The organism is Cypionkella aquatica, assembly GCF_030161095.1.
Classification (GTDB): Bacteria; Pseudomonadota; Alphaproteobacteria; order Rhodobacterales; family Rhodobacteraceae; genus Cypionkella; species Cypionkella aquatica.
In genome coordinates this window covers 56107-167099 of sequence record NZ_BSPP01000005.1, presented here as the reverse complement: position 1 = coordinate 167099, position 110993 = coordinate 56107, and the positions used below count along the sequence as shown (strand labels likewise).

Below are 110993 nucleotides of genomic sequence, written 5' to 3'. Positions count from 1 at the left end.
AATCACAGCAGATCCTCGGTCAATATTACGGGATTGCTTCCACTAATCGAACCTTTGCCGTCATCCTGGCCGTTGGATCTGGGTTGCCCGGAATAGGACAGCTATCATTTTCGCGTGTAGGGCGTCGGGTTGGGGTGAGAAACTTGTTCAGTTTCCACAACCGTGTGGCGCTCGTTTCCGGCGCGGGCAGCCCCGACGGAATTGGCCGCACCGTCAACATTGAATCTATCACCGGGCCCTTGGTGGGCATCGACGGCACGTCAGCCTGTGCGACGGCGAAACCCGCGATCAGCGCCATGGCACGCGCGGTCGCACTGGAATCTGGGCGCGATGGTATCACTTGTAATGCTGTGCAACCGGGCCGGATCGCCACCGCGTGATAGGGCGAAGCAGAACTGCAGGCGCGCTTTCTCTCCGGTCAGAGTCCGCAGCCTAGGTCAGCGGCACGATGCTGGTGGTCGATGGTGACACTGCGCTGACCGAGATGACGGGCGGGTTCTAGGTAAAAGCGCGGCCCCGCAACAGGGCCGCGCTTGCGGGTTTATTGATCTTTGTAGTTTACCGACTTCTTATCGCTATCCGGTGCCGACTTGGTCCGGCGCACGATCAGTTTGTTCAGGGCGTTCACATAGGCTTTCACGCTGGCCACGACCGTATCAGTATCCGCCGAGGCCCCGGTGACGATGCGGCCTTCTTCTTCCATCCGCACCGAAACCGTTGCCTGCGCGTCGGTGCCTTCGGTCACTGCTTGCACTTGATACAGTTGCAGCCGCGCGCTGTGCGGGAACAGCATTTTCACCGCATTGAACGCGGCATCCACCGGGCCATCTCCCGTGGCGTCAACCGAGTGGTCCACGCCTTCAATGGTCAGGGTCAATTCCGCCTCGCGCGGGCCTTCGGTGCCGCAGACGACGCGCAGACGTTTCACCTGAATGGTGTCATGCGCGTCATTGGTGGCCTCATCCGCGACGAGGGCGAGCAGGTCTTCGTCATAGACCTCTTTCTTGCTGTCGGCCAAAGCCTTGAAGCGCACGAACACGTCGTTCAACTGGTTGTCGGCCAATTCATAGCCGAGTTCCTTCAACTTGGCCCGCAACGCCGCGCGGCCCGAATGTTTGCCCATCGAGATGTTATGCGCGGTCAGGCCGATGTCAGCGGGGCGCATGATCTCAAAAGTTTCAATGTTTTTCAGCACGCCATCCTGATGGATACCGCTTTCGTGCAGGAAGGCGTTCTTGCCGACGATGGCTTTGTTGAACTGCACCGCAAAGCCCGACACGCTCGAGACCCGGCGCGACAGGTTCATGATCTTGGTGGTGTCGATCCCTGTGCGATAGGGCATGATGTCATTCCTGACCCTCAAAGCCATCACGACCTCTTCCAAGGCAGTATTGCCCGCACGTTCGCCCAGACCGTTGATGGTACATTCGATCTGACGCGCGCCCGCCTCAACAGCGGCAAGGGAGTTCGCCGTCGCCATGCCCAGATCGTTGTGGCAATGGGTGGCGAAAATCACTTGGTCCGCCCCCGGCACGCGTTCCAGCAACATGCGGATCAAATCAGCGGATTCGCGGGGCGCGGTGTAGCCGACGGTATCGGGGATGTTGATGGTGCTGGCTCCGGCTTTGATCGCGATTTCGACCACGCGGCAGAGGTAATCATGTTCCGTCCGCGTCGCATCCATCGCCGACCATTGCACGTTGTCGCACAGGTTGCGGGCATGGGTGACGGTGTCGTGGATGCGGGTGGCCATCTCGTCCATATTCAGTTTCGGAATGGCGCGGTGCAGCGGCGAGGTGCCGATGAAAGTGTGGATGCGCGGCGAGGGCGCGAATTTCACCGCCTCCCAGCAGCGGTCGATGTCTTTGTAGTTGGCGCGGGCGAGGCCGCAGATGGTGGAGTTTTTCGAGCGCTTCGAGATCTCAGTCACCGCCGCGAAATCGCCTTCGGAGGCGATGGGAAAGCCCGCCTCAATCACATCGACGCCCATTTCATCCAGCAAGCTGGCAATTTCCAGCTTTTCATCGTGGGTCATGGTGGCGCCCGGCGATTGCTCGCCGTCGCGCAGGGTGGTGTCGAAGATCACGACTTTGGGTTGGGCTTGCGCGGTTGCGGCGCGGGTTTGCGCTTGAGTGTCGGTCATGGCGAGTTCCTTGGATTTTGTTGCTACTTGCTTTGGGCGCTGATCACTTCCGAGCGGTCGCACCCAAGGGCACGCTCAGAAGCGGGTAAGAAGCAGCAGGCCACGGGAAAGCGGCGCGCCGGAAATGGGCGCGGCGTGGGTCGAGGCAATGATGGTTTCCCGTGTCATGGCGGCGACTATACGGCGGATTTGTTGGAAGGGAAGGGGGGTGTGATGAAAAAGTGGTGCCGCCGCTTGGGCCCATCGAGGGCCCAGCGGCGGCGCTGCCGGGATATGGATTGCGGGCCATGGCGCGGCTTGGGGAGGGGGGACGCTCCGCGCGGAGTATTTTGAAAAGAGCAAATCATCGCTGTTGGGGCTGTGGCGGCCGTGGGTTTGGGCGGGGGGTTTGGGTTTGTCCACGCGTGGAAAAACTTGGAAATCCATTTATTTCAATGGGTTGATTTTTCTGATTCCTATTTCGTTAACCTGATGCGGGCAAGGATGGCGCGCGCTTTGAGTTTTGTGGGTGCAATGCGTTGTGTCGGTCTGGGCTTGGGTCTGATGGGTATTTTGGGGTGCGCCGTGGCCGGGCGTGGATTGCGTGCTAGCTGTGCGGCTTGCGGCGGGGTGTGATGGGGGCATGTGATGCGGGCGTTGGTGATTGGGGCTTCGGGCGGAATTGGCGCGGCGGTGGCGGCGGCTTGGGCTGCGCGCTGTGAGGTGGTGGGGCTGTCGCGTGCGGGCGATGGGCTGGATGTGACGGATGAGGCGGCGGTGGCCGCAGCGCTGGGGCGTCTGTCAGGGCAGTTTGATCGGGTGTTGATTGCCACCGGGGCTTTGGGCGTGCCGGAAAAATCGCTGAAAGTGCTGACGGCACAGGCGATGTTGGCGCAGTTTGCGGTCAATGCGGTGGGCCCTGCCTTGGTGCTGAAACATCTGCTGCCGCTGCTGCCCCGTGATCGTGCGGTGCGGGTCGGGGTGCTGTCGGCACGGGTGGGCTCGATCGGCGATAATGCCTTGGGTGGGTGGTACAGCTACCGTGCGGCAAAGGCGGCGCTGAACCAGATCGTGCATACGGCGGCCATCGAGCTTGCGCGCAGCCATCCTTTGGCAGTGTTGGCGGCGCTGCATCCCGGCACTGTAGCCACTGATTTTACCGCAGGCTATCCGGGAACAAAGGACGCGCCCGCTGTGGCGGCAGACCGGTTGATCACGGTGCTGGAAGCGCTTTCGCCTGCACAATCGGGTGGGTTTTATGATTATGCGGGCAAGGCTGTGGTGTGGTGATCGCGGCTTGAGCCAAGCAGGCCGCAATCACGCTCGGCGTTATGGATTGCTCGGTGCCACAGTCTCGCCTGCACCCTCTGCCGGAGCGGTTGGCGCTGCCGGAGCGGCAGGGCTTGCGGGGGCCACGGGTTGTGCCGCTGGGGCAGGCGTGCCCGCAGGCAAGGGTCCGGTCAACACGCCCGCCTTCCAGATGCCTTCTGAAATCTCGCCGCCCTTATAGGTCAGCTTGCCCGCGCCTTCGCGTTTGCCCGCAATAAAGCCGCCGGAATAGCTGTCGCCCGACGGATAGGTGGCGCTGCCCTGACCCTGCATCGCCCCGGCCAGCCAATCGCCCGTGTAGCTGAAGCCATCGGGTTGCGTCAAACTGCCCTTGCCATCGCGCAAACCGGCTTTGAAATTGCCCTTGTAGACGGTGCCATCGGCCCATGTCGCGGTGCCGACGCCTTCGCGCACCCCGGCCTTCCACCCGCCTTCATAGCGAAAGCCATCGGCAAAGGTCATGGTGCCGATGCCATCGGGCTTTTCGCCAACCAAGGCCCCGGTATAGGTCGAGCCATTGGCATAGGTGGCGGTGCCTTGGCCGGTGATCGCGCCTTTCAGCCAATCGCCGTCATAGCTGGAGCCGTCGGCATAGGTGATCTTGCCCTTGCCATCCGGCTGATCGGCGGTAAAGCCGCCCTGATAGCTGGATTTGTCCGCATAGATCATCACGCCCTGACCCTGCATCTGGCCGGCCACCCAGTCGCCGACATAGCTGCTGCCATCCTTGGCGGTGAAATTGCCTTTGCCGTCGCGTTTGTCGGCCTTGAAGCCGCCTTTATAGACATCGCCGTTGGCATAGGTCTCGGTGCCCTTGCCAACCCGCAGGCCATCGACGAAATCGCCCTCATAGACATCGCCATTCGGCTGGGTCAGTTTGCCCAAACCGTTGATCTGCCCCGATTTCCATGCCCCGACATAGACCAGCTTGTTGGGCATGGTCAGCGTGCCTGTGCCCTGACGCGCGCCTTTCACCAAAGTGCCGGTGTAGGTGGTGCCATCGGGATAGCGGATCACGCCCTCGCCCTGCTTTTCGCCCATCTGCCAATGCCCGGCATAGCTGTAGCCATTGGCATCGGTCAGCTTGCCGGTGCCGTCATGTTTGCCATCGCTGAAAGCGCCGACATAGACCGAGCCATTGGCATAGGTGGCCCGGCCTTGCCCGGTCATCTTGCCGCCGCGCCAGTCGCCCTCATAGGTGCCACCGTCGGCAAAGGTGATCTTGCCCTTGCCCTCGGGTTTGCCCGCCGCAAAGCGCCCTTCATAGACCGAGCCATTGGGATAGCGGGCGATGCCAGTGCCACGGATTTCACCGCTGACCCATTCGCCGCTGTATTCATAGCCGTTTGGCAGTTTGTAGGTGCCGGTGCCATCTTGCAGGCCGTTGACAAAGGTGCCCTCATAGACAGAGCCATCGTCATATTGCTTGCTGATCACCTCGCCCTGAGCTTGAGCTGTGGCCGCCGTTGCCATTGCCATCAAGATCACCGCTGCCAAGCCTGTTTTCCGCATCGCACTCACCCTTGCTGTCGCGCCGCACCCTAGACCTGTGGGTGGCCTGCTGACAAGCCATGCGCCCGCGTGGATCGGCAAAGCTTGGCCCAGTTGGCCTTTCGCTTGGCCGCGAACCTGCTAGAACCGCAAATATCCTAACCCGGAGCATATGATGGCCGCGACTTTCCGCCTGACCTTGGCCCAGCTGAACCCGACACTGGGCGCGATAGAGGCGAATTGCGCGCTGGCTTATGACGCTTGGGTGCAGGGCCGTGCTGCAGGCGCGCAGATGGTGGCGCTGACCGAAATGTTCGTAACCGGCTATCAGACGCAGGATCTGGTGCTGAAACCGGGCTTTGTCGCGGATGCGGTGCAGGCGGTCGAGGCTTTGGCCGCGCGGATCGTGGATGGCCCGGCGCTGGGGGTGGGGGCGCCCTGCCTGCGCGATGGCTTGCTGTATAACGCCTATTACATCCTTGAACACGGGCGCATTGCCGCAACCGTGCTGAAGCACGAATTGCCCAACAGTGATGTGTTCGATGAAAAGCGGGTGTTTGCATCAGCTGCACCGCAGGGGCCGTATCGGGTCGGGCCGCTGCGCATTGGCTCGCCGATTTGTGAAGACGCTTGGCACGCCGAGGTGTGCGAGACTTTGGCCGAGACTGGTGCACAGATTTTGCTGGTGCCGAATGGCTCGCCCTATCATCGCGGCAAGCCATCGGTGCGCACCAATCTGATGGTGGCGCGGGTGGTCGAGACCGGGTTGCCGCTGGTGTATCTGAACATGATCGGCGGGCAGGATGATCAGGTGTTTGACGGGGCGTCCTTCGTGCTGAACCCCGGCGGCGCGCTGATGGCGCAACTGCCGCAATTTGACGCCTGTGTGACGCATATTGATTTTCATGAGACACCAGAGGGATGGCGCGCGCTTCCCGGTATCATGGAAAAGATGCCGATGTCGTATGAGGCCGATTACCGCGCCATGGTGATGTCGCTGAAGGATTATCTGGGCAAGACCGGCTTCAAAAAAGTGCTGCTGGGGCTGTCGGGCGGCATTGATTCCGCGATTGTCGCCGCGATTGCTGCCGATGCGATTGGGCCAGAAAACGTGCGCTGCGTGATGCTGCCGTCGCGCTATACGTCGCAACACTCGCTGGATGATGCAACGCAGGTTGCCGCAGCTTTGGGTTGTCGGCTGGATACGGTGGCGATCACCGGGCCGCAGGATGCGGTGGGCGCAGCGCTGGGCGATCTGTTCGCAGGCACCGCACCGGGGCTCACCGAGGAGAACATCCAATCCCGCCTGCGCGGCGTGCTGTTGATGGCGATGTCGAACAAATTTGGCGAGATGCTGCTGACCACCGGCAACAAATCCGAAGTTGCTGTCGGCTATTGCACGATCTATGGCGATATGAACGGCGGCTATAACCCGCTGAAAGACCTGTATAAAACCCGCGTGTTTGAAACCTGCCGCTGGCGCAACAGCAATCACTGCGCCTGGATGCTGGCCCCCGCAGGCGAGGTGATCCCGCCGCGTGTCATCGACAAGCCACCAAGCGCCGAATTGCGCCCCGATCAAAAAGACGAAGACAGCCTGCCGCCCTATCCGGTGCTGGACGCGATCCTTGAAGGCCTGATTGACCAAGACCTCTCTGTGGCCGAACTGGTCGCCAAAGGCTTTGATCGATCCACGGTGAAAAAGGTCGAACATCTGGTTTACATCAGCGAATACAAACGCTTCCAATCCGCCCCCGGCACCCGCCTGACCAAACGCGCCTTCGCCGGAGACCGCCGCTATCCAATCGCCAACCGCTGGCGCGATCCCAGCTGATGCCGCTGTACGCCCTTGCCGCCGCACTGGAAATTGCCGGCTGCTTTGCGGTGTTCAGTTGGTGGCGCGGCGCGTCCGTGCTTTGGCTGCTCCCCGCTGCGCTGGCTTTGGCGGGGTTTGCCTATTTGCTGGCGCTGGCCCCCAGCACCTACGCTGGGCGCTCTTATGCGGCCTATGGCGGGGTTTATATTGCGGCCTCGTTGTTGTGGCTGTGGCTGGTTGAGGGCAGCCGCCCGGATTGGGCCGACCTTTCCGGCGCAGCGCTTGCCTTGGCTGGTGCGGCGCTGATCCTGTTTGCGCCGCGCGGCTGATGCCACTCGTCTAAGGCCCCCCGTCTAAGCTCCAGTGCGTAACAGCCGGGGCCGCTTGGAACTGCTCTTTTTGAAATACTCCCACCGGAGGCATCCCATGGCCCATGCAGGATGCCTCCGGCGGGAGTATTTGTGCCAATGTGAAATACCCAAAGCGGGCTTGGCGCGCTTTGCCGCTCTGCGCGAATGACCGTTGCAGATTAACCGTGCAGATTATTCGATAATCTCGATAGTGTTCTGAAAGCTGCCCGATTTTTCAGAATTCTTGTCCCGCAGCGTGGTTTCCAGCACATAGCGGCCCGGCGCGATGCCATCCAAAGTATAGGTCAGATTGGCCTGAAACTCGCGCAGCTTGTGCCGCGAGGTCAGTGCCATATCCGCGACCGATGGGATCTCGCCCAGAACCTCGCCAGCCTCGGTCATCACCTTCAGATCAACGGCAAAACCAATGGTATAGAGCCCATCCCCGCCCGATCCGTAGCCATAGCCGAAAGGCTCGGCATAGATCAGAATCGGCGTGCCGACCTTGTATTTCTCATCCGCGCGCGGGTTGTAGATGCCAATGCCCGCGGCGGGTTCCGTGACCAGAACCGCCTCGCGGATGCCGATGGCGGTGTTGGCTTCCCACACGGTCGTCATCAGCGCATCGGCGGCATCCATCGCGCCGGTATTGTCCTGCGCCGCCATCAGGCTTTCAATCTCGGTGGCCTTATCGACGATCGGACCCGCAAGCGCCGCCAGTGCAAAACTGCTGGCAACAACGGCAAGAGCAAAGGTTTTCAACATCAGGAAACTCCGTAAGGCTTGATAAAATCATCGCTTGCTGGCGGCATGATAGAAAGGTTTTCGCGCGCTGTCCAAGTGACAAGCAGGGGGAAACCGCAAGCGCTATTCCCACCAGCGATCAATCGCAGCAATTTCGGCATCGCTCCAGCCGAAATGATGCGCGAGCTCATGCACCAGCACATGCGTCACCAGTTCGGCCAAAGTTACGGTGCCGCGCTCGATCCATTCATCCAGGATCGGGCGGCGGAACAGCCAGATCATGTCGGGCTGCAGCACCTGATCGGCCACCGATTTTTCGGTCAGCGGAATGCCATCGTAAAGCCCGGTCAGCTCGAACGGGCTTTCGCATCCCAGTTCGGCCAGCATGGCATCACTGGCAAAGTCCTCAATCCGCAGCGCGATCTGCAATGCGGCATCGCGGTAGGGCAGCGGCAGTGCCGCAATCGCCGTATAAGCAAGCGCCTCGATCTGCGCGGCATCAGGAGCGGTGAAACTTGCGGCGGTCTGGGTGTCATGCAGCGTGGTCATGGCGACAGACTAGCTTTGCGCGCCAAAGCTGCAAGGCGATAACTGGACAAACCGCAGCCCATATGACAGGGAAGGGCGGTTGCAGGAGAGCCGCCATGACCGATCGCCCCACTATCACCCGTTTTGCCCCGTCGCCCACCGGATATATCCATGTCGGCAATTTGCGCACGGCGCTGATGAACTATCTGATTGCGGCCAAATCGGGCGGCACGTTCATTCTGCGGTTGGATGACACCGATCAGGAACGCTCCAAACAGGAATATGCGGACGGCATCAAGACCGATCTGGACTGGCTGGGCCTGCATTGGGACCGGGTCGAAAAACAATCGCTGCGCTTTGATCGCTACCACGAAGCAGCCGATCAGCTGCGCGCGGCGGGGCGGTTTTATGAGTGTTTTGAATCGCCGGTCGAGCTGGATCTGAAGCGGAAAAAGCAGCTGAACATGCACAAGCCGCCGGTCTATGACCGCGCCTCGCTGCATCTTTCGGATGAAGACAAGGCCAAGGCGCGGGCCGAGGGCCGTGCGGGATATTGGCGTTTTCTGCTGGATCAACAGCGCATTGAATGGCCTGATGGCATTTTGGGACCGATCTCGATTGATGCCGCTTCGGTGTCTGATCCGGTGCTGATCCGGGCCGATGGCCAGATCCTGTATACCTTCGCCTCGTCGGTGGATGACATTGATATGGGCGTCAGTTTCATCGTGCGCGGCGCGGATCACGTCACCAACACCGCAACGCAAATCCAGATCATGCAGGCGATGGGTGGCACGCCGCCGAACTTCGCGCACCATTCGTTGCTGACCGGGGCTGCTGGCGAAGAGCTGTCGAAACGCCTAGGCACCCTGTCGCTGCGTGACCTGCGCGCGCGCGGGGTAGAGCCAATGGCCCTGCTGTCGCTGATGGCGCGGCTGGGCTCGTCGAAACCGGTCGAGCTGGCCTCGTCGATGCAAGACCTGATCGACGGGTTTGACATCGGCAGCTTTGGTGCGTCGCCGACGAAATTCGACGCGGAAGATTTGTTCCCGCTGACCCGCGCGCATGTTCAATCGCTGCCTTTGGTCAATGTGGCCGAAAAAATCGCAAGCCTCGGGGTGCCCGCCGACAAGGCCGAGGCATTCTGGAACGTCGCCAAAGCCAATATCACCGTTCTGGCCGATCTCGAAGGCTGGTGGGTGCTGTTCCGCGATGGGGCGACGCCGCTGGTCGATGACGAAGATCGCGAATTTGTCGCCCAAGCCTTTGATTTGCTGCCCGAAGGTCCGTGGACAACCGCGACGTGGGGCGAATGGACCTCGGCTGTCAAAGACGCAACCGGGCGCAAGGGCAAAACTCTGTTCCGCCCGCTGCGCCGTGCCATCACGGGGCTGGATGCAGGGCCAGAGATGGCCGATGTGATGCCTTTGCTGCAAAAACGCCCAAGCCTCTAATGCTTTCACATTGGCTTAAATAATCTGGGGGTCCGGGGGCTAGCCCCCGGCCTTGGCCTGCTCAGCGCGCCAGCGCCAGCCATCCCGCAATTTCGGCCAGTTGCTGCATCGCGCCCAGAACATCCCCGCTTTGCCCGCCAATCTGGCGCAACGCGATGCGGGCGAAGGCAAATTGCACCACGATCTGAGCACCCAGTATCAAACCAGCCGTCTGCGGCCCAAGCAAGGCCCCCAGCGCCACAGCGGCCAAAACCAGACCGACCAAAGCGCGGATTAAACTCGTCCCCGCCGCCGATTTGCCCATCCCATCCGCCCGCGCCGCTGGCATCCATAGCAGCGCAAAGGCCATCCCGGCACGACTGGAAATTGCCAGCGCGATCAAGACGATAACGGCCAGTTTCGGGCTGTGCGCCGCCAGCAGCGCCGCCCCTTGCCAGCGCAACCCCAGCGACAGGATCAGCGCCAGCCCGCCATAGCTGCCGATCCGGCTGTCGCGCATGATCTCCAGCTTGCGCGCACGGTCGCGCCCGCCGCCAAAGCCATCGGCACAATCGGCGAGGCCGTCTTCATGCAGCCCGCCCGTGGCCAGAAGGCCTGCCGCCAAAGCCAGCCCAGCTGCCAGCGCCGGGGCAACCCCAACCGCCAGCGCCGCCCACAAAACCACCGCCGAAATGCCACCCACCAGCGCGCCCGCCACCGGAAACGCCCAAGCGGCCGCGCCAATCGGCGGGGCTTTGGCCATGCGTCCGGCGGGCAAGCGGGTCAGCAGCATCACCGCCAGCTGCACCTCGGCCAGACGAGCGCGGGCGGGGGTCATGCCCCCGAGGCTTCCGATTCAGACACGCCCGCTTCGCCAAAGGTCGCCATTCCGTTGTGACACTCCAACGCCGCGCGCAGGATGCCCAAGGCCAAAGCGGCACCCGAGCCTTCGCCAAGCCGCATGTCAAAATTCAGCACCGCGCGTTTGTTCAGGCTGGCCAGCAGCTTGCGATGCCCCGGCTCGGCGCTGCAATGGCCGACAAGGCAGTGATCCAGCAGGGCAGGATCCGCCGCATAAAGCGCAGAGGCCGCCGCCGTGCAGATAAAGCCATCCAGAATAACCGGGATCCGCGCCGCCCGTGCCGCCAGTACCGCGCCGCAAATCGCCGCCTGTTCGCGTCCGCCCAAAGCCGCCAGAACGCCCATTGCCGAAAGCCCATCGTGCCGCGCAAGGCCCTTTTCAATCGCGGCGATCTTGCGCTTGATGCCGTCACTGTCCGCGCCTGTGCCCGGCCCGACCCAATCCGCCACCGCACCGCCAAACAACGCCGAGGTCATCGCCGCCGCCACGGTGGAGTTGCCAATCCCCATCTCACCCAAAATCAGCACATCCGCCGCCACATCCACCGCATCCGCGCCGGTCTGCATCGCGGCCAAAGTCTCAGCCTCGGTCATTGCGGGGCCTGCGGTGAAATCAGCGGTGGGGCGGTCCAATTCCAAGGCTACCACCGACAGATCAGCACCATTGGCGCGGCACAGTTGGTTGATCGCAGCCCCCCCGGCCTGAAAATTGCCGACCATCTGCGCCGTCACTTCCTGCGGATACGGGTTGACGCCTTGTGCGCAAATCCCGTGATTTCCTGCAAAGACAATGGCTTGTGCTTTGGTGATTGTCGGTTGCGCCAACCCGCGCCAGCTTGCCATAAACAGCGCCAACTCTTCCAGCCGCCCCAGTGAGCCCAGCGGCTTTGTCAGGCGGTTTTGTCGCGCAAAGGCGGCGTCAGAGGCAGCTTGATCCGCTTGCGGCAAGGTTTTCGCCAGATCAGCAATGGCGGAAAGCGCAGTAAATTTCATCATTTCACCTTCATTGGCAGGCCCGAGACGGCGAAGATCACCTCATCGGCTTCGGCTGCGATCCATTGGTTCAGGGTGCCTGCCGCATCGCGAAACGCGCGAGCCAAGGCATTTTCCGGCACGATCCCCATGCCGACTTCATTGCTGACAAACACCACCGGGCTGGATTGACGCGGCAAAGCGGCCCGCAATTCCTGCCCGGCTGCGCGCCAATCGTGATTGCCCAACATCAGATTGGTCAGCCACAGTGTCAGACAATCGACCAGACGCGGGCCTTTGCCATCGGTGGCGGCCAGCGCGCCCATCACATCCAAAGGGGCGGCATGGGTGATCCATTCGGGGCCGCGCCGGGCCTGATGCTCGGCAATGCGGGCGCGCATTTCATCATCCCAAGCCTCGGCTGTGGCGATGTAATGCGCGGGCTGGCCCATCTGCAGGGTCATGCCTTCGGCGATCCGGCTTTTGCCAGAGCGCGCGCCGCCCGTGATCAGAATGGTTTTGTGCATAACGCCCCTTGCCCCTTGGCCGATGTCAAAGCAGAAACAGGGCCAGCGCGAAAGGAGAAATGCGACCGTGCCCGCCAATGCCCCGACAGACAGCCCTGATCCTGCGACCGAACTGCTGCTGATCCGTCATGCTCCGGCTGTCACCGAGGGTCGCATGGCAGGACGCCGCGATGTCGCCGCCGATTGCAGCAATGCTTTGGCCTTTGCCGCGTTGCGTGGTGCGATCGGGCAGGCGGATCATATCCTGATCAGCCCGGCACTGCGCTGTGTGCAGACCGCCGCAACCCTGTGGCCCGATGCCAGTCCGGTGCAAGACCCCCGGTTGTGGGAGCAGGATTTCGGCGCATGGGAGGGCGTTCCCTACAGCGATCTGCCCGACCTTGGGCCGCTGTCCCCTGCTGATCTGGCAGCGCATCGCCCGCCGCAGGGTGAAAGTTTCCTCGACCTTTCGGCGCGTTGCACGCCTGCGTTGCAAGACGCCATAAAGTTGGGCGGCCGCGTGGTGATCGTCGCCCATGCCGGGGTGATCCGCGCGGCTTTGGGGCTGGCTTTGGCGGCACCCGAACAGGGGCTGCGCTTCCAAATCGCGCCTGTGTCGCTGACCAGTCTCATCGCTCTGCCGGGTGGGGCGTTTTCCATCGCAGGCGTCAACCGGATGCGGCGATGATCCCGCGCAGTGTCCGCATCGCAGGCCATTTTGGCGAGCTGTTGCAGGGCCGCATTGGCCGCAATGGCCCGCTGGCCCTGCTGACATTGCCCTGCGCGATCTTGGGCGTCAGCGCGACTTTGACTGCGGGGCAGGGCCTGACGCTGACCGATGCCAGCGCGCCGATCATGCCGCGCGCGCGTGCCGATACCCTGCTGAACCTGTTGAAGCTTTCGCTGCAAGGGACGCTAGATTTCCAAGCCGAAATGCCCCCCGGCGGTGGTGCTGGCGTCTCAACCGCCGCATTGGTGGCCTTGGCACATCTGGCAGGCTGGCAGGGCGATCCGATGGATCTGGCCCGCGCCTGCATCGCAGTGGAAGGCGCGTCTGACCCGTTGATGCTGCCCAACCCGGCGCAAACTTTGTGGGCCTCGCGGCAGGGCGAGATCGTCGCCACCCTGCCACCGCCCCCAGTGATGGAGGTGATTGGTGGCTTTTATGGCCCGCCCCGCCGCACCGACCCGAGTGACACAGATTTCCCAGACATCGCCGATCTGGTCCCGCAGTGGCACGCTGCCGCCAGTGCGGGCGATCTCACCAAAGCCGCAGCCCTGTCGAGCCTTTCCGCCCAACGCACCCTGACGCATCGTGCGGCGCAAACCGATCCCACCGCGTCGCTGGCGGTCGATCTTGGCGCTTTGGGCTATGTCATTGCCCATACAGGGGCCGCGCGCGGGCTGATCTTCGCGCCGGGCAAGGTGCCACCAGACGCCGCCGCCGCCCTGCACGCCGCAGGCTTTCGCGGCGTGGTGCAGTTTCATGCCGGAGGGGGCAGATGAGTTTTGCCGCAATGATGCTGGTCGCCATGGCCCTCGATGCCGCAATTGGTTGGCCCTCCCAGCTTTACGCGGTGATCGGCCATCCGGTGACATGGATCGGCGCGCTGATCCGCTGGCTCGACATCCGCCTGAACCACGACGCAGCCCCCGACCCAGCCCGCCGCATTGCCGGAGTTGCCACCGCCCTGATTGTGGTCGGCCTTACCACCGCCGCAACCTGCGCCCTGCAAAACCTGCTGCCCGCGGGCTGGTTGGGCATCCTGATCGGCGGCATCCTCGCTTGGCCCTTCCTTGCGCTGCGGTCCATGTACACCCATGTGGCCGCCGTGGTTTCTCCGTTGCAAGTCAACGACCTGCTCAAAGCCCGCTTTGAGGTCTCGATGATCGTTGGCCGCAATACGGCGGTGCTGGATCAGGCAGGCGTCGCCCGTGCCGCGATGGAATCGCTTGCCGAGAACACGTCGGATGGCATCGTTGCACCTCTGTTCTGGGGCGCGATCTTTGGGCTGCCCGGCATCGCCGCTTACAAGGCGATCAACACGCTGGACTCGATGATCGGCCACCGCACGCCGCGCTTTAACGCCTTTGGCTGGGCCTCGGCCCGCATTGATGATCTGGTCAATCTGATTCCCGCGCGGCTGACCGGGCTGGTGTTCGCGGCTGTCTCAACCGCCCCCAGCCGCGCGTTGCAGGTGATGTGGCGCGACGCGGGACTACACCGCTCGCCCAACGCAGGCTGGCCCGAGGCCGCGATGGCCGCAGGCCTTGGCGTGCGGCTTTCCGGCCCGCGCGTCTATGAAGGCCATATCGCGGACGAGCCTTGGGTCAACGCAGGTGCCCCCGATCCAAACGCCGCCGATCTGCAACGGGGTCTTGCGCTTTATCTGCGCGCGATGTTTGTGCTGGGCGCAGCGCTGCTGGCTTTGGCGCTGGTCTGAGGGGGCAGATGCGCGATCATGGCGGAAATATAGACGGCGCAATCGCCCGCTTTGGCGGCAAGGATTGGATTGACCTTTCCACGGGGATCAACCGGGTGGCCTATCCGGTGCCGCCCTTGCAGCCCGAAGATTGGACCATGCTGCCGACCCAAACCGCCAAGCAAGCGCTGCTGGATGTCGCCGCGAAAACCTATCATTGCACCGCCCCGATGCTGGCCGTAGCAGGCGCGCAGGCGGCGATCCAGATGATCCCGCATCTGGCCAAACCGGGCCGCGCCCGCGTGTTGGGGCCGACCTATAACGAGCATGCCGCCAGCCTGCGCGCGGCAGGCTGGAAAGTGGAACAGGTCAGCCAGTTCGGCCAACTCGCAGGCGCCGATCTGGCGATTGTGGTTAACCCAAACAACCCCGATGGCCGCAGCTATGCCCCCGCCGATCTGCTGGCTTTGGCAGGGCAGGTCGGGCGGTTGGTGGTCGATGAAAGCTTCGCCGACGCCCAGCCCGCGCTGTCACTTGCGCCGCAAGCGGGGCAACCCGGCCTGCTGATCCTACGCTCCTTCGGCAAATTCTACGGCCTCGCCGGGGTCAGATTAGGCTTTGTGATTGGCTGCACCGAAGACATCCGCGCGCTGGCCGAGATGTCCGGTCCTTGGCCCGTCAACGGCGCTGCCTTGCGGATTGGCGCAGTCGCTCTGGCAGATACCGCTTGGGCCGAAGCCACCGTGCGGCGGCTGCAAACCGAGGCTGCAGAGCTTGACGCGATGGCCGCGCGTTTGGGGTGGCAACTGGTCGGTGGCTGCGAATTGTTCCGCAGCTATGAAACGCCAGATGCAGAATCCGCACAAATCCGGCTAGCAAAGCAGCAGATATGGAGCAGGATCTTTCCCTATTCGAACCGTTGGCTGCGATTGGGCCTGCCGGGAAGCCCCGACGAATGGGCGCGGCTTGGCCGCGCGATGGAGGCGTAATGCAGTTCACCCCAGACGAATCCGCCACCTTGCTCAGTATTCTGCGCTGGCGGCGCGACGTGCGCCACTTCCGCCCGGACCCGGTCGATGAGGCAGCGCTGGAACGCCTGCGGGCAACGATGGATTGTGCGCCCTCGGTTGGCAATGCGCGGCCTTGGCGGGTGATCCGTGTCGACGATACGGACTTGCGCGCGGGCGTCCGCGCCAACTTCAACCGCTGCAACGCCGAGGCCGCCAAACTTTACTCTGGCGACAAGCATGCCGAATATCTGGCGCTGAAACTGGCGGGGCTAGAGATGGCACCAATACAGTTGGCGGTGTTCAACGTGGTTAACCCAGACGCAGGCCACGGCCTTGGCCGCCAAACCCTGCCCGAAACGCTGCGCCAATCTACGGCGATGGCAATCTATACGTTGTGGCTGGCGGCGCGGGCCGAAAATCTGGGTCTGGGCATGGTCTCGATCCTAGAGCCGCATGATATCGAGGCTTTGCTGGATGTGCCGCAGGGCTGGGAATTTGCCGCCTACCTCTGCATCGGCCACCCCGAGTTCATGGATGACACGCCGCTCTTGCACCGCGCGGGCTGGCAGGAAAACACTGAAACCGAATGGCTGCGGCGCTGATATCTGCGCCAAGCCGCCCCGGACATGATCCGGGGCCTCGTGGGGTAAGGTGAGGCCCCGGATCAAGTCCGGGGCGGCGTGGGACTGCGGCGATCACCGCGCCAAGCCGAGCAGACCCGTAACATCAACATGCGCTTCCAGATGCGCGGCCAAGGCGTCAAGCGTCGCATCCACCCCCGCCGCGTAGTTCAGCCCCGACGCGGCAGCGCCGATCTGGCGCAGAAAGCCCGCGCGAAAGGCGTCATTGGAGAACATGCCGTGCAGATAGCTGCCCATCACGCGCCCATCGGCCGAAACGGCGCCCTCGGGGTGGCCATCGACATAGGCAAAGGGCCGGGCGCGGTCGGGGCCGTCGGTGCGGCCAATGTGAATCTCATAGCCCTGCATCGCAAGCCCGGTCGCGGCATGCACGGCCTCGGTGCGGGTCAGGCGCTTGTCGGCGGTCATCTCGGTTTCGACGGCCAGCGCGCCGAGCCCCATGGTCTCCCCCGCCGGGCCTTCGATGCCATCGGGGTCGCGCACGATCTGACCAAGCATCTGATAGCCGCCGCAAATCCCCAACACCCGCCCGCCCCGACGCAGATGTGCGGCAAGATCAACGTCCCAGCCTTGGGCGCGCAGAAAAGCCAGATCGCCCCGGGTGGATTTGCTGCCCGGGATGATCACCAGATCGGTGTCGCCAGCAATCACCTCGCCCGCGCGGATCATCTGCAAACTGACGCCAGCTTCCTGCGCCAAAGGATCAAGATCGTCGAAATTGGCGATGCGCGACAGGGTCAGCGCCGCGATCTTATAGCCCGCGCGCATGGTGCCTTTCGGCAAATCCAGCGCATCCTCGGCGGGCAGTTTGCTGGCGTCCGCAAAAAACGGCACCACGCCAAAGCCGCGCCAGCCGGTGCGGGCCGCGATCAACTGATAGCCATCGTCAAACAACCGCGGATCACCGCGAAACTTGTTGATCAGAAACCCCGCGATCATCGCATTGTCGGCTGGATCCAGCACCGCCTGCGTGCCCACAATCTGCGCAATCACCCCGCCGCGATCAATGTCACCCGTCAGGATCACCGGGCAATCGGCGGCGCGGGCAAAGCCCATATTGGCAATGTCCCCGGCGCGCAGATTGACCTCGGCAGGCGAGCCCGCACCTTCGACGATCACCAGATCATGCTGCACTTTCAAACGGTTAAAACTGTCGAGCACCGGGGCCATCAGGCTGGGCTTCAACGCGGCATAATCGCGCGCGCGCACCGTGGCCACGCGCTTGCCCTGCACCACGACCTGACTGCCTGTCTCGGATTCCGGCTTCAACAACACCGGGTTCATATCGGTGTGCGGCTCCAGCCCGCAGGCCAAAGCCTGCAGCGCCTGCGCACGGCCAATCTCGCCGCCATCCGCCGTCACCGCTGCGTTGTTGGACATGTTCTGCGGCTTGAAGGGGGCGACCGACAGTCCCCGCAGGCGCGCGGCGCGGCACAAACCCGCCACCAACAGCGATTTACCGACATTCGAGCCCGCGCCCTGGATCATCAGGGCCTTCATTGCAGGTCTCCAACGGCGTGTGGGTTGGCAGTTCGGAAGCCTCCGGCGGGAGTATTTTCTTCCAGTATGAAAGCCCCAAATGGGCGCAGCGCCTCAGATCGATTTCGCGCAAGAGGCGCTGCGCTTTCACACTGGGCGGTCATCGGGGCTCCCCCCTGTACCGCCTGATCTTTCTGGCAGAGAAAGGTTAACACTTCGTTGCTTTCATACTGGGAAAAATACTCCGGGGGTTAGCTTGTGTTTTCCAACGGAAAGCACAAGCCGGGGGGCTGGCCCCCAAGCAACGCCTCAACCAGCGCACCGCGTCAAAACTCCACCCCCGGCTGCGCCTTGATGCCGGAGCGGAACGGATGCTTGATCAGCGTCATTTCGGTGACCAAATCGGCGGCCTCGATCAACTCGGGCTTGGCGTTGCGCCCGGTCATCACCACATGGGTCAGCGGGGGCTTTTCGGCGGCCAGAAACGCCAGCACCTCGGCGATGTCGAGATAATCGTAGCGCAGGGCGATGTTGATTTCATCCAGCAACACCAGCCGGTTATCGGGGTCGCGGATCAGCTCTTTCGCCTTCTCCCAGCCCTTTTGCGCCATCGCTATATCGCGGGCGCGGTCTTGGGTTTCCCAGGTGAAACCTTCGCCCATCGCATGAAATTCGCACAGGTCGGGGAAATGCGTCTCGATGATGCGCCGCTCGCCGGTATCCCATGCGCCTTTGATGAATTGCACCACGGCGCAGGGCATCTCATGCGCGATACAGCGCAGAATCATGCCGAATCCGCTAGAGGATTTGCCCTTGCCCGCGCCGGTATGCACGATCAGCAGGCCCTTATCGCCCGCCTTACCCGCCATGATCTTGTCGCGTGCGGCCTTCTTCTTGGCCATTTTCCGCGCGTGGCGGGCGTTTTCGTCACCCAATAGGTCGGTATCAGATGGGGGGGTGATCACGGGAAGCTCTGCGTCGGCCATCGGGTGTTTTCCGTTGCTTGACAAGGGGCGCGGTTGTGCCATGAGGTGGGCTGCGCTGGTTCCTGTTTATGACAGGCGAAGAGGGAATGTGAAAGGGGGCGACCCCGAAAGCTGCCGCCCCCGCGACCGTGACCGGAGAGGTTGCCCGAGGCCACTGGAGCAATCCGGGAAGGCGGGCCGCCGTGGGGGAAGCCCCGGATCCGCAAGCCGGGAGACCTGCCAGCGCATGTGACTGAACGGGCGAACGGGGTGTTTCGCGACCAGCAGGCAAGGCCCTTGGCCGTGCTTTTCTGGCCATCCCAGTGCCAAGCATGGATAGGCTGATGACTGTAACGCTGCATGTCTGCACCACCTGTAAGGCCGGCGAGATTCTGGGCGACGGCCAGCCCGTTCTGGGCGCGCGCCTGCATGCGGCTTTGCTTGCAGGCGAGGTGCCCACAGGTCTGCGCATCGTCGGTGTCGAATGTCTGTCGGCCTGCAATTCCGGTGCCGCAGTGGCACTTTCCGCGCCGGGCCGTTGGTCTTATGTCTACGGTCGTCTGACCGAGGCTGACGCCGCCGATATTCTACTCGGGGCCGCTGCCTATCACGATGCCCCGGATGGCATCGTGCCGTGGCGGTCGCGCCCGGTGATTTTCCGCAAGCAAAGTCTTGCCAGAATCCCGCCAATTATTCCCCCTTTGGAGGCTCCCAATGTCTGATCTGTCAAAAATCCCCGTCACTGTGATCACCGGCTTTCTGGGTGCTGGAAAAACCACGCTGATCCGGCATCTGATGCAAAATCCGCAAGGCAAGCGCTTGGCGATTCTGGTCAATGAATTTGGCACTGTTGGCGTCGATGGCGACATTCTGAAATCTTGCGCCGATGACAATTGCCCGGTGGAAAACATCGTTGAACTCGCCAATGGCTGCATCTGCTGCACGGTCGCCGATGATTTCATCCCAACGATTGAGGCGCTGATGGCTTTGCCCGTGCGCCCCGATCACATCATCATTGAAACTTCGGGTCTTGCCTTGCCGAAGCCGTTGCTCAAGGCGTTCGACTGGCCCGCGATCCGCTCTAAAATCACTGTCGATGGCGTGATTGCCTTGGCAGATGCCGAGGCGGTTGCTGCTGGCCGTTTCGCCCCAAATGTCGAGGCCGTGGATGCGCAGCGCATGGCTGATCCGTCGCTCGATCATGAAACTCCGCTTTCGGAAGTGTTCGAGGATCAGATTGCCTGTGCCGACATTATCCTGATGTCAAAAGCCGATCTCGCGGGCGAGGCTGGTCTGGCTGCGGCGCGCGCGGTGATCACCGCTGAATCTCCGCGTCCCATCCCGATCCTGTCGATGTCGGAAGGCATCATTGATCCGGCGCTGATCCTTGGCCTGAACGCCCGCGCCGAGGATGATCTGGCCGCGCGCCCGTCGCATCACGATGGCCATGATGACCACGAGCATGACGACTTCGACACCGTGGTGATTGATCTGCCGGAGATCAGCGACATTGACGCGCTGGTTGCCGCCATCCAGCGCCTTGCCGAAGAACAGCACATCCTGCGTGTCAAAGGTTATGTCGCCGTCACTGGCAAGCCGATGCGCCTGCTAGTGCAGGCGGTGGGCGCGCGGGTGCGGCATCAGTTTGACCGTCCGTGGGGCGCGTCCCCGCGTCAGGGGCAACTGGTGGTGATTGCCGAGCATCACGACATTGATCTGGCCGCAATCCGCTCGGTTCTGGGGGCCTGATCCATGCATGTCGTCTTCCGCGAAAGCCATGGGCTGGAGGATACGCAAACCCCGTTCGATCTGGGTCAGACCCCAGCGGATTTGGTGGTTTTGTCGTTTTCTGACAGTGACCTGGGGGCTTTCGCGGCGGGCTGGCATCGCGCAAATCTGAAAGACGGCGCGGCCAAGCTGCCGACTTTGCGGCTGGCCAATCTGGTGGCGCTGCAGCATCCGATGTCGGTCGATACCTATGTGCAGCAGACGCTGAGCGGGGTGAAGGGTATTCTGGTGCGCCTGATCGGCGGCGAGAATTACTGGCCCTACGGGTTGATGCAATTGCAGGATCTGGCGCGGCGGCAGGGCATTGCCCTAGCGGTGCTGCCCGCCGATGGCCGCGACGATCCTGCGCTCGATGCCCATTCGACCTTGCCGATCAGCACTCTGCGCCGCTTGCAGGCGTTGTGTGATGCGGGCGGAGCGGTGGCGGCGCAGGCGGCTTTGGCGCAGTTGGCGCTGGCGGCGGGGCTATATGCCGGGCCGGTGCTGGGCGATAAAACCGTGCCCGATTGCGGCTGGTATGACCCCGATCTTGGCGTGATCGCACAGCCTGACGTGGCTGGCCCTGCGATCGCCGTGACGTTCTACCGCAGCTATGTCACCGCCGCCGATACCGACCCCGTCGATGCGCTGATCCGCGCCTTTCGCGCCAAGGGCTTTGCCGCTTACGGCCTGTTCGCGCCATCCCTGAAGGCCCCCTGTGCGCCTGCGTTTCTGCACCAGGCCCTTGCGCATCTGGCCCCTGCCGCGATCCTGAACGCCACTGCGTTTTCGGCCAAGGCCGCGGATGGCGGCACGCCTTTGGACGCCACCGGCTGCCCGGTGTTTCAAGTTGCCCTTTCCACCGCCCGGCGCCGCGACTGGACCGCGTCCGAGCGTGGCCTGTCCCCCGCCGATCTTGCCATGCATGTCGTGCTGCCCGAGGTCGATGGCCGCATCTTCGCAGGTGTGGTCAGCTTCAAATCACCGGGCAAGCGCGACCCCGATCTGCAATTCTCGCGCTTTGCCCATCGCGCCGATCCGAGCCGGGTGCAGGCGGTGGTCGACCGCGTGCTGGCTTGGGTCCGCCTTGCCGATACCAGCGCCGATCAGCGCAAACTGGCGGTGATCCTGTCCACCTATCCCGGCAGGCCCGACCAGATCGCCCATGCCGTGGGCCTTGATGCTTTGGCCAGCACCGAAGCGCTGACCGCCGCTTTGGCCGCCGAAGGCTACAGCGTTGCATCCGCCCAAAACCTTGCCGCCGCTTTGACGCGCGAAACCCAAAGCTGGCCGCTCACCTCCTATGAAACCGCCCTGAAAAACCTGCCGCAGCCGTTGCAAACCGCGCTGCATGCCGCTTGGGGCGCGCCCGAAACCGATCCCGCCCTGCGCGACGGTCAGTTCCATTTTGCCGCCACCAGCGCTGGCCATGCGCTGATCGCTTTGCAGCCCGAGCGTGGCACCGTTCAACTGCGCGAAACCGATTACCACGACCTCGCCCGCACCCCGCGCCACGCCTATGTCGCCTTCTATCTCTGGCTGCGCGCCCAAGGTCTGCACGCCCTGATCCACATCGGCGCGCATGGCACGCTGGAATGGCTGCCCGGCAAATCGGTGGCGCTTTCCACCGATTGCTGGCCCGAGGCCCTGACCGGACCGCTTCCGGTGATCTATCCGTTCATCGTCAATGATCCGGGCGAGGCCGCTCAAGCCAAGCGCCGCATCGCAGCCGTCACACTTGGCCACGTCCCACCGCCCTTGGCGCAATCCGCCACCCCCGAAAACCTGCTGCGGCTGGAGCGGTTGCTGGATGAATATTCCACCGCCGACGGCCTTGATCCGTCCCGCCGCAACCGCCTGATCGCCACCATTCGGGACGAGGCGCAGGCCTCTGGGGTTGAATCTGACCTTGGCCTTGATGCCAGCGCCAGCCCTGCCGAGGCGATCACCCGGATTGACCGATTTGTCTGCGATATCAAGGAAAGCCAGTTCGGCGACGGCCTGCATATCTATGGTCAATCCCCCGGCGAAACAGCTGGCCTGCTGGCCGCGCTGTCTGGCAAACGTGTTCCGGCTGGCCCCTCTGGCAGCCCTTGGCGGGGGCGCACCGATGTGCTGCCGACCGGGCGCAACCTCTATTCCGTTGACCCGCGCGCGGTGCCCAGCCGCGCCGCCCATGCCCAAGGCGTCAAGCTGGCCGAGGAGCTTCTGCGCCGCCATCTGCAGGACAAGGGCGACTGGCCAAAGGGTCTGGTGATTGATCTGTGGGGATCGGCCACGATGCGCACGGCGGGCGAGGAATTGGCAATGGCCATGCATCTGGCAGGGCTTGCGCCGAAATGGGATGCAGGGTCGGAACGCGTCTCCGGCTTTGAAATCCTGCCGCTGGCGCTGCTGGACCGTCCGCGCATCGACGTCACCCTGCGCGTCTCGGGCCTGTTCCGCGATGTGTTCGGAGGGCTCAGCCAGTTGTTCGACGCCGGGGCCGCCGCCTTGGCGCAGCGCGACGAAGCCGCCGATATGAACCCCTATCTTGCCGCAGGCCCGCGCGTGTTTGGCCCTAAACCCGGCCTCTACGGCATGGGCATGGAACCCAGCCTGGAAGATTACTCTGCCGAGGGCCGCGCCGCTGCGGGCGAGGCTTGGCTGTCGGGCTCGGATTGGACGGTTGATGCCAAGGGCGAAACCCAGCACAACCGCGCCGCGTTGGAAGCCCGCCTGCGGGCGTCCGATGGCTATGCGCATGTGCAGGATCTGGTCGAAACCGATATCCTGCTGGCCCCGGATTATGCCGCGCATGAAGGCGGGTTTGCCGCCGCCATGGCCGCCATTGGGGCCGAGGCTCCGGCGCTTTACCACATCGACGCCACCCGCCCGGATGCGCCAAAAGCGCGTTTGGTGGCCGAGGAAATCGGTCGCGTCGTGCGCGCCCGCGCCGCCAACCCGGATTGGGCGACGGGGATGATGCGGCACGGTTTCCGGGGCGCGGCAGAGCTGACCGCAACCTTAGATAACCTTGCCGCCTATGCGCATCTGACCCGCGATGTGCCCGCGCATCTGTTTGATTTGTATCACGAAGCCACTTTGGGCCGCGCTGATCTGGTGGCCTTTATGCAGGCCGAAAACCCCGCCGCCCTTGCCGCCCTGCGCGCCCGGTTTCAGGCCCTGCATGATGCGGGCCTGTGGATCACGCGCCGCAATTCCATCGCCGCGATGATGGGGGCAGGGGAATGACCCAAGCGCAAACCCCCGCCATCAATGGCCCTGTCAGCCAAGCCCCCATCATCCAAGGCTGGTGCCCCGGAGCCCTGCGCCCGATGCAATCGGGCGACGGCTTGGTGGTGCGCATCCGCCCCCGCGCCAGCCGCCTGACCCCCGATCAGGCACGCGGCATCGCCCGCCTTGCAGCCCTGCATGGCAACGGCCTGATTGATCTGTCCAACCGCGCCAATGTGCAACTGCGCGGCGTCACCGACGCCAGCCACCCGGCCCTGATCGACGGCCTGCGCGCTTTGGATCTGATCGACGCCGATGCCGCAGACGAGGCGCGGCGCAACATCATCACCACCCCGTTCTGGCAGGATGCCGACAGCACGCAACCTTTGGCCGAAGCGTTGGCTTTGGCCTTGACCGCACCCGATGCGCCGCAGCTTCCCAGCAAATTCGGCTTTGCGCTGGATACCGCGGCAACCCCCTGCCTGCGCGATGCGCCCGCCGATATCTGGCTGGAAACTGGCGCGCAGGGCCTGCTGCTGTCCAGCCACGCCGACCTCGCATTGCCCGTCACCCGTGAAACCGCCGTGGCAGAGGCTGTTGCCCTCGCCCATTGGTTCATCACAAACGGCGGCGTCAGCGATGGCCGGGGCCGGATGGCGGCCTTGCTAAAGCGCATCCCATTGCCCAGCCGTTTTGCGTCAAGACGCCTGCCCGCCGCAGCCAAACCCGGCCCCGGCCCGACCCCGCAAGGTCAGCTCGTTGCCCTTGAATTTGGCCAGATGCAGGCGGAAACGCTGCTCCAACTGGCCGATCTTGGCCCGCTGCGCATCACCCCGTGGCGGATGCTGCTGATCGAGGGGGTGAGCGATGCCCCCCATCTCCCCGGCCTGATCACCCGTGCCGATGATCCGATGCTGCGCGTGATCGCCTGCACCGGGGCGCCCGGGTGCCTGCAAGCCCATGCCGCCACCCGCGATCTGGCCCGCGCTTTGGCCCCAAGCCTGCGCGAAACCCTGCATGTCTCGGGTTGCGCCAAAGGTTGCGCGCATCCCGGCCCAGCGCCCTTGACCCTGACCGCCACGCCCACAGGCTTTGCCTTGATCCGGGATGGCACCGCCTCTGGCACTCCGGCCCGCGAAGGGCTATCCGCCAGCGATCTGACCGAAACCTTGTTCCGCGAGTTGCCCTGATGCCGCATACCTACATCACCGATGGCGCCGAGATTTACCGCCAATCCTTCGCGATGATCCGCGCCGAGGCGGATTTGGCTCGCTTCACGCCCGAGGAAGAAATCGTCGCAGTGCGGATGATCCATGCCGCCGGTATGGTCGGGCTGGAGGCGCATGTCGAATTCTCTCCCGGCATGGCGATTGCCGCAAGGGCGGCTTTGGAAGCAGGCGCTCCGATCCTGTGCGATGCGCGCATGGTGTCCGAAGGCGTCACGCGGGGCCGGATGCCTGCGGGCAATCAAGTGATCTGCACCCTGCACGACCCTGCCGTGATCGGGCTTGCCAAAGAGATGGCCAACACCCGGTCAGCAGCGGCGTTGGAGCTGTGGCGTCCGCATCTGGCGGGCGCTGTGGTGGCCATCGGCAATGCGCCGACCGCGCTGTTTCACCTGCTGAACATGCTCGAAGACCCCGCCTGCCCACGCCCTGCCGCGATCATCGGCTGCCCGGTCGGTTTCATCGGTGCGGCAGAATCGAAAGCGGCGTTGATAGAGGTGCTGCCGGTGCCCAGCCTGATCGTGCGCGGGCGGCTGGGCGGCTCGGCGATCACCGTCGCCGCAATCAACGCGCTTGCAAGCCGGGTGGAGTGAATGGGCAAGATCATCTGCACGGGCCTTGGCCCCGGCGACCCTGACCTGATCTCGGTGAAATCGGATCGCCTGATCCGGGGCGCGCATCATGTCGCCTATTTCCGCAAAGCAGGTCGAGCAGGTCAAGCGCGCGCCATCGTGCAGGGCATGCTGCGCGCAGATGCCGTTGAATATCCGATGGAATATCCGGTCACGACCGAGATGCACTTCGACAGCCCCGAGTACAACGATGCGCTGGCGCGGTTCTACGACGATTGGGCCGAACGTCTCGCGGCGGTTGCGCAAGGCGCCGATGTCATCGTGCTGTGCGAAGGCGACCCGTTCTTCTACGGCTCGTTCATGCACCTGCATACCCGCCTGCAAGGCCGCGCCGAGGTCGAGGTGATCCCCGGCATCACCGGCATGACCGGCTGCTGGAACGCCGTTGGCACCCCGTTCACTTGGGGCGACGATGTGCTGTCCGTGCTGATGGCGACCTTGCCCGAGGCCGATCTGGTGCATCACATGCAGCGCTCCGATGCCATGGTGATCATGAAAACCGGCCGCAACCTGCCGAAAGTGCGCAGCGCCCTGCAAGCCACCGGCCGCCTGAACGATGCTTGGCTGGTCGAGCGTGGCACCATGCCCACCCAGCGCATCGCCCGCCTGTCAGACGTGGATGCCGCCGATTGCCCGTATTTCGCCATCGTTCTGGTCCACGGCCAAGGCCGCCGCCCTGAAATCGGGGGCCTCGAATGACCGGCTGGCTGGCCGTCGCAGGCCTTGGCCCCGGCGATGAAGCGATGGTGACGCCCGAAGTCCGCGCCGCCTTGGCCGAGGCAACCGATGTGATCGGCTATTTTCCTTACGTCGCCCGCGTCGCCCCCCGCGCTGGCCTGACCCTGCACGGATCGGACAACCGGGTTGAGATTGACCGCGCCGACCATGCCCTGCGACTGGCCTCCGAAGGCGCAAAGGTGGTGATCGTGTCCTCGGGCGATCCCGGTGTGTTCGCCATGGCCTCGGCTTTGTTCGAGGCGTTGGAGAAACAGCCCGCGCTCTATGATCTAGATATCAGGATCCTGCCCGGCATCACCGCGATGCTCGCCGCCGCCGCCCATGCCGGGGCACCCTTGGGGCATGATTTCTGCGCCATCAACCTATCCGACAATCTGAAACCTTGGGAGCTGGTCGAACACCGCCTGCGCCTTGCCGCCCAAGCCGATTTCGCCATGGGTTTTTACAACCCCCGCTCGGCCAGCCGCCCGCATCAGTTCGCCCGCGCACTGGAAATCCTGCGCGAAGAATGTGGCCCGGATCGTCTGATCACCTTTGCCCGTGCCGTCAGCACGCCGGAAGAACGCATCCAGACCGTGACTTTGCGCGATGCCACGCCGGAAATGGCCGATATGCGCACCGTGGTTCTGGTTGGCAACTCCGCCACCCGCCGCGTTGGCCGCTTTGTCTACACACCAAGGTCGGCATGAGAAAGCCACGCCATCACCTCGGCGACAGAGCCCACGACGCGGCGCGCAGGCAGCGCTGGGCGCTCAATCAGGATCACTGGAATACCCAAGTCGCGTGCGGCGACCAGCTTGGCCGCAGCCCCAGCGCCGCCTGCGTTCTTGGCGACAATATGGCTGATTTTGTGCTGCAGCATCAAGGTCTTGTCGCCCACCACTTCAAACGGACCACGCGCCAGAACCACCGTGCAATCGGGCAGCGGCGAGCTTTCGGGCGCATCGACCAAGCGCAGCAGGTAATGGTGCGGTTTGGCGGCAAAGCCACTCAGGTTCTGCTTGCCAATCGCCAGAAACACCCGCGCGGGCGCATCGGGCAGGGCGGCAATCGCCGCCTCGATGCTGGCAACATGCAGCCAGTTGTCACCCGCTTCCGCCGCCCAAGCAGCGCGCTCCAGCCCGATCAGTGGCACGCCTGCCAAACCACAAGCCTCCACCGCATTGCGGCTCATCTGGGCGGCAAACGGATGGGTGGCATCAACCACAGCGCCGATGTTTTCGGCGCGCAGATAGCCCACCAAGCCGCCAACTCCGCCAAAGCCGCCGACCCGCATCGGCAGCGGTTGCGCCACCGGGTGGTCGGTGCGGCCCGCATAGGAAAACACCGCATCGCCCCCCGCTTCGGCCAAGGCGCGGGCCAAAAGACTGGCCTCGGTGGTGCCGCCCAGCAGAAGAATACGCGTCATGGATAGCCCTTGGGTCACGATCATCGGTCTGAACGAGGATGGCCTGTCGGGGCTGTCCGATGCAAGTCGTGCTGCGCTGGCGCAGGCTGAAATCATCTTTGGCGGGCCGCGCCATCTGGCTTTGGTCGGTGCGGGCGACAAAGGCCGCGTCTGGCCGGTGCCGTTTTCGACTGATCCGGTGCTGGCACTGCGCGGAACGCCCGTCGCGATTTTGGCCTCGGGCGATCCGTTCTGGTTCGGGGCAGGCTCCAGCCTGACCGCGCATCTGGCGCGCGCCGAATGGCAAGCCTTCCCCGCGCCCTCCACCTTCCAACTGGCCGCCGCACAGCTTGGCTGGCGGATGGAAGAGATCACCTGTCACGGCCTACACGCCGCCCCCTTCGCCCGCCTGCGTCCCGTTTTGGCCAAAGGCGCGCGCGCGATCTGCCTGCTGCGCGATGGCAACGCCCCGCAAGCGCTTGCCAAATGGCTGACGGATCAAGGCTTTGCCGCTGATCTGTGGGTGATGGAAAAGCTGGGCGGCCCGCACCAACGCATCCGCCAAACCACCGCCGCCGCCTTCGCGCTGCGCGACATTCAAGCCCCCGTCGCCGTCGCCCTTCAGATCACCGCTGGCCAAGGACTGCCGCGCGCCTCTGGCCTTGACGATGCCCTGTTCGCCAGTGACGGCCAGATCACCAAGCGCCCGGTGCGCGCGCTGACCCTGTCGGCACTGGCCCCCCGCGCAGGCGAACTGCTGTGGGATATTGGCGCGGGATCGGGGTCAATATCGGTGGAATGGTGCCTTGCCGGGGGTCGCGCCGTGGCGTTTGAGCTGCGCGCTGACCGCGCAGTGAACATTCGCGCCAATGCCGCCAATTTCGGCTTGGAGCATCGCCTGACCTGTATCGAAGGCCCCGCCGCCGAGACCCTCACCGCCCATCCGCTGCCCGATGCCGTGTTCATCGGCGGTGGCGGTTCGGCTGCGCTTTATGATCAGCTGTGGCAGATCCTGCCCGCAGGTACGCGGTTGGTGGCAAACGGAGTGACGCTCGAAACCGAAAGCCTGCTCGCCCAACAACACGCCCAGCACGGCGGCAGCCTGCTGCGGATTGATCTGGCGCAGTCCGCCGCCTTGGGCCGGATGCGCGGTTGGGAAGCGTCCCGCCCGGTGGTGCAATGGAGCGTCATCCGATGATCTTCGCAGGCCTTGGTTTTCGCAAAGATGCCGGCATCGACAGCCTGCGCGACGCTTTGGCGCGGGCGGGCGGGGGGATCATTCATGCCCTCGCCACCGCCGACGATAAGGCCGATGCCCCTCAAATACGCGCGCTTGGCGCGGAACTGGCGCTGCCCCTGCATGCCATCCCCTTGCAAGTGCTGCAAAATCAACCGACCCTGACCCAATCCGCCCGTGTTCACGCCCGCTATGGCACAGGCAGCCTTGCCGAAGCCGCCGCTTTGGCCGCCGCTGGCCCCGGCGCGCGGCTGTTGGGTGCGCGCGTGACATCCCGCGACGGCCGCGCCACCGCAGCCCTCGCCGAAAGGAGCCCAGAATGACCGTCCATTTCATCGGCGCAGGCCCCGGCGCTGCCGATCTGATCACCCTGCGCGGCCGCGATTTGATCGCCTCTAGCCCGGTCTGCCTGTATGCGGGGTCTTTGGTGCCGCAAGCCTTGCTGGCCCATTGCCCCCCCGGCGCGCGCATCATCAACACCGCCCCCTTGTCGCTGGATGAGATCGTGGCCGAACTTTCCGCAGCCCATGCCGCAGGCCAAGACGTTGCCCGCCTCCATTCCGGCGATCTGTCGGTGTGGTCGGCGATGGGCGAGCAACTCCGCCGCTTGCGCGCCCTGAACATCCCCTATGATGTCACCCCCGGCGTGCCGTCCTTTGCCGCCGCCGCCGCCGCGCTCGCCACCGAACTCACCCTGCCGGGCCTGACGCAATCGGTGGTGCTCACGCGCACCTCAGGCCGCGCCACCGCGATGCCCGAGGCTGAAAACCTGCCCGCCTTCGCCGCCACCGGGGCGACGCTTGCCATCCATCTCTCCGTGCATGTGCTTGAAAAGGTTGTCACTGACCTCACCCCGCACTATGGCCCTGATTGCCCCGTCGCCGTGGTCTGGCGCGCGACCTGGCCCGATGAACGCATCGTCCGCGCCACCCTCGCCACCCTGCAAACCGCCATCGGCGCAGAGATGGAGCGCACCGCCCTGATCCTTGTCGGCCCCGCCCTTGCCGCCGAAGGTTTCGAGGAAAGCCGACTATACGCAGGCGACTACGACCGCCGCTTCCGCCCCGTCGGCACCGAACCGCGCTTCCCGGACGCCAAATGACCCCCCCCGGCCTGCTCATATCCGCCCCGGCATCCGGCACCGGCAAGACCACGCTGATGCTGGGGCTGCTTGCCGCCTTCCGTGCGCAGGGCATCACCGTGCAGCCGTTCAAATCCGGCCCCGATTACATCGACCCCGCCTTTCACGCCGCAGCCTCAGGCCGCGCTTCGGTCAATCTCGACAGTTGGGCGATGACGCCTGCGCGCATCACGGGCCTCGCCTCGGTCGCCGCCGACGCTGATCTGATTCTGGCCGAAGGCTCGATGGGGCTGTTCGATGGTGTCGCCAAGCCCGGAGAATTCGGCAGCGGCGCCAGCGCCGATATCGCGCAGATGATGGGCTGGCCAGTGGTTCTGGTGCTGGATGTGTCTGGCCAAGCCCAATCCGCCGCCGCCGTCGCCATCGGCTTTGCCAAGATGCGCCCGCAGATGCCCTTCGCGGGCGTGGTGCTGAACCGTGTCGCCTCGCCCCGGCACGAGGCACTTGTGCGCGCAGGGATGGCCGATGCAGGCATCCCGGTGCTGGGCGCTTTGCCCCGCCGCGCCTCGATCGCTTTGCCCGAGCGCCACTTGGGCCTTGTGCAGGCCGAAGAACAGCCGCATCTGCAGGCCCTGCTGGCCGAGGCAGGCGCGTTTATCGCAGAACACCTCGACCTTGAAATGCTGCGCGCCGCCGCCCGTGGCGCTTTGCCACCAACGCAACCGCTGGCCATCACGCCGCCTGCAAACCGCATCGCCTTGGCCCGTGATGCCGCATTTTCCTTCATCTACCCGCACCTTCTGGCCGGATGGCGCGCGGCAGGGGCGACCATTCTGCCGTTCTCACCCTTGGCCGACGAGGCCCCCGATCCCTCCGCCGATGCCTGCTGGCTGCCCGGAGGTTACCCCGAACTGCACGCCGGAAAACTCGCCGCTGCGCAGAATTTCCGCGCGAAACTGCGCCACTTCGCCACCACAAAACCGGTGCATGGCGAGTGTGGCGGCTATATGGCGATGGGCGCAGGCCTGATCGATGCGCAAGGCGTGCGCCACGAAATGGCCGGGCTTCTGGGGCTGGAAACCAGCTTTGCCAAGCGCCGCATGCATTTGGGCTACCGTTTGGCCGAAACCCATGCCCCGCTTGCAGGCCACCCGGCCCACACCCGCCTGCGCGGCCACGAATTTCACTACGCCACCATCCTAGATCAACCCGACGCCCCCCTTGCACAAGTCCGCGATGCCACCGATACAGCGGTGCCCGAAACTGGCTCTTTACGGTTGCAATCGGGCGGTGGCCAATCCTCGGGCACCTTCTTTCATCTGATTGCAGAGGCGACATGACCGGCTTTGTATCCTTCGTCTCTTCCGGCCCCGGCGATCCTGAATTGCTGACGGTCAAGGCGGTCAACCGTCTGGCTGCGGCCGAGGTGGTGCTGTTTGACGATCTGTCCTCCGGCCCGATCTTGGGCCACGCCGCGCAGGCCGATCTGATCGCGGTTGGCAAACGCGCCGGGCGACCCTCGCCAAAGCAAGATCACGTCAGCCGCCTGCTGGTCGATCACGCCCTCGCGGGGCAAAAGGTGGTGCGGCTGAAATCCGGTGATTGCGGCATGTTCGGGCGGCTGGAAGAAGAGATCATCGCCCTGCAAGCCGCTGGCATCGCGTATGAAATCATCCCCGGCGTCACCTCTGCCTCTGCCGCCGCCGCAGCTTATGGCATCCCGCTGACCCGCCGCCTGACCGCGCGGCGCGTGCAATTCATCACCGGGGCGGATGTGACGGGCAGCTTGCCGGAAAACACCAATATGGCGGCGCTTGCCGACCCAAAAGCCACCACTGTCGTCTATATGGGCCGCCGCACCTTCGCCGATCTGGCCGCCCGCCTGATCGCCCACGGCCTGCCCGCCGATACGCCAGCGCTGTTGGCCGAAGCGGTATCCACCCCCGATCAAAAGATCACCCGTTTCAGCATTGAAACGCTCGCGGCCCACCTGCAAACCGCGCAAAGCCCGCATCCTGCGTTGATCTTTTACGGCCCCTTGGCCGATTTTTCGGCATGAGGCTTTACGTCTGCACCCTGTGCCATCTGGGCCGCGCTGGCTTTGCCGAGACGTTGCGCGCCGCCATGCCTGCGGGGGTCGAGGTGCTGGGCATCGACTGCATGTCTGGCTGCACCCGTGATCAGACCGTGGCCTTCCGCGACAGCGGCAAGACCGCCTATCTGTTCGGCGACATCACCGCCGACGATCTGCCCGAGCTGCAAAATTTCGCCCGCCTCTACGCGGCTTCACCTGACGGCACCTTCCCCGACGCGCGCGTGCTGGGCAATCTTCGCACCAAGGCGATGGCACGGATTCCGGCCTAGGCTCTGCTCAGGCATCAATGGCCTCCGGCTCGCTCCGACGCCAGATCGGCGGCAAGAAAAGTCAGCGATTCACTATATAGTGTGGGTCAATTCTCCAAATCCACAACCCATATAACTTTGTCCCCGCTGGGACAAAAAGCCGTGTCCCCGCGGGGACAAAAAGTCTGTGCCAGCAGGGGAAAAAAACCCTGTCCCCGCGGGGACAAAAACCCCGTCCCCGCGGGGACAAACCCGGCGTAAAAACCTGCGCCCACGTCGCCGCCGTCCAGCCTGCGCCACACTCCAACCTTGCCAAAACTCAAACCCGCAAAGAATGTCGGGGCCGTGCCCGCATCCGCCGCAATTCTGCTTGACCGAAGTGGGGCATTAGACGAGTGATGAACGGGCATGGTGTTCTAAAAACGCAAAGCGTCTGGACTGAAACGAGAATGGGGAATGGGTGGACCAATAGGCACCCCAAGCCCCAGCCGCCCCCGCGACTGTATGCGGAGAGCGGCCCCTCAATATCCACTGGCCGCATGGCTGGGAAGGGGAGGGGTTGCTACGACCCGCAAGCCAGGAGACCGGCCGTGCAAAGAAACGCTAAACACCGTCGGGTGTGACGGGATGGAGAGTAAGATGACCACGCAGACCCAAGTTTCCAGCAAAGCAACCGCCCTGATGTCAGTGCTGTTTGTTGCACTGCTCGGCACCGCAACCGTGTTCCTGACCGGTTTTGCCCATTCGCAAACCCTGCATGACGCCGCACATGATGTGCGTCACGCGTCCGGCTTCCCCTGCCACTGAAGCCATGATCCAACGTATGGTGACCAGCGCGTTGATCGCTGGTTTTGCAGCAGGCCTGTTCGCGGCCCTGCTGCATTTCGCATTCGTGCAGAAGTATATCCTTCTGGGCGAAGACTATGAAACTGGCGCTTTGGTGCATTTCAACGGTGTCGCAGCACCTGCGGAAGATCACGCCCACGATCACACCACCGCACAAGCGCCCGCAACGGCAGACCCCGCAACACCCCCACCCACCGAAGCCGCACCAGTGGCAGAAGATGGTCACGCCCACAGCCACGATGCAGCCGAGGGCGACGACACCTTCTCGCGCAATGCTTTGACCAGCCTGTTCTTTGGTCTGGCCTATGTCGGTTACGGCCTTGTTCTGGTGGCAGGCTACGGTCTCGCCGAGGCTTTCGGCAAACGCGTAACTCTGCGCGAAGGTTTGCTCTGGGGCATTGCAGGCTTCGCCGCCTTCCAACTCGCCCCCGCAATGGGGCTAGAGCCCGAACTGCCCGGCACCATGGCCGCCGATCTGACCGCGCGGCAAATCTGGTGGATCGGCACCGCGATCTGCACCACCGCCGGGTTGGGCCTGCTCGGCTATGGCCGGGGTGTGGTCGCAATGATCGGTGCAGCCGTGCTGCTGGCAATCCCGCATGTGATCGGCGCGCCCGAACTGGAAAGCTACTCCGGCGTCGCCCCCCCCGAATTGGCCGCAACCTTCGCCGCGCGTTCGCTGGGGGTTGGCCTGATGGTGTGGTCCTCTTTGGGCGCCATGGCCGGTTGGCTCTGGTCGCGCCCGCAGTAAAGCCTTAAACATCACCGCGCGCCGGTCCACGGGGTCGGCGCGCGTTTTGCTGCCATGGGGGATGCTGGCATGTTTGACCTGACGTTGATCGGCATCGGCACCGGCAACCCCGACCATCTGACCCTGCAAGCGATCAAGGCGATCAATCAGGCACAGGTCATCCTGATCCCCCGCAAGGGTGAGGGCAAAGCCGATCTGGCCGAACTCCGCCTTGCGATCTGCCGCGATGTGCTGACCAACCCCGCCACCCGTATTGTCGAATTTGACCTGCCGGTGCGGGATGAAACCATCCTTGATTACAAGGCGCGGGTCGAGGATTGGCACGACCGGATCGCGGCGGTGTGGAGCGCGGCGATTGGCGATGCGGCCCGCGTCGCGCTGCTGGTCTGGGGCGACCCCAGTCTTTACGATTCCACCCTGCGGATTGCGGCCCGGTTGGTCCCGGACGAGCGGGTCACGGTGGTGCCGGGGGTGACATCTATTCATGCGCTGACAGCGGCGCATGGGATTGCCCTCAATGAGATCGGCGCGCCGTTTGTGGTCACCACAGGGCGGCGGTTGCGGGATGAGGGGTTTCCGGCTGGCGTCGATACGGCGGTGGTGATGCTTGACGGGGAGTGTTCGTTTCAGAGTATCGACCCGGCTGGGGTGACAATCTGGTGGGGGGCTTATGTGGGGATGGCGGAACAGGTGATCGTCGCGGGGCCGCTTTCCGAGGTGGGCGCGCGGATTGTGAGCCTGCGGGCAGCAGAGCGGGCGCGGCATGGCTGGATCATGGATATTTATCTGCTGCGGCGGGGGTAGGATTTGCGATGGTCCCAACTCGGGACCTTTTTTGTTTGTTTTATATCAATGGCTTATAGGTGTGGATTTAAGGGTTTCTTAACCTTTGCAGCGTTTTCCGCCCCGCCTACAACCCCAGAGCCTTGCGCAAAGCGGCGTTGGCGCGGGTCTGGTGAAACCGCTACTTGGTCACGTTGTTAGAATTCTCGAGCAACTTCTTTTCAGGAGTTGGAGGAAACATTCCTTGGTTGGACACGAAATTAGCAATGTTGAGCGCGCGCTTTCCCTCAAGAATTTCCCTTAGAAGATGTGCATTGACGTGCGCATTGTCGTGAAACCTGCTCAGCCCCAAAGGCAAATAACCAAGGCGCGAAAGATCTCGTTTGTCGAATGTGAAGCCGAGTTCATGTGCTATTTCATACAATAAATTTGTGAAAAGATCATTCCCATTTTCGGAGTGGCGATCTACTTCATCTTCGCTGCTATTTGGAAAGGGCGAGTTAAGATGCCGCGCATACGCGCGATAGGCCTCAACGACCTTCGCCTTTCCGTAGAACTCAAGTTCAACAAGGTTCAGAGCACCAACGTGAGTAGGATCAATGCGAGCCTGACGAGTTCGCATTAGATCACTCAATATCAAATATTTGCGTGCGCGATCTTCACGTTGCTCATCTTCTGATCGTGTTATCTTTACGGCCTTAAGTGGACCATAGACTATAGCAAAGATGGTGGCGACTAAGATCGCGCAGTTAACCCAAAATTGGTAATCGTTCATAATGACCGCACCTTTTCAAAGCGCACATTTACGGGTCCAGAAAGAGTTTCTAAAGAGTGAAATGGAGGAAAATCAACTGGAGTCTTTAGTCGAACAAACGTATCATATGAAACCGGCAGGTCAGTATATGCCCCAGTTATGGTCGTTCCCCCACCTTTCAAACTAAACGTAATATTTCCAGATAATTCACTATTGATTGGTGAGTATTCGAGAATACCGTCATAAATTCCGCCTCCTAAATCTGCACCGCAAATTACTCCATCCTTGAATGTAAACATTCCGAGAGACGTTCCATATTCTCCTGAAAAGTAGGCGATTTAGATACCGTCACTGTCTGTAACGTGTCCGGACACTTTTGCTTTAGACATCCAACTCCTCCACAAACCGCGCGTTTTCTTGAATATACTGGAAACGCAACTCCGGCTTCTTGCCCATCAGCCGCTCCACCAGATCGCCGGTTTCGCCCGGTGCGTCCTCGTCGATGCTGACGCGGATCAGTTTGCGGGTGGCGGGGTTCATAGTGGTGTCTTTCAGGTCTTTGGCATCCATCTCGCCCAAGCCTTTGAAGCGTTGCACGTCGATTTTACCCTTGCCACCCAATCCCTTGGCGAGCCAAAGCTCTTTCTCGGCATCATCGGCCACATACATGCGGCGCGCGCCTTGGGTCAGCCGGTACAGCGGCGGGCAGGCGAGATACAGATGGCCCTTGTCGATCAAGGGGCGCATTTGGGTGAAGAAGAAGGTCATCAGCAGGCTGGCGATATGCGCGCCGTCGACGTCGGCGTCGGTCATGATGACGATTTTATCGTAGCGCAGGTCATCGACCTTGAAGCGCGTGCCCATTTGCACGCCCAAAGCCTCGCAGATATCGCGGATTTCGGAATTGTCATTGAGTTTGCCGGAAGCCGCGCCGAGGACGTTGAGGATTTTACCCTTCAGCGGCATGATGGCTTGGGTTTCACGATCGCGCGCGCCTTTGGCGGAACCGCCTGCCGAGTCACCCTCGACGATAAACAATTCGGTATTGTCGCGGGTTTTGGATGAGCAATCGGTCAGCTTACCCGGCAAGCGCAGTTTTTTGGTGGCGGTCTTGCGCTGGGTTTCTTTCTCTTGCTTGCGTTTCAGCCGTTCTTCGGCACGCAGCACGAGGAAATCGAGAATTGCGCCTGCGGATTTGGAATCCGACACCAGCCAGTTGTCGAAATGGTCGCGCACGGCGTTTTCGACGTAGCGGGCGGCTTCTTCGGTGGCGAGGCGGTCCTTGGTTTGTCCGACGAATTGCGGCTCTCGGATGAATACCGAGATCAGCGCGCAGCCACCTGTCAGCATATCGTCACGGGTGATCAATTCGGCTTTGCGGTTTTTGGTGAGGTCGCCGTAAGCACGGATGCCTTTCAGGATCGCGCTCCAAAACCCGAATTCGTGGGTGCCGCCTTCGGGGGTGGGGACGGTGTTGGTGTAGGATTGGATGAAGCCGTCGCGCACGGGCGACCAGTTGATCGCCCATTCAACCGAGCCGGGGACTTGGAATTTCTCTTGGAACGAGACTTTGCCCGCGAAGGGGCGATCGGCGTAAGTGGTTGTTTTCTGCAGCGTATCTGACAGGTAATCGGCAAGGCCGCCGGGGAAGTGGAAGGTGGCCTCCATCGGAGTGTCGCCGTCAGGGATGGCAGATTTCCAGCGGATTTCGACGCCGGAAAACAGATAGGCCTTGGAGCGGACCATGCGCAAAAGGCGCGAGGGGCGGAAGTGGTGGGAGCCGAAAATCTGCGCGTCGGGGTGGAAGGTGACGGAGGTGCCACGGCGGTTGGGGGCAGCGCCGATCTTCTGGATCGGGCCTTGCGGTTTGCCGCGCGAGAATTCTTGCGCGTAGAGTTCCTTGTTCTTGGCGACCTCGACATACATGCGGTCCGACAGCGCGTTGACGACCGAGGAGCCGACGCCGTGCAAACCGCCCGAGGTCTCATAGGCTTTGCCGTTGAATTTGCCGCCCGAATGCAGGGTGCAGAGGATGACTTCGAGCGCGGATTTGTCGGGGAATTTCGGGTGCGGATCAATCGGGATGCCGCGGCCATTGTCGCGCACGGTCAGAGAGCCGTCGGCGTGCAGTTCGACCTCGATGCGGTTGGCATGGCCTGCGACGGCTTCGTCCATCGAGTTGTCGATGATTTCGGCGGCGAGGTGGTGGTAGGCGCGCTCGTCAATGCCGCCGATATACATGCCGGGGCGCAGGCGGACGGCTTCGAGCGGCTCCAGCACCTCGATGGACGAGGCGTTGTAATCGTCGGACGCGCCGGAGAGGAGGTCGGAGGCCATGGGTGCTCGATTCTTGTTATGCGGCTTTGGCAGGGATTATCACAGATCGGGGGGGAGGGGCGCAAGATGTTGGGGTGTTGATGGCAGCGGATACGGCGGATAGGATCGGGGAAAATCGGAGGGAATGAGATGCGGGTGCTTTTTACGGGCGGGTCGGGCAAAGCGGGGCGGCATGTGGTGGCGTATCTGGCGGCAGCGGGGCACAAGGTTTTGAATGTGGACCGGGTGGCGTTGCGGCATCCGGGCGTGGCGGACCTGTGCGCGGATATTTGTGATGCGGGGCAGATGTTCAGCGCGATGGCTGCGCATATGGATGGAGACGAGTTGGACGCGGGGGCGGCGCCGCGTTTTGATGCGGTGGTGCATTTTGCCGCCGTGCCTTCGCTGCTGTTGCAGGCTGAGAACGAGACGTATCGGGTTAATGTGATGGGGACGTATAATGTGCTGGAGGCGGCCTGCAAGCTGGGCATCCGCAAGGTGATCATTGCCTCGTCCGAGACGACCTATGGGGTTTGTTTTTCCAATGGCATTGTTGACCCCAAGGTTTTGCCGCTGGAGGAGGATTACGACATTGATCCGATGGACAGCTATGGCATGTCAAAGAAGGTCAATGAGGCGACGGCGCGGAGTTTTCAGCGGCGGTTTGGCACGGATATTTATGCGCTGCGGATCGGCAATGTGATCGAGCCGCAGGAATACAAGGCGCGGTTTCCGGGGTTCTTTGCTGATCCGGGGCAGCGGCGGCGGAACACGTTCAGCTATATGGATGCGCGGGATTTGGGGCAGATCGTTGATCTGGCTTTGAACAAGGATGGCTTGGGGTTTCAGGTTTTCAACGCCTGTAATGATACGAATTCGGTCTGTCAGAGCAATCAGGAATTGTTGGCGCGGTTCTTCCCGAAGGTGCCGCTTTCGAGGCCGGTGGGGGCGCAGGAGAGTTTGCTTTCCAACCGCAAGGTGCGCGAGGTTTTGGGGTTCAAGGAGCAGCATAACTGGCGAGAATATGTCGATGATCCGACGGTTTAAGCGGGGTGTTGGCAGGGGTGCCGGTGTTTTGAGTTATATGGTCGGGGACGGTAAAAGGTCGTTAAGGGTTGAGGGTAAGGTGGCGGGGTCAATTCCACCCTACGGAAGATGCTAAGGGCGAATAAACCGACCAAAGCCGTATAGTCGGCACGCTCCGCCCGGAATCAGGGCGCTTTAGCGCCGCCGGGCAGCGCCCGTCGGCCGCCTCGAGCGGGCGATTTGTTGTGTCACCAGCGGAACTGCTGGGGGATTTGTTGAAGCATAAAGCGCCTAGAACATCGGTTGCAGCGCCAGCCCGGCGGACGGGCGCTGCCCTGTGATGCGTGTGTGCCGAAGGGCGGCGAGGGTGTGAAACCGCGCACAGTGCGAGGGGCCCGAGGCCCACCATAACTGGCGGAAATATGTCGATGATCCGAGGGTTTGCTTAAAAGGGTGTCTTCCGGTTGATCTGTTGGGTAATCATGGTGGAGCAATGGGTTGGGGCTTGGTTTCAGCGCGCCGGGGGGGCGTGCGGGCCAAGCGGAGGGCAGATATGAGATCGGGTGTCGCGGGCGTTGTGATGGGGTTGATGGCGGCTGCGCCTGCTTGGGCGGAGTGTGGCGAGACGTTTTCCGTGCTGTTCTCCTGTGCTGTGCCCGAGCGTGACGCGGTGGTGGAGTTGTGCCGTGACGACAGCAGCGGGGCGGTGCAATACAGCTATATGACCAGCGCCGCGACCGAATTGCAGTTTATCAGCCCGACCGCTTATGGCGTGGTGCGCGAGCAGGTGCAGGGCATCACTGGGCCGGGTTATGGCATGGCGGCGTCGAATGGCGGCACGTTTTACGCGATTTATGTTGATCGCAGCCTGATGTTTTCCGAGCAGGCGCAGGAAGGCGCGCGATCGTCCACGCCTGCGGTGGTGCAGGTTTATGCCAGTGAGGCGGCGCTGAACGATCAGACGCAGGACAAATATATCGCTCGGCGGGTCTGTTATCCGCCCAGCATTGATATCGACAGCACCGCGTTCGGGCCGGGTTGAGGGGGCATGATGAAAAGCAGTTTCCTTCTGGCCGCCGTGGTGTTTGGTGCCAGCAGCATTGCGGGGCGGGCCAACTGTGTGCCGCCCGATGCGACCTTGTTCGCCTGCGATATTCTGGACAGCACTCAGCGGGTGGAGTTTTGCCAATCACCACCGAATGCAAATGGGATTCCCGAACGCTACAGCTACAACTTTGCGGCGGGGGCGGCGGTGTCGGAGTTGTATTTCTCATCCGACGACAACCGCTTTTCGACCAAGTATTATCGCAGCGGTGATACGGCGCGCGAGACTGTGGGCTTTGGCTTGCCGCATGATGGCTATGTCTATGCGTTTTATATCACCGGGATATTTGGCAGCCCGATCCGGGCGGCGCAGCTGCATGTGTTCGACAGTCTTGCAGCGTTTGAAAGTGACAAGGGCGAGCAAGAGATGCTGCGGCTGTATTGCGCACCAGAGTCGGTCTTGGTGGATTGGACGTTTATCGGCCCGTAGTCGCTTACCCCGGAAGCGTCACGATGATCGAGCCGCGTTCGGTGGCGACGATGGTATGTTCGTATTGCACGACGGCGGCTTTGGGTTTGGCGTAAAGCGTCCAGTCGTCGCCCGCGTGGGTGTCGGCCCAGCGGCCGCCGCGCGACAGGAAGGGTTCAACCGTCAGCACAAGGCCCGCGTGGATGCGGCGGGTGTCGCGGCTGGGCCAAGTGGCGATTTCTTCGGGATATTCATGCAGCGCCCGCCCGACGCCGTGGCTGGCAAGGTTGCGGATCAGCGTATAGCCGCGCGCCGATGCAAAGCGACCGATTGCGTTGCCAATATTGGCCAGCGGTTTGCCGTGGCTGACTTCGGCGATGCCGATTTGCATGGCGCGTTTGCCATCGCGGCACAAATGATCAATCTCGGGAAAGACACGACCCAGTTGAAAGCTGGCACCGGTGTCGGCGTAGAAGCCATTTTTCGAGGCTGATACATCGATGTTGACAAGATCGCCCTCGGCCAGCACGCGGCTGCCGGGGATGCCATGGGCGATTTCTTCGTTGACGCTGATGCAGGTGGCGCCGGGGAAATCGTAGGTGGCTTCGGGGGCCGAGATCGCGCCGGCCTGATCCAGAAATGCGCGGCCAATGTCGTCAAGTTCGCGCGTGGTCATGCCCGGCTTCATCGCTTTGGCCATCGCATGCATGGTGTTGGCGACGATGCGGCCGATGATCTTCAAGCCGTCGAGTTCGTCTTCATGGGTGATGGTCATGGCGGTGGAATGTCCGGGACTTGGCGGGGTGCGTGGGATCACGCACCCTACTGGATATGATGGTTCAGGGTTTTAGCGGCTGCAGGGGTTATGCGGGTTCGGCGGCGCGGGCTTGCCACATGGATTGAAAGGCGGGGCGGGCTTGGCAGCGTTCAAGCCATGATTTCACCGCCGGAAACTCGTCCAGCAGGCTGGGGTGGCTTTGCGCATAGCGGACGACCTCGGCGACATTGATATCAGCGGCGGTAAAGCGGTCGCCGATCAGCCAGTCATGCGCCGCGAGATGGGATTGCAGACGGGCGAGCGGGCGGCGCAGTTTCTCGGCATTGATCGCGATGCTGGCCTGACCCTCGGCGGTTTTGTCGCCGCCATCGCCGATGATATAGAGGATTTCCAGCGCCGGGGTTTCCACCGAAGTGGCGGCAAACAGCGACCACTGCTCCATCAACGCGGCTTCGGCGTTGCTTTGCGGCCCCAAAGCGCCGCCGTGGCAGCGCGCGATATGCAGGGTGATCGCAAGGCTTTCGGTCAGCACCAGATCATCCTCGGTATAGGCCGGAATTTGGCCTTGCGGGTTGACGGCCAGAAAGCTTTGGGTGGCGGTGTTCAGCGGCGCGTCGGCTGCGGTGGGATCGGATTTCAGCCGATAGCTTTGGATCACCGGCACATGGGTGAAGGGCAGGCCCAGTTCAGCCAAAAGCCACAGCGGGCGCGAGGCGCGAGAGCGGTAAACACCGTAAAGCGTGATCATGGGCAGGGTCCTTTGGCGGGAATTTCGCGGGCGGTTTGGCGGTATTCTTAGGCAATCTGCAGGGCAACGGAAAGGGGCGGTGGCGGGCTGGTTGGCAAAACGCAAGATAAGCCGTGTTTGCTGCGTTGCGGCGACAGGATTTTACTTGCCGGAACGTCAAGCATGCGCCACCAAATGCGCATGTCCGAGCCGAAGTCCCCAGCTGACGCCGCGCAGGCCCCATCGCGCGAACATAGAGCCGAGATCGTGGATCGGCTCTATGAGGTGGCGCTTGATCCGATCCGGCTGGAAGATCTGGTCGATGTCTGGGAGGGGCGGATCGCGCCGCTGCGCGCGGGGCCAAGCCATGATCCGGTGCAATTGGAAGACCCCGAGATGGAAGCGCATATGGCGCGGGCCTCGGTGTTTCTGGATCGGTTTGAAGCAACGCGTGAGGATGGGGCGTACCGCTCGGTGCTGGAGGATATTCCGCGCTCGGCTGCGTTTTTGTCGGATGGCGGGGCGGTGCTTGCGGGGCATAACCGGCCTGCGGCGGTAGCTTTTGGGCTGGGGACCGGCGCGCGGCTGTCCGATCTGCCGTTTGAGGCGGAAGATATTGCGCTGCTGCGTGGGGTGATTGCGTCGGTTGCCAGTGGCCGGGCGGAAAAGGTGGTGACGCTGCGGATGCGCTCTACCAAGACCGGCAGCCCGGTGATCGTGCGGGTGGGGCCAGTGGAAAGCCCGGGGCCAAAGCCTTTGGCGCTGGTGATGTCCACAGAACTGGTCTGGCCCGAGGGGTTTGAGGTGACGGTGCAAGAGGCCTTCGGGTTGACGGCGGCGGAAGTCGAGATCGTGCGCGGCATCACCTTGGGCCTGCCGGTGAAGGATATCGCTGAGGCCCGGGGGCGGTCGGCGGAAACGGTGCGCACACAGGTCCGCTCGATCCTGGCCAAGACCGAGACCCACAGCCAATCCGAGCTGGTGCGGGTGGTGCTCGGGTTGATGGATGTGGCGGTGCTGCCCTCGGAGGGCGCGGTGGTGGTGGCCAAGCCCGGCACGTTGGAAGCGCTGTCGTTTCAACAGATGCGGGACTTGGACGGGCGGCGGTTGGAGTGGATCGAGTTTGGCAACCCCTCTGGCGCGCCTTGTGTGTTCATGCATCTGGATTTCGGCTTGATCCGCTGGCCTGCGAGTGCGGAACGTGCGGCGCGGCGGATGGGGATGCGGGTGATTGTGCCGGTGCGGGCAGGCTATGGTCGCACCGAGTTGCATCCAAAGGGCGTGGGCCATCTGGAGGGGGTTACGGCGGATTACATCGCGGTGCTGGAGCATCTGGGTGTGCGGCGGACGGCGGTGATCGCTTTGGGCGCTGATCTGCGGTTCGCGATGAGCCTGAGCCTTGAGCGGCCCGAGATGGTGACCGGGATCCTCGGCTGCGCCTGTCAGCTGCCTCTGCGCACCCCGGTGCAATATGAGCGGATGGACAAATGGCAGCGGTTTATCCTTGCCAATGCCCGCTATGCGCCGAAAATTCTGCCGTTTCTGGTCAAAGCCGGATTTTCCTTGGCGCGGCGCTTGGGCAAAGAAAAGTTCTTCGCGCAGGTCAATGGTGGCTCGCCCGCCGATATGGAGGCCTTTGCCGATCCTGAAATTCGTGAAGCGATGCTGGCGGGGTCTGAAGTCTGTCTGGGCGAGCGGATTTTGGCCTCGGAAGCCTTTACCCGCGAATGTATCGGATCGGAGAAGGATTGGTCGCATCTGGTCAAGCGGGTGCAGGTGCCGGTGGTGTTGTTGCAAGGCGATCAAGACCCGCAAACCCCGGTGCAGACCATCCGCGAGCTGATGGCGGAGTACACTCATCTGGACATCAGCTTTGTGCCGAACACCGGGCAGTTGTTGTTCTTCAAGGAATGGCCACGGGTGTTTGGGCTGTTGGAACGGTTTTTGCCAAGACGCTGAGGCGATCGGTTGCGCGATAGGGCTTGGGGTTTGGATGTTTGTGGTTTGGATTTTTGTGGTCTGCGCGTGCAACGGGCGAGAAAATTTCGGCGTCTACCGCAATTTGGGTATGCGGGGGCCAGGGTTGGGCGGCTATCACGGGTCATGTTGAATAAGCTTAGCTGAAACCTTTAAAAATCAAGCAGTTTTCCCCTGAAGAATGGGCGGTGGCATCTGGGGTGCCGCCGCCTTTCTGCTTTCTGCGATCTGATCTGAGCCGTGCTGCCGTCCGCAGGGGCATCGAGCCCCTTTGAACGGCGCTGCCGGGGATTAACTTTGCGACCGCGTCGCGTGTGGTGCGGCAGCAGCCAGATGAGGCGGCTCGATGCCGCCGAGGGTAGCTCTTGGCTGAGCGGTTGGAGCCTCCGGCGGGAGTATTTGAAAAAGAGCAACTGCGGGGTGGTTTTGCGGGGAAAGGGCAGTGAGGTGAGGTTTTGGCGATTTTATCTGCCGCTCTACCGCAATTTGGGTATGCGCATGGGAGGGGCTGCGCGGTATCAAGAGGGTATAGCACGGCACGATTGGCGGCGACTTTTTTACCGAAACCTTTTATCCCCAGAAGACTTTTACCCTCTGGAAGACCTTTTTATGCATACGAATGGGCGGCGGCATCTGGGGTGCCACCGCCTTTCCGGTTTTCTCGACGGGCGTTAAGCCTCGGTCGGGTATTTCAGGCCGATCTGGGCGCGCAATTCGTCAAGGGTTTGCATGATTTGCACGGTCTCTTCCGGCGACAGGATTGTGCTGGCGGTTTTGCCTGCGGTGATCAGCGCCTCGGCCTCTTGTGCCTGATATTGCATGCCGCGCCCGGCGCGGGGTTGATCAAAGGTCTCAATCACCGCGTTGTCGTTGCTGTATACGCGAAAGCTTGTGGGTTCATACCATACGCGGTCGATCTCGATGCGGCCTTTGGTACCGACAATGCAGGCGCGGTTGGGGCCTGCACTGTCAGAAGATGACAGTGAGGTGGCGATGGCACCCGAGGCATAGTGGAAGATGGTGGCTATTTGCGCATCTGCACCGGTGGCGCGGAAGGTGGCCTCGGCCTGCACCGCATCGGGTTTGCCCAAGATATCGTAGGTGAGTGAGATCGGGTAGATGCCCAGATCCAGCAGCGCGCCGCCGCCAAGTTCCAGTGCGTTCAGGCGGTGTTTTGGGTCATCGGGCAGTTTCTGGCGGTGATCGGCGGTGATCGAACGGATCTCGCCCAGAGTGCCTGCCGCGATGATCTCGCGGATGCGCAGCATATGCGGCAGAAAGCGCGTCCACATCGCTTCGAGCACCAGCAGGCCCTTTGCCTTGGCAAGGGCGGTGATCTCGGCGGCTTCGGTTGCGTTGATTGTGAAGGGTTTTTCGACCAGAATATGTTTGCCCGCGTTCAGGGCCAGTTTAGCAGCGGTGATGTGTTGCGGATGCGGTGTTGCGATATAGATGATGTCCACATTCGGATCGGCGGCGAGGGCTTCGTAGCTGGCATGCGCGGTGGGGATGCCGAATTCGGTGGCAAAGCGGGTGGCGCTGGCGGCGGTGCGCGAGCCTACGGCGGTGACGCTGCTGCCGATCATGGTGAGGTCTTTGACGAATAGCTCGGCGATCCAGCCAGTTGCGAGGATGCCCCAACGAATTTTTTCTGCCATGTGTTCTGTCCTGATCCTGGGTGGCGGCGGCGCGGTTTTTTCACGCGGTGCCCGATGCGATGGCGGCAGATTAGGGCAGGATTTGGGCGGTTTGCAATGGTGATTGCTGGGTGTGCGTGTGGTGCAACGATGATTGTGTTGGGGTGGTCCTTGTGGGGCGGGGTTGGTTCAGGCGCTGGTGGAGCTGAGGCATGCGATGTTTTTGGGGACGCAGTTATGGCCAACGCGGCTGTGGCAGGGGGGCGGGGGTTAGGCAGCGGGATTGGCGGCTTTGCCATGACAGAAAGACCAGGAGAAAGGGTGCAAACAGAAGCTTGTGTGCGTGGCCGATAGCCACGTAGATCACTGGCGCCATGGCGCGTGTGGGAGGTCGGCGGCGGCGCGGGGCAGGTATTGCGTCTCGTTCGGCGCGGTCAGAGTTTTTGGCAAGCACGGACGGGCCATTGGCCGTCACATCGGCCATGGCAATCATGGTGTCGTACTTGGCGTTTGCCTTTTTAGGGGGCAAGGCCTGCGCCTAGGGTGGTTCAGCTCTGTGCCGGATCTGTCAGAAAGACGTAGATTTTGCGGGTATGTTCGACGATTTTCCAAGTGCCTTTCCAGCCGCGCGGCAGCATGATCGCATCGCCCGGCCCCAAGGTGCGGCGGGTGCCATCGAGATGGGTCATCACGATTTTGCCTTGCAGAAAGTAGCAAAACTCGGCTGCGGCCGACCGATCGGCGGTAAAGCTGCCGGGCGAACATTCCCAAACGCCGATATCCAGCGCGCCATCGGGCGATTCCCAGAGCGAGGTTGCGGCCTCTTGCTGGCCCGGGGTCAGGCTGGTGGGTTTGTCGGCAAGCGCGCCGATGTCGATGCCGGCAAGGGCGGTGAACACGGAAAGGTCGATCATGGTATCCTTTGGTCTTTCAGGAAGTGGCGGTCACGGGGGAAGGGGCGGTCAACGTCCGGTGATGCGGTTGGCAAGGGTGGCAAGGCGCGAGGTGCGTTGACCGCCGCTGGCGGCCTCGCGCCGGTCGGCAAGATTATAGAGCCAATACATGCCGTGAACGCCCAGCCAGCGAAACGGCTCGACCTCCCATTTGCGGGGTTTCCGGTTGACCCATGGCAGGTCGGTGCGCTCGGTCTGTTTGTTCAAAATCAAATCGGCAAGGGTCTGGCCCGAGAAGTTCGAGGTCGACACGCCCAAGCCGACATAGCCGCCCGCCCATGCAACACCCGTGCTGACATCCAGCCCTGCCGTGGTGCACCAGTCGCGCGGCACACCCAGCACGCCGCACCACGCATGATCCAGCTTCAGACTGCGGGTTTGCGGCAGCATGCGATACAGGATCGCTTTCAGTTTTTCCACGGTTTCGGCCTGCGTTTCGCCATTTGCGTCGGTTTTCGAGCCAAAGCGATAGGGCACGCCACGCCCGCCCATTGCGATGCGGTTGTCTTGCGTGCGCTGCGCATAGCAATAGGCATGCGAGGCATCGCCGAACACTTCGTAGCCCGACCAGCCGAGTTCGTCCCACAGCGCGTCGGGGACAGGTTCGGTCACCACGATGGCGCTGTTCAGTGGGATCCATTCGCGGGTGTTGCCCGGGATGCCGTGGGTGAAACCTTCGGTTGCGCGCACGATGCGGTGGGCGGTGACGGTGCCGCGATTGGTGGTGACGCGGCCTTTGGCGATGCCGGTCACGGTGGTCTGTTCATAGATCGCCACACCTTTGCGCGCGACGGCTTCGGCCAGACCGCGCACCAGTTTGGCGGGCTGCACCCGTGCGACGCCGCTTGTCACCAAAGCGCCCTGCACATCCTTGATGCGGATGCGCGCGGCTGCTTCAGATGCGCCGATCAGATGGCTGCGCTCGACCGGGACATCCCACGCCATATCGTCGGCTTGCTCGGCGCGCAAACGTTCCATCTGAGCGGGCGTGCAGGCAAAGGTCAGGCAATCGGTGCGGCGGATATTGGCGTCGATGCCCTCGGCTTCGCAAACGCGGATCACCTCGTCCACGGTTCCGCGCAGTTGGCGTTCAAAGTCGATCACCCCGGCGCGGCTGCCGGTCGAGAGGTATTTTGAGCGGCTCCATGAAAATCCACCCGAGCACCAGCCGCCATTGCGCCCCGATGCGCCGTAGCCTGCAAATTGCTTTTCCACGATGGCAATCGACAGATTCGGGTTGGCTTGCTTGAGGTAATAGGCGGTCCAAAGTCCGGTAAAGCCGGCGCCGACGATGCAGACATCGACATCAATATCGCCGGGCAGGGGCGCGCGATAGTTTGGCAGGCCGCCCATATCGGCAAACCAGAACGAAACATCACCGTTCTTCTTCACATCCATCACTTTATCCTTCATGTCCGGCGGTCGAGCCATCGTCTGCCAGAAGCGTGCCATCCTTGGGGTTCCAAGCCAGTTCCACAGCGCTGCCAATCGCAAAGGGCTCGTCTTGGGTGGGGGTGCGGGCGATGACATGGCTACCGTCGGCCAAAGTCACCTCGTATTTCATCGCGGCCCCCAGATAGAGCATTTCGCGCACGGTGCCGTTGATGATGTTGGTGGCACCGTCGCGCGCGCCTGTGCCTGTGGGCTGCACCGTCAGATTTTCCGGGCGCAACAAGATCACATGTGCGCCGTCACCTTGGGCTTGGCCGGGGGCGATCAATGTGGTGCCCGCGACGGTCAAGGCGGTGTCGCTGCCATTGGTCAGATGGTTGCCGCGCAGAACCGAGCTTTCGCCGATGAACTGGCCGACGAACAGGGTTTCGGGCCGGGTGTAAAGCTGATGGCCTGAGCCGACTTGCTCGATGCGGCCCTTGTTGAACACCGCAATGCGGTCGGACAGCACCAGCGCCTCTTCCTGATCATGGGTGACATACACAAAGGTCGATCCCAGTTCGCGGTGAATGCGGCGGATTTCAAGCTGCAACACCTCGCGCAGTTTCTTGTCCAGCGCGCCCAAAGGTTCATCCATCAGCAACAATGATGGCGTGAACACCATCGCACGCGCCAAGGCGACGCGCTGCTGCTGGCCGCCCGAAAGCTCGCTTGGGAAGCGGTGCGAGAAATGCTCCAGCTGCACTTTTTGCAACGCCTGATCGACGGCGCGGGCGCGCTCGGTCTTGGCGACACCGCGCTGTTTCAGCGGGTAGGCGACGTTTTGCGCCACGCTCATATGCGGGAACAGCGCGTAATGCTGAAACACCACGCCGATGTTGCGTTTGTGCGCCGGCACATTGCCGATGGATCGGTCGTCGAGCCGGATTTCGCCCGCACTGAGATCCGTGAAACCCGCGATCAAATTCAGCGTCGTGGTCTTGCCCGAGCCTGATGGGCCAAGAAAGGACATGAACTCGCCGGGTTCGACGCGCAGGCTGACATCATCCAGCGCTGTGAAGCTGCCATAGGTTTTGCTGACCCCGCGAATGTCGATGGCAGCGCCTTTTGAAGCCGTGTTCAGCGTCATGTTCTGCGTCCCTTCATTCCGAATATTAGCCCCAGCCCGATGATCACCGATGTGCCAAGGAAGATAAGTGATCCGACTGCCGCCACCGTCGGGTCGGCATCGCGGGTCATCGAGGAAAATATCTGCACCGGCAGGGTTTTCAGCTGCGGGCTGGTGATGAACAGCGACACGATCACCTCGTCAAACGAGGTCACAAAGGCAAACAGCGCCCCCGACAGGATGCCCGGCAGGATCAACGGCAGGGTGACGCTGAAAAATGTGCTCAGCCGCGATGCGCCAAGGCTTGCCGCTGCAATCTCGAGCCGGGCATCAAACACCGCCAGATTTGCTCCGACGGCGATGACCACGAACGGGATCGCCAGCAATGTATGCGCCAGCACATAGCCGATCCAGGTGCCAACCAGTTGGGTGTCCAGATAGACGGCATAGATGCCCACAGCCAACACCACGCCCGGCACGATCATCGGTGTGATCAGCACAGCGCGGATCAGCCCACCCGCGCGGCCCTTCATCCGCTCTATCCCGATTGCGGCCATCGTGCCGACCACGGTTGCGACAACCGCAACCATGCAGGCCACCTTGGCCGAAACGATCAGGCTGCCGAACCACTGCGGATTGGTGAAGAAGTTCTCATACCATTGCAGCGAAAAGCCTTTGGGTGGAAAGGCCAGTGACTTTTGCCCGGCAAAGGACATCGGGATCACCACCAGCGTCGGCGCGACCAGCCAGATGGCGATCAGCAAACAGGTCAGGCCAAGCAGCAGTTTGGGAAGGTTCAGTTTCACCGGCTGCCTCCACTCATTTGATATTTCCGTTTCATGAATGGGCTGGCGATGGCCAGAATTCCGAATGTGGCCACCAGCAGCACGACGCCCATCGCACCGCCGCGACCCCAGTTCAGCAAGGACAGCACCTGTTGCTGGATCAGCGTCGACAGCATGGTCGATTGCGGGCCGCCCAGCAGCAGCGGCGTGATGTAGAAGCCAAGCGCAAGGATGAACACAATGGTCGCCCCGGCGAAGACGCCCGGCAGCGACAGCGGCAGATAAATCTGGAAGAATGTCTTGACCGGATGCGCGCCAAGGCTGCGCGCGGCCTGCAGCAGCCGCAGGTCAATGCTGCGCATCACCGCGTACAGCGGCATGATCATGAAAGGCAGCAGCACCTGCGTCATGCCGATGGTCACGCCCAGTTGCGTGCGGATCAGCCGCACCTTGTCAAACCCCAGCGACAGCAGCGTGCGGTTGATCACTCCGGAATCCTGCAACAGGATCACCCAAGCCAAAGTCCGCACCACGCCCGAGACCCAGAACGGCACCAGCACGCACATGATCAGCGCCAGCCGCAGCCGTGGCCCCGCCACCGACATCGCAAACGCATAGGGATAGGCTGCCAAAACGCAGCACACAGTCACCCAGAAGCTGATGGAAAACGTGCGCAACAGCACGGTGAGGTTCACTTTGGTCTGAAAGAACCAGACGTAATTTGCCAGCCCAAGTTCAGGCTCGCTGAAACTGCGCAGCACGATCACGCCCAAAGGCACGGCCATCACAAGCAACAGCACCGCCAGCGCGGGCAAGGTCAGATACAGCGGCCCGCGTGCGGCGTGCTGTGCGGATGTGTTGGGCATGATTTGATCTCACTGGCTTGAAGGCCGCGTTGTGGGTTGCGCCGGGACCAATCGGCCCCGACGCAATAAGGCATCAGTTGCCAGCGACGAATTCAGCCCATTTCGCGCTGAGGGTTTCGTAGTTGGCGACCCAGTATTCGACGTTCTGGTTGTAAGCCATCGCCTGTTTTTCCGGGGTGTTGGTCATGAATTCGGCGGTCAGCGCATCGACTTGCGGCTGGGCGTCGATGTTGACGGGCGAGTAGGAGGTCTCTTGCGCCATGATCTCTTGCGCTTGTTTGCCAAGATAAGCGTTGATCATCGCATGGGCTGCATCGGGATCTTTCACCCCGACCGGAATGGCCAGCTGATCCTTCACCACAATCCAGTCCTGCCAGACCGGGGTGTATTTCGCCCCGTTCGCAAGTGCCGCCTTGCCACGACCCGACCAGACCATGACCATATCGGCCTCACCGGCTTCCATCATCTGCTGGCTTTCGGCCCCGGTGGTCCAAGGCACCAGATTGTCACGGATAGAGCGCCATTTGTTCAGGCCACGGTCGATGTCTGCCGGGAACAGCTGATCTTTCGGCACGCCGTCGGCCAACAGGCCAAGCTCTACCATATAGCCTTCGGGATCGGCATAGCCGGGAATACCACGGCTGCCGGGGAATTTCTCGACATCAAAGAAATCGGCCCAGTTTTGCGGCGGGTTATCTTTGTAGGTTTCGGTATTATACAAAAACATCACCGCATAGTTCATCGCAGGAACACTGCACGGCCCAACCTGTCCTGCCGGGATTTTCGATGCATCAATCTTGGTGAAATCCAGCTTTTGAAACAGCGTGCCGCAATGCACGAACGGGGTGAAGTCGCCAGTATCGACCACGTCCCACATCACGTTTTTGGCTTCGACCTGCGCTTGGATCTTGGCGTTTTCGGTCGGGCCATCAGATAGCAAGGTCACGCCGGATTTCGTGATGAAATCCTGCAGGGCCTTGATCTGGCCATCCTGAAAAATCCCGCCATAGGATACGAAGGTCAGGGTCTTGCCAGCCAGCGAGCCTTCAGCGGTTTCGCCCGCCACGGCGCCCTCTGCGAATGCAGCGCCTGCCATGCCCAGCACGGACAAGCCCATCACGGACATGCCAAGTCCGGCTGCGGCGGCAAGGCCGATGATTTTTGTGTGTGTCATTCTGTCTTCTCCCAGTTGGTTTTTTGGTCAAGTGGTGGCGTTGCAGCAGACTTGGGCAGCAGACCGCCCTTGTCGCGAAATCCGTCCAGATAGGTGCCGGTCGAGGTCGGCGGAGAGATCATGAACAGAACCTCGGCCGCGCCGTCGCCAATGTTGACGACCCGGTGCGGCACCGAGGTTGCATATTCCACGCTGTCGCCGTCGTTCAATTCATGGCTGATACCGCCCAGTTCCAGCCGGACTTGACCGCGCAGCACAAGGATCATCTCGTGGCTGTCACCGTGGGTATAGGCATCATCACCGCTGGAGCCGCCGACATCAAACTCGGCGATGTAGGTCTCAAAATGGGTCAGCGGACGGCGGGACAGCAGCATCTTGCGCTGCCCCTTCGTCACCGGCAGCGATGGCCGCATCTGGCGGCGCAGGACTGGATCTCGTCCGTCGTCGGCACCTGCAAAAAGCTCGGAAATGCTGGTGCCGAAGCAGTTGGCAATGCGGATCAAGGTTGATGTGCTGGCCCCACTAAGGCCGCGCTCCAACTGGCTGAGAAAGCTGGCCGAGGTGCCGGTCGCAACCGCAAGTTGTCGCAGGGAAAGCCCATTGGCCTTGCGCAGACGGCGCAACCTGTCAGCCATCACACGGATTGTCTCCGCCTCATCCGCGCGGTGCATCGGTTGGTTTGGCTGCTGATCCATCATCCGCTCCGAAACTCACTTAACAAGTGTTAAGTAACAAGAAACAGAATTTCAACGATTCTGTAATGCGACGGTGCTTGGCCTTGTTCTCGCAGAGCGTAAGGCTTTGCGGGGTGCATCGGGGGGACGGGATTTCTGAGAGCGCGATTTTGGAGCGTGCAGGGGTCTGCAATTGGCTGCGCCAGAGCGGCACGGCCATTTGCTTTGATCTTTCATCAATGTGCTGATCGGACGAGCTGCCAGCCGAAGCACCCCCGCCCCGACTGCCTAGGCAGCCGTGGGGCGAAGATCCGCAGAATGCGGCGTTGTTAGCCGTAATGCGCGACAGGCGTGCCCGCGATGGCCGACATGTTCAAAAGCCCGCGCGCGGTGATCGAGGGCGTGGCGATATGGGCGCGGTTGCCCATGCCCATCAGGATCGGGCCAACCTCCAGCCCGCCGGCCTTGAGTTTCAGCATGTTCCGCGCGGTAGAGGCTGCATCGGAATAGGCGAACACCAGCACATTGGCCGGGCCGTGCATCCGCGAGCCGGGGAAAATGCGGGCGCGCAGATCTGGGTCAAGCGCCGCATCTGCGTTCATCTCGCCTTCATAGATGAAATCGACCTCGCGGCTGTCCAAGATTTCCAACGCGGCGCGCATCCGGCGACCCGAGTCGTTGTCAAGGTTGCCAAAACTGGAATGGCTGCACATCGCCACTTGCGCCGTGACGCCAAATCGCTTGGCGTGGCGCACGGCACCGATCACGGTTTCGGCGATCTGTTCGGGCGTGGGCACCGCGTTGATCTGGGTATCGGCGATGAACAAGGGCCCGTCTTCAAGGATCATCAGCGACAGCGCCGCGCGCGGGTGCAAGCCGTCGCGCGCAAGGATCTGGCGGACATAGCCCAGATGCCACAGATATTGCCCGAATGTGCCGCAGATCATCGATTCTGCGTCACCACGATGCACGGCGATGGCCGCGATGGCGGTGGTGTTGGTGCGCATCACGGCGCGCGCAATATCTGGGGTGACGCCTTGGCGGGCCATCAACTCGTGATAAGAGCCCCAGTAATCGCGGTAGCGGTGATCGCTTTCGGGATTGATGATCTCAAAGTCTTTGTCGGGCCGGATCGGCAGGCCTGCGCGTTCACACCGGGTCGCGATCACGTCGGGGCGGCCAATCAGGATTGGCTTGTCGGTCATTTCCTCTAGCATGGCGTTGGCGGCGCGCAGCACGCGTTCATCCTCGCCTTCGGCAAAGATGATGCGGCGGCTGGTCTGAGCGGCGGCCTCGAACACCGGGCGCATGATCAGCGCCGATTTGAACACCGAACCGTCCAGCTTTTCGCGGTAAGCGTCCAGATCGTGAATGGGCCGCGTGGCGACGCCGGTTTCCATGGCGGCCTTGGCGACCGCGCTGGCAACCACGCCAATCAGACGCGGATCGAACGGCTTCGGGATCAGATAATCCGCGCCAAAGGTCAACTTTTCGCTGGAATAGGCGGCCGCGGCCTCGGCGCTGGTGGTAGCACGGGCGAGGGCTGCGATACCGTCAATGCAGGCCAGCTGCATCGCATCGTTGATCACAGTGGCACCGACGTCCAGCGCACCACGGAAGATGAAGGGGAAGCACAGCACGTTGTTGACTTGATTGGGAAAATCGCTGCGCCCGGTGGCCATGATCGCATCGGGGGCGACGGCGCGAACGGCCTCTGGCATGATCTCGGGGTTGGGGTTCGCCAATGCAAAGATGATCGGGCGCGGCGCCATTTTGGCGACCATCTCCGGGGTCAGAACGCCGGGGCCGGACAGGCCAAGGAACATATCCGCGCCTGCAATCACCTCTGACAGGTTGGCCGCCGTGTTGCCTTGCGCATAGGCGGCTTTCTGTTCGGTCATCTGCTCGTTACGGTCTTTGTAAACAAGGCCCGCCAGATCGCACAGCCAGACGTTTTCACGTTTGACGCCCAATTTCAGCAGCATATTCAGGCAAGCGATTCCCGCAGCCCCACCGCCGGTTGAAACAATCTTAATGTCAGAGAATTTCTTGCCCGCAACATGCAAAGCATTGGTGGCCGCCGCGCCGACCACGATGGCGGTGCCATGCTGATCATCGTGAAAAACCGGAATTTTCATACGCTCGCGGCAGATTTGTTCAACGATGAAACATTCTGGCGCCTTGATGTCTTCAAGGTTGATCGCGCCAAAGGTCGGCTCAAGTGCGCAGACGATTTCGGCGAGTTTATAGGGGTCCGGTTCGTTCAACTCGATGTCGAAGCAGTCGATATTGGCGAATTTCTTGAACAGAACCGCCTTGCCTTCCATCACCGGCTTGGAGGCCAAAGCGCCAATATTCCCAAGACCTAAGACCGCGGTGCCATTGGTGACAACCCCCACCAGATTGCCGCGTGTTGTGTAACGCGAGGCGGTTGATGGATCGGCCTTGATCTCGAGACAGGCTTCGGCCACGCCGGGGGAATAGGCGCGCGACAGATCACGGCCATTGGCAAGCGGCTTGGTGGCGCGGATTTCAAGCTTTCCCGGTTTGGGAAATTCGTGATAATCCAATGCCGCTTGCCGCGCGCTGTCGTGCCGAGCCTCTTCCATCCGAAACCTCCCTCAGATTTATGGTTTACCCTTAAACCAGTTTTCATTTCGCGCCAACTGCGGCTTTCCACAAGGTGTATTAGCCGAGTTTTGTGAATGGCGTGTAGGGCCTTGCGCGGGCAGGCTTACCGCAAACCAATGCCCCCGCAAAGCCAGAGTGGCGTTGGTGATAGCTCGTATCAAAATTAATCGCTTGAAAAAGAAGCTTTAGGTTTGAAATATGCCGCCAGCCGATGGCCCAAAAAGGGAATAAACGATGTCTGATATTCGCGCCGAAATCGTCTTGCCGACCAGTGATCTGCGCAAGGATTTGCCGTTCTTTACCAAGACCTTGGGGATGCGGATGGACATGATTTACCCCGCCGATAACCCGGCCGTCGCGGTGGTGTCAGGCCATGGTTTGCGGCTGCGGTTGGATGGTGAAAGCAAGGCGGCACCGGGCTTGCTGCGGATTTTGACCGATGATCCGATTGCGGATGGCGCAAAGGCGCTGACCTCTCCTGGCGGCACGCGGGTGGAGATTGACGAGCTGAACCCGCCCTTGGTGCTGCCCAAAACCGAACATGCCTTTGTTGTGCGCCGCTTGGCGGATCAAGCGCCTTGGGTGATCGGGCGAGCGGGGATGGAATACCGCGATCTGATCCCGACGCGGCTGGGCGGGGCTATGATCGCCAGCCACATTCGCGTGCCGGACGGACCGGTGCCGGATATGGTGCATTATCACAAGGTCGGGTTCCAGTTGATCTTCTGTGTCGCGGGCTGGGTCGATGTTCTCTATGAAGATCAAGGGGATATCATGCGGATCGCGGCAGGAGATTGCTTTATTCAGCCGCCGGGTATCCGGCATAAAGTGCTGCATTCGGAAGGCGTGCAGGTGGTCGAAATTGGCGTTCCAGCCGAGCATGTGACCGAAATTGACCATGCCATGACGCTGCCGAATGGGGTGATCAACCGGGACCGCGAATGGGACGGCCAGCGGTTTGTGCATAATATCGGCAGCACGGGGGCTTTTGCGCCGTTCCGTATTCCGGGGTTTGAGGCCCGCGATACCACGATCAACGCCAACACAAAGGGCGTCGCCTCGGTGATGGTGGCGCGACCGAATGGCATAGCACCTTGGACCAAACACACGGGCGATATTCTGTTCAGCTTTGTGATGACCGGCGAAATGACGCTTGAAGGTGAGGGCAAAGACCCCTACCGGCTGTCGCCCGGCGATGCCTTTGTGATCCCACCGGGGATGGCGACGCGCTATTCTGAATGCTCGGTCGATCTGCAATTGCTGGAAGTTTCGCTGCCGGGCAATCCATCGACCACACTAGTCTGATTTCAGCTGCTCTTAACTATCCTCGGGGTAGGCCATGGTTTTTGTCATTGGTTCGACAGAACCAAAGGGCTGGTGGGGCGCGCCCCCAGTTCCTGTGCTTGCCATTTGACGCGAAGCGGCACAGACTCCGACCATATGGTCAGAAAACCGGAGTCCGTCATGTCGCTGTTAACCGCTGCAACCGAGGTGCGGCTGCGCGCCTACTCGCCCTATTCCCGCTTCAAGGTCGGTGCCGCGATCTTGTCGGTCGAGGGTCGGGTGCATGTCGGCTGCAATGTCGAAAATGTAGCCTATCCCGAGGGGACTTGCGCGGAGGCAGGGGCGATCGCGGCGATGATTGCGGGTGGCGACACCCGGATTGCCGAGATTGCGGTGATTGCCGACAGCCCCGCGCCAGTGCCCTGCTGCGGCGGTTGCCGTCAGAAGATCGCCGAATTTGCCGATCAGGGCGTGCGGGTGACGCTGCATACCACCGATGGAAAGTCAAAGGTTCTGACGGTGGCAGAGCTGTTGCCGGGGGTGTTTTCGGCGGCGCATATGGACAAGATCTGATGGATGCCCGCGCCATCATCGTGGCCCTGCGCGATGGCGATGTGCCTTCAGCTGCGGAATTGCAGTGGTTCGCGCAGGGCTTGGCTTCGGGCGCAGTTACCGATGCGCAGGCGGGGGCTTTTGCGATGGCGGTGCTGCTGAAGGGTCTCGGCGACGATGGCCGCGTTGCACTGACGCGGGCTATGCGCGACACGGGGCATGTGCTGGAATGGGACATGCCGGGGCCGGTGTTGGACAAACATTCCACCGGCGGGATCGGCGATTGCGTGTCGCTGATGCTTGCCCCGGCGCTGGCGGCGTGCGGCGCTTATGTTCCTATGATCTCGGGGCGGGGATTAGGGCATACTGGCGGCACGTTGGATAAGCTGGAGTCTATCCCGGGTTTCAAAACCGGGCTTTCCGAGGATCAGCTGCGGCGGCAACTGCGCGAAGTGCGTTGCGCTATCGTCTCGGCCAGCGCCGAAATTGCCCCGGCAGATCGGCGTTTGTATGCGGTGCGGGATGTGACGGGAACGGTGGAATCGGTTGATCTGATCACGGCGTCGATCCTGTCGAAAAAGCTGGCGGCGGGGCTGGAAGCGCTTGTTCTGGATGTGAAATGCGGCTCTGGCGCGTTCATGAAAACCATTGAGGATGCCGAGATTCTGGCGCGGGCGTTGGTTTCGACGGCACAAGGTGCGGGCTGTATGACATCCGCTTTGATCACCGATATGAGCCAGCCTTTAGCGACGGCGGCGGGCAATGCTTTGGAAGTGATCGAGGTGATGGAGACGCTGACGGGCACCTCTGTCAACGCCGCTTTGTGGGACATTACAATGGCTTTGGGTGGTGAGGCTTTGGCCTTGGGGGGCCTCGCTGCCGATCCGTTGGATGGCGCAGGGCGGATCGAGCAGGCGCTGGAATCGGGCGCTGCTGCCGAATGGTTTGGCCGCATGGTCGCAGCGCAGGGCGGGCCTTTGGATTTTGTCGAACGCTGGCCGGATCGGCTGCCTGCCGCGACGGTGATCCGTGAAGTGCCAAGCTTGGGCGCTGGTTTTGTCAGCACGATTGACGGGCAGGCTTTGGGGCTGGCGGTGGTGGGTTTGGGCGGCGGGCGGCAACGCGAGGGCGATAAGCTGAACCTGTCGGTGGGGCTGTCGGATCTGGCCGGGATTGGCGAGGATATTGGTGCGGGCGATCCTTTGTGCATGGTGCATGCAGCAACCGAAGCGGCTGCCGAGGCTGCGATTTTGCAGGTGCAGGCGGCCTATGCGATGGGCGACAGAATGCCGCCCGACCCGGCCTTGATCATCAAAAGGATCGCTTGAAATGGCCCGCGCTTTTCTGGTTGTGATGGATTCGGTGGGCTGTGGCGGCGCGCCGGATGCGGCGGATTTTGGCGATGCCGGGGCAAATACTCTGGGCCATATTGCGCAAGCCTGTGCTGCGGGGCAGGCGGATATTGGACGCGCGGGTCCGTTGCGGATGCCCAATCTCGACGGTTTGGGGTTGGGGGCCGCGATCCGGCTGGCCTCAGGGATGGACGCGCCAGGGTTTGATGCGGTGCCGGTTGGACAGTGGGGGGCCGCAACGGAAGTCTCGCGCGGCAAGGATACGCCCTCGGGTCATTGGGAATTGGCAGGGGTGCCGGTGCCGTGGGAGTGGACGTATTTCCCCGACAAGGTTCCGGCGTTTTCCGATGATTTGGTCTCTCTGGTCTGCAGGTTGGCGGGGACCGACGGCATTTTGGGCAATTGCCATGCCTCGGGCGTGCCGATCATCGAGCAGCATTGCGCCGAGCACCTGCGCACGGGCTGGCCGATTTGCTACACTTCGGCGGATAGCGTGTTTCAGATCGCTGCGCATGAAGAGGCGTTTGGGTTGGAGCGGTTGTTAAAACTGTGTCAGGATCTGGCACCGCATCTGCATGGCATGAAGGTGGGCCGGGTGATAGCGCGACCGTTTACTGGGGTGCCGGGGGCGTTCAAACGCACTGCCAACCGGCATGATTACGCGATGGACCCGCCGGGGCCGACCCTGTTGGAATGGGTGCAAGCGGCAGGTTCTGCGACCCATGCGGTGGGCAAGATCGGCGATATCTTCTCGATGAAGGGCATCGGCAAGCTGTGGAAGGGCAAGAGCGATCTTGACCTTTTCGATCATCTGGATGCTTTGGCGGTAAGCGCTGAAGAAGGGTCTTTGACCTTCGCCAACTTTGTCGAGTTTGACTCGCTTTATGGTCATCCGCGCGATGTGGCGGGCTATGCCCGCGCGCTGGAATGGTTTGATACCCGCGTGGGTGCGTTTCTGGCGCGGTTGCACCCCGGAGATCTGGCGATTTTCACTGCAGATCACGGCAATGACCCGACATGGCGCGGTACTGAACACACGCGAGAGCGGGTGCCGGTGCTTTGCGCGGGGACTGGCGCGGGCGGTTTGGGGCTGCGGGCGTTTGCGGATGTGGGCGCGAGTGTTGCCGCGCATCTGGGGGTGCAGGCGCAGGGTGTCGGGCGGTCGTTTTTGTGATCTGACCCCGAGGGGCTAGCCCCTCGGACACCCCAGGATATTTGTACAGAGAGGATGAACAATTTGAATCAAATGCCAAAGATCGAGTTGCATTTGCATCTTGAAGGTGGTGCGCCACCTGCCTTTATTCGCGGGCTGGCGCGTGAGAAGAATATTGATATTGCGGGGATTTTTAATGAGGACGGATCGTATCGGTTCCGCGACTTCTGGGATTTTCTGAAGGTTTATGAGGCGGCTTGCACCACGCTGACCGGACCGCAAGAGTTCTATCGGCTGACGCTTGCGGTGCTGGAGGAAAGCGCGGCGAGTGGGGTGGTTTACTCTGAGGCGTTTTTGTCGCCCGACTTTTGTGGGGGTGGCGATCTGGGCGCGTGGCGGGAATATCTGCACGCGATTGAAGAGGCGGCGGCCAAGGCCGAGCGCGATTTCGGCATCAGCTTGCGCGGCATCGTCACGCCGATCCGGCATTTTGGGCCGGACAAGGCGCGGGCTGCGGCCCGGTGTGCGGCGGAGACTGCGGGCGGTTTCATCACTGGCTTTGGTATTGGCGGCGACGAAAAATCAGGCGCGTTGAAGGATTTCCTGTGGTCTTTCGACATGGCGCGCGAGGCGGGTTTGCGGATCACTGCCCATGCGGGCGAGTGGAAAGGCCCGGATGAGGTGCGCGCGGCGATGAACGATCTGCGGGCGGAACGCATCGGCCATGGCGTGCGGGCGATTGAGGATATGGCGCTTGTCGAGGAAATCGCCGAGCGTGGGGTGGTGTTGGAGTTGTGCCCCGGATCAAACGTCGCACTCGGGATTTATCCCAGTTTTCGGGCGCATCCGATTGGCGAGATGTTTGATCGCGGCGTCAAAGTCACCATCAACACCGATGATCCGCCGTTCTTTCACACCACAATGGCGCGGGAATATGAAATGTTGCATCAGGCATTCGACTGGGATGAGGGCGTTTTTGCCAAGATCGCCCGCACATCGCTTGACGCGGCTTTTTGTGACGCCGATACCAAAACCCGGATTTTGAAAATTTTGGAGCAGGCCCATGGCTGAACATCTCACCGTCGTTTTGCACCCTTTGGTGCAGCACAAGCTGACCCTGATGCGCGAGAAAGACACCTCGACCGCGTCGTTCCGCAAGCTGTTGCGCGAGATCAGCTTGCTGCTGGCCTATGAGGTGACGCGCGAATTGCCGATGACCACCAAGGCGATTGAGACGCCGATCGAGCCGATGGATGCGCCGACGATTGATGGCAAGAAACTGGCGCTGATCTCTATTTTGCGGGCGGGCAATGGCTTGCTCGATGGTATCCTGGAACTGATCCCGGCGGCGCGGGTGGGGTTTGTCGGATTGTACCGCGACCCGGAAACACTGCAACCGGTGCAATACTACTGCAAACTGCCCGATCACCTGGAAGAGCGGGTGTCGATTGTGGTCGATCCGATGCTGGCGACGGGGAATTCGAGCGTCGCGGCGATTACGCTTTTGAAACAATCGGGTGCGAAGAATATCCGGTTTTTGTGCCTGCTGGCGGCCCCCGAAGGCATCGCCCGGATGAAAGAAGCGCATCCCGATGTGCAGATTGTCACAGCAGCGGTAGACCGGCAGCTGAATGACCATGGATATATTGTCCCGGGGCTAGGGGATGCGGGCGATCGGATGTTTGGTACTAAATAAAGGCTAAACCTCTTTACTCGGAAACAATCCTGTCGCAATGTGCCTCAAAGCTATTTGGGGGCAGTCTATGCTGTTGAAAATTGTATCGGCTGCGGCCTTGGTGGTGGTGATGTCTCCGATTGTCGCGTCTGCGCAGACAGTGGCGCAGATTGGGCAACCTGCGGAGCGGCCGCCTGCCAGCTACAAGGGCGCGCAATATGTGGACAGCCGGGGCTGCGTTTTCATGAACGCAAGCTATGGCGGTGCGGCGCAATGGGTGGCGCGGGTCAATCGCAGCCGTAAGGTTTTGTGTGGTTATCCGCCGACATTTGGGGCGAAGCCAGTGATTGAAATGGCCGAGGATGCGCCGGTTATGGCGGCGCCGCCAGCGGCCAAGCCAAAGGCGACTGCGCCGATGGTGGTGGCGGCAGCGCCGGTGATGGTCAAGCCTGCAAAGGCCAATGCGCCGATGGCGACGGTGGCGAGTGCGATGATGCCGGATGTGACGGAGGTACAGCCTGCGCCGAAGGTGCGGGTGGCGCATGCCACGGCTGGGTTGGCGCCGAATTTGCCGAACCCGCCGCAAAGCTATGCGCGGGTGGTCAGTTCTGGCCCGGCAGAGGGCAAGATCGGCTGTTTCACCGACGCGCCCGTGGCGGAAGTGGTGCGGTTGCGCAATGGCGGCACGGCGGTGGTTTGCACGCGGGGCGATGGCACGGCGAATGGGTGGCGCTCGCCGATCTATCCGCGCAGCGCGGGAGTTGGGGCGGCTTTGCGCGATCCGGTACAGGTGACGCGCGCGGATAACAGCGGTGTGGGGCGGGTTGCGGAACCGGCACCGCGCTATGCGGCGGCAGAGTTGCCGGATGTTGTGGTGCCGAAGGGCTACAAGGTCGCATGGACCGATGATCGTCTGAATCCGATGCGCGGCAAGGGCACGGCGGCGGGGCAGGCAGAGCAGGATCAACTGTGGACGCGGGACGTGCCGACGGAACTGATCAAGGATGTGAAGCGGGCCAAGGTCAAGCGTCAGCAGGTTGCGGGCACGGTCACGGTGTCGTCGAAGGGCACTGCCGCAGCGGCAGCGCCCAAGGCTGCGAAGGGCGGGGCTTGGGTGCAGATTGGCACCTTTGGCGTCGCATCCAATGCGGCAGGCGCGGCGGCGCAGTTGCGGGCTTTGGGTCTGCCTGTCGCCAAGTCGAAGCTGAACCGTGGCGGCAAGAATTTGCAGATTGTGCTGGCGGGGCCGTTTGGTTCGGGTGCCGATGCGCAGGCGGCGTTGCGGATGGCGCGCGGCGCGGGCTTTGGCGACGCTTACATCCGCTGAGATTTAGAGATTTGACACGGCCCCTCGGTTCAAACCGGGGGGCTTTGTCGTATCTTGTGTTGGGTGAAAGTTTTGTCCCCGCGGGGACAGGATTTGCGTTTTGTCCCCGCGGGGACGCGCGTTAGTTTTGTCCCCGCGGGGACGTGCTTGTGGTAAAGGCCGGTGATTTAGGTCGAAACCTACCACATATGGTATTGTTGCGTGATTTTCGGCTTATGCGCTGCAGATGCTTTTCAGGTCGGCCCATTGTGCATCGCTGAGAACCGCTGGCTGGCTGCCCTGCGGGAAGGGGTCAGCCTCGATCAGCGGCAGGGTGGCTTCGCCCGAGCTGTCGAGGCTGTAAGCATAGGGTTGCGCGCTGATCTTGGCGGCTTTGAAGGCGGCAAGCAGGGCCTCGTCACCCTGCGTGGGGCGCGGCGGCGTCAAAAGCTGCGCGCCGTAGTCATCCAGCGCATCGGCGGCAATCGCACCGCTGGCGAGCAGCGTGACGGTGGCACGCAGGCCAGCGGTTTCCAGCAAGGGCCGCGTCGGATCGGAGAGGGCGGCTTGCCCGCTGGCGGCGAGGATATGGCCTGCAATCACATCCGGGCTTTGGCTGGCCGTCAACAGCTTGAGCGGCAGGATCATCAGATCGCCGGGCAGGGCAAGCGGGGCTTGCAGCGCGTCACGCACCACCAGCACATGCGGCGGATGCACTGGGTTCAGCCGCAGACCCAATGCCACCGAAGCGGCGGTGCCATCCTTGCCCGTGCAGGGCGAGCCTGTCAGCTTGGTCAGATCTTGCAGCGCCAGCTTGCCCAGATCGGCGCGGGTGGCGGGGGGCAGCATTGCGGCGGTATAGTCGATCAGCTTGCCCGGCACCCAGAACACCGCAAGCGCGCCGATCATCGCGCCAAAGCCACCAAGCAGCACGCCGCGCAGACGACCGGGCTTGGGGCGGCGGCGTTCCAATGCGGTGCGCACGGTGTCGAGCGCCGACATCATCTCGGTATCGTCAACTTCAAGGGTTTCGCCGTCATCCGCGCCGGGGCCGTAAAGCGCTGGCAGTTTGCCGGGGTTCAGGCGTTCCAGCGCGGGCAGCGACCACTGCGCCAGCGCCATTTCGGTTTTGGGATCGGACAGCACGATGGTGGCTTCGCGCAGGCCCACCACCACCTCGCGCAGCTGCGCCGAGGGGGTTTCGCGCCACAGGCCCGGGCTTTCCAACCGCAAGTATTTGCGAAGTGCCGTCATTGCGCGGAATTATCTTTCCAAACCAACATCGCCCCACGATAGCCAGTTGCGGCAAAGGCCACAATCAGCCGTCGATCAGTTTTGCCACTGCACGCAGTTCAAACTTCTGGATTTTTCCGGTTGAGGTCTTGGGAAGCTCTGCAAAGACCACATGCTTGGGGGTTTTGAAGCCAGCCAGCCTGCTGCGGCAATGCGCGATCAACTCGGCGGCGGTGGCGCTGGCGCCGGGTTTGAGTTCGACAAAAGCGCAAGGCACCTCGCCCCATTTGTCATCGGGCTTGGCGACGACGGCGCAAAGTGACACGGCGGGGTGGTGCATCAAAGCGCCCTCGACCTCGACCGAGGACACATTCTCGCCGCCCGAGATGATGATGTCTTTGGCGCGGTCGGTGATTTTCAGATAGCCGTCGGCGGTTTGAAAGGCGATGTCGCCGGTGCGGAACCAACCGCCTTTGAACGCCTCGGCGGTGGCTTCGGGGTTTTTGTAATAGCCTTTCATCACCATGTTGCCGCGCATGGCGATCTCGCCCAGATGCGCGCCGTCGCGGGGGACGGGGTTGCCGTGGGAATCGTGAACCTCGGCCCCTTCGAGCATTGCCATCGCCACCCCGGTGCGGGCCTTGAGGGCGGCGCGGGCGTCGCCGGTGGCGCTGTTCCATTCGGTTTGCCACAGACATTCGGCGGCGGGACCGTAGGTTTCGGTAAGCCCGTACACTTGCGTGACGTTGAAGCCCAAGGGTTCAAAGGCGGCGAGGGTGGCGGCGGGGGGCGGAGCACCTGCGGTGAACACCTCGACCGTGTGCGAGAAGGCGCGGCGGTCTGCGGCGGCGCAGTTGATCATGGTGTTCAGCACGATCGGCGCTGCGCCGAAATGGGTGACACCTTCGTCTGCAATGGCGTCATAGATCGCTTTGGCGGTGATGTCGCGGCAGCACACCAGCGTGCCGCCCAGCATCGGGATCATCCACGGGTGGCACCACGCGTTGCAATGAAACAGCGGCACGATGGTCAGGTAGATCGGGAACAGCTGCATCCGCCACGCGATGGTGCTGGCGGTGGTGGCGAGATAGGCGCCGCGATGATGGGTGACAACGCCTTTGGGACGGCCCGTGGTGCCAGAGGTGTAATTGATCGCGATGCTTTCCCATTCATCCTCGGGCATTTGCCACGGGTGGGCGGGGTCGCCGGTGGCCAGAAGCTGATCGTAGGTTTGATAGCGGCCGGAGGCGGTGAAGCCATGATCCGCCACTTCGATGATCTGCGGCGCGGGCGTGGTCATCTGGGCGATGGCGGCCTCGGCAAGCGGCAGAAAGGCCGTGTCGCACAGCAGCAGTTTCGCGCCGGCATGGCCGAAGATATAGGCGACGGTGTCGGCCTCCAGTCGGGTGTTGATGGTGTTCAGCACGGCACCGCAGGCGGGGACGCCGAAATGCGCCTCGGCCTGCGCGGGGATATTGGGCAGCAGGGTTGCCACCACATCGCCGGGCAGGATGCCTTTTTGCGCAAGCGCATGCGCCAGTTGGCTGACATGGGCAGCATAGTCGGCATAGGTCAGGCGGGTGGATTTCCACACCACGGCAGTGCGATGGGCGAAGACATCGGCGGCGCGCTTGAGATGCGAGAGCGGTGTCAAGGCTGCGTAGTTTGCCGGTGTCTTGCCCAAGCCCTGTTCATCTGCCAGCCAGCCCATATGTTCCCTCCCCGAAACGCTTTGCGATATGTCGCTTTCTGACGTGCAGAGTGGAAGCGTTCCGGGCAGTTGAAAAGCAGGAAACCGAAGGATACTGCCATGCGCGCGACAAAAGACCACACTTTGGCCGCCGCCGGACTGATTTGCACCTATGCGATGATCATTGGCTTCACCGACAACTATGTGAAGGTGATCGCAGCCGAAGCCGGGTTGTGGCAGTTTCACTTTAGCCGCAGCTGTTTGGCGATGCTGCTGCTGGGGCTGCTTGCGCTGCCGTTCGGGCTGCGTTTGCGCCCGGTGAACCTGCGCGCAGTGGCGGCGCGGTCGGCCATTCATGGGCTTGCGATGGTGATTTACTTTGGCGCGCTGGCGTTTTTGCCGGTGGCTTTGGTCGCGGCGGGCCTGTTTACCGCGCCGATCTTTGTGTTGCTGATCTCGCGCTTTGCTTATGGCCACGCGATTGGGCCGGTGCGGATTTTGGCGGTGGCTTTGGGGTTTGTCGGGGTGATTCTGGTGCTGGGGCCCGAGGCGATGTCGGGCGCATCGCTTGCAGCACTGTTGCCGGTGATCGCGGGGGCGCTGTATGCGATGGGCAATATCGCCACCCGCGAATGGTGCCCCGAGGAAAGCGCCGAGACGTTGCTCGCCGGGTTTTTCGTGGCCTTGGGGGTGATTGGCGCGGTGGGGATGGTGGCGTTGGCGCTGTGGCCGATTGCGGTGCCGTTGGGGACGGATGGATTTTTGCAGCGCGGGGCGGTCTGGCCCTCGGGCACGTTCTATTTCTGGACCTTTGTGCAGGCGGCAGGATCGCTTTTGGGCGTCGGCATGATGATCCGCGCCTATCAGATCACCGATGCGAGCCGGGCATCTGTGCTGGAGTATATCATCCTGCCCGCCTCGGCGTTCTGGTCGTATGTGATCTGGCGCGAGACGCTGACGCCCTTGGCGGTTCTGGGCATGGTGTTGATTGTGGCGGCGGGCATGATGATCGCGCTGCGGGCGCGCGTGCAGGAAAGCTAGTCGGGAAAGCTAGGCAGGAAAGCTAGTCGGAGACCGCTTCGCGCCAATGCCGCCGACACAGGCTGACATAGGTTTCATTGCCGCCGATTTGCACCTGCTCACCGTCTTGCAACGCCCGGCCATCGGGGCCACGCCGGATCACCATGGTGGCCTTCTTGCCGCAATGACAGATCGTGCGCACCTCGCGCATTTCATCCGCCCAAGCCAGCAGGGCCGCTGATCCGGGGAACAAATTGCCTTGGAAATCAACGCGAAGCCCGTAGCACATCACCGGCACACCCAGATCATCCACCGCGCAGGCGAGTTGCCAGACTTGAGTTTTGGTCAGAAATTGCGCCTCGTCGATGAACACGCAAGCGACCGGATTTTGCGCACACCGCGCCGCCAGTTTGGCGAACATATCGTCATCGGGCGCGAATGTATCAGCAGGTTCGCCAATACCGATCCGGCTGGCAATCCGGGCATGGCCGGCGCGATTGTCCAGCTGCGCGGTGATCAGATAGGTCTGCATCCCGCCTTCGCGATAGTTATGCGAGGCTTGCAGCAGCAGGGTCGATTTGCCTGCGTTCATTGTCGAGTAGTTGAAATATAGCTTGGCCATGCGCCGATCTAACGCATGGCCAAGCGGGCTGGCAAGCCCGCGCCGCTGGGGCGCGGGATGCAGCGTAAGACTGATACGCAAACACACCGAAACACTGACAATACCAACACATACCTTGGGTGGGGCCAGACGCGCCGCCCGAAATGATTACGCACGTTCAGGCAGGCCCGAACGCAGACTTATGTTAGGTCCGCCGTGCGACCGTGACACATGCCCCAGTTCACCCAGATAGGCTCTGCACGGCGGAACCCCACCCACACCAACGCTGGGGGCGCTGGCCACTCACTACAGTTCCGGTTGCCCGGAACACCTTTATGAATGACAAAATCTTAGGACGGCATTAATGGGAAAAGACAAATTGAATTCCCCGGATACATTTCAGGGGAGCGTGAGGCGAATTATGAGTACAGAAAGCTACCTGAAAAAGCACACCGAGGCTTTGGTCAAAGACGTCGGTATCGAGGCCGCCTGCGAGTTGACAGGAAAGTCAAAGGCGACGCTGGGCCGCTACTATTCAGACTCGGGAGAGCATGACGACCGCTTCATGCCGATTGATGTCGTGGCGCAGCTGGAATCTGCGGCGCGCTTCCCGCATGTGACCGAGGCTTTGGCCGATCTGCGTGGCATCACGCTGAGCTATGATCCTGAAAAGCGCAATTCAGACGGCAAGGGTGTGAATGGCGATGTGGTGGCCTTGGCGCAGCGCTTTGCGATGTTGATGGCCGAATACAACACGGCGATTGGCGATGGCGTGATTTCGGTGAATGAAGCCAAGCGGATGCTGCGGGAAACCTTGGCTATTCAACAGGTTCTGCTGGAAATGAAGCTTAATCTGGAAGAAGAAGTCAGTTGAAGTTTCGCAGGCTTTAGAGCTTGCGCCAGTTGGATCTCGGAAGATTCGGATATGAAAAAGCGCCCGGATGACCTCCGGGCGCTTTTGTTCTAGCAGGCAGTTTTAGCGCGGCGTGCGGGCGACTGCGGCGCGCGGCTTGGCGGCACCATCAGCACGACGCGGGGCAAAGCTGCCGCCTGCGGGCTTCGGTTTGCCCTGCGGTTTCGCGCCGGGTTTGCCGGGGGCTGCGCGCTGAATAGGCTGGCTGCCTGCCTTTTGGCCGCCACGGCCCTGACCCGGGCGTTGGCCACGGTTCTGGCCGGGTTTCGGGGCGGCTGCGACCGCATCGGCGGCCCAAGGCGCGCCACCCAAAACTGGGATCGGCTTTTTCAACAGCTTTTCAACGGCTTGCAACTCGCCCATTTCCGCAGGTGCGCAGAAGGAAATCGAGGTGCCTTCCTTGCCAGCCCGTGCGGTGCGGCCAATTCGGTGGACGTAATTTTCCGGCACATTCGGCATGTCAAAGTTATAGACATAACGGACGCCGGGGATGTCGATGCCGCGCGAGGCCACATCAGTTGCCACCAGCACATCGAGTTCCGCCTTGCGGAATTCGGTCAGGGTGCGGTCGCGCTGGTTCTGCGATTTGTTGCCGTGGATCGAGCCCGCCTTGAAGCCCCAAGCCACGAGCAGCTTCATCAGCTTTTCCGAACCATGCTTGGTGCGGCCAAACACCAAGGCCTGTTCGCCCGGGTGCTTCAGAAGATATTCTTTCAGCATCAATGCCTTATCGCCATTCGGCAGATAATGCACGCCTTGGTCGATCCGCTCTACCGGCTTGCCCGGAGGGGCGACTTGCACCTTGATCGGGTTTTGCAGATAGGTTTCGGCCAGTTCCTCGATATCCTTCGGCATGGTGGCCGAGAACAGCAGGGTCTGGCGTTTCAGCGGGATATGCTTGGCGATTTTGCGCAGGGAATGGATGAAGCCCATGTCGAGCATGTGGTCAGCCTCGTCCAGCACCAGATAGCCGGTGGCATGCAGCGAGACATCGCCACGCTCCAGCAGATCAATCAGGCGGCCAGGGGTGGCGACAAGGATATCCGCGCCGCGCTTCAGCTTTTCGGCCTGTTTGAACAGGGACGCGCCGCCGACGACCATGGCAACCTTGACGGCGGTGCCTTTGGTGAAAATCTCAAGGTTGTCGGCGATCTGGCTGACGAGTTCGCGGGTCGGCGCAAGGATCAAGGCGCGGACGGTTTTCGGGGCAGGCGGGTGGCCCAGATCAAGGATGCGGTGCAACAGCGGCAGGCCGAAAGCGGCGGTTTTACCCGTGCCGGTCTGCGCAAGACCCATCAGATCTTTGCCCGCCATGATATGCGGAATAGCCTGCACCTGAATCGGCGATGGCATTTTAAGGCTGGTTTTCTCAAGCGCTTTCAGGATGCTTTCCGAAAGCCCGAGGTCTGCGAAAGTGGTGGTCATAACAGTCTTTCCGGCGGCCCAAAGCCGCCCGTCCACCCCAGAGGGGCGGCAGTGGGAAGCGACACCCCCTCGCATCAGGCCCGTGCCCGATACCGTGACTGTCGCGGAACCCCTGCGTGCGGTGGGAACCAGTCTCCATGGCCTTACACATGCTCACGCGGCACGGGCACTATGGATGAGAGGGGAGATGGCGGATTGGGGGGGGGATGTCAAGGGTGATATCCGTCCGGCTCCTCGCGGCGAGTGGTCGGAGAGGGCGTGCTCCTAAACGATGTTGTTAACACGCATCGAAACAAGGCGAGCCTGTAATGGTTAGTAGCAAAAATTCCTTGGGAGGGTCGAGCAATAAGCTAGGCACGGTTGTCGTCGCGCCACCCGGAGGTCGACCGTGTCCGAGCGTCAGGTACGGTTTTCGGCAGCGCCCCATGCGCGCTTGACCGACAAGTGCTCCAAAGCTATGTTCTACAAAAGTTCTGGAGGCAAGGATGACTAAAGACTATTCAAGGTCGTTGGAACTCTTGTGTCCAACTTGTGCTGGGGTATCGTTTGAATTCGATAATGATGTCGATGAAGCAGTTCGAACCTACCAATGCAAAGGGTGCGGAGGTTCATTTGACCACGAACACATTATGCAGGCAAACTCATCTCGTGTAGAGGCCGAAATAGAGGCTATTGGTGAAGAAGTACTTGGTGACGCAGTTAAGAAATTACGTAAAGCCTTCGCTGGCAATAAGTTCATCAAGATAAAATGAGCGATTTGATTTCCGCTGTAGCGCTGTTTGTCTCAATTCTAGCGATTTGGCAAACTCATAGGCAGGCGTCAAATTCAGAACGATTAACTGAACAGGAAATTGAACTGGTACGTCAGCAGCTTGCTTCCAACAGGCGATCGGCGATTGAAGAGAGGCAGGCAGGTGTCTCCGCCCGAATGTTTAAGGATGGCAAAGGCTGGAAAGTAAGAGTTTTCAACGCAGGCCTATCAGAAGCCAAGAATGTCAGACTCGTTCTTGACGATCAAAATCAATTGGTTACCGAGAACGCTGTTCGAGGCAAGTTCCCGATGGCTAGGATGGAGAGGGGGCAATCGGTTGATTTCTTGTCGTTTGTCCATATGGCATCGCCGGACAAGGAAACTTTGACTATCCAGTGGGATGACGCATCTGGCAAAGACCGAGAAAATCAAGTCGAAATAACGACTTGACGTCCCTCACCCCTGCAACGTCCTCACCCCATAGCCCTCGCCACGCGCCTGCATCGCTTGCACAACGGCAATCGCCGCGGCGGCGGTGGTGAAATAGGGGATCTTGTCCATCAGCGCCACGCGGCGGATGTCGCGGCTGTCGGTGACGGCTTGGGTGCCTTCGGTGGTGTTCATCACCATGGCGATGTCGTTGTTTTTCAAGCGATCGACGATGTTCGGGCGGCCTTCATAGACCTTGTTCACCAAGGTCGCCTTGATGCCTTGCGCGTTCAGCCAGGCGGCGGTGCCGCGGGTGGCGACGATCTCGAACCCCAGGCCCACCAGATCGGCCATCGCGGTGGCGAAGGCGGCGGTTTTGTCCATGTCTTTGATCGACACAAAAGCGCGGCCAGCGTCGGGCAGGGCCACGCCTGCGCCCATTTGCGCCTTGAGGAACGCCAAGGCGAAGGTGCGATCCCAGCCCATCACCTCACCGGTGGAGCGCATTTCTGGCCCCAGAACCGGATCGACGCCGGGGAAGCGGGCGAAGGGCAGAACGGCTTCTTTCACGCTAAACCAAGGGGTTATCGGATCGGCAAGGGTGAAGGGGTTGGCCAAGGGCAGCGGCGTATCCGGGCCGACACCTTGGGCATAGGGCGCGCGCATCGGGAAGTTTGACATCGGCTCGCCTGCCATCAGGCGGGCAGCGATGGCGGCAATCGCACTGTCGGTGGCTTTGGCGACGAAAGGCACGGTGCGGGAGGCGCGCGGGTTGACTTCCAGCACGAAAATCACGCCGTCTTTGATCGCAAATTGCACGTTCATCAGGCCGACCACGTTCAGCGCCAAGGCCATCTGCACGGTCTGGCGTTTCAGCTCGGCAATGGTTTCGGGGGTCAGCGAATGGGGCGGCAAACAGCAGGCCGAATCGCCCGAATGGACGCCGGCCTCTTCAATATGTTCCATGATTCCAGCGACATGCACCTCTTTACCGTCGCTTAACGCATCTACGTCAACCTCAATGGCACCAGAGAGGTAGCTGTCGAGCAGAACCGGGCTGTCACCCGAAACCTGCACGGCGGTGGCAATGTAGCGTTCAAGCTGGGCGTCGTCGCGGATGATTTCCATGGCGCGGCCACCCAACACGAAGGAGGGGCGAATGACCAAAGGATAGCCGACGTCTTTTGCGACAGCGAAAGCCTCGTCGCGCGAACGGGCGGTGCCGTTGTGCGGCTGTTTCAGATCCAGCTTGTGCAGAAGCTGTTGGAAACGCTCACGATCTTCGGCCAGATCAATGGCGTCAGGCGTGGTGCCAAGGATCGGGATGCCTTCGTCGTGCAAAGCGTTGGCGAGTTTCAGCGGAGTTTGGCCGCCGAATTGCACGATCACGCCGTGCAGGGTGCCGTTTTCCTGCTCGACCCGCAGGATTTCGAGAACGTGTTCAAGGGTAAGCGGCTCAAAATACAAGCGGTCCGAGGTGTCGTAGTCGGTGGAAACGGTTTCCGGGTTGCAGTTGACCATGATGGTCTCATAGCCCGCATCCGTCAGCGCATAGCAGGCGTGGCAGCAGCAATAGTCGAACTCGATGCCCTGACCGATACGGTTCGGGCCACCGCCAAGGATGACGACCTTTTTCGCGTTGGAAGGCCGGGCTTCACATTCCACATCGCCCATCGCGGGGGCCTCATAGGTGGAATACATATAGGGGGTCTGGGCCTCAAACTCGGCGGCGCAGGTGTCGATGCGTTTGAACACGGCATTGACGCCAAGGTTGCGGCGGGCGCGGCGGATTTGCGATTCGTCACGGCCCGTCAGGGTGGCGAGGCGGGCATCGGTGAAGCCCATCATTTTCAATTTGCGGATGCCGGGGGCATCAAGCGGCAGGCCCTTGGCACGAATTTGGGCTTCAGCTTCGATGATTTCGCGGATGCGGGCGAGGAACCATGGATCAAAGCTGGTGATGGCGTTGATTTCGTCATCCGAAAGCCCGTGGCGCATGGCTTGGGCAATGACGCGCAGGCGGTCGGGGGTGGCTTTTGACAGCGCGAGGGTGATGGCGGCGCGGTCTGGGGCGCCTGTCGCGGAAACACCGGGGATGGCGATTTCGTCGAAACCCGACAGGCCGGTTTCCAAGGATGCCAGCGCCTTTTGCATCGATTCGTGGATGGTGCGGCCAATGGCCATCACTTCGCCAACCGATTTCATGGCGGTGGTCAGGTTGGGTTCCGAGCCGGGGAATTTCTCAAACGCGAAGCGGGGGATTTTGGTGACGACATAGTCGATCGAGGGTTCAAACGACGCGGGCGTGACTTTGGTGATGTCGTTGTCAAGCTCGTCCAGCGTGTAGCCGACCGCCAGTTTGGCGGCGACTTTGGCGATGGGAAAGCCGGTGGCTTTTGAGGCGAGGGCGGACGAGCGTGACACCCGGGGATTCATCTCGATCACCACCATGCGGCCATCGGCGGGGTTGATCGCCCATTGCACGTTGGAACCGCCGGTTTCCACACCGATTTCGCGCAGCACGGCGATCGAGCCGTTGCGCATGATCTGATATTCTTTGTCGGTCAGCGTCAGGGCGGGGGCGACGGTGATAGAGTCGCCGGTATGCACGCCCATCGGGTCAATGTTTTCGATGGCGCAGATGATGATGGCGTTGTCGGCAGTGTCGCGGACCACCTCCATCTCAAACTCTTTCCAACCCAAGAGCGATTCGTCGATCAGGATTTGCGCCATTGGGCTGGCCTCAAGGCCGGAGCGGCAGATCGCCTCGTAGTCGTCGCGGTTGTAGGCGACGCCGCCGCCGGTGCCGCCAAGGGTGAAGGCGGGGCGGATGATGGCGGGGAGGCCGACATATTCGATGGCGGACATACACTCGGCCACGCCTGCGGCGATGTCATATTTGCCGGATGGCAATTTGGGCGCTGCGATGATGGTGGCTTTGGGGTTTTCAAGGCCGATGCGGTCCATCGCCTCGCGGAACAATTTGCGATCTTCTGCCATTTCGATGGCCGGACGCTTGGCGCCGATCAGCTCGACGTTGAACTTTTCCAACACACCGAGGTCAGCGAGCGCCAGAGCCGTGTTCAGCCCGGTTTGGCCGCCCATGGTGGGCAGCAGGGCATCGGGGCGCTCTTTCTCGATGATTTTGGCGACGACTTCGGGGGTGATCGGCTCGATATAGGTCGCATCTGCCAGACCCGGATCGGTCATGATGGTGGCAGGGTTCGAGTTCACCAGGATCACCCGGTAGCCTTCTTCGCGCAGGGCTTTGCAGGCTTGGGCGCCCGAGTAGTCGAACTCACACGCTTGGCCGATCACGATAGGGCCTGCACCGATGATCATGATGGATTTGATGTCGGTTCTTTTTGGCATGGCGGCCCCCTGTCTTTGAGCGCCCCGTTCTTCAGGGCCCTCAGCGCAAAACTTTGCGGGTTATAGCCAGCACGCGCCGGGGCGCAAGGGGCATTTGGCCGTCGTTCCGCTGCTTGGCCGGGGTGCGGATTTTTGCAGGAAAAATCCGTGCACGATTTCTGGGGCAGAAATCGGTTTCGCGGTGGGTGTTGGGCGTGCACACGGCGGCCAGATCGCTCTGGCCGCCGTGTGTCGTGGATTGGATGACTACCTTTGCCCGACGGCAGCTTCGGCTGCGGCAATCGCGGCGCGGCGTTTTTCGACCTGATCGCCAATCGGCGGGCCTGCAAAACGGCGGCTTTCAAAGCCGAACCAGACCACCAGCGCCAAAGCGATGAAGCCCAGCACGATCCACAGCACTTTGTCGTTTGGCGGCTGAATGGCGATGTAGAAGATGATGACCATGCCGATGACCGACAGGAACGAGATCAGCTTATACAGCCCCGCAGACATCGCCCAAGGGCCGGGGGTTTTCCATTTGTCGGTGCCATAGGCGAACATGCCGCAGGTCAGCGGGATCGCAAACGACAAGAACAGGAACACGAGCGTCGAGTTCACCACGATCGTATAGAGGTTGGTGCCGCCGACCGAAACGAATTGGGCGGCGAACACATAGAGGATTTCCAGCACAGCGGCGGTCCAGATCGCAGTGACCGGGGTGCGGTATTTTGGCGAAACCTTGGCCAAAGCCTCGGACGCGCCGGGGATGCCGCCATCGCGCGAAAAGGCGAACAACATCCGGCTGGCCGAGGTGACGGTTGCAAGACCGCACAGCAGTTGCGAAATCAGGATCGCCAGATACAGCACGTTCTTCAGCCCAGAAGGCAGGATCGCATCCATCGTCAGGAAGAACATCGACCAGCCTTGGCCTGCGGCCACGGCCAGATCCGGGATCGCCAAGGTGATGGCGCAGATCATCACCCAGCCGATCAGCGAGGCCCAAAGCACCGAAGACACGATAGAGCGCGGCACCGAATGGGCGGCTTTCACGGTCTCTTCCGAAGTATGCGCCGAGGCGTCATAGCCGGTGATGGTGTAGACTGGCAAAAGCAGGCAGAGCAGGAACAGATAGCCCATATTGTCGGTCTGCGGGAACACGTTACCGCCCGCCTCACCCGAGTAGTTGGTAAAGGTCCACAAGCGGCTGATGTCGATGGCTGGGGCGTAGAACAGGCAGGCCAGCACCAGCACGGCGGTCGCCGCAAAGATGATATAGCCCGAAATGTCCGTCAGCATCGCGGTGACCTTGATGCCCAGATGGTTGAACAACGCCTGTGCAATGGTGATCACTGCGACAAAGCCCACGACCTCGCCCGCCGTGCCGGTAAAGCCGAACATCGACCCGAAGGTGCCAGCAAAGAAGAAGGCGGTGCCGATGTTGATGGCACCCAGCACCGTGATCAGGCCCAGCAGGTTCATCCATGCGGTCAGCCAGCCGATGAAACGGCCACCAAGGATCGAGCCCCAATGGTAAAGCCCGCCCGCAGTCGGGAAGGCCGAAGCGATCTGCGCCATTGCAAGCGCGAACATCCCCGAGATCAGACAGCCGACGATCCAGCCGATGCCCGCCCCTGCGCCGCCGACCGAAGAGATCGCCTGTGCGAAAGAGTTGATGCCGCCCGACAAGATGCAGATGATCGAAAACGAGATTGCGAAGTTGGAAAATTTCGACATAGAGCGCGAAAGCTCTTGCGCGTAGCCCATGCCATGCAGGACTTTGATGTCCTCATGCGCATCTTTATCGGTATAGTCTTCCGATGCCATTTAGTTACCCTCCGAACCGTTGATTGGTCGTTATTATCGTTGGCGGTGCGACATTTTGCCGTCCCTTCGCACAAGGAAGCGCGGATTTTTCAGTCTGGCAAGCACTGAATAGAAATTTACAGAAATCAGCTGTGGCCGGAGCGCAAGCGGGGGCATAGCTGCGGTTTTCGCGTCGTAAATGCGCAAAAGACGGGCGGGTCGGGACTGGATTTGCGGGGCCGGGTGGCCTAGTTGAAAGCACTGGCTTGGTTGGCCGCTCTGGCTGACGTAAAAGCATTGATTAATGTAAAAGCACTGGCTGACCTGAACGCACTGGCTGAACAAAAAGCACTGGCCGGATTGGCAGGACCAGACAAAGAGGATGGCGCGGGTGATCCTGATCGAAGATGGGCCGGGGGGGCAGGCTGCGCTGTTTGACGGTGCCGAGGCACTGATCGTGGCACGCAACGGCGGCGAAATCGCTGCGGCCTATGCCGAACTGGACAAGGCGCGGGCGGCGGGCAAATGGGTTGCCGGCTATATCAGCTATGAGGCGGGCTATGCGTCAGAGCCGAAGTTGGCCGCGTTAACGCCTGCGGGTGCTGTGCCGTTGCTGGTGTTCGGGGTGTTTGCGGCCCCACGCGATCCGCGTCAGGTGCTGGAGCAAGCCGGGGCCGAGGCGCGCGGCGTCGCGGTGGCCCCGCTGGAGCCCGCGATCAGCCGCACTGACTATGGCGCGGCGATGGCGGCTGTGATGGGCTATATCGCGGCGGGCGACTGTTATCAGATCAATCTGACCTTCCCCTTGCACACGCGGTTGTTGCAAGGCTCGGCGCTGGGGCTTTATGGCGCGCTGCGGGCGCGGCAAGCCGTGGGGCATGGCGCTTTCGTGGATCTGGGCGCGGGACCGGTGTTGGTGTCACGCTCGCCTGAACTGTTCGTGCGCCTTGATGCCGCCGGGCGGATTGAGGCGCGGCCGATGAAGGGCACAGCGCCGCGCGACGCGGACCCCGTGCGCGATGCGGAATTGGCGGAAGGCTTGCGCAGCTCGGCCAAGGATCAGGCGGAAAACCTGATGATCGTTGATCTTTTGCGCAATGATATCAGCCGGGTGGCGCGGGTGGGTTCGGTCAAGGTGCCGGAATTGTTCGCGGTGGAAAGCTATGCGACGGTGCATCAGATGGTCAGCCGGGTGGTGGGCCAACTGGTGGACGCGCCCAGCATGGCGGGGATCATGGCCGCGCTGTTTCCATGTGGGTCGATCACCGGGGCGCCAAAAATCCGCGCGATGGAGATTATCCACGAGGTCGAAGCCTTCCCGCGTGGGGCCTATTGTGGTGCGATCGGCTGGATGGCGCCGGATGGTGCGGCTTCGTTTTCCGTGGCGATCCGCACATTGTCGGTGATGCCGGATGGCGCGATCACGCTGAATGTCGGCGGTGGCGTGGTGCAGGACAGCACGGCGGATGGCGAATGGGAGGAGGCGTTGTGGAAAGCGCGTTACGTGCAGGGGCTGGTGCGGCAGGCCTGAAACTGTCTGAGCTGAAGCTGATCGAGACGCTGGCTTGGGACGGCCAGGCGCTGCGGCGGTTGCCGTTGCATCTGGCGCGGTTGGCTGGGTCTGCGGCGCGGTTGGGCTGGGCTTGCGATCTGGCAGCGGTTGAGGCCACTTTGGTGGCGGCGGTGCCGGTGGGGCCAGCGCGGATGCGGCTGACACTGGATGCGGCGGGGCGGATTGAGGTGCAGGTGGCGGATCTGCCAGCGGCAAAAGCGCTGTGGCGGGTGGGGCTTGCATCCGAGCGGCTTTGTGCGGGTGATGTCTGGCTTTCGATAAAGTCGACGCGACGGGCGGCCTATGATGCGGCGCGGGCGGCATTGCCTGCGGGGCTGGATGAGGTGATCTTGTGCAACGAGCGCGGCGAGGTCTGCGACGGGACGATCACCACGGTTTTCTTTGATCGCGGCCAAGGTATGCGGACCCCGCCGCTTCATTGTGGTCTGTTGCCGGGCGTGCTGCGCGCAGAACTGGGCGTGCCAGAGCAACTGCTGTTGATCGAAGATGTGCCAAAGGTGCGATTGTGGGTCGGCAATTCGGTGCGTGGCCTGATCCCGGCGATCTGGGTGACCTAGCGGAGCGCGTGCCGCGCGTTGTTTTCATCTCGGGTTTGCGGGACTTCGCCCGAAACCCTCGGGTGGTTTGCTGTAGCCACGCTGGCCTAAATATCCCCGCCGGAGGCATCCTACAGTGCTGTTGCAGCTTCCGGCGGGTATATTTGGACTAATGTGAAAGGCCATGGGCTTGACTTCACCCTTGCGGCGGGGTGTATCGGGCCGGAACTGTTTAGCCCGCTTGAAGGGGAAGTCTATGCACGCCTATCGCAGCCATACTTGCGCCGATTTGAACACGTCCCATGTCGGAAATGAGGTCCGCTTGTCGGGCTGGGTGCATCGGGTGCGCGACCATGGGGGCGTGTTGTTCATTGATTTGCGCGACCATTATGGCATCACGCAGGTGATCGCGGACAGCGACAGCCCGGCTTTTGCCGATATGGACAAGGTTAGGGCGGAATGGGTGGTGCGGATTGATGGCCGGGTGAAGGGGCGCGATGCGTCTTTGGTCAACCCCAAGCTGCCGACCGGCGAGATTGAGGTTTATGCCACCGCTTTGACCGTGCTGGGGGCTGCGGAAGAGTTGCCTTTGCCGGTGTTTGGTGAGGTGGAATATCCCGAGGAAACCCGGTTGACCTACCGCTTCCTCGATCTGCGGCGGGAGAAGCTGCACCGCAATATGATGCTGCGCTCGAATGTGGTGCGCTCGATGCGCAACCGGATGTGGGATCAGGGTTTTACCGAGTTTCAGACCCCGATCATCACCGCATCTTCGCCGGAAGGCGCGCGGGATTTTCTGGTGCCGTCGCGGCTGCATCCCGGCAAGTTTTATGCCTTGCCGCAAGCACCGCAGCAGTTCAAGCAGCTGATCATGGTGGCGGGTTTTGACCGTTATTTCCAGATCGCGCCCTGCTTCCGCGATGAAGATCCGCGCGCCGACCGCTCGCCCACCGACTTTTATCAGCTTGATATCGAGATGTCTTTTGTCGAGCAGGAAGACGTCTTCGCCGCTGTGCAGCCGGTGGTGCAGGGGATTTTTGAAGAATTTGCGCCGGGCAAAAAGGTCTATTCTGACTGGACCAAGATTGCGTACCGCGACAGTCTGAAATGGTATGGCAGCGACAAGCCCGACCTGCGCAACCCGATCAAGATGCAAGATGTGTCTGAACATTTTGCAGGCTCTGGCTTTGCGATTTTCGCGAAATTGCTGGAGGTTGAGGGCAATGAGGTGCGGGCTATTCCGGCACCGACGGGCGGTTCGCGCAAGTTCTGCGACCGCATGAATGCGTTTGCGCAGAAAGAGGGCCTGCCGGGGATGGGCTATATCTTCTGGCGCGAGGCCGAAGATGCCCAAGAAAGAATGGCGGAGATGCGCGCTTCCATCGAGGCATTCCAAGCTGATCTAGTCGGGAAGCTCGGTGCAAAAGTGGATAACAGCCTGCTCAGAATGGTTGCGATGTACGGCAAGACACGATCCGGTAAACGGATCATCGCGGATAACGTCGGTGAAGAACGGGCGAAAGCGAAGAAGTTTAGCTTCGCTGAAAACGGCTATCTTACTGACTTAGGGCGCAAACTTATTCTATGCTTTTTTGAAGACGAGGGCTTTCTAGAACACAAAAGCGCCCTTATCGCAGACAGCGCAATGGAAGCCGCCGGCCCCTTGGCGAAGAACATCGGGCCAGAGCGCACCGAAGCTATCCGGGTGCAGCTTGGATTGGGCAAGGGCGATGCCGCGTTTTTCCTTGGTGGCAAGCCCGAGGCGTTTGAGGCGATCTCGGGTCGGGCGCGCAATGAGATTGGCCGCGAATTGGGGCTGACCGAGAAGGATTGCTTCAAATTCGCCTGGATCGTCGATTTCCCGATGTATGAGAAAACCGACGACGGCAAGATTGATTTCAGCCACAACCCGTTCTCGATGCCGCAGGGCGGGATGGAGGCGCTGAACGGCGATCCGCTGAATGTCTATGCGTATCAATATGATCTGGCCTGCAACGGCTATGAGCTGATCAGTGGCGGTATCCGCAACCACAAGCCGGAAATCATGTTCAAGGCGTTTGAGTTGGCGGGTTATCCGAATTCAGAAGTTGAAAAGCGCTTTGGTGGCATGGTCAAGGCGTTCAAATATGGCGCGCCGCCCCACGGTGGCTGTGCCGCAGGGATCGACCGGATCGTGATGCTTTTGGCCGATGAGCCGAACATCCGCGAGGTGATCATGTTCCCGATGAACCAGCGCGCTGAAGACATGCTGATGGGCGCACCGTCCGAGCCGATGAACGCGCAGCTGCGCGAATTGGGTCTGCGGGTTGTGCCGAAAGACTAGGCGTTGGCGGCGGTGCTGATCGCCGTGTTTCGTGCAATATCGGCCTGACCGCGCCATGCGGTCAGCGCCACCATGCACAGGGTGACCACCACTGCGGTGATCACCACCCATTCCGCAAATACCGCACCGGAGTCGTCTTGCAGGAAGCGTTGTTTGGCGGACATCAATGTGCATCTTTCCCGGTTGTGGCTGTTGGTGCTGGTTTTGCAGCCGAATGGGGCGGAAACATGCAGCATCTCGGCCAACGGCGTGGTGATTGCGCGGCGGTTTCGCGCAGGGTTAAGCGGGGTTGGCTTTACGCGGTTTCCGGTTTCGGGCTGAAAGCGGCGGATTGCTGGGCGCGGCTGAGGCGGCTGTCGAGCAGGCTGCGCAGACCGTCAAGATCACCCGAGGCCGGCAGGCTGGCCGCGCGTGCAGCACGGGCGAGACTTGCATCATGCGCGTGATGCGCAAGCCCCAGCAGAAACCCGGTCAGATAGCGGCGGGCGATGGCATCCGGCGCTGCGGCAAGAGCGGATGCGGCGCGCGACAGGTCATCCCGCAGGGCGAGCGGATCAGGTTGGATCTTGGCATCAGCCACGGCTGTGGGGCCGAGGCCGGGCAGGTGCCTGCGGATCGTGGCACAGAAATCGGCAAAACTTTCAAAGGGTTTGTCGAGAAAGCCTTCGGCCCCCGATTGCAGGGCCACGTTGCGCCCATCCGCATTGCCCGAGGTGCCGAGCACGGCAAGCGGGCGTTGCGGGCCAAGCGCCAGTTCGGCGATCAGGGATTCGCCACGGCCGTCGGGCAGGCCCAGATCGACGATCACCACATCGGGGCGGTACACCCGCAGATGCGCGCGGGCCGAAGCCAGCGTTTCGGCGCGGCGCAACCGCGCCCCGGCCCGTTGGCACATCAGCCGCAGGGCTTCGCAGGCATAGCGGCTGTCTTCGACCGCAAGGATGGTGACGCCGTGCAGGGGCAGATCGGCGCTATTGGCCGGGCTGGGCAGCATGAACCCCGGCGGCAAAGCGGTGTCAGAGGGCAAGGGGCTGGGCATGGCAGACCTGCAGCAGGGGAATCTGTGCCCATTCATCCACGGCTTTGGTTCATAAATCGTGAACGCCGCAGCGCTTTTGCAAGACTTTTTACGCTTCGGCTGCGACCGAACGGCCTATTGCCGGGCGGCCCGGCTGCAGCCATAAGCGTCGTTACGGGTATCAAGGGAGTTTGGCGATGATTGGCCGTCTGAACCATGTGGCGATTGCAGTGCCGGATTTGACCGCAGCCGCCGATCAATACCGCAAGACCTTGGGGGCGCAGGTTGGCGCACCACAAGATGAGCCTGATCATGGCGTGACCGTTATCTTCATCGAACTGCCGAATACCAAGATCGAGCTTTTGTATCCTTTGGGCGATGCCAGCCCGATCCGCGGCTTTCTGGACAAGAACCCGGCGGGCGGGATTCATCACATCTGCTATGAGGTCGATGATATTCTGGCTGCGCGCGATCATCTGTTGGCCTCGGGTGCGCGGGTTTTGGGGACGGGCGCGCCGAAAATCGGGGCGCATGGCAAGCCGGTGCTGTTCCTGCATCCCAAGGATTTCAACGGCTGTTTGGTGGAATTGGAGCAAGTATGACAATCACTGCGGCACTGGTGTTGTTTGCCGTCACCTGGTTCATGGTGTTTTTCTGCGTGCTGCCGATGCGCTTCAAAAGCCAAGCGCAGGCAGGGGATGTCGAGCCGGGCACGCCTCGGTCGGCCCCGGCTGAAGCGATGATCAAGCCGAAGGCCAAACTGACCACGGTGATCTCGCTTGTGGTGTTTGCGGTGCTGTATCTGCTGATCACCTCGGGGCGCTGGGGGATCTATGATCTGGATGTGTTTGGGCTGTGGGCGAACCGCTACTGACGCATCAGGCGGTGGAACATATGGGTGAAGGTGGCAACGCCCAGCACCGGAATCGCCAGATTTATCAAGGGGATCGACAGAGGGGCCGCCATCAGCACCCCGGCCGCCCAGATCCGCAGACTATAGGCTTTGCGCATCGCTTTTGCGGGTTCCCGGCCTAAGCGGCGGGTCGCCACCAGCGTGAAATAATCGCGCCCCAGCAGATAGCCGTTCAACCCCCAGAACAGCAGCGGACTGAATGGGCCTGCGAAGGGGTAAAGCAGGACAGCGACGCAGTTCAGTGCGATCAGCAGGCCGACGAAATTCGCGGTGTCAATCAGGGTGTCGAGCACCTTTTGGCGCGGAACTGGCGGCAGCTGGGGGTAGTGACGCTCTTCGACCGCTTGCGCGACATCCTCCAGAAACAGGCCCGTGAAGGCCGAGGCGACCGGGATCATCAGAAACACCGAAAGCCCGATCATCAGCAGGATCGACCCCCAGCTGAGCAGCGTCTCTAGCCCACCGACCCGGCCGACGAAGGGGATATCGATGCTGCCGGGGGTGAAGGTCTCAATCACCCACAACAGCGCAGCATAGGTGGCGGTCAGCAGGGCAACAGCCAGTGCCACGCCAAACAGCATCACCCGCATGAAGCGGGCATCGCCCAACTGGCCAAGCGCTTTGGCAAAATCGCTGAAGATCATGGCAAGAGACTCCGGGGATAGATCATTGGGGGCGGCCTTTGTGGGGCATTACGCCCAAGTGATCAGTTTGGACAGATCGGGGCGGGGACGATCGGGCATGGGCGTGGCGACGGTTCCGATATGCACGATGCCAGCCACGGTTTCGCCTGGGGTGCAGGCAAAGGCTTGGGCGATGAAGGCCGGATCATGCGAGGGCCAGCCGGACAGCCAGTTCGCGCCCCAGCCCTTGGCCAAAGCGGCGGTGACGATGTTCATGCACAAAGCCCCGGCGGACAAGATCTGCTCGGTCAGCGGCACTTTATCGGTGGATTTCGGGGAGGATATCACCACGACCGCAAGTTGGCCGATGTCGAATTGGCCGCGACCCTTGGCGGCCTTTTCGCTGTCAGCGCCAATGGCTAGGGCATGCGCTTGCGCCAGATCGGCGGTGCGGGCCATCGCGGCGCGGTCGAGCACGATCAGCCGCCACGGCTCCAGCTTGCCATGATCGGGGACACGGGTGGCGGCGGTCAGGATCTCTAGCAGCGCGGCACGGTCCGGCACCGGGCCTTTGAACAGCTTGGCGGGGTGAGATTGGCGGGTTTGCAAGAAAGCAAAGGCAGTTGGGGGAAGGGCGGCATCGGTCACAGCGGTCTCCTTTGCGCCACAGCTGGCGGCGCGGGCGGGCGGCGTCAAGGGGCCGCCGGGGGGATTGTGGAATGGGTGGCGTGCGGATCAGGCCTTGCGTTCGATCCGGTAGCTGCCTTCGGGCAGATCAAGCGCTGCGGCAAGGTCGCGCAATTGGGCGATGGACAGGGTGATGGTGACTTCTTCATCGCTCATGTGATCCAGCTGGCGCAGCACCACACATTCGGCAAAAGCCTCAATCGTGATGTCTTCTTGCAGCGGGCTGTCGGGCTCGCCCTCATCGACCAGAGTGATCACCGTGGCGTCGAATTCATGCTCGATGGTGAACATCAGTGGCATCCTTTGGCAGTGTCTTGCGGGCGAGAAGAAACCGGATCGCGGGCAAGTTCAAGCGAATGTGCGCGCCAAAGGGGGCTGCGCAGCCGCGACAGGTTTGATATGGGCAAAGCAGGGCAGTTAAGAAGGCTGGGCAGTTGTGAAGGTGGGGCAGCGGTGAAAGCGAAGCGGGTGATGCGGCAGGCAGCTTGGGGAATGATGGCAGCGCTGCTGGCGGGCTGCGTCGCCCCCACGACATTCCCCGCGCCGGGGCCAAAGGGCACCGAGCAAGTGCTGATCAGGCCCGCCGGGGATTTGCTTGATAGCCGTGCGGCTGCGGTGAACTTTCTGACTGTGGTGAACCGGGTTGAGCCGGTGGCCGAGGCTTATTGCCGGGCCGAGCGTCTGGCGCAGCGCTGCGATTTTCAGATCGTGATTGATGACCGCCCGGGCCAACCCCCCAACGCGTTTCAAACCGTGGACAAGGCGGGGCGGCCGGTGATTGCGTTCTCGCTGGCCTTGATCGCGGATGCGCGCAATGCGGATGAGATCGCTTTCGTGCTGGGACACGAGGCGGCGCATCACATTCTGGGACATATTCCGAAACAGGCGGAAACTGCGCTGTCGGGGGCGATGATGGCGGGAATTCTGGCGGCGGCGGCCGGGGCCGGGCAGGCCGAGGTCGAGCAGGCGCAGCAGGTCGGTGCAGGGCTTGCCGCACGGCGGTTCTCGAAGGAATATGAATTGCAGGCTGATGCGGTCGGGGCCGAGATCGCCTTTCACGCGGGCTATGATGCGATGCGGGGGGCGGGGTTCTTTGATCGCTTGCCCGATCCGGGCGATCAGTTTCTGGGCACCCATCCGGGCAATCGTCAGCGCAAGGCCGTGGTGGCCTCGGTGGTTGCACGTCTGCAGGGTGTATGACCTGTCCACGCGTGGCGCGGTTTCGGGCTTTATAGATTTCAATGGCTTGAAGGATGGCTTTAAGCTTTCGTAAAGGTTTGCCGCAAGCATCGCGGCGCTGTCGGATGCCTCCGGCGGGGATATTTGAGCCAATGTGAAATTGCTCTTTTTGAAATACTCCCGCCGGAGGCTTCTGCGGTTTGGACGGGCGCGGGGTGGGGGATTCTGGCGATGGCGATGCGACAGATTGTGGATGTGGTGCGGGATCGCGGCTCGCGTTATGCGGTGTCGGGCGGGACGGTGCAGGGGCGCGCGGGCATTGAGGCGTTTCTGGTCGAGCTGAAGCGCGCCAAGAAATTCGCCAAGGCGACGCATAACACCTGGGCTTGTGTGTTGTCGGATGACGGGCCGGCCAAGGGCGATGATGGCGAGGCGGGGGCCGGGGCGGTGATCCTGAAAATGCTGGAGCGGGCTGCGCTGCGCGATCATATCGTGGTGGTGACGCGCTGGTATGGCGGCGTGCATCTGGGCGGCGACCGTTTTGCGCATGTGGTCACGGCGGTGCGGGCTTATCTTGAGGCGCTGCCGAAGGCCTAAAGGCCCGTGCAAGCGTTGGCGTTGCGAAAACCCCGATCTTGTAAAATTTGGGGCCTTGCGAAAATTGGGGCCTTGCGGTCGGATGGCGGCCTGAATGGGGGGGCCATCTTGGATATTTTGCGCAATGAGGCGCGGCGGTTTGCCAATACGGTGATCTGGTCGTGGCAGGGCTGGCGCGCAGCTTGGGCCAACGAAAAGAGCCTGCGGCAATGGACGCTGGTGAATGTGATCTCGGCAGGGCTGGCGTTCTGGGTCGATATTTCGGCGGGCGAGCGGGGGTTGATCCTTGCGCTGGGCCTGTTGGTGCTGGCGGCAGAGGTGATGAACACCGGGCTGGAAGAGGTGGTTGACTATATCTCGAAGGCCGATGATCCGCGCGCCAAAAAGGCCAAGGATTGCGGATCGGCGGCGGTGGCCTTGACTGCGATTGCAGGCGGCGTGGCGTGGGTGGTGGTTTTGATCGGATAGGGCGATCAGGCGGCTGATCCAAATTTGCGATCAGGCTATGTATCGGTATTGCCGGTCAGGGCGCCAGTCTTCCACGATCAGGTAAATTTACCAAGCTATTGTGGCAAGCGTTTGGCGGCTTCGCGGCGTTTGTGGGCGCGGTACAGGATCGGCGCCATAACATGATCATATAGCGCGCAAGTGATCGGATGGATCAGCGGCAGGGCAGTCAGCCGCGCGAGCCAAGCCCAGCGCGGCAGCTGAGCCCACAGGATTTGGAACGCCGGGATGCCGGACAGGATTTGGCCTTGGTGCAAGACATGCAGCCGTTTTGCGGCAGTTTCGGGGGTAATGCCCCAGTGCGCGGCATGGCTGAGATCATCAAAGCGCAGCGGCAGATTGCAGGCGGTTGCGGCTTTGCGATATTGGCCGATCTCGAACCGGCAAACCGGGCAGGTCTCGTTGTACAGCACTCGGGTTTCGTCGGTATCTGCGCGCATGGTGGCACGATAGCAGGTTTTGCGGCCGGTGGGCTGTGGCACGGCGTCTCAGGGGTGCAGATGCTGCGGGCCGGTTTCGGTCAGGATATAATCCATAGGGATGTCATAGGGTTGCGGGAAGATTGTCGGCAGTTGCGCCGATGCCAGACCGATGCCAATGGCGATGGGCGACGGCGTGACGCTGGCCAAGGTGCGGTCAAAATAGCCGCCGCCATAGCCCAGCCGGAACCCTGCGCTGTCCCAACCAAGCAGCGGCGACAGGGTGATTTGCGGTGTGATTTCGGCACCGACTGCGGGCACGGGGATATTCCAGATGCCGCGCTGCATAGGGGTTTCGGGTGTCCATGCGCGAAAGGTCAGCGGGGTTTTCGGGCCTGCGACAATGGGCAGGGCGGCGGTGGCCCCGCGTGCAGGCAATGAGGCGAGCCAAAAGCGCAGGTCAAGTTCCGCCTTGATCGGCCACCACGCCGAGATGATCAGCCCCTGCAAGCTGTCAAACCGTTGCGCCAGCAGCGCATCAAGTTGAGTTGCGATGGCAGCGGCGGCGGCTTCGCGGCTGGCGGTGGACAGGCTTGCGCGCGCAGTCAGCAGGCGGCTGCGGGTGGCCGCGCGCCATGCGGCAAGGTCGGTGGGCGCGGTGCCGGGCTGTGGCATTGCGCTGCGTGCGGGGGCGGCCTTGGGGCGAATTGTCATGGTTTTCTGGGCTTTGCCGGGTAAGGGCGGCTCGCAGCAAGGCGGGTCGCAGCGGAAGGCGCGGGGGCGGTTGCAGACCGGACTCGCAGCACCCTTAGGCTTATGCCTGCGCGCGCGGGTTGCAAGGGCGTTTTGGCTTAAATCTGCGCCAGAGCGAAAATTGCGCGCGGAAATTGTGTCTGGCTGGCGTGGTGGCGGTGATGACGCTGGGCAGAGCGGCGGGATGCCGTGCTATGGCCGCCCGCTGCAATGCTGTGGCTGCACAAATTTTATGCGCTGCGTTGCGGCGGAGGCTATGTCTTGCGGCGGTCATGTTGCGCTTGTAAGCCTGTGATATGATCAAAAGAATGTCTTACCTGTCACATGCCCGCGCAACGCTGGCTTTGGGTCTGCCGCTGATTGGCAGTCATCTGGCGCAAATGGCGCTGCATGTAACCGATACCGTGCTGCTTGGTTGGTATGGGGTGAATGAATTGGCGGCGGTGGTGCTGGCGACCTCGACGTTTTTCGTGGTGTTCATTCTGGGGGCGGGGTTTGCGCAGGCAGTGCTGCCGATGGTGGCCTCGGCGGTCGGACGCGGCGATGAGACTCAGGTGCGGCGCGACACGCGGATGGGGATGTGGCTGTCGATTGGCTACGGCGTGTTGATCTATCCGATCTTCTGGTGGTCCGAAGCCTTGCTGCTGGCGCTGGGGCAGCGGCCCGAGGTTGCAAGCTTGGGGCAGGATTTTCTGCGCATCGCCGGTCTGGGGATGATCCCGGCACTGTTGGTGATGGTGATCAAGAACTACCTTGCCGCGCTGGAGCGCACGCAGGTGGTGCTGTGGGTGACGCTGGCTGCGGTGGGGGTAAACCTTGTGCTGGCCTATGCGCTGATCTTTGGCCATTGGGGCGCGCCGGAATTGGGCGTGCGCGGGGCGGCGCTTGCTTCGGTTTTCGTGCAAAGCCTGACCTTTGTGCTGCTGGCGATCTATGCAGGCTGGCTGCCCGAGCTGCGGCATTTCCACCTGTTCCAGCGATTCTGGCGGCCCGATTGGCAGGCCTTGGCGCAGGTGTTCCGGCTGGGCTGGCCGATTGGCGTGACCTCATTGGCGGAAAGCGGGTTGTTTCAGGCGACGGCGCTGATGATGGGCTGGATCGGCACGGTGGAACTTGCCGCGCATGGCATCACGATGGAGGTCGCGGCGCTGTCGTTCATGGTGCATCTGGGGCTGTCCAATGCAGCGACAGTGCGGGCGGGGCGGGCAGATGGCGCTGGCGACGGGCAGGGTCTGCGCGATGCGGCAAAGGTGGCGATTGCCCTGTCGGTTGCTTTTGGCGCGGTGATGGTGGCGCTGTTCCTGACATTTCCCGTGCAGATCATCTCGCTGTTTCTGGACGAATCGAAACCGCAAAGCTCGGAAATCATTGCCTTTGGTGTGATCCTGCTGGCGATGGCGGCGCTGTTCCAGATGGCGGATGCGATGCAAGTGATGGCGTTGGGCCTGCTGCGCGCGATCAAGGACACCAAAGTGCCGATGATGGCGGCGGCGGTCAGCTATTGGGGCATCGGCATCCCATGCGGCTATTACCTTGCCTTCCACGCGGGCTTGGGCGGGATCGGGCTGTGGGCGGGATTGGTGATCGGGCTTGTCTTCGCCGCTGTCACGATGATGTGGCGGTTCTGGCACCGAGTGCGCTGATACGGGCAGACTTGCCGAAATGCACTTGGCCGTGATGTAACTTTACGCGCTGCTGCCGTTTCATACTGGTTAAAATACTCCCGCCGGAGGCTCCTGTGGCTTATGTCGGATGCCTCCGGCGGGAGTATTTTAACCAGTATGAAACACTCTCAGCGGCCAAGACCCGAAGGGGCGAGGCCGCCGGGGCGGGACGCAAATTTTAATCTTGTTTGCAGCAATGAGATGCGGGTTCTGTCGTTACTCGGCAGCCTCGCCCTTCATAAGCCGTTCGGCCTTTTTGCGCACCAGAACCGAGCGCAGGTCGTGCATTGCCAGCAACAGAAGGTCGGTGATTTCTTCAAGCTGGGCATCGGTGGCTTTGGATTGCACCCATTGCGTGGTCAGGTTCATGTGATCAGCCGCGCGCAGGATGTCATCGACATCGCGGGCGGCAAGGGTGGCTTGGCGCTGTGCAACCCACTGCCCAATCACGCGGATTTCGTCTTGCGTCAGCTTGTGGTCGCCATGCGGCTTTATGTTGCCGTTCTTGACATTGACCAAGGCGATCTCGTCCATGTCGATGCGGCGCTGGCGGTTTTCGGTATCCACCCGGAACACAGCGGCACCGTTGTCGCGGATGCGGAAGTAAAACTCTGGCAGATCGGGGGACATTCAGGCAGCCTCGCCAGCATCTAGGTTGTCGATCACCCGCAGCAGCGAGCCGTCTTCATCCACCAGCGCGAACATGCGCGGCGCTTGGCCGTGTTTGAAGATGCCGGTCAGGCGGGGGGTGGCTTTGGCATCGCTTGGCAAGCCAACTTTTTGCCATTCGGTCAGCAGGCCCGGCATGTCGTCGATGCGGATGCAGGCCGAAAACCAGCTTGTCAGTTTATCAACGCCTGGGTGATGGAAGAACTCCAGCTCCAGACTGCCGCGCCGCAGGATCATCCAGCCATCATCGCGATACCGCGTTGCAAAGCCAAGGCGTGCGTAGAACGCCTCGGTGCTTGTGAAATCGCGGCTGGGCAGGTTGGCGGTGATCCGGTCGGCCATAGGTGTCTCAGGTGAGGGTTGCGCAGAAAGTCTGGATGCGGGTGCAAGCCTCGCGCAGCACCTCATCCGCTGTAGCGTAGCTGACGCGGAAGTTCGGCGATAGGCCGAAGGCTGCGCCAAACACCACGGCAACGCCGGTTTCTTCCAGCAAAGCGGTGGCGAATACTTCATCATTGATGATTTTCGTGCCCGCCGCCGAGGTTTTGCCGATACAGCCCGAGATATCGGGATAGACGTAGAACGCGCCTTCTGGTTTCGGGCAGGTGATGCCTTGCGCGGCGTTCAGCATCGACACCACCAGATCGCGGCGGCGCTGGAAGGTCTTGCGGTTGGGCGCAAGGAAGTCTTGCGGGCCGGTCAGGGCCTCTAGCGCCGCGTATTGGCTGACCGAGCAGGGGTTCGAGGTCGATTGCGACTGAATGGTGCCCATCGCCTTGATCAGATGCGCGGGGCCTGCGGCATAGCCGATGCGCCAGCCGGTCATTGCGTAGGATTTCGACACGCCATTGCAGGTCAGGGTGCGGTCGTAGAGTGCGGGCTCAATCTGCGCGGGCGAGGTGAATTCAAAGTCATCGAACACCAGATGCTCATACATATCGTCCGACATGATCCAGACATGCGGATGCTTCAGCAGCACATCACACAGCGCGCGCAGCTCGGCGCGAGTATAGCCTGCGCCCGTCGGGTTCGAGGGCGAATTGAAGATGAACCATTTGGTTTTTGGCGTGATCGCGGCATCAAGCTGCGCCGGGGTCAGTTTGAAGTCGGTGTCAATGGTGGCCACGACAGGCACTGGCGTGCCGCCCGCGAGCAGCACCATATCGGGATAGCTGACCCAATAGGGCGCGGGAATGATCACCTCATCACCGGGATTACAGGTTGCCATCAAGGCGTTATAGAGCGTCTGCTTGCCGCCGGTGCCGACGGTGATCTGGTTGGGCTGATAGGTCAGTCCGTTTTCGCGGGCAAATTTCTCGCAGATCGCCTTCTTCAGCTCGGGGATGCCATCGACCGCCGTGTAACGGGTCTTGCCTGCATCAATCGCGCGCTTTGCCGCATCGCGGATGTTCTCGGGCGTGTCAAAATCCGGCTCGCCCGCGCCAAGGCCAATCACGTCGCGGCCAGCGGCTTTCAGCTCTGCTGCCTTGGTGGTGACGGCGATTGTGGGCGAAGGTTTGACGCGGGCGAGGGTGTCAGACAGGAAGGCCATGTGGCGGACTCCGGCTAAGGATGGGGCGGTTGATTTGTAATTTGCGTTTGTTTGGCATAGCTTCGCCGCGCAAGCAATCAAGCGATATCAGAATAAGGAGAGGCGCGATGGCAGAAATTTTCAATGAAACCTGGTTCGAGGACGAGGTTGCGACCTTTGGCGACCGGCTGGAAGCGGCACGTTTGGCCGCGGGTTTAAGTGCCGAGGATCTGGCCCAGCGTCTGGGCGTGCGCGACAGCACGATCACAGCATGGGAGGCCGATGCGTGGGAGCCGCGCGGCAACCGTCTGCAAATGCTGGCGGGGATGTTGAACGTGTCCTTGATGTGGCTGATGACGGGCAAGGGCCCGGGTTTGGGCGCGCCGGGCGATGCGGATGCGCTGCCCTATAGCGCGCGTATGGCCTTGGCAGATATTGCACAATTGCGCGCGCAGATGCAGACGCTGGGGCGCGATCTGCTGCGCGCCGAGCAAAAACTGGAAGCCGAATTGCGTGAGTTGGCGGCATGAGCGAGACACAGGAAGCCCGGCTGAAGCGCATGGCGATGCGGAGTTGGCGGCGGGGGATGAAGGAAATGGATCTGATTTTGGGGCCTTATGCCGATGCGCATTTGGCGGCAATGTCGGACGAACGCTTGGTGATTTTCGATAAACTTTTAGAGGAAAATGACCAGGATTTGCTGCCTTGGGTGCTGGGGCAGCATCCGGCTCCGGCCTATCTTGCTGATTTGATTGCGGAAATTGGGGGGTTCGCCAAGGCTCGGTTGGGGGGGCAATAATTTACGCCAAAATCGTGGCGAGTTTACGATATGTTTTTGTTTTGTGCCGATTCTATCCGCAGTTGCCATCGCTCGCGGAGTTAACAGATGAGCTTACATGACCCCCTGCTGGACGGCTCGCAAAAGCTGTTGATGGCGGGATACCTTGATAACATCGCTTTGTTGGAGCGGCTGCACCGCCTGCTTCTGGATGTGATCAAGGACGAATTTGAACGGGTGGCGGTGCTGGAAATCAACTCGGTGCAGGCGTTGTTGCTGTTCAACGTCGGTGAGAACGAGGTGACAGCCGGCGAGTTGAAATCGCGCGGCTATTACCAAGGCTCGAACGTGTCCTATAACCTGAAAAAGCTGGTAGAGCTTGGGTTTATGCACCATCAGCGCTCTGAGATTGATCGCCGCTCGGTCAGGGTGCGCTTGACGGAAAAGGGCCGACGGGTGCGGGGCATGCTGACCGAATTGTTCCAGCGACATGCCGAAGGTCTGGCAAAGCGCGGGCTGGTCGATGCCAATAACATGGAAAACATGAACCAGTCGCTGAAGCGGATGGAGCGGTATTGGACAGAGCAGATCCGCTACATTTACTAAGGCGGTGGTGTGCGAATCATCCGATCTTGCGGGCTAGAAGGACCGAAAAGATGTTAACGGGTGCAGGTTTGACCACCGTTTCAAACGCCGCGCCGAGGGCTGCGGTTAACCAAATGTGAATGACCCAGAAAGCGGCCATATTGCGTATGGAAAGCGGCCCTATTCAGATCGGCCCTATCGAGGAAATCGGTGGCAGTCTGAAAATGCTGGGCCTGACATAGCGACGATGTTTGCACGGGCCAAAAGCTTGATCCGCGCAGCGATGCTGCGAAATCACCCGGCGCAGAGGCCGCCGAAACCAAAGCGAACCCGCAGGTGCGTCCAGCGCATTTGCGGTTAACGCCAAAGCCGGGAATAGGTGGCAAAACGCCCCTGTAGCTTTGCCAGAAGGCGAAGCCCAAGCCCGGTTGGCGCGTCGGTGCCCGTCGCCAGACGATGGATCACCACCTCGGGCGGGCAGGGCTTGCGGCGGACAGGGTCGTAATAGCGTGGGTAGGCGATCAGCGCGGCATGTGCCAGTGCAAGCAGGCTGGGCCGTGGCAGCGGATGGCCGTCGGGTGCCTGTTTGCGGCGCAGTGGCACCGGGCCAAGGTCTTGCGTCAGCCCCCAACCGGCGTAGAAGGGCGCGCCGAGGCAGATGACGCGCTTGCCGCGCAGCAAAGCCTCGAACCCCAGCAATGAGGTCATGGTGACAACGGCATCACAAACCTCGATCAGCTGCACGGGGTCGGCATGGTGGGCCACGACATCGGCCAAACCACGCAGGGCCTGCGCGGCGATCGCACCGGGGCGCAGGCCAGCCTCGACATCGGGGTGGGGTTTGTAGATCAGTGTGGCCTCGGGATAGGCCGAGCGCGCGGCCTGCAAAAGCGCGAGATTGGTGTTGACCGCGCCCGCGCCAAGCCGGATCGAGGCGTCATCTTCGACCTGACCGGGCACCAGCACGCGCAGACCTTCGGGCAGTTCGGGCAAAGCGCCCGCCAGATTGTATTTCGACAAGCGTGCGGCAATCAGGCTGGCGATCATCTTTTCGGTGCGGCGCGCGGCATCGGGGGCGAGTGGCGTCTGGATCAGCCGTTCAAGGCGGCTTTCGCGGCTGGGATCATAGTAAATGCCCAGATCATCGGTGACGAGCGACAACGGCGGCACCAGTTCGGCACCAAGCCCGCGCGAGCGTAAAAAGCCATCCTCGACGCGGCGGATGGTCTGGATGTCTGGCAGCTGCGGCGGCGCTTTGCCCGCCCAGACCAACACACCCCGGCCAGTGGCGCGGGCTTTTGCGATGGCCTTGGCCGGATTATCCTGAAAAATCAGCGGCTTTTCGCAGCCAAACACCGCTTGAAGGCGGGCGCGCTTCCACAAACGCATGCCAAGGGCGACATGGCCAAAACGATCTTCGCGGTGGCTGCGGGCCTCGGCCTCGAGCTGATCGACGGCATCTTCAAAGCTGCACAACCGGTCGCGGCAGGGATCGACCCATGTAGGGGCAAGGATGTGGGCTGCGGCGAAAAGCTGGGTCTTGGTCAGGCTGCGGCTGCGGCGGTCCACAGGGAAAGCATCATGGCTGAGACCCCATCCGGCGTAAAACGGCTGGCCGAACACCTGCGGGCGGTGGCCTGCCAAGATCGCCTCAAACCCCAGTTGCGACGAGACCGTGTAGACGGCGATGGCACCGTCCAGCAGCGCCCAAGGCGAGACGGCGTTGGTTAATAGCCGGATGCGGTCGGTTTGATCTGCGGCACTGAAATGGCCGCGGCGCAGGCCCAGCTGGGTTTCGGGATGGGTCTTGATCACGATGCGGGCATTGGGGTGATCGGCGGCGGCGGTGGCCAGCATCTCGGCAAAGCGGGCGGCATTGGCCCCGGAATGGCGGATCGAAGCATCGCCTGCGGTTTGATCAACGACCAAGACATAGCCGGGTGCGGGCAGGGGCAGGTCGGATTGATGAATGTTGTATTTTGATAAGTCGAGCGCACGGATACGGGCTATTCCGTCGCGGGCGCGGGTCAGCAGGTTCGAATCATCCAACGGGTGCTTGGCGAGGAGCGTTTCAAGCGTGGAGGGTTTGCTGCTGTCGAAATGCACGCCTTGGCCGTCGATCAGCAGGCCAAGCGGGGCATCGCCCATGCGACCAGGGCGGATCGAGCGCAGGAAGGCATCCTCGATACGGACCAGCGGCAGCTTGTAGCGGGCGGCAATCGCCTCGCCACGCCGGGCGTAGGGCGAGCGGCCCCAGACCACCACGCCATCCTCGGGGCCGGGCAGGCCAAGGTGCAAGCTGTGGCCCGCCAGCGCCAGCATCCGGCGCAGATGCGGTTGGCGCAGAAAGCCTGCGTTGTAATAGAAAAGCCGCCGAGGCAATGCCCCGGCGGCTGGTATCAAGGGTCCGCTGCCGGACAAGATCGCCTCACTGTCCGGTGGTTGCGATGTTGTTGGCCGCAGTGGTGGAGCCCGAAATCGCCGACAGCGTTTTGGTCCACTGCACGAAGGGGGCCTCGGTGACATAGACGGTGTCGCCATCGCGGATCAGGAAATCGCGGGCCTCAAACATGCCAGTTGGTTGTGTCAGATCAAGCACATAGACCATGCGCTGATCGCCCTTCAGATCGCGGCGGCCCAGCACTGAATTGGCAACCTCGGCCGGTTCGTTGCGGAACACGAACACGCCGGTCGGGTCTGCGGTGGCGGTATTCAGGCCGCCCACGGTGGCCAAAGCCTCTATCGCCGAAAGGGTTTGGGTTTCAAACGGCACTTTGGTCTGGGTGCCGGTGGCCCCCATCGCGACGAAAGAGCGCGTGTCCCTCTCGACGGTGATTTTGTCGCCGGGACGCAAGGCGATGTCGAGGCTGGGGTTGGAATACAGATCCTCAAGCCAGATCGAGCCGGTCTTGCCGCCGCGCGTCACGCGGACGATGGCAATGGCGGGTTCAATGGTCACGCCGCCGGCTTTTGACAGCATCGCGGACAGGGTGCGGGTTGGACGCTCGATCGGGAAGTTGCCGCTGGCACCGGCAAAGCCGGATACCGTGACGGTCGAGCCGTCGCCCGCAAGCCTTTGCACCGAAACCTGCGGATCGGGGGTCTGGGTGTCGAGTTTTTTGGTGATGATGTTGCGCAAACCATCGGGCGACTGGCCCGCGGCTTTGATTTTGCCCGCGTAGGGGACGAAAATATAGCCTTGGCCATCGACCTGAATTTCGGTCAGCGCCGAGACGCGCTGGCCGGTGTTGCCGAGCAGCGGGTCATCCTTGACGTTTTCATAGATCGTCAGGCCCAGCACATCGCCGGGCGAGATCTGATCCGAGCCGACCACGCCCGCATTGCGGAAGGCCGAGCTGAAGCCAAGCGCTGGCGTCACCGCTGTCGCGCGGGTCACGCGGGCGTTGACGGTCACGATGAAGGCGTCGCCCTGTTTCAGGACCGAGCCTTTGAAGATTTCTGTCTTGTTGGGACCAGAACGCGGCAGGCCACAAGAGCCGACAACACTCACAATCGCCACAAGGACAAGGGCCTTCGCCCCCCTTGATCCGGTAATTTTCACTGCCCGGGCTCCTTTAACTGGATTTGCCTCAAGTTTTGCCTGTAAGGCTACAGAAAGACGAAACAAAATGCCAGTCTTGGTTTCTTTGTTCACTTAACGAGGTGTAACTGTTGCCGTGGTGCCGCTTTCCCGGATGTCAGCGCATCATAGGGATCTTCGGCTTGCAGCATCATATCTACCACCTGTCGTAGCAATTCACGTCGCCCCCGCGAGCTGTAGAAGCCGCCGGGCACTTGGCTGGTTTCCAAGAGATAGTGGCGATAATCGCGGTATGCACGGCTGTCAGGGCGGCTGGGCAGGGTAAAAAAGTCTTTCAGGCTTTGGGTGGAGACAAATTCGGGCTTGGCATAGACCGCCGCACCAAAGGTTTTCAGCGGCAATCCGCGCCAAAGCACTTGCTGGGCGGCAGTGGAATTGACGGTGACTGCGCTGCGCGCGTGGTTCAGCAGCGCTGCCAATTTGCCGCCGCGCACGAAATGCACGCGGGAGTCTACGCCGTGCAGCTTGGCCAAGCGTTTGATTTCATGCGCGACAGGCACGCGGCCATCTTCCAGCGGGTGGGCTTTGAACACGATGTGGTGGTGCGGGGCGGCACCTTTGGCAAAGCCTTCGATCACCACTGCCAGAAATTCCGTCATGGTTTTGAACGGCGAATGCATCTGAAAGCTGGCGTCATGTTCCAGCTGCAACAGCACCAGATGATAGGGGAAGCCGCCATGTTTGATGCGGAAGGTGGCGGCGATGCGTTCCCAGCGATGCACCGGAAGCAGGGCGAGGCGTTTGACATAAAGCCAGAATTCCTGCCCCACACTGAGGGCGCGATGCGGACGAAAATTGCGATAATCCCAGAATCCGCTGAGAACGAACCAATGATACAAAGCGCCCCAGAACATATGCTGGCGCATGTCACCCCAGCGGGCGGGGGCGTCGGGCAGCTCCATATCCAACGCCTCTAGGGCCTTTTGCATCTGCGGCACCGACATCTGCATCAGCCGCGAATTGCCGTTCGAGCCACCACGCTCGTAGCTGATCCAATAGGGGCGCAGATAGCCTTCTTCAAACACATGCACGGTGATGCCTGCGGCGCGGGCGGCAGCAACGGCGGTGGCATGGATCGGGCGGGTGTCGCCATAGAGCACGATATCGGTGATCTCTTTCTGTTCAATCACCGCACGGAAGGCGAGCGGCCAATCCTGCAACTGGCCTTTGAAGGGAATATAGCTGGCCTCGGTGGGCCAGAAGGCGCGGTCGCCCCGGTTGAAGCCAACCCGCCAGACCTGCGCACCTGCGAGTTCCAGCATCTTGCCAAGCCTGTGGAAAAACGGCCCATGCGGACCCTGCAAAAACAGAAAGCGGCGATTTTGAGCTGAACTTGACATGATACTCGCGTAGAAACCCGTGCCACCGATACTGACCGCAGAATATGGCGAAAGTATTGGTATTGTGAACTTGATACTGGGCAAGCGCGGCGAATTTGAGGCGATTGCAGATGTGATGCTTGGGCGAGTGCACGAGCGATTGCACGGGCGCTGCTCTGGCGGTAGTTTCAGGGCAAATCGAAAGGGCCATGCGATGTTTACCGGAATTGTCACCGATATGGGCGAAGTGCTGGAGCTGGAGCAGCGCGGCGATCTGCGGGCGCGGATCGGCACGGTTTACGATGTGGCGCGGGTGGATATTGGCGCGTCAATCGCTTGCGAAGGGGTTTGCTTGACGGTGGTGGCGCTGGGCACCACACCGCGCAACTGGTTTGACGTGCAGATTTCGGCGGAATCCGTGTCAAAGACCAACCTTGCGGGCTGGGCTGTTGGCAAGCGGCTGAACCTTGAGCGGGCGCTGAAAGTGGGCGACGAATTGGGCGGGCATATCGTGTCAGGCCATATAGATGGCGTCGCTGAGGTGGTGAAGATCACCCCCGAGGGCGAGTCGGTGCGAGTGACGTTTCGCGCGCCGGAAGCCTTGGCGAAGTTTATCGCGCCCAAAGGATCGGTTGCGCTGAATGGCACCTCGCTGACGGTGAACGAGGTGGAAGGCTGCGATTTCGGCATCAATTTCATCCCGCATACGCAGGCCGTGACGACTTGGGGCGAGGTCAAGCTGGGCGATCGCGTCAATTTAGAGGTCGATACGATGGCGCGTTATGTCGCGCGGCTGCGCGAGTGGGGCTGAAGCACAGGGGGGCCGGCATTTGGCACAAGGCCAGACAGGCCTGACCGCCAGAGTATTTCTGCCAGTCTTAAGCACAAATTTAGATAAATTTTAGCGATTCTGCGCCGGGCTCAGGGCTGGTGGCTTTTGCGGCTGGCTCTGGCTTTTGCGACCCTTTAGCGCTATGGCGAAACTGAGAGTTGCAGGAAGCCAATCATGACCACACGCACCGAATATTCAGACGCGATTTCCTCGGTTGAGGAGATTATCGAAGATGCCCGCAATGGCCGGATGTTCATTCTTGTTGATCACGAGGATCGCGAGAATGAGGGCGATCTGGTGATCCCGGCGGAAATGGCCACGGCGGATGCGGTGAATTTCATGGCGACGCATGGGCGCGGGCTGATTTGTCTGACGCTGACCAGCGCGCGGATTGATGCTTTGGGGCTGCCGCTGATGGCCTCGAAAAACTCCAGCCGGCATGAGACGGCGTTCACCGTGTCAATCGAGGCGCGTGAGGGGGTAGAGACGGGGATTTCGGCGAAGGATCGCGCGATTACCATTGCGGCGGCGATTGATCCGAAAACCGGGCCTGCCGATCTGGCGACGCCGGGGCATGTGTTCCCGCTGCGCGCCCGCGATGGTGGGGTTTTGGTGCGTGCGGGCCATACCGAAGCTGCGACCGATATTTCACGGCTGGCCGGGTTGAACCCGTCGGGCGTGATCTGCGAGATCATGAAGGATGACGGCACGATGGCGCGGCTGCCTGATCTGGTGGCTTTTGCGCAAAAGCACAATCTGAAGATCGGCACGATCTCGGATCTGATCGCCTATCGGCGGCGGCATGACAATCTGATCAAGGAACGCTCGGTTCGCCGGGTTCATTCGGTGCATGGCGGCGAGTGGCTGATGCGGATTTTCGCGGATGAGACGCAGGGCGATGAGCATGTGGTGCTGACCAAGGGCGATCTTTCCGGGGATGCGCCCGTGCTGACGCGGGTGCATACTTTGAACCCGCTGGAGGATGTGTTGGGGATTGGTGATGGCCATGTTGGCGATCTGCAAGGTGCGATGCGGGTGATTGCGGCGGAAGGGCGCGGCGCGATTGTGCTGCTGCGTGACACGGCGATGAAGATCGAGGCGGGGGAGGCCTCGCCGCAGACCTTGCGGCTGTATGGTTTGGGCGCGCAGATCTTGTCGGCTTTGGGTCTGAGCGCAATTACTTTGGTCACCAATTCCAAGGCCCCGAAAGTGGTGGGGCTAGAGGCTTATGGGCTGTCGATTTCCGGCACCCGTGCGATTGCGGAGTAAATCATGGCTGCCAGTGAAACCCATTACACCCTGCCGCTGCCGACATTTAAGGCTCCGGTCAAGCTGCTGATCGTGGTGGCGCCCTATTACAAGGACATCACCGATCAGCTGGTGGCGGGCGCGCAGGGGGTGGCTGCGGCATGTGGGGCTACTGCCGAGGTCATCGTAGTTCCCGGTGCGCTGGAAGTGCCGTCGGCGATTGCTTTGGCTGAACGGATGGCGCAGTTCGATGGCTATGTGGCGCTGGGCTGTGTCATTCGCGGCGAGACCACGCATTATGATACGGTGTGCAATGACAGTTCGCGCGCGATCACTATGCTGGGTTTGCAGGGGGCGGCGATTGGCAATGGCATCCTGACGGTGGAAAATCGCGGCCAAGCCGAGGTGCGGGCCGAGGTCGCCGGGCAAAACAAAGGTGGCGGTGCGGCTGCTGCGGCCTTGCACCTGATCGCCTTATCGCGCAAATGGGCGACCGACACCAAGGGGATCGGTTTTCGTTCATGACTAAGCCTGACAAGAAACAGATGAAATCGGCCGCTCGGCTTTATGCCGTGCAGGCGTTGTTTCAGATGGAAGCCTCGGGGCAGACCGTGGAAGCGATCCGGCGCGAGTTTGAAACGCATCGCTTTGGCGCTGTCTATGATGGCGATGAGATGGCCGAGGGTGACGTTGATCACTTCCGCGCCGTGGTCGATCATGCGGTGAACTTTCAGGCAATGATCGACCAGATGACCGACCGGGCATTGGTCGCAAAATGGCCGATTGACCGGATTGATCCGGTGATCCGTGCCTTGTTCCGGGCTGCTGGGGCCGAGTTGACCCAGATGGTGACGCCACCAAAAGTGTCGATCAACGAATATGTCGATGTCGCCAAAGCGTTCTTTCCCGAAGGTAAGGAATCGAAATTCGTCAACGCGGTGCTGGATCATATGGCGCGCGAAGCCAAGCCCGAGGCATTTCCAGCGTAGATTTTCGCAAACCTTTCCAAGGATAGGACTTTGGCGCGCGTCAAAGCTGTATCTGTTGGAAAGGACGATGCGATGAAAGTTGTATGGATGGCGGCGTTGATGCTGGCGGCTTGTGTGCAAACCGGGCAGGCGGGCACCGAATGGGTGCTGGCTTCGGTCGATGGCACGGCGGTCGCGTATACCGCGACGCTCAGTCTGGCCGACCCGGGCCGGGTGACGGGCCAAGCGCCCTGCAACCGCTATTTTGCCGAAGTGACCCGCGAGGGCGAGCGCTTTCAGATGGGGTTGATCGGTGCGACCCGGATGGCGTGTTTGCAGATGCAGGGTGAGGCCGCGTATTTTCAGGCGCTGCAGGGCATCGAGACGGCCACCGAAACCGCCACTGTGCTGGTTTTGAGCGGCGCTGGGCATGAGATGATCTTCACACCTGCAGCAAAATAGCCCTGTGCAAAGCGGCGGTACGCGCGGGCGCAATTCCGCCGCTTTGCGCGCTGTGATTGGGTGATCACGCGGTATTTTACGGGGTTTTGCAGGGCATCAGCCGGAGCGGCCACCGTGTTGCGTCTGAAAAATCACTGAATTTGGCATGTTTAGCCATGTTACTTTGCCGTGATGATCCGGTTCCCTCACAGTTTCGCGAGACCCGAATTGTTACACAACTTGCGCAGAATACTGCCGCTTTTTCTGAGGGTTTAGGCGATAAAATGCTATCAAATCATCACCTTGCCTTGTGGCCTTGAACCTATCCCCCTGATGCAACATCTGCACTCCAACGCCGGAAACCTTCGGCGTATGGGATAGTAGTTGAAAGGACGGATCATGAAGAACGTAACTCGTATCGCGGCAGTATCCGCATTCGCATTGGCTGTGGGGTCTCTGCCCGCCGTGGCACAAACCACCCTGCTGGGGACGAATGCAGTGGATGACCAGATTGATGATCTGACCATCCAGGCCAACCGCGACATGGCACGCGGCAATGATGAGCTGCGCTTTGGCAATCAGGAATCGCGTCAAGGCATGTCGGGCTCGGCTTCGCTGGGCTATAGCGGCAAGACCGGCAACAATGAATCGCAAGATTTCTCGGCAGGCGCACGTCTGCGCTTCGCGCAGGATCGCTTTGTGCAGACCCTTGGCTTTGTGATTGACTATTCCGAGGCTGACAATGTGAAGTCGAAGGAAGATGTGTCGGCGGTCTATGACGCCAACTACTACTTCAACGACCAATTCTACGGCTTTGTGCTGGGCCGCATCAACACCAATGGTTTGGCTTCGGTCGCGACGGAAGACAATAATCCGGCAACCGCCCTGTCGAAAGACGCCTTCTTGGGCTTTGGTCCGGGGTATCGGATTGTGAACACCGATACGGTGGCGTGGCGGATGCAGGCGGGTGTCGGTATCAGCTATCTTGAGTTTGGTGACGACAATTCGACCACCGAATCTGCCGGCATCGTGTCGTCGCGGTTCTTCTACAAGTTCAACGACAATGTCTTTGCCAGCATGGACACCGATATCGTGAAATCGGACACGGCTTTGCGGATTGGCAACGATTTGGGCGTGAATTTCAAGATCACCGATGCTTTCGCCACCCGCGTCAGCTACCTGACCGAGTATAACGACAGCCGCGCGATCCGCGCAGACAACAAGCTGGGCGTGTCGCTGGTTTACGGCTTCTGATCAGGGCCTTAGGCTGATCTCAGGCTTTAGATGCGGAAAAGGGGACAGCGTGCTGTCCCCTTTTTCATGCGCCAAAGTTTGGTGCTGCGTGAAGGTGGCGGGCCCGCAGCGGCCGTGACGGCGTGAATTTCCCGAGAGCCTGAGTGTTCAGGTTGGTCGCCAGGTAGCAAGACCAGGATCTTGCCAGAGCCAGCTCCCTCGGAGATGCTTATCGGCCACTGGAAAAGGGCCATACACGCGAAGAGCAGAACCCGCCAAGGCTTAATCTAGGCGTGGGGGGGCGCGATAGCAAGGGGCGCGCAGGGGCTTGCGGGATGTTTCCGTTTCGTTCATATTTTCGCAATGGATAGCGACGATATTTTGCCCAATCTGCCTGGCCAGCGTTTGCAGCGCGGGGTGTGTCGGGCACTGCGGCAACTCGATTTTGTCAGCGTTGAGGAATTGGTGCCAACGCCGGGGCTGCGCGTCGATGTGATGGCGTTGGGGCCGAAGGGCGAGGTTTGGATCATCGAGTGCAAATCCAGCCGCGCCGATTACAGGGCGGATCAGAAATGGCGCGGCTATCTGGAATGGTGCGATCGGTTTTTTTGGGCGGTGGATGGCAATTTCCCGACCGATCTGCTGCCGGAAGGCTCGGGCCTGATCATCGCCGACGCCTATGATGCGGCGCTTGTGCGGATGGGGGCGGATACGCCGTTGTCTGCCGCGCGGCGTAAAGTGATGCTGCAAAAGTTCGCCCGTCACGCGGCATCGCGGCTGCAAGGCTACCGCGACCCCGTCATGGCGGGGTTGCTGATCTAAATTGCCAAGATTTCAGCGCTTTTTCTTCGGTTTGGCGCCGCCTGCAATCGCACGCGCAGCCTCTGCCGCGGCCATCAGTTCTTCGGCGATTTCTTCGGCCTCATCGGCGTCGAAGTCCAAAGGCAGCTCGATGCCGCCATCGGCTTCGATGTAAATGCGCACCATGCCCATCTCGGTCGGGCCGATCTGGATATTCGCTGCGATGTCGCTTTGCTTGTCGATGCCCATCTTGCTGCTCCTTTAGTTTGTCTTGGGGTAACAAGAGCGGCAAACTTTGGCAATCCTGCCCTTGCAATCCGGCGAGGGGGGCGCTAAATCCCCGCTTGCGTGCCGCGTTAGCTCAGTTGGTTAGAGCACTAGATTGTGGATCTAGGGGTCCCCCGTTCGAGCCGGGGACGTGGTACCATCCTTTCTTTTCAGCGCTGGTTGATCTTCGCTTGCCCTGTTTGGCAGGCCTTGGCCTTGCTGCGCAGCCCCTGTATGGTCGGCCTTCCAAGTGAAGGAATTGCCGATGACACCCGAAGCCGCCCGCCGTATCCCCCTTGTTATTGCAGCAGAAATTGGTGCGACTGCGGGTCAGGTGACATCTGCGATCACGCTTTTGGATGAAGGGGCGACGGTGCCGTTCATCGCGCGCTATCGCAAGGAAGTCACTGGCGGCCTTGACGACACGCAACTGCGCAATCTGGCCGAACGTCTGGTCTATCTGCGTGAGCTGGAGGCGCGTCGGGCGGCGATTCTGGGCTCGATCTCGGATCAGGGAAAGCTGACCGATGTTTTGTCGGCGGCACTTGCGAAGGCCACGACCAAGGCCGAGCTGGAAGATATTTACCTGCCCTACAAGCCGAAACGCCGCACGAGGGCGATGATTGCGCGGGAAAATGGGCTGGCCCCGCTTGCCGAGGCGATTCTGGCGGATCGGGCGGCGGACCCTGCGGTTCTGGCGAAAGGCTTCGTGACCGAAGCGGTGCCTGATGTGAAAGCCGCGCTGGAAGGCGTGCGCGATATTGTTGCCGAAGGGCTGTCCGAGGATGCCGCCCTGCTGGGCCGTTTGCGCAGCCATATGAAGCAGGTTGGGCGTTTGCAGGCCAAGGGCGTCGCGGGCAAAGAGGCCGAGGGCGCGAAGTTTTCTGATTATTTTGCGCATAATGAGGCTTGGGCCGGCGCGCCAAGTCACCGGGTTCTGGCGATGCTGCGCGGGCAGAATGAGGGCTTTTTGACCGTTGATCTGGACATTGATCCAGATGCGCCAAAGGGTGACAGCCCGGCAGAGCGGGCTTGTGCGGCGGCACTCAGCGCCTCGGGTCGCGGTTTGGGCGACGCTTGGCTGCGCGAGGCGGCGGCGTGGGGGTGGCGGGTCAAGCTGAAAACCTCGCTGACGCTGGATCTGATGTCAGAGCTGCGCGAGCGGGCCGAAGCAGAAGCGATTGCGGTTTTTGCGCGCAATTTGAAAGACTTGCTGTTGGCCGCTCCGGCAGGGGGTAAGGCTACGATGGGGCTTGATCCGGGGATTCGCACCGGGGTCAAGGTTGCGGTTGTCGATGCGACGGGCAAGGTTCTGGGCACCGATACCGTCTATCCGTTCCAGCCGAAAAACGATCTGCGCGGTGCGCAGGTGGTGATTGCGCAGCTGATCGCCAAGCACGGCGTCAAGCTGATCTCAATCGGCAATGGCACCGCCAGCCGGGAGACCGAAAAGATGGTGGCTGATTTGCTCGCCGTGCTGCCGGGTGCGGAAAAGCCGGTCAAAGTGATCGTCTCCGAAGCTGGGGCTTCGGTTTATTCGGCCAGCGAATTGGCGGCGAAAGAGTTCCCGGGCATGGATGTGTCGCTGCGCGGCGCGGTTTCGATTGCGCGGCGGCTGCAGGATCCGCTGGCGGAATTGGTTAAGATTGAGCCGAAAGCGATTGGTGTCGGCCAGTATCAACACGACGTCGATCAGCACCGTCTGGGCCGCAGCCTTGAGGCCGTGGTGGAAGATGCGGTGAACGCGGTGGGGGTTGACCTGAACACGGCCTCGGCCCCTCTGCTGGCGCGGGTGTCGGGGGTTGGCCCCGGTCTGGCGGAAGCGATTGTCAGCCACCGCGATGCCAATGGACCGTTTGCCACCCGGCGCGAGTTGCTGAAAGTCGCGCGTCTTGGGCCGAAAGCCTTTGAACAAGCGGCGGGATTCTTGCGGATTTCGGGCGGGAAAGAGCCGCTAGATGCAAGCTCGGTTCACCCGGAAGCCTATGATGTGGCACGAAAAATTGTTGCTGCTTGTGGTCGGGACATTCGGGCGTTGATGGCGGACCCCTCGGCGTTGAAGGCGCTTGACCCGCGCAGCTTTGTTGATGCCAAATTCGGTTTGCCGACGGTGAAAGACATTCTCGCCGAGTTGGAAAAACCCGCGCGTGACCCGCGCCCCAGCTTTAAAACCGCGACCTTCGCGGATGGGATTGAGGATATAAAAGACCTGAAGCCCGGCATGATGTTGGAAGGCACCGTCACCAATGTCGCGGCGTTTGGCGCGTTTGTGGATATTGGCGTGCATCAGGATGGGCTGGTGCATGTCAGCCAACTTGCTGATAAATTCGTTAAAGACCCGCATGAAGTGGTTAAGGCGGGCGATGTGGTAAAGGTGCGTGTGGTCGAGGTGGATGTGCCGCGCAAGCGCATTGGCCTGACGATGAAATCCGTCAGCGGCGAGGCGCGCGAGCAGTTGCGGGAACGGCAGCAGGATCGCAGCCCGCAACCGCAACGCGGCAAGCCTTTGCCGACTTCGGCGGGATCATCGGCTGGCAGCAGCGCTTTTGCCGATGCGCTGAAGGGCAAGTTTAACAGCCGTTAACGCAGGCGCCCTTTAACGCAGGCCCAACCCGGCTTTCATCAGCGATTTGCGCACCGGGGCGACGGAATAGAACATATTCAAAGCACCTGCGCGCAGATCGCGCAGGAATTGGCCTTCGATCATCGAGGCGCGATTGAGCGCGTCGATGCCGGTCACGCGCGCCTGCACATCGAAATGACGGCGGCGGTGATAGGTTTCCAGCATCTTGGCACTGCCGATCTGGGCCGGATCGGCCTGCGCAAGATCAAGCAGCGTCGCAAGGTCGGTCAGGCTCATGTTCAAACCCTGCGCGCCGATCGGGGGGACGACATGCGCGGCCTCGGCCATCAAAGCGGTGCGCTCACCCGACATGCGCGCGGCGATTTGGGCAATGATCGGCCAGATCGTGCGGCGCGATGCCAGCGTCAATGGCCCCAGAATCTGGCAGGAGCGGGCGTTGATCGCGGCCTGGAACTCGGGCACAGGCAGGGCAGACAGGCGCTGCGCTTCGGGGCCGGTTTCCATCCAGACCACGGCAGAGCAGGGCAGGCCATTGCGATCTGGCAGCGGCACCAGCGTGAATGGGCCACCCGAGCGGTGAATTTCGGTCGAGACGTTGTTGTGCGGGATTGGATGGTTGACGGCGAAGGTCACGGCCTTTTGACCATAGCGGATGGTTTTAACGGGGATTCCAAGGGCTTGCCGCATGGTTGAATGGCGGCCATCGGCGGCGATCACCAGTTTGGCGTTGATCTTGCGGCCATCTGACAGCGACACGATGGCTTCAGCCTCTCGCGTCAGCAGGGCCGTCGTTGCAATGCCGGGCAGAAAGGTCACATTGGGCAGATCACCAAGCCGGGCGAGCATTTCGCGGCGCAGCAGCCAGTTTGGCAGGTTCCAGCCGAAGGGCTTGTCCGAGAGATCAGCAGCGTCGAAGTCTTTGATAACACGCGGCTCTGCAACCTCACCGCCGGCGTCCACGATCCGCATGATCTGCAAGGCGGCGGCATGCGGCGCAAGGCGATCCCACAGGCCAGCGGCCTCCAGCACCGGGATTGAGGGCTGCAAAAATGCGGTGGTGCGCAGATCGGCGCCCTCGGCCTCGGCCGTGGTGACCGGGGGGGTGGGGTCGGCGCAGAGCACCGAAAAGCCCAAAGTGCCGAAAGCGGCGGCAGCGGTCAGACCCGCCACCCCGCCACCAGAGATCAGAATATCAGCGGAAATGCGTGTCATGGCGGCCCCTTTGCTGCGAATTTAGCGCGGCTGTGGCCGAAAGCGAAGCGACAAAGCGTCTCGGTTGGGTCAGATCAGCGTGGCAAGGAAGGCTGCCAGATCATCGGTGTGATGCTGAATATGCAGCGACTTCAAAGCCTTGGGGGCTACATGCACGGTTTTCATCCCCATCTGATGTGGGGCCATCAGATTACGCGGATCGTCCTCGAACATCGCGGCTGTGGTTGGGTCTACGCCGTCTTGGGCAAAGATCGCTTCAAAGGCGGCGCGTTCCGGCTTTGGGCGAAAGCCCGCGTGCTCGACGCCGTAAACCGCATCAAACAGGCCAGTGAGGCCGCGCGCCTCGAGCACGCGATGGGCGTAGGGGGCGCAGGCGTTGGTGTAGACAATGCGGCGACCGGGCAGGGCGCTGATGGTGCGCGCCAGCTGTGGGTCGGCAGGAAGCACAGTGAAATCAATGTCATGCACATCGGAAAGATAGGGCGCGGGATCAAGCGCATGTTCACGCATCAGACCGGCGAGGGTGGTGCCGTAGCTGTCCCAATAGTGCTGACGCAAGCGATCAGCCTCGGTCTTTCCGACCCCAAGCGCATTCATCACATAGGCGGTCATCCGAACCTCGATCTGGTCGAACAGCCGGAATTGCGGCGGATACAGCGTGTTGTCGAGGTCGAAGACCCAAGTGGTGACGTGTTGGAACTGATTTTTAACCATGGTGCAGAGATAGCGCGAAGATTTCACGACAGCAATCGCTTGATCCTGCGGCGCGGGCGTTTAGTGTCGCGCCATAAACAGGAGCCCGCCGTGCAGAAAGACGCATACACGTTGATCCTCGATTCGATCGAGGCCGGGGTTCATAAACCCGGCGATCGGCTGGTTGAATCTGAGCTCGCCGAGCGGTTGGGCGTGTCTCGCACCCCGGTGCGCGAGGCTTTGCAACGGCTTGAAACTCAAGGCATGCTGACGCGGGACGGGCGTAGTCTGATCGTGGCGTCACTGGACCACAACCAACTGGCTGAACTTTATGTCGTGCGCACGGAGTTGGAAGGCTTGGCGGCACGGCTGGCGGCACGGCATGCGTCGGATGAAGAAATCCGGGTGCTGCGCGGCATGGTTGAAGAGGATCGCGGTCTTTTGGGCGGGGATCCGCGGGTGCTGAGCCGGGCCAACAAGCGGTTTCATCGGCTGATCCATCTGGCCAGCCACAATCGGTTTTTGGTGCAGCAATTGGATCTGGTCCACCGTTCGATGGCGTTGATGGCGACGACGACATTTGCGGCGGCGGGGCGCGATGAGGTGGCCTTGGCCGAGCATGATCAGATCGTGCGCGCGATAGAGGCGCATGACGGTGAGGCGGCGTATCTGGCGTTGAAATCGCATATCTCTAAAGCGTTTGAAACCCGGCTGCGGGTCGATGCGGGAGAGCTGAAAACGCGCTGATTTCAGCGGGTTGTAGCTGGTGCGGCGGGCCAGAGATCAAAAATGGCCGTGACTGGTTTTGTCCCAATAGAACGGCTTGGTCATCAACTCCCACAGGGCCTTGTAGCCGGCCAAGGTGGCCAGCGGATGATAAAAGTGCAAGGTCAGCGCCCAAAGCGGGTTCAGCCGATGCTGCGTGCGGCGCATGCCTGCGATGTCAAACACAAGGCTAAGCACCGTGGTGGCGATCATCGAGATATAGATGGCGCGGAAGGCATCTGCACCAATCGCACTGCTGAACGGGTGGTGAAAGCCCAAGGGCGTCAGCCAGAGCGACCATAGCAAAGGCGCCAGTAATGTTTGCAGGATCGAGCCCAGAAACTGCACCTGAAAGCCGATGAAGCACCGCGCCCCAAGCTGTTGCCACAACAAGCGCGGGTCGCGCATATGGGTGATCCATGTCATCATATAGCCCTTGATCCAGCGCGAGCGTTGCTTGACCCATGGAAAGGAACGGCAGTTGGCTTCCTCAAAGGTGGTGGTGTCGATCAATTCGGTGCGATACCCGTGACGGAACAGGCGTAGCCCCAGATCGGCGTCTTCGGTGACGTTTTGGGCATCCCAACCCCCAAGTTCCTCAAGCGCAGAGCGGCGAAAGAACAAGGTGGTGCCGCCAAGTGGAATAGCCAATCCCATCCGTTCAATCCCCGGCAGGAACATGCGGAACCACGAGGCGTATTCGATGGTGAAGCAGCGCGCCAACCAGTTGCTGCGCGGATTGTAGTATTCAAGTTGGCCTTGCAGGCAGACGACTTCGGGGCCGCGCTGGTGAAAGCGATCCACCACTTTTTGCAGCTGGTCAGGCTCTGGTGCGTCTTCGGCGTCATAAATGCCGACAATTGCGCCCCGGCAATGATCCAGCGCATAGTTCAGCGCGCGCGGCTTGGTTTTGACGCTGCCGTCAGGCACCACGATCACCCGCATCCAGCCCGGCAGATCGGCGCTGCCGAGCGCATCGCGGGTCATCTGATCTTCGGCCTCGACCACCAGCAGGATATCGAGCAATTCGCGCGGGTAGATCAGCCGATCCAGTCGCGCTGTCAGTTGGGTGGCGATGTTGCTTTCGCGGTAGAGCGCCACCATGACGGACACAATTGGCAGATGCGCGACAATGGCGGGTTTGCTTTGCGGTTGCGTTTGCGGCCTGTGCATCAGAATAAACGCGATCAGTTTCATGATATTGGACGAAAGCATCGCACCAAGCGCCAGTGCAAACAGCCAAACCATCGCGGCAACCGGTTGAAACAGTGCAAAGGCGATCATGGCCACGACAATCCCTGCGGCGGGGCGCTGCAGGGTTGTGGTATGATAGGCGCGGCAACTCTCCGCAGCATTGACCCGGGTTTCTGAGGCTGTGGCCAGCGCTGCGCCATGCACCGCCAGCAAGGCGTCCTCGATAGCGAGCATGGGTGCCACAGCCATCGCAACCGGGCCGAAGATGCGTTCCAGCCATGCGCTGTGCTGGTGGAACGTGTCGGGGTAGGCGGTCACAATCACCGTGACATGCCCGGTTTTACACCAAGGCAGCAGGCCGAACCGCAAGGCGCTGACGTGATCGAGGTGTGATGTCAGGCGCGGATCGGGCGGCAGGGCTGCAAGATCGACGCGGCCAACCTGCCAATGCGCCGCTATTGCGTCGTAAAGCACAGAAGGTGGCACTGCGCTGCGGGCCAGCAGCATATCGGCAAGATGTTTGCGGCGGCTGTCTTGTTGGGCGAGCGCTTGCAGGATGATATGCGGCGGCACCAGCCCGTTTTGCATCAGTTTGGCCGCCAATGTTTGCAGCGTGGGCTTTGCCAATACCGCAGGCTGCGCCACGGCCAAGCCGGGCGCAAAGCGGTTGATCGGTCGAAGCGGGGTAACGGCCATCACACCTCCGGGCAGCCGCGACAGACTGCACCCGGAGGGTTAATGATTGATTAACTAAACCAGAGGAACCGGCGTGATCGCGGCAGATCAGGCCGCGCGGCGGGCGCGCATCGCTTCGGCAAACCGCTCAAACAGGTAATAGCTGTCTTGCGGGCCGGGCGATGCCTCGGGGTGGTATTGCACCGAGAAGATCGGTTTGCCATCGACGGCGATGCCGCAGTTGGAGCCATCAAACAGCGAGACATGGGTTTCCGAGACGCCCTTTGGCAGGGTTTGGCTGTCAACGGTGAAGCCGTGGTTCATCGAGGTGATCTCGACCTTGCCGGTGGTGATGTCTTTCACCGGATGGTTGGCGCCGTGGTGGCCGTGGTTCATTTTGACCGTGGTGGCCCCCAACGCCAGTGCAAGCATCTGATGGCCAAGGCAAATTCCGAACAAGGGCAGATCGCGCGCCAGCACGCCCTGAATCATCGGCACGGCATATTTGCCAGTCGCCGCCGGATCGCCGGGGCCGTTCGACAGGAACACGCCTTCGGGGTTCAATGCCAGCACGTCTTCGGCGGTGGCGGTGGCGGGCAAGACGGTGACTTCGCAGCCCGCAGAGGCGAGACAGCGCAAGATGTTGCGTTTTGCACCATAGTCGATGGCGACGACGCGCAGGCCGGTGCCCTCACGTTTGGTGTACCCTGCGGGCCAAGCCCAAAGCTGTTCATCCCAGCGGTAGGATTGCGCGCAGGACACGTCTTTCGCCAGATCAAGTCCAACAAGGCCTTTCCATGCGCGGGCTTTGGCAACCAGCGCGCCGATGTCGAATTTGCCCTCTGGATCATGCGCCAAGCAGACATGCGGCGCGCCTTGCTGGCGGATGGCGCGGGTCAGGCGGCGGGTGTCGATGCCACCGATTCCGATGCGGCCCTTTTGCGCCAGCCATGCTTGCAGATCGGTGGTTGCGCGCCAGTTTGAAGGTTCGGTCGGGTCCCATTTCACCACCATGCCTGCGGCGACTGGGGTGGCGGTCTCGTCATCCTCGGGGGTGACGCCGGTGTTGCCGATATGCGGGAAGGTAAAGGTCACGACTTGGCCCGCATAGGAGGGGTCTGTCATGATTTCCTGATAGCCGGTCATTGCGGTGTTGAACACCAGTTCCGCCACCGTTTCCCCCACCGCGCCAAAGCCATGGCCATAGAACACCGAGCCATCAGAGAGCGCGATACAGGCGGTTGGGCGGGATTCGGAGAGAGTGGACATGGCTGCGGCTCCT

At 61.6% G+C, this 110993-nt stretch carries 111 protein-coding genes, 1 tRNA gene and 2 riboswitches; of the genes, 64 read left to right on the top strand and 48 right to left on the bottom strand.

The features are described 5' to 3' along the window. Positions 1–143 precede the first annotated feature (143 nt). The gene (locus QQJ98_RS07710) at positions 144–380 is read left to right on the top strand and encodes an SDR family oxidoreductase (protein WP_284324771.1); all 237 of its coding nucleotides are present in this window, start codon (positions 144–146) and stop codon (positions 378–380) included. Between the two features lie 161 nt (positions 381–541). On the opposite strand, the gene QQJ98_RS07705 is transcribed toward QQJ98_RS07710, so the two are convergent. Continuing rightward, positions 542–2143: a 2-isopropylmalate synthase gene (locus tag QQJ98_RS07705; RefSeq protein WP_284324770.1), complete on the bottom strand. Its 1602-nt coding sequence runs from the start codon at positions 2141–2143 to the stop codon at positions 542–544. A 627-nt stretch (positions 2144–2770) separates the two neighbouring features. On the opposite strand from QQJ98_RS07705, the gene QQJ98_RS07700 reads away from it, so the two are divergent. Beyond that, positions 2771–3412: an SDR family NAD(P)-dependent oxidoreductase gene (locus QQJ98_RS07700; RefSeq protein WP_284324769.1), complete on the top strand. Its 642-nt coding sequence runs from the start codon at positions 2771–2773 to the stop codon at positions 3410–3412. Between the two features lie 39 nt (positions 3413–3451). Here the strand turns inward: QQJ98_RS07700 and QQJ98_RS07695 are convergent, their stop codons facing one another. Beyond that, entirely contained in the window at positions 3452–4963 is a 1512-nt protein-coding gene (locus QQJ98_RS07695; RefSeq protein ID WP_284324768.1) for a 2-isopropylmalate synthase, read from the bottom strand. Between the two features lie 154 nt (positions 4964–5117). Between QQJ98_RS07695 and QQJ98_RS07690 the strand changes: the two genes are divergently transcribed. Both QQJ98_RS07690 and QQJ98_RS07685 read left to right on the top strand, forming a co-directional pair. Continuing rightward, positions 5118–6776: an NAD+ synthase gene (locus QQJ98_RS07690; RefSeq protein WP_284324767.1), complete on the top strand. Its 1659-nt coding sequence runs from the start codon at positions 5118–5120 to the stop codon at positions 6774–6776. Then, the gene (locus QQJ98_RS07685) at positions 6776–7087 is read left to right on the top strand and encodes a YnfA family protein (protein WP_284324766.1); all 312 of its coding nucleotides are present in this window, start codon (positions 6776–6778) and stop codon (positions 7085–7087) included. The genes QQJ98_RS07690 and QQJ98_RS07685 overlap by 1 nt, the downstream gene beginning before the upstream one ends. Before the next feature lie 213 nt (positions 7088–7300). On the opposite strand, the gene QQJ98_RS07680 is transcribed toward QQJ98_RS07685, so the two are convergent. Beyond that, on the bottom strand, positions 7301–7873 hold the full coding sequence (locus QQJ98_RS07680; RefSeq protein ID WP_284324765.1) for a hypothetical protein: 573 nt from the start codon (positions 7871–7873) through the stop codon (positions 7301–7303). Between the two features lie 102 nt (positions 7874–7975). After that, positions 7976–8401, bottom strand: a complete 426-nt coding sequence (locus QQJ98_RS07675; protein WP_284324764.1) for a metallopeptidase family protein — start codon at positions 8399–8401, stop codon at positions 7976–7978. Between the two features lie 95 nt (positions 8402–8496). On the opposite strand from QQJ98_RS07675, the gene gltX reads away from it, so the two are divergent. Beyond that, positions 8497–9831 (top strand): glutamate--tRNA ligase, encoded by a 1335-nt coding sequence (gene gltX / locus QQJ98_RS07670; RefSeq protein ID WP_284324763.1) that lies wholly within the window; start codon positions 8497–8499, stop codon positions 9829–9831. 61 nt (positions 9832–9892) lie between these two features. Here gltX and QQJ98_RS07665 read toward each other — a convergent pair whose 3' ends face one another. From QQJ98_RS07665 to cobU, 3 genes are read right to left on the bottom strand one after another with little or no spacing between them, the layout of a single operon-like run. Continuing rightward, positions 9893–10648 (bottom strand): adenosylcobinamide-GDP ribazoletransferase, encoded by a 756-nt coding sequence (locus tag QQJ98_RS07665; RefSeq protein ID WP_284324762.1) that lies wholly within the window; start codon positions 10646–10648, stop codon positions 9893–9895. Beyond that, a complete protein-coding gene (gene cobT, locus QQJ98_RS07660) occupies positions 10645–11667 on the bottom strand; it encodes a nicotinate-nucleotide--dimethylbenzimidazole phosphoribosyltransferase (protein ID WP_284324761.1) in 1023 nt (340 codons plus the stop codon). The genes QQJ98_RS07665 and cobT overlap by 4 nt, the downstream gene beginning before the upstream one ends. Next, complete coding sequence (cobU, locus tag QQJ98_RS07655) at positions 11664–12170, bottom strand: bifunctional adenosylcobinamide kinase/adenosylcobinamide-phosphate guanylyltransferase (protein WP_284324760.1); 507 nt, start codon at positions 12168–12170, stop codon at positions 11664–11666. The genes cobT and cobU overlap by 4 nt, the downstream gene beginning before the upstream one ends. Before the next feature lie 67 nt (positions 12171–12237). On the opposite strand from cobU, the gene QQJ98_RS07650 reads away from it, so the two are divergent. Genes QQJ98_RS07650 through bluB form a run of 5 tightly spaced genes read left to right on the top strand, consistent with a single transcriptional unit; the run spans position 12238 to position 16184 of the window. After that, positions 12238–12837, top strand: coding sequence for a histidine phosphatase family protein (locus QQJ98_RS07650; RefSeq protein WP_284324759.1), 600 nt, complete (start codon positions 12238–12240; stop codon positions 12835–12837). After that, entirely contained in the window at positions 12834–13655 is an 822-nt protein-coding gene (locus tag QQJ98_RS07645) for a propanediol utilization protein (protein WP_284324758.1), read from the top strand. The genes QQJ98_RS07650 and QQJ98_RS07645 overlap by 4 nt, the downstream gene beginning before the upstream one ends. After that, positions 13652–14593, top strand: coding sequence for an adenosylcobinamide-phosphate synthase CbiB (gene cbiB / locus QQJ98_RS07640; protein WP_284324757.1), 942 nt, complete (start codon positions 13652–13654; stop codon positions 14591–14593). Before QQJ98_RS07645 ends, cbiB begins: the two co-directional genes overlap by 4 nt. 8 nt (positions 14594–14601) lie before the next feature. Next, complete coding sequence (cobD, locus tag QQJ98_RS07635) at positions 14602–15561, top strand: threonine-phosphate decarboxylase CobD (protein ID WP_284324756.1); 960 nt, start codon at positions 14602–14604, stop codon at positions 15559–15561. Next, positions 15561–16184 (top strand): 5,6-dimethylbenzimidazole synthase, encoded by a 624-nt coding sequence (gene bluB / locus QQJ98_RS07630; RefSeq protein WP_284324755.1) that lies wholly within the window; start codon positions 15561–15563, stop codon positions 16182–16184. The genes cobD and bluB overlap by 1 nt, the downstream gene beginning before the upstream one ends. Positions 16185–16277: 93 nt before the next feature. Here the strand turns inward: bluB and QQJ98_RS07625 are convergent, their stop codons facing one another. Together QQJ98_RS07625 and cobO are read right to left on the bottom strand one after the other, a co-directional pair. Beyond that, the gene (locus tag QQJ98_RS07625) at positions 16278–17723 is read right to left on the bottom strand and encodes a cobyric acid synthase (protein WP_284324754.1); all 1446 of its coding nucleotides are present in this window, start codon (positions 17721–17723) and stop codon (positions 16278–16280) included. Between the two features lie 305 nt (positions 17724–18028). Further along, positions 18029–18688, bottom strand: coding sequence for a cob(I)yrinic acid a,c-diamide adenosyltransferase (gene cobO / locus QQJ98_RS07620; protein ID WP_284324753.1), 660 nt, complete (start codon positions 18686–18688; stop codon positions 18029–18031). A 39-nt stretch (positions 18689–18727) separates the two neighbouring features. Beyond that, positions 18728–18926: riboswitch (cobalamin riboswitch) on the top strand. 85 nt (positions 18927–19011) lie between these two features. Between cobO and QQJ98_RS07615 the strand changes: the two genes are divergently transcribed. From QQJ98_RS07615 to cobJ, 7 genes are read left to right on the top strand one after another with little or no spacing between them, the layout of a single operon-like run. Then, complete coding sequence (locus QQJ98_RS07615; RefSeq protein WP_284324752.1) at positions 19012–19389, top strand: DUF1636 domain-containing protein; 378 nt, start codon at positions 19012–19014, stop codon at positions 19387–19389. Beyond that, positions 19382–20416, top strand: coding sequence for a cobalamin biosynthesis protein CobW (cobW, locus tag QQJ98_RS07610; protein ID WP_284324751.1), 1035 nt, complete (start codon positions 19382–19384; stop codon positions 20414–20416). The genes QQJ98_RS07615 and cobW overlap by 8 nt, the downstream gene beginning before the upstream one ends. A 3-nt stretch (positions 20417–20419) precedes the next feature. Continuing rightward, on the top strand, positions 20420–23668 hold the full coding sequence (gene cobN, locus QQJ98_RS07605; protein ID WP_284324750.1) for a cobaltochelatase subunit CobN: 3249 nt from the start codon (positions 20420–20422) through the stop codon (positions 23666–23668). After that, positions 23665–24840: a precorrin-3B synthase gene (cobG, locus tag QQJ98_RS07600; protein ID WP_284324749.1), complete on the top strand. Its 1176-nt coding sequence runs from the start codon at positions 23665–23667 to the stop codon at positions 24838–24840. The genes cobN and cobG overlap by 4 nt, the downstream gene beginning before the upstream one ends. Continuing rightward, positions 24840–25469: a precorrin-8X methylmutase gene (locus QQJ98_RS07595; protein ID WP_284324748.1), complete on the top strand. Its 630-nt coding sequence runs from the start codon at positions 24840–24842 to the stop codon at positions 25467–25469. The genes cobG and QQJ98_RS07595 overlap by 1 nt, the downstream gene beginning before the upstream one ends. After that, positions 25470–26207 (top strand): precorrin-2 C(20)-methyltransferase, encoded by a 738-nt coding sequence (locus tag QQJ98_RS07590; RefSeq protein WP_284324747.1) that lies wholly within the window; start codon positions 25470–25472, stop codon positions 26205–26207. After that, complete coding sequence (cobJ, locus tag QQJ98_RS07585) at positions 26204–26935, top strand: precorrin-3B C(17)-methyltransferase (RefSeq protein ID WP_284324746.1); 732 nt, start codon at positions 26204–26206, stop codon at positions 26933–26935. Before QQJ98_RS07590 ends, cobJ begins: the two co-directional genes overlap by 4 nt. On the opposite strand, the gene QQJ98_RS07580 is transcribed toward cobJ, so the two are convergent. Next, positions 26914–27654: a cobalt-precorrin-6A reductase gene (locus QQJ98_RS07580; RefSeq protein ID WP_284324745.1), complete on the bottom strand. Its 741-nt coding sequence runs from the start codon at positions 27652–27654 to the stop codon at positions 26914–26916. The genes cobJ and QQJ98_RS07580 overlap by 22 nt on opposite strands. Between QQJ98_RS07580 and cbiE the strand changes: the two genes are divergently transcribed. The 9 genes from cbiE (at position 27653) to cobF (ending at position 34695) form a co-directional block, all read left to right on the top strand. Continuing rightward, positions 27653–28831 (top strand): precorrin-6y C5,15-methyltransferase (decarboxylating) subunit CbiE, encoded by a 1179-nt coding sequence (cbiE, locus tag QQJ98_RS07575; protein ID WP_284324744.1) that lies wholly within the window; start codon positions 27653–27655, stop codon positions 28829–28831. The genes QQJ98_RS07580 and cbiE overlap by 2 nt on opposite strands. Beyond that, positions 28828–29193 carry a cobalamin biosynthesis protein gene (locus QQJ98_RS07570; RefSeq protein WP_284324743.1) on the top strand — a complete coding sequence of 122 codons (366 nt, stop codon included), beginning with the start codon at positions 28828–28830 and terminating at the stop codon, positions 29191–29193. Before cbiE ends, QQJ98_RS07570 begins: the two co-directional genes overlap by 4 nt. Next, positions 29190–29972, top strand: coding sequence for a precorrin-4 C(11)-methyltransferase (gene cobM / locus QQJ98_RS07565; RefSeq protein ID WP_284324742.1), 783 nt, complete (start codon positions 29190–29192; stop codon positions 29970–29972). Before QQJ98_RS07570 ends, cobM begins: the two co-directional genes overlap by 4 nt. After that, the gene (locus QQJ98_RS07560) at positions 29969–31291 is read left to right on the top strand and encodes a cobyrinic acid a,c-diamide synthase CobB (protein WP_284324741.1); all 1323 of its coding nucleotides are present in this window, start codon (positions 29969–29971) and stop codon (positions 31289–31291) included. The genes cobM and QQJ98_RS07560 overlap by 4 nt, the downstream gene beginning before the upstream one ends. Next, the gene (gene cobA / locus QQJ98_RS07555; protein WP_284324740.1) at positions 31288–32010 is read left to right on the top strand and encodes a uroporphyrinogen-III C-methyltransferase; all 723 of its coding nucleotides are present in this window, start codon (positions 31288–31290) and stop codon (positions 32008–32010) included. Before QQJ98_RS07560 ends, cobA begins: the two co-directional genes overlap by 4 nt. Further along, positions 32007–32315: a DUF1636 family protein gene (locus QQJ98_RS07550; protein ID WP_284324739.1), complete on the top strand. Its 309-nt coding sequence runs from the start codon at positions 32007–32009 to the stop codon at positions 32313–32315. The genes cobA and QQJ98_RS07550 overlap by 4 nt, the downstream gene beginning before the upstream one ends. Positions 32316–32686: 371 nt before the next feature. After that, a riboswitch (cobalamin riboswitch) is annotated at positions 32687–32901 on the top strand. Between the two features lie 32 nt (positions 32902–32933). Beyond that, on the top strand, positions 32934–33101 hold the full coding sequence (locus QQJ98_RS07545) for a CbtB domain-containing protein (protein ID WP_284324738.1): 168 nt from the start codon (positions 32934–32936) through the stop codon (positions 33099–33101). A gap of 4 nt (positions 33102–33105) precedes the next feature. Beyond that, a complete protein-coding gene (locus QQJ98_RS07540; protein WP_284324737.1) occupies positions 33106–33891 on the top strand; it encodes a CbtA family protein in 786 nt (261 codons plus the stop codon). A gap of 69 nt (positions 33892–33960) precedes the next feature. After that, positions 33961–34695: a precorrin-6A synthase (deacetylating) gene (cobF, locus tag QQJ98_RS07535; RefSeq protein ID WP_284324736.1), complete on the top strand. Its 735-nt coding sequence runs from the start codon at positions 33961–33963 to the stop codon at positions 34693–34695. A 160-nt stretch (positions 34696–34855) separates the two neighbouring features. Here the strand turns inward: cobF and QQJ98_RS07530 are convergent, their stop codons facing one another. The 3 genes from QQJ98_RS07530 to parE form a co-directional block, all read right to left on the bottom strand. Next, positions 34856–35449 (bottom strand): DUF6680 family protein, encoded by a 594-nt coding sequence (locus QQJ98_RS07530; RefSeq protein ID WP_284324735.1) that lies wholly within the window; start codon positions 35447–35449, stop codon positions 34856–34858. Then, the gene (locus QQJ98_RS07525) at positions 35446–35727 is read right to left on the bottom strand and encodes a hypothetical protein (protein WP_284324734.1); all 282 of its coding nucleotides are present in this window, start codon (positions 35725–35727) and stop codon (positions 35446–35448) included. The genes QQJ98_RS07530 and QQJ98_RS07525 overlap by 4 nt, the downstream gene beginning before the upstream one ends. 82 nt (positions 35728–35809) lie before the next feature. Beyond that, positions 35810–37765 (bottom strand): DNA topoisomerase IV subunit B, encoded by a 1956-nt coding sequence (parE, locus tag QQJ98_RS07520; protein WP_284324733.1) that lies wholly within the window; start codon positions 37763–37765, stop codon positions 35810–35812. 129 nt (positions 37766–37894) lie between these two features. Here parE and QQJ98_RS07515 point away from each other — a divergent pair, with 129 nt between their 5' ends. The 3 genes from QQJ98_RS07515 (at position 37895) to QQJ98_RS07505 (ending at position 40304) form a co-directional block, all read left to right on the top strand. Next, the gene (locus QQJ98_RS07515) at positions 37895–38791 is read left to right on the top strand and encodes an NAD-dependent epimerase/dehydratase family protein (RefSeq protein WP_284324732.1); all 897 of its coding nucleotides are present in this window, start codon (positions 37895–37897) and stop codon (positions 38789–38791) included. Positions 38792–39323: 532 nt separating this feature from the next. Beyond that, the gene (locus QQJ98_RS07510) at positions 39324–39812 is read left to right on the top strand and encodes a hypothetical protein (protein WP_284324731.1); all 489 of its coding nucleotides are present in this window, start codon (positions 39324–39326) and stop codon (positions 39810–39812) included. 9 nt (positions 39813–39821) lie between these two features. Next, positions 39822–40304, top strand: coding sequence for a hypothetical protein (locus QQJ98_RS07505; RefSeq protein WP_284324730.1), 483 nt, complete (start codon positions 39822–39824; stop codon positions 40302–40304). Between the two features lie 4 nt (positions 40305–40308). Here the strand turns inward: QQJ98_RS07505 and map are convergent, their stop codons facing one another. Continuing rightward, a complete protein-coding gene (gene map / locus QQJ98_RS07500) occupies positions 40309–41058 on the bottom strand; it encodes a type I methionyl aminopeptidase (RefSeq protein WP_284324729.1) in 750 nt (249 codons plus the stop codon). An 88-nt stretch (positions 41059–41146) separates the two neighbouring features. Beyond that, positions 41147–41809, bottom strand: coding sequence for a glutathione S-transferase family protein (locus QQJ98_RS07495; RefSeq protein WP_284324728.1), 663 nt, complete (start codon positions 41807–41809; stop codon positions 41147–41149). A gap of 162 nt (positions 41810–41971) precedes the next feature. Between QQJ98_RS07495 and QQJ98_RS07490 the strand changes: the two genes are divergently transcribed. Next, positions 41972–43747, top strand: coding sequence for a bifunctional helix-turn-helix transcriptional regulator/alpha/beta hydrolase (locus QQJ98_RS07490; RefSeq protein ID WP_284324727.1), 1776 nt, complete (start codon positions 41972–41974; stop codon positions 43745–43747). Between the two features lie 689 nt (positions 43748–44436). On the opposite strand, the gene QQJ98_RS07485 is transcribed toward QQJ98_RS07490, so the two are convergent. The 9 genes from QQJ98_RS07485 to QQJ98_RS07445 all read right to left on the bottom strand — a co-directional run bounded on the left by QQJ98_RS07485 (position 44437) and on the right by QQJ98_RS07445 (position 54963). After that, a complete protein-coding gene (locus tag QQJ98_RS07485; RefSeq protein WP_284324726.1) occupies positions 44437–45423 on the bottom strand; it encodes a Gfo/Idh/MocA family protein in 987 nt (328 codons plus the stop codon). A gap of 527 nt (positions 45424–45950) precedes the next feature. Then, the gene (locus QQJ98_RS07480; protein WP_284324725.1) at positions 45951–46316 is read right to left on the bottom strand and encodes a cupin domain-containing protein; all 366 of its coding nucleotides are present in this window, start codon (positions 46314–46316) and stop codon (positions 45951–45953) included. Between the two features lie 48 nt (positions 46317–46364). Beyond that, entirely contained in the window at positions 46365–47807 is a 1443-nt protein-coding gene (locus QQJ98_RS07475; protein ID WP_348523129.1) for an NAD(P)/FAD-dependent oxidoreductase, read from the bottom strand. Continuing rightward, entirely contained in the window at positions 47758–48876 is a 1119-nt protein-coding gene (locus tag QQJ98_RS07470; RefSeq protein ID WP_284324724.1) for an ABC transporter ATP-binding protein, read from the bottom strand. The genes QQJ98_RS07475 and QQJ98_RS07470 overlap by 50 nt, the downstream gene beginning before the upstream one ends. After that, positions 48873–49661 (bottom strand): ABC transporter permease, encoded by a 789-nt coding sequence (locus tag QQJ98_RS07465; protein WP_284324723.1) that lies wholly within the window; start codon positions 49659–49661, stop codon positions 48873–48875. Before QQJ98_RS07465 ends, QQJ98_RS07470 begins: the two co-directional genes overlap by 4 nt. Next, the gene (locus QQJ98_RS07460; protein WP_284324722.1) at positions 49658–50506 is read right to left on the bottom strand and encodes an ABC transporter permease; all 849 of its coding nucleotides are present in this window, start codon (positions 50504–50506) and stop codon (positions 49658–49660) included. Before QQJ98_RS07460 ends, QQJ98_RS07465 begins: the two co-directional genes overlap by 4 nt. A 73-nt stretch (positions 50507–50579) precedes the next feature. Then, positions 50580–51680 carry an extracellular solute-binding protein gene (locus QQJ98_RS07455; protein WP_284324721.1) on the bottom strand — a complete coding sequence of 367 codons (1101 nt, stop codon included), beginning with the start codon at positions 51678–51680 and terminating at the stop codon, positions 50580–50582. Beyond that, the gene (locus tag QQJ98_RS07450) at positions 51677–52375 is read right to left on the bottom strand and encodes a helix-turn-helix domain-containing protein (protein WP_284324720.1); all 699 of its coding nucleotides are present in this window, start codon (positions 52373–52375) and stop codon (positions 51677–51679) included. The genes QQJ98_RS07455 and QQJ98_RS07450 overlap by 4 nt, the downstream gene beginning before the upstream one ends. Positions 52376–52683: 308 nt before the next feature. Next, positions 52684–54963 carry an NADP-dependent malic enzyme gene (locus QQJ98_RS07445; RefSeq protein ID WP_284324719.1) on the bottom strand — a complete coding sequence of 760 codons (2280 nt, stop codon included), beginning with the start codon at positions 54961–54963 and terminating at the stop codon, positions 52684–52686. 256 nt (positions 54964–55219) lie between these two features. On the opposite strand from QQJ98_RS07445, the gene QQJ98_RS07440 reads away from it, so the two are divergent. The 7 genes from QQJ98_RS07440 (at position 55220) to QQJ98_RS07410 (ending at position 62328) form a co-directional block, all read left to right on the top strand. Beyond that, the gene (locus QQJ98_RS07440) at positions 55220–56290 is read left to right on the top strand and encodes a cupin domain-containing protein (RefSeq protein WP_284324718.1); all 1071 of its coding nucleotides are present in this window, start codon (positions 55220–55222) and stop codon (positions 56288–56290) included. Between the two features lie 135 nt (positions 56291–56425). Continuing rightward, positions 56426–56842, top strand: a complete 417-nt coding sequence (locus tag QQJ98_RS07435) for a cytidine deaminase (RefSeq protein WP_284324717.1) — start codon at positions 56426–56428, stop codon at positions 56840–56842. Beyond that, the gene (locus QQJ98_RS07430) at positions 56842–58149 is read left to right on the top strand and encodes a thymidine phosphorylase (RefSeq protein ID WP_284324716.1); all 1308 of its coding nucleotides are present in this window, start codon (positions 56842–56844) and stop codon (positions 58147–58149) included. The genes QQJ98_RS07435 and QQJ98_RS07430 overlap by 1 nt, the downstream gene beginning before the upstream one ends. 1 nt (position 58150) lies before the next feature. Further along, the gene (locus tag QQJ98_RS07425; RefSeq protein ID WP_284324715.1) at positions 58151–59347 is read left to right on the top strand and encodes a phosphopentomutase; all 1197 of its coding nucleotides are present in this window, start codon (positions 58151–58153) and stop codon (positions 59345–59347) included. 54 nt (positions 59348–59401) lie between these two features. Beyond that, positions 59402–60397, top strand: a complete 996-nt coding sequence (locus QQJ98_RS07420) for an adenosine deaminase (RefSeq protein WP_284324714.1) — start codon at positions 59402–59404, stop codon at positions 60395–60397. Next, entirely contained in the window at positions 60390–61022 is a 633-nt protein-coding gene (upp, locus tag QQJ98_RS07415) for a uracil phosphoribosyltransferase (protein ID WP_284324713.1), read from the top strand. Before QQJ98_RS07420 ends, upp begins: the two co-directional genes overlap by 8 nt. 67 nt (positions 61023–61089) lie before the next feature. Continuing rightward, on the top strand, positions 61090–62328 hold the full coding sequence (locus QQJ98_RS07410) for an SPOR domain-containing protein (protein WP_284324712.1): 1239 nt from the start codon (positions 61090–61092) through the stop codon (positions 62326–62328). A 213-nt stretch (positions 62329–62541) separates the two neighbouring features. On the opposite strand, the gene QQJ98_RS07405 is transcribed toward QQJ98_RS07410, so the two are convergent. Then, the gene (locus tag QQJ98_RS07405; protein ID WP_284324711.1) at positions 62542–63561 is read right to left on the bottom strand and encodes a hypothetical protein; all 1020 of its coding nucleotides are present in this window, start codon (positions 63559–63561) and stop codon (positions 62542–62544) included. A gap of 64 nt (positions 63562–63625) precedes the next feature. Then, entirely contained in the window at positions 63626–65251 is a 1626-nt protein-coding gene (locus QQJ98_RS07400) for an AMP-binding protein (protein ID WP_284324710.1), read from the bottom strand. 99 nt (positions 65252–65350) lie between these two features. On the opposite strand from QQJ98_RS07400, the gene QQJ98_RS07395 reads away from it, so the two are divergent. After that, positions 65351–66271 carry a DMT family transporter gene (locus QQJ98_RS07395; RefSeq protein WP_284324709.1) on the top strand — a complete coding sequence of 307 codons (921 nt, stop codon included), beginning with the start codon at positions 65351–65353 and terminating at the stop codon, positions 66269–66271. A gap of 22 nt (positions 66272–66293) precedes the next feature. On the opposite strand, the gene QQJ98_RS07390 is transcribed toward QQJ98_RS07395, so the two are convergent. Further along, positions 66294–66872 carry a thymidine kinase gene (locus QQJ98_RS07390; protein ID WP_284324708.1) on the bottom strand — a complete coding sequence of 193 codons (579 nt, stop codon included), beginning with the start codon at positions 66870–66872 and terminating at the stop codon, positions 66294–66296. A 400-nt stretch (positions 66873–67272) separates the two neighbouring features. On the opposite strand from QQJ98_RS07390, the gene QQJ98_RS07385 reads away from it, so the two are divergent. Continuing rightward, positions 67273–67725 (top strand): hypothetical protein, encoded by a 453-nt coding sequence (locus QQJ98_RS07385; RefSeq protein WP_284324707.1) that lies wholly within the window; start codon positions 67273–67275, stop codon positions 67723–67725. 102 nt (positions 67726–67827) lie between these two features. Here the strand turns inward: QQJ98_RS07385 and QQJ98_RS07380 are convergent, their stop codons facing one another. Next, positions 67828–69189 (bottom strand): DEAD/DEAH box helicase, encoded by a 1362-nt coding sequence (locus QQJ98_RS07380; protein ID WP_284324706.1) that lies wholly within the window; start codon positions 69187–69189, stop codon positions 67828–67830. Between the two features lie 485 nt (positions 69190–69674). Between QQJ98_RS07380 and QQJ98_RS07375 the strand changes: the two genes are divergently transcribed. Then, positions 69675–69941 (top strand): ECs_2282 family putative zinc-binding protein, encoded by a 267-nt coding sequence (locus tag QQJ98_RS07375; RefSeq protein WP_284324705.1) that lies wholly within the window; start codon positions 69675–69677, stop codon positions 69939–69941. Continuing rightward, a complete protein-coding gene (locus QQJ98_RS07370; protein WP_284324704.1) occupies positions 69938–70390 on the top strand; it encodes a DUF8453 domain-containing protein in 453 nt (150 codons plus the stop codon). Before QQJ98_RS07375 ends, QQJ98_RS07370 begins: the two co-directional genes overlap by 4 nt. 6 nt (positions 70391–70396) lie before the next feature. Here QQJ98_RS07370 and carB read toward each other — a convergent pair whose 3' ends face one another. Both carB and QQJ98_RS07360 read right to left on the bottom strand, forming a co-directional pair. Beyond that, positions 70397–73741 carry a carbamoyl-phosphate synthase large subunit gene (gene carB, locus QQJ98_RS07365; RefSeq protein ID WP_284324703.1) on the bottom strand — a complete coding sequence of 1115 codons (3345 nt, stop codon included), beginning with the start codon at positions 73739–73741 and terminating at the stop codon, positions 70397–70399. Between the two features lie 246 nt (positions 73742–73987). Further along, entirely contained in the window at positions 73988–75544 is a 1557-nt protein-coding gene (locus QQJ98_RS07360; protein WP_284324702.1) for an amino acid permease, read from the bottom strand. A gap of 370 nt (positions 75545–75914) precedes the next feature. Between QQJ98_RS07360 and QQJ98_RS07355 the strand changes: the two genes are divergently transcribed. From QQJ98_RS07355 to aspS, 3 genes are all read left to right on the top strand, one after another. Beyond that, the gene (locus QQJ98_RS07355) at positions 75915–77054 is read left to right on the top strand and encodes an aminodeoxychorismate synthase component I (RefSeq protein ID WP_431307802.1); all 1140 of its coding nucleotides are present in this window, start codon (positions 75915–75917) and stop codon (positions 77052–77054) included. After that, the gene (locus QQJ98_RS07350; protein ID WP_284324700.1) at positions 77012–77653 is read left to right on the top strand and encodes an aminotransferase class IV family protein; all 642 of its coding nucleotides are present in this window, start codon (positions 77012–77014) and stop codon (positions 77651–77653) included. Before QQJ98_RS07355 ends, QQJ98_RS07350 begins: the two co-directional genes overlap by 43 nt. A gap of 235 nt (positions 77654–77888) precedes the next feature. Then, positions 77889–79955 carry an aspartate--tRNA ligase gene (gene aspS / locus QQJ98_RS07345; RefSeq protein ID WP_284324699.1) on the top strand — a complete coding sequence of 689 codons (2067 nt, stop codon included), beginning with the start codon at positions 77889–77891 and terminating at the stop codon, positions 79953–79955. Here aspS and QQJ98_RS07340 read toward each other — a convergent pair. Then, entirely contained in the window at positions 79952–80119 is a 168-nt protein-coding gene (locus tag QQJ98_RS07340; RefSeq protein ID WP_284324698.1) for a hypothetical protein, read from the bottom strand. The two genes, aspS and QQJ98_RS07340, sit on opposite strands and share 4 nt — an antisense overlap. Here QQJ98_RS07340 and QQJ98_RS07335 point away from each other — a divergent pair. Beyond that, positions 80109–80276 (top strand): hypothetical protein, encoded by a 168-nt coding sequence (locus QQJ98_RS07335; RefSeq protein ID WP_284324697.1) that lies wholly within the window; start codon positions 80109–80111, stop codon positions 80274–80276. The two genes, QQJ98_RS07340 and QQJ98_RS07335, sit on opposite strands and share 11 nt — an antisense overlap. Here the strand turns inward: QQJ98_RS07335 and QQJ98_RS07330 are convergent. Further along, positions 80251–80994 (bottom strand): response regulator, encoded by a 744-nt coding sequence (locus QQJ98_RS07330; protein WP_284324696.1) that lies wholly within the window; start codon positions 80992–80994, stop codon positions 80251–80253. The two genes, QQJ98_RS07335 and QQJ98_RS07330, sit on opposite strands and share 26 nt — an antisense overlap. A 176-nt stretch (positions 80995–81170) precedes the next feature. Between QQJ98_RS07330 and mce the strand changes: the two genes are divergently transcribed. Together mce and QQJ98_RS07320 are read left to right on the top strand one after the other, a co-directional pair. Further along, complete coding sequence (mce, locus tag QQJ98_RS07325; RefSeq protein ID WP_284324695.1) at positions 81171–81575, top strand: methylmalonyl-CoA epimerase; 405 nt, start codon at positions 81171–81173, stop codon at positions 81573–81575. Further along, the gene (locus tag QQJ98_RS07320) at positions 81572–81847 is read left to right on the top strand and encodes a DUF1467 family protein (protein ID WP_284324694.1); all 276 of its coding nucleotides are present in this window, start codon (positions 81572–81574) and stop codon (positions 81845–81847) included. The genes mce and QQJ98_RS07320 overlap by 4 nt, the downstream gene beginning before the upstream one ends. Here the strand turns inward: QQJ98_RS07320 and QQJ98_RS07315 are convergent. The 3 genes from QQJ98_RS07315 to QQJ98_RS07305 form a co-directional block, all read right to left on the bottom strand. Beyond that, positions 81841–82527: an EI24 domain-containing protein gene (locus QQJ98_RS07315; RefSeq protein ID WP_284324922.1), complete on the bottom strand. Its 687-nt coding sequence runs from the start codon at positions 82525–82527 to the stop codon at positions 81841–81843. The two genes, QQJ98_RS07320 and QQJ98_RS07315, sit on opposite strands and share 7 nt — an antisense overlap. A gap of 51 nt (positions 82528–82578) precedes the next feature. Continuing rightward, positions 82579–83157, bottom strand: a complete 579-nt coding sequence (locus QQJ98_RS07310; RefSeq protein WP_284324693.1) for a nitroreductase family protein — start codon at positions 83155–83157, stop codon at positions 82579–82581. An 87-nt stretch (positions 83158–83244) separates the two neighbouring features. Next, a complete protein-coding gene (locus tag QQJ98_RS07305; RefSeq protein WP_284324692.1) occupies positions 83245–83487 on the bottom strand; it encodes a DUF8831 family protein in 243 nt (80 codons plus the stop codon). 180 nt (positions 83488–83667) lie between these two features. Here QQJ98_RS07305 and QQJ98_RS07300 point away from each other — a divergent pair, with 180 nt between their 5' ends. The 3 genes from QQJ98_RS07300 (at position 83668) to QQJ98_RS07290 (ending at position 85440) form a co-directional block, all read left to right on the top strand. After that, entirely contained in the window at positions 83668–84396 is a 729-nt protein-coding gene (locus QQJ98_RS07300; RefSeq protein ID WP_431307801.1) for a M48 family metallopeptidase, read from the top strand. Between the two features lie 216 nt (positions 84397–84612). Continuing rightward, on the top strand, positions 84613–84972 hold the full coding sequence (locus tag QQJ98_RS07295) for a YigZ family protein (RefSeq protein ID WP_284324690.1): 360 nt from the start codon (positions 84613–84615) through the stop codon (positions 84970–84972). A 108-nt stretch (positions 84973–85080) separates the two neighbouring features. Then, the gene (locus QQJ98_RS07290) at positions 85081–85440 is read left to right on the top strand and encodes a diacylglycerol kinase (protein ID WP_284324689.1); all 360 of its coding nucleotides are present in this window, start codon (positions 85081–85083) and stop codon (positions 85438–85440) included. Between the two features lie 95 nt (positions 85441–85535). Here the strand turns inward: QQJ98_RS07290 and QQJ98_RS07285 are convergent, their stop codons facing one another. Beyond that, the gene (locus tag QQJ98_RS07285) at positions 85536–85961 is read right to left on the bottom strand and encodes a thiol-disulfide oxidoreductase DCC family protein (RefSeq protein WP_284324688.1); all 426 of its coding nucleotides are present in this window, start codon (positions 85959–85961) and stop codon (positions 85536–85538) included. Between the two features lie 6 nt (positions 85962–85967). Beyond that, positions 85968–86612, bottom strand: coding sequence for a 5-formyltetrahydrofolate cyclo-ligase (locus QQJ98_RS07280; RefSeq protein ID WP_284324687.1), 645 nt, complete (start codon positions 86610–86612; stop codon positions 85968–85970). Positions 86613–86959: 347 nt separating this feature from the next. On the opposite strand from QQJ98_RS07280, the gene QQJ98_RS07275 reads away from it, so the two are divergent. Next, positions 86960–88294: an MATE family efflux transporter gene (locus tag QQJ98_RS07275; RefSeq protein ID WP_431307800.1), complete on the top strand. Its 1335-nt coding sequence runs from the start codon at positions 86960–86962 to the stop codon at positions 88292–88294. Between the two features lie 237 nt (positions 88295–88531). On the opposite strand, the gene QQJ98_RS07270 is transcribed toward QQJ98_RS07275, so the two are convergent. From QQJ98_RS07270 to QQJ98_RS07260, 3 genes are read right to left on the bottom strand one after another with little or no spacing between them, the layout of a single operon-like run. Beyond that, complete coding sequence (locus QQJ98_RS07270; RefSeq protein ID WP_284324685.1) at positions 88532–88945, bottom strand: hypothetical protein; 414 nt, start codon at positions 88943–88945, stop codon at positions 88532–88534. Further along, entirely contained in the window at positions 88946–89326 is a 381-nt protein-coding gene (locus tag QQJ98_RS07265) for a bleomycin resistance protein (RefSeq protein WP_284324684.1), read from the bottom strand. A 7-nt stretch (positions 89327–89333) separates the two neighbouring features. Continuing rightward, entirely contained in the window at positions 89334–90536 is a 1203-nt protein-coding gene (locus tag QQJ98_RS07260; protein WP_284324683.1) for a pyridoxal phosphate-dependent aminotransferase, read from the bottom strand. Positions 90537–90643: 107 nt separating this feature from the next. On the opposite strand from QQJ98_RS07260, the gene QQJ98_RS07255 reads away from it, so the two are divergent. The 3 genes from QQJ98_RS07255 (at position 90644) to QQJ98_RS07245 (ending at position 91899) form a co-directional block, all read left to right on the top strand. Next, positions 90644–91045: a helix-turn-helix domain-containing protein gene (locus tag QQJ98_RS07255; protein WP_284324682.1), complete on the top strand. Its 402-nt coding sequence runs from the start codon at positions 90644–90646 to the stop codon at positions 91043–91045. Next, positions 91042–91314, top strand: coding sequence for an FAD assembly factor SdhE (locus tag QQJ98_RS07250; RefSeq protein WP_284324681.1), 273 nt, complete (start codon positions 91042–91044; stop codon positions 91312–91314). Before QQJ98_RS07255 ends, QQJ98_RS07250 begins: the two co-directional genes overlap by 4 nt. A gap of 87 nt (positions 91315–91401) precedes the next feature. Next, positions 91402–91899, top strand: coding sequence for a MarR family winged helix-turn-helix transcriptional regulator (locus QQJ98_RS07245; RefSeq protein WP_284324680.1), 498 nt, complete (start codon positions 91402–91404; stop codon positions 91897–91899). A gap of 336 nt (positions 91900–92235) precedes the next feature. Here QQJ98_RS07245 and QQJ98_RS07240 read toward each other — a convergent pair whose 3' ends face one another. The 3 genes from QQJ98_RS07240 to QQJ98_RS07230 form a co-directional block, all read right to left on the bottom strand. Further along, positions 92236–94299: a capsule polysaccharide biogenesis protein gene (locus tag QQJ98_RS07240; protein WP_284324679.1), complete on the bottom strand. Its 2064-nt coding sequence runs from the start codon at positions 94297–94299 to the stop codon at positions 92236–92238. Between the two features lie 7 nt (positions 94300–94306). Next, positions 94307–95440 (bottom strand): polysaccharide biosynthesis/export family protein, encoded by a 1134-nt coding sequence (locus QQJ98_RS07235; protein WP_284324678.1) that lies wholly within the window; start codon positions 95438–95440, stop codon positions 94307–94309. A gap of 89 nt (positions 95441–95529) precedes the next feature. Then, positions 95530–96819 carry a capsule polysaccharide biogenesis protein gene (locus QQJ98_RS07230; protein WP_284324677.1) on the bottom strand — a complete coding sequence of 430 codons (1290 nt, stop codon included), beginning with the start codon at positions 96817–96819 and terminating at the stop codon, positions 95530–95532. A 193-nt stretch (positions 96820–97012) separates the two neighbouring features. Here QQJ98_RS07230 and QQJ98_RS07225 point away from each other — a divergent pair, with 193 nt between their 5' ends. The 7 genes from QQJ98_RS07225 to QQJ98_RS07195 all read left to right on the top strand — a co-directional run bounded on the left by QQJ98_RS07225 (position 97013) and on the right by QQJ98_RS07195 (position 102342). Next, positions 97013–97609, top strand: a complete 597-nt coding sequence (locus QQJ98_RS07225; RefSeq protein ID WP_284324676.1) for a riboflavin synthase — start codon at positions 97013–97015, stop codon at positions 97607–97609. 195 nt (positions 97610–97804) lie between these two features. After that, a complete protein-coding gene (gene ribB / locus QQJ98_RS07220) occupies positions 97805–98899 on the top strand; it encodes a 3,4-dihydroxy-2-butanone-4-phosphate synthase (RefSeq protein ID WP_284324675.1) in 1095 nt (364 codons plus the stop codon). A gap of 3 nt (positions 98900–98902) precedes the next feature. Next, positions 98903–99403, top strand: coding sequence for a 6,7-dimethyl-8-ribityllumazine synthase (locus tag QQJ98_RS07215; protein WP_284324674.1), 501 nt, complete (start codon positions 98903–98905; stop codon positions 99401–99403). Between the two features lie 20 nt (positions 99404–99423). Next, a complete protein-coding gene (gene nusB / locus QQJ98_RS07210) occupies positions 99424–99867 on the top strand; it encodes a transcription antitermination factor NusB (RefSeq protein WP_284324673.1) in 444 nt (147 codons plus the stop codon). Between the two features lie 72 nt (positions 99868–99939). After that, a complete protein-coding gene (locus tag QQJ98_RS07205) occupies positions 99940–100308 on the top strand; it encodes an META domain-containing protein (protein ID WP_284324672.1) in 369 nt (122 codons plus the stop codon). Positions 100309–100686: 378 nt separating this feature from the next. After that, positions 100687–101541 (top strand): DUF481 domain-containing protein, encoded by an 855-nt coding sequence (locus QQJ98_RS07200; RefSeq protein ID WP_284324671.1) that lies wholly within the window; start codon positions 100687–100689, stop codon positions 101539–101541. A 342-nt stretch (positions 101542–101883) separates the two neighbouring features. Then, complete coding sequence (locus QQJ98_RS07195; RefSeq protein ID WP_284324670.1) at positions 101884–102342, top strand: MmcB family DNA repair protein; 459 nt, start codon at positions 101884–101886, stop codon at positions 102340–102342. Between the two features lie 12 nt (positions 102343–102354). On the opposite strand, the gene QQJ98_RS07190 is transcribed toward QQJ98_RS07195, so the two are convergent. Then, positions 102355–102570 carry a DUF6324 family protein gene (locus tag QQJ98_RS07190; protein WP_284324669.1) on the bottom strand — a complete coding sequence of 72 codons (216 nt, stop codon included), beginning with the start codon at positions 102568–102570 and terminating at the stop codon, positions 102355–102357. Positions 102571–102671: 101 nt separating this feature from the next. Between QQJ98_RS07190 and QQJ98_RS07185 the strand changes: the two genes are divergently transcribed. Together QQJ98_RS07185 and QQJ98_RS07180 are read left to right on the top strand one after the other, a co-directional pair. Further along, a tRNA-His gene (locus tag QQJ98_RS07185) sits at positions 102672–102748 on the top strand. Between the two features lie 105 nt (positions 102749–102853). Next, a complete protein-coding gene (locus tag QQJ98_RS07180; protein WP_284324668.1) occupies positions 102854–105172 on the top strand; it encodes a Tex family protein in 2319 nt (772 codons plus the stop codon). Between the two features lie 12 nt (positions 105173–105184). Here the strand turns inward: QQJ98_RS07180 and QQJ98_RS07175 are convergent, their stop codons facing one another. Together QQJ98_RS07175 and QQJ98_RS07170 are read right to left on the bottom strand one after the other, a co-directional pair. Then, positions 105185–106384 carry a UbiH/UbiF family hydroxylase gene (locus QQJ98_RS07175; RefSeq protein WP_284324667.1) on the bottom strand — a complete coding sequence of 400 codons (1200 nt, stop codon included), beginning with the start codon at positions 106382–106384 and terminating at the stop codon, positions 105185–105187. A gap of 69 nt (positions 106385–106453) precedes the next feature. Beyond that, positions 106454–107098, bottom strand: a complete 645-nt coding sequence (locus QQJ98_RS07170; protein ID WP_284324921.1) for a pyrimidine 5'-nucleotidase — start codon at positions 107096–107098, stop codon at positions 106454–106456. Between the two features lie 90 nt (positions 107099–107188). Between QQJ98_RS07170 and QQJ98_RS07165 the strand changes: the two genes are divergently transcribed. Then, positions 107189–107824, top strand: coding sequence for a GntR family transcriptional regulator (locus tag QQJ98_RS07165; RefSeq protein ID WP_284324666.1), 636 nt, complete (start codon positions 107189–107191; stop codon positions 107822–107824). A 36-nt stretch (positions 107825–107860) separates the two neighbouring features. On the opposite strand, the gene QQJ98_RS07160 is transcribed toward QQJ98_RS07165, so the two are convergent. Both QQJ98_RS07160 and carA read right to left on the bottom strand, forming a co-directional pair. Beyond that, positions 107861–109732 carry a glycosyltransferase gene (locus tag QQJ98_RS07160; protein ID WP_284324665.1) on the bottom strand — a complete coding sequence of 624 codons (1872 nt, stop codon included), beginning with the start codon at positions 109730–109732 and terminating at the stop codon, positions 107861–107863. 87 nt (positions 109733–109819) lie between these two features. Next, positions 109820–110980 (bottom strand): glutamine-hydrolyzing carbamoyl-phosphate synthase small subunit, encoded by a 1161-nt coding sequence (gene carA, locus QQJ98_RS07155; RefSeq protein WP_284324664.1) that lies wholly within the window; start codon positions 110978–110980, stop codon positions 109820–109822. Between the last annotated feature and the right edge of the window lie 13 nt (positions 110981–110993).

Excerpts from the sequence above, each read along its gene's own strand:
- cobD (WP_284324756.1), top strand. The coding sequence starts at position 14,602 with ATGCGCGATCATGGCGGAAATATAGACGGCGCAATCGCCCGCTTTGGC.
- QQJ98_RS07250 (WP_284324681.1), top strand. The coding sequence starts at position 91,042 with ATGAGCGAGACACAGGAAGCCCGGCTGAAGCGCATGGCGATGCGGAGT.
- QQJ98_RS07580 (WP_284324745.1), bottom strand. The coding sequence starts at position 27,654 with ATGACGCGTATTCTTCTGCTGGGCGGCACCACCGAGGCCAGTCTTTTG.
- cobW (WP_284324751.1), top strand. The coding sequence starts at position 19,382 with ATGTCTGATCTGTCAAAAATCCCCGTCACTGTGATCACCGGCTTTCTG.
- map (WP_284324729.1), bottom strand. The coding sequence starts at position 41,058 with ATGACCATCACCCATGAAGACGAACTCGACGGCTTGAAGATCATCGGC.
- QQJ98_RS07385 (WP_284324707.1), top strand. The coding sequence starts at position 67,273 with ATGAGTACAGAAAGCTACCTGAAAAAGCACACCGAGGCTTTGGTCAAA.
- parE (WP_284324733.1), bottom strand. The coding sequence starts at position 37,765 with ATGGCCTCCGACCTCCTCTCCGGCGCGTCCGACGATTACAACGCCTCG.
- QQJ98_RS07205 (WP_284324672.1), top strand. The coding sequence starts at position 99,940 with ATGAAAGTTGTATGGATGGCGGCGTTGATGCTGGCGGCTTGTGTGCAA.
- cbiE (WP_284324744.1), top strand. The coding sequence starts at position 27,653 with ATGGATAGCCCTTGGGTCACGATCATCGGTCTGAACGAGGATGGCCTG.
- QQJ98_RS07330 (WP_284324696.1), bottom strand. The coding sequence starts at position 80,994 with ATGCCCAGCCCCTTGCCCTCTGACACCGCTTTGCCGCCGGGGTTCATG.
- QQJ98_RS07400 (WP_284324710.1), bottom strand. The coding sequence starts at position 65,251 with ATGGGCTGGCTGGCAGATGAACAGGGCTTGGGCAAGACACCGGCAAAC.
- QQJ98_RS07405 (WP_284324711.1), bottom strand. The coding sequence starts at position 63,561 with ATGACGGCACTTCGCAAATACTTGCGGTTGGAAAGCCCGGGCCTGTGG.
- QQJ98_RS07680 (WP_284324765.1), bottom strand. The coding sequence starts at position 7,873 with ATGTTGAAAACCTTTGCTCTTGCCGTTGTTGCCAGCAGTTTTGCACTG.
- QQJ98_RS07625 (WP_284324754.1), bottom strand. The coding sequence starts at position 17,723 with ATGAAGGCCCTGATGATCCAGGGCGCGGGCTCGAATGTCGGTAAATCG.
- QQJ98_RS07540 (WP_284324737.1), top strand. The coding sequence starts at position 33,106 with ATGATCCAACGTATGGTGACCAGCGCGTTGATCGCTGGTTTTGCAGCA.
- cobT (WP_284324761.1), bottom strand. The coding sequence starts at position 11,667 with ATGATGAAATTTACTGCGCTTTCCGCCATTGCTGATCTGGCGAAAACC.
- QQJ98_RS07295 (WP_284324690.1), top strand. The coding sequence starts at position 84,613 with ATGCGACAGATTGTGGATGTGGTGCGGGATCGCGGCTCGCGTTATGCG.
- QQJ98_RS07390 (WP_284324708.1), bottom strand. The coding sequence starts at position 66,872 with ATGGCCAAGCTATATTTCAACTACTCGACAATGAACGCAGGCAAATCG.
- gltX (WP_284324763.1), top strand. The coding sequence starts at position 8,497 with ATGACCGATCGCCCCACTATCACCCGTTTTGCCCCGTCGCCCACCGGA.
- QQJ98_RS07420 (WP_284324714.1), top strand. The coding sequence starts at position 59,402 with ATGAACAATTTGAATCAAATGCCAAAGATCGAGTTGCATTTGCATCTT.
- QQJ98_RS07690 (WP_284324767.1), top strand. The coding sequence starts at position 5,118 with ATGGCCGCGACTTTCCGCCTGACCTTGGCCCAGCTGAACCCGACACTG.
- QQJ98_RS07705 (WP_284324770.1), bottom strand. The coding sequence starts at position 2,143 with ATGACCGACACTCAAGCGCAAACCCGCGCCGCAACCGCGCAAGCCCAA.
- QQJ98_RS07270 (WP_284324685.1), bottom strand. The coding sequence starts at position 88,945 with ATGTCCCCCGATCTGCCAGAGTTTTACTTCCGCATCCGCGACAACGGT.
- QQJ98_RS07260 (WP_284324683.1), bottom strand. The coding sequence starts at position 90,536 with ATGGCCTTCCTGTCTGACACCCTCGCCCGCGTCAAACCTTCGCCCACA.
- QQJ98_RS07435 (WP_284324717.1), top strand. The coding sequence starts at position 56,426 with ATGGTCAGAAAACCGGAGTCCGTCATGTCGCTGTTAACCGCTGCAACC.
- carB (WP_284324703.1), bottom strand. The coding sequence starts at position 73,741 with ATGCCAAAAAGAACCGACATCAAATCCATCATGATCATCGGTGCAGGC.
- QQJ98_RS07300 (WP_431307801.1), top strand. The coding sequence starts at position 83,668 with ATGCGGCAGGCAGCTTGGGGAATGATGGCAGCGCTGCTGGCGGGCTGC.
- QQJ98_RS07675 (WP_284324764.1), bottom strand. The coding sequence starts at position 8,401 with ATGACCACGCTGCATGACACCCAGACCGCCGCAAGTTTCACCGCTCCT.
- QQJ98_RS07665 (WP_284324762.1), bottom strand. The coding sequence starts at position 10,648 with ATGACCCCCGCCCGCGCTCGTCTGGCCGAGGTGCAGCTGGCGGTGATG.
- ribB (WP_284324675.1), top strand. The coding sequence starts at position 97,805 with ATGACCACACGCACCGAATATTCAGACGCGATTTCCTCGGTTGAGGAG.
- QQJ98_RS07440 (WP_284324718.1), top strand. The coding sequence starts at position 55,220 with ATGTCTGATATTCGCGCCGAAATCGTCTTGCCGACCAGTGATCTGCGC.
- aspS (WP_284324699.1), top strand. The coding sequence starts at position 77,889 with ATGCACGCCTATCGCAGCCATACTTGCGCCGATTTGAACACGTCCCAT.
- QQJ98_RS07595 (WP_284324748.1), top strand. The coding sequence starts at position 24,840 with ATGCCGCATACCTACATCACCGATGGCGCCGAGATTTACCGCCAATCC.
- QQJ98_RS07445 (WP_284324719.1), bottom strand. The coding sequence starts at position 54,963 with ATGGAAGAGGCTCGGCACGACAGCGCGCGGCAAGCGGCATTGGATTAT.
- QQJ98_RS07455 (WP_284324721.1), bottom strand. The coding sequence starts at position 51,680 with ATGACACACACAAAAATCATCGGCCTTGCCGCCGCAGCCGGACTTGGC.
- QQJ98_RS07190 (WP_284324669.1), bottom strand. The coding sequence starts at position 102,570 with ATGGGCATCGACAAGCAAAGCGACATCGCAGCGAATATCCAGATCGGC.
- QQJ98_RS07480 (WP_284324725.1), bottom strand. The coding sequence starts at position 46,316 with ATGATCGACCTTTCCGTGTTCACCGCCCTTGCCGGCATCGACATCGGC.
- QQJ98_RS07515 (WP_284324732.1), top strand. The coding sequence starts at position 37,895 with ATGCGGGTGCTTTTTACGGGCGGGTCGGGCAAAGCGGGGCGGCATGTG.
- QQJ98_RS07510 (WP_284324731.1), top strand. The coding sequence starts at position 39,324 with ATGAGATCGGGTGTCGCGGGCGTTGTGATGGGGTTGATGGCGGCTGCG.
- cobU (WP_284324760.1), bottom strand. The coding sequence starts at position 12,170 with ATGCACAAAACCATTCTGATCACGGGCGGCGCGCGCTCTGGCAAAAGC.
- QQJ98_RS07215 (WP_284324674.1), top strand. The coding sequence starts at position 98,903 with ATGGCTGCCAGTGAAACCCATTACACCCTGCCGCTGCCGACATTTAAG.
- QQJ98_RS07485 (WP_284324726.1), bottom strand. The coding sequence starts at position 45,423 with ATGGCAGAAAAAATTCGTTGGGGCATCCTCGCAACTGGCTGGATCGCC.
- QQJ98_RS07375 (WP_284324705.1), top strand. The coding sequence starts at position 69,675 with ATGACTAAAGACTATTCAAGGTCGTTGGAACTCTTGTGTCCAACTTGT.
- QQJ98_RS07475 (WP_348523129.1), bottom strand. The coding sequence starts at position 47,807 with ATGGCACGCTTCTGGCAGACGATGGCTCGACCGCCGGACATGAAGGAT.
- QQJ98_RS07695 (WP_284324768.1), bottom strand. The coding sequence starts at position 4,963 with ATGCGGAAAACAGGCTTGGCAGCGGTGATCTTGATGGCAATGGCAACG.
- QQJ98_RS07280 (WP_284324687.1), bottom strand. The coding sequence starts at position 86,612 with ATGACAATTCGCCCCAAGGCCGCCCCCGCACGCAGCGCAATGCCACAG.
- QQJ98_RS07160 (WP_284324665.1), bottom strand. The coding sequence starts at position 109,732 with ATGGCCGTTACCCCGCTTCGACCGATCAACCGCTTTGCGCCCGGCTTG.
- QQJ98_RS07550 (WP_284324739.1), top strand. The coding sequence starts at position 32,007 with ATGAGGCTTTACGTCTGCACCCTGTGCCATCTGGGCCGCGCTGGCTTT.
- cobJ (WP_284324746.1), top strand. The coding sequence starts at position 26,204 with ATGACCGGCTGGCTGGCCGTCGCAGGCCTTGGCCCCGGCGATGAAGCG.
- cobF (WP_284324736.1), top strand. The coding sequence starts at position 33,961 with ATGTTTGACCTGACGTTGATCGGCATCGGCACCGGCAACCCCGACCAT.
- QQJ98_RS07275 (WP_431307800.1), top strand. The coding sequence starts at position 86,960 with ATGTCTTACCTGTCACATGCCCGCGCAACGCTGGCTTTGGGTCTGCCG.
- QQJ98_RS07525 (WP_284324734.1), bottom strand. The coding sequence starts at position 35,727 with ATGTTTACATTCAAGGATGGAGTAATTTGCGGTGCAGATTTAGGAGGC.
- QQJ98_RS07340 (WP_284324698.1), bottom strand. The coding sequence starts at position 80,119 with ATGTCCGCCAAACAACGCTTCCTGCAAGACGACTCCGGTGCGGTATTT.
- mce (WP_284324695.1), top strand. The coding sequence starts at position 81,171 with ATGATTGGCCGTCTGAACCATGTGGCGATTGCAGTGCCGGATTTGACC.
- QQJ98_RS07700 (WP_284324769.1), top strand. The coding sequence starts at position 2,771 with ATGCGGGCGTTGGTGATTGGGGCTTCGGGCGGAATTGGCGCGGCGGTG.
- QQJ98_RS07505 (WP_284324730.1), top strand. The coding sequence starts at position 39,822 with ATGAAAAGCAGTTTCCTTCTGGCCGCCGTGGTGTTTGGTGCCAGCAGC.
- QQJ98_RS07685 (WP_284324766.1), top strand. The coding sequence starts at position 6,776 with ATGCCGCTGTACGCCCTTGCCGCCGCACTGGAAATTGCCGGCTGCTTT.
- carA (WP_284324664.1), bottom strand. The coding sequence starts at position 110,980 with ATGTCCACTCTCTCCGAATCCCGCCCAACCGCCTGTATCGCGCTCTCT.
- QQJ98_RS07590 (WP_284324747.1), top strand. The coding sequence starts at position 25,470 with ATGGGCAAGATCATCTGCACGGGCCTTGGCCCCGGCGACCCTGACCTG.
- QQJ98_RS07425 (WP_284324715.1), top strand. The coding sequence starts at position 58,151 with ATGGCCCGCGCTTTTCTGGTTGTGATGGATTCGGTGGGCTGTGGCGGC.
- cobG (WP_284324749.1), top strand. The coding sequence starts at position 23,665 with ATGACCCAAGCGCAAACCCCCGCCATCAATGGCCCTGTCAGCCAAGCC.
- cobO (WP_284324753.1), bottom strand. The coding sequence starts at position 18,688 with ATGGCCGACGCAGAGCTTCCCGTGATCACCCCCCCATCTGATACCGAC.
- QQJ98_RS07380 (WP_284324706.1), bottom strand. The coding sequence starts at position 69,189 with ATGACCACCACTTTCGCAGACCTCGGGCTTTCGGAAAGCATCCTGAAA.
- QQJ98_RS07255 (WP_284324682.1), top strand. The coding sequence starts at position 90,644 with ATGGCAGAAATTTTCAATGAAACCTGGTTCGAGGACGAGGTTGCGACC.
- QQJ98_RS07470 (WP_284324724.1), bottom strand. The coding sequence starts at position 48,876 with ATGACGCTGAACACGGCTTCAAAAGGCGCTGCCATCGACATTCGCGGG.
- QQJ98_RS07175 (WP_284324667.1), bottom strand. The coding sequence starts at position 106,384 with ATGACACGCATTTCCGCTGATATTCTGATCTCTGGTGGCGGGGTGGCG.
- QQJ98_RS07530 (WP_284324735.1), bottom strand. The coding sequence starts at position 35,449 with ATGAACGATTACCAATTTTGGGTTAACTGCGCGATCTTAGTCGCCACC.
- QQJ98_RS07320 (WP_284324694.1), top strand. The coding sequence starts at position 81,572 with ATGACAATCACTGCGGCACTGGTGTTGTTTGCCGTCACCTGGTTCATG.
- QQJ98_RS07360 (WP_284324702.1), bottom strand. The coding sequence starts at position 75,544 with ATGGCATCGGAAGACTATACCGATAAAGATGCGCATGAGGACATCAAA.
- QQJ98_RS07490 (WP_284324727.1), top strand. The coding sequence starts at position 41,972 with ATGCGCCACCAAATGCGCATGTCCGAGCCGAAGTCCCCAGCTGACGCC.
- QQJ98_RS07305 (WP_284324692.1), bottom strand. The coding sequence starts at position 83,487 with ATGTTCACCATCGAGCATGAATTCGACGCCACGGTGATCACTCTGGTC.
- QQJ98_RS07545 (WP_284324738.1), top strand. The coding sequence starts at position 32,934 with ATGACCACGCAGACCCAAGTTTCCAGCAAAGCAACCGCCCTGATGTCA.
- cobA (WP_284324740.1), top strand. The coding sequence starts at position 31,288 with ATGACCGGCTTTGTATCCTTCGTCTCTTCCGGCCCCGGCGATCCTGAA.
- QQJ98_RS07450 (WP_284324720.1), bottom strand. The coding sequence starts at position 52,375 with ATGGATCAGCAGCCAAACCAACCGATGCACCGCGCGGATGAGGCGGAG.
- QQJ98_RS07180 (WP_284324668.1), top strand. The coding sequence starts at position 102,854 with ATGACACCCGAAGCCGCCCGCCGTATCCCCCTTGTTATTGCAGCAGAA.
- cobM (WP_284324742.1), top strand. The coding sequence starts at position 29,190 with ATGACCGTCCATTTCATCGGCGCAGGCCCCGGCGCTGCCGATCTGATC.
- QQJ98_RS07430 (WP_284324716.1), top strand. The coding sequence starts at position 56,842 with ATGGATGCCCGCGCCATCATCGTGGCCCTGCGCGATGGCGATGTGCCT.
- QQJ98_RS07570 (WP_284324743.1), top strand. The coding sequence starts at position 28,828 with ATGATCTTCGCAGGCCTTGGTTTTCGCAAAGATGCCGGCATCGACAGC.
- QQJ98_RS07230 (WP_284324677.1), bottom strand. The coding sequence starts at position 96,819 with ATGTCAAGTTCAGCTCAAAATCGCCGCTTTCTGTTTTTGCAGGGTCCG.
- QQJ98_RS07225 (WP_284324676.1), top strand. The coding sequence starts at position 97,013 with ATGTTTACCGGAATTGTCACCGATATGGGCGAAGTGCTGGAGCTGGAG.
- QQJ98_RS07615 (WP_284324752.1), top strand. The coding sequence starts at position 19,012 with ATGACTGTAACGCTGCATGTCTGCACCACCTGTAAGGCCGGCGAGATT.
- QQJ98_RS07395 (WP_284324709.1), top strand. The coding sequence starts at position 65,351 with ATGCGCGCGACAAAAGACCACACTTTGGCCGCCGCCGGACTGATTTGC.
- bluB (WP_284324755.1), top strand. The coding sequence starts at position 15,561 with ATGCAGTTCACCCCAGACGAATCCGCCACCTTGCTCAGTATTCTGCGC.
- QQJ98_RS07200 (WP_284324671.1), top strand. The coding sequence starts at position 100,687 with ATGAAGAACGTAACTCGTATCGCGGCAGTATCCGCATTCGCATTGGCT.
- QQJ98_RS07560 (WP_284324741.1), top strand. The coding sequence starts at position 29,969 with ATGACCCCCCCCGGCCTGCTCATATCCGCCCCGGCATCCGGCACCGGC.
- QQJ98_RS07495 (WP_284324728.1), bottom strand. The coding sequence starts at position 41,809 with ATGATCACGCTTTACGGTGTTTACCGCTCTCGCGCCTCGCGCCCGCTG.
- QQJ98_RS07460 (WP_284324722.1), bottom strand. The coding sequence starts at position 50,506 with ATGCCCAACACATCCGCACAGCACGCCGCACGCGGGCCGCTGTATCTG.
- QQJ98_RS07370 (WP_284324704.1), top strand. The coding sequence starts at position 69,938 with ATGAGCGATTTGATTTCCGCTGTAGCGCTGTTTGTCTCAATTCTAGCG.
- QQJ98_RS07170 (WP_284324921.1), bottom strand. The coding sequence starts at position 107,098 with ATGGTTAAAAATCAGTTCCAACACGTCACCACTTGGGTCTTCGACCTC.
- cbiB (WP_284324757.1), top strand. The coding sequence starts at position 13,652 with ATGAGTTTTGCCGCAATGATGCTGGTCGCCATGGCCCTCGATGCCGCA.
- nusB (WP_284324673.1), top strand. The coding sequence starts at position 99,424 with ATGAAATCGGCCGCTCGGCTTTATGCCGTGCAGGCGTTGTTTCAGATG.
- QQJ98_RS07410 (WP_284324712.1), top strand. The coding sequence starts at position 61,090 with ATGCTGTTGAAAATTGTATCGGCTGCGGCCTTGGTGGTGGTGATGTCT.
- upp (WP_284324713.1), top strand. The coding sequence starts at position 60,390 with ATGGCTGAACATCTCACCGTCGTTTTGCACCCTTTGGTGCAGCACAAG.
- cobN (WP_284324750.1), top strand. The coding sequence starts at position 20,420 with ATGCATGTCGTCTTCCGCGAAAGCCATGGGCTGGAGGATACGCAAACC.
- QQJ98_RS07265 (WP_284324684.1), bottom strand. The coding sequence starts at position 89,326 with ATGGCCGACCGGATCACCGCCAACCTGCCCAGCCGCGATTTCACAAGC.
- QQJ98_RS07645 (WP_284324758.1), top strand. The coding sequence starts at position 12,834 with ATGATCCCGCGCAGTGTCCGCATCGCAGGCCATTTTGGCGAGCTGTTG.
- QQJ98_RS07195 (WP_284324670.1), top strand. The coding sequence starts at position 101,884 with ATGGATAGCGACGATATTTTGCCCAATCTGCCTGGCCAGCGTTTGCAG.
- QQJ98_RS07245 (WP_284324680.1), top strand. The coding sequence starts at position 91,402 with ATGAGCTTACATGACCCCCTGCTGGACGGCTCGCAAAAGCTGTTGATG.